Raw genomic sequence first — 83,711 nt, 5'->3', positions numbered from 1 at the left:
TGACCGCGCTCGACCGCGTGTTCGCCTCCATCGACTACACCCTCGGCGCCAACGTCGAGAACCTGATCCTGATCGGCAATGGCAACCTCAACGGCACCGGCAACGCGGTCAGCAACCGTATGACCGGTAACGCCGGTGACAACATTCTCGACGGCGGCGCCGGCATCGACACGCTGATTGGCGGCTTGGGCAACGACACTTATGTCGTCGACAACGCTGGCGACATCATCACCGAGACCAGCACCCTGGCGAACGAAATCGACACCGTCCGCGCGTCGGTTGACTGGAGACTGGGCGCCAACCTGGAAAATCTGGCGCTGACCGGCAACGCCATCAACGGCACCGGCAACAGCCTGAACAACGTGCTCACCGGCAACGCCATGAACAACACCCTCAGCGGCGGCGCCGGTGACGACACCCTCGACGGCGGCCTCGGCGCCGACACCATGATAGGTGGCGACGGCGTTGATACCTACTACGTCGACAACGTCGGTGATGTGGTGACCGAAACCGACGCCTCGCTGGCCGCACTCGACCGCGTGTTCGCGAGCATCGACTACACCCTCGGCGCCAACGTCGAAAACCTGATCCTGATCGGCAGCACCAACCTCAACGGCACCGGCAACGCGGTCAACAACCGTATCACCGGCAACATCGGCAACAACATTCTCGACGGCGGCATGGGAGCCGACACCATGATCGGTGGCGCCGGCAACGACACCTACGTTGTGGATAACATCAACGATGTCGTGATCGAGCAGATCGGCGAAGGGCATGATCTGGTCAGAACCAGTATCAGCTACACCCTCGGCGCCAATGTTGAAGACTTGACGATGTTTGGCGACACATGGGGTGCACTCACCGGCAATGCGCTGGACAACACCATCACAGGCAACTCCGCCACCAACTACATCGATGGCGGGCTAGGCGCAGACATCATGATTGGTGGAGCCGGGCATGACGTCTACAACGTGGATAACATCAACGACGTTATCGTTGAACTCGCGGATGAGGGGATTGATACCGTCAACACCAGCATCGACTACACACTGGCGGACAACGTCGAAGATGGTCAGATGATTGGCAGTGCCAACCTGAATCTGACAGGTAATGCCATGGAAAACGTCTTGCACGGCAACGATGGCAACAACATCCTGTCGGGCGGTCTCGGCGCTGATCGCATGATTGGCGAGGGCGGCGACGATATCTTTATTGTGGATAACGTCAATGACCTCATCTTCGAGTTCCAGAATGGCGGTCACGACCTGATCCGCACTTCGGTTGATTACAACCTTTCGGATTACGTCGAGGACGGCACCCTGCTCGGCAGCGCAAACCTGACAATGTGGGGCAACAACCTCGATAACATTCTGACGGGTAACGCCGGCAACAACGTACTCGGCGGCAATGGCGGAACCGACAAACTGTTCGGTGGGGAAGGAAACGACACACTGTACGGTGGGTGGGGACATAGCACGTTGACGGGCGGTACCGGGGCTGACACCTTTGCCATCACTAACATGATCAATCTCGGAAAGGAATTCGGAACAAGCTCCTCGCAGAACGTCATTGCCGATTTCAACGCACTGGAAGGGGACAAAATCGATTTCTCCAAATTCGACATTGACCCGATGACCCTCGGCTATCAACACTTGACGTTCATTGGCTCCAGTGAATTCACCGGGCTGGGGCAACTGCGTTTTGCAGATAACGTCCTGTCGGGCAACCTGAGCGCAGACGCTGGGGGGCACTTCGAAGTGCAAGTGGTGGGCGTCAACTCGCTCAGTGCGAACGACGTCATCGTCTGATCCCTTAGCTGCCTGAAACATTCGAAGCTGAAAAATGAAAACACCCCGCCATCGCGGGGTGTTTCTTTTGTCCACTTTTTTCTAGGCCAACAGGCCCAGCTCTTTGGCCCGCGCCACTGCCTGCGTCCGCCGCTCAACCCCCAGCTTGCTGTTGATATGGCTTGCGTGGGTTTTCACGGTGTGCAGCGAAATGAACAATTGCTCGCTGATTTCCTGATTCGAACAACCCTGGGCAATCAACCGCAGTACGGCCAGTTCGCGACTGCTGAGCTGTTCAGTGACCGTGGACTCAGGCATCTGCCGGGGCGGCGCTGGCGGTAGATGCTCGAGCAATTGCTGGCCTGCCAGTCCGGGGAACGCCAGCAATTGCCCACGCAACCAGTCCGTGTGCTCCCTGGCCAATCCATCGAATGGCTGCAACACCCCGCCGGCCGCCAGCTCCAGCGCCTGGCTCAACGTCTTGCGTGCTTCCGGCTCGCGCCCGCCCGCCAGTAGCAACGCCACCTTTTGCGTTAACGCCATCACGCTGAGTAACTGGCGCCCGGTTTGCACACCGTTTTCGTGCAGCACGTCCAACCGCCCTTCGGCGAGCATCGGCTGGCCGCGGGTCATGTCGAGCAGCGCTTGTTGCAGCTCAACGTGCAATGGCAGTTGGGGGTGAAACTCCGGCGGCGCAGCGGCGCGCTCGCCGGTGTAGGTCTGGCCCAACCGCGCAAGCCACGCCTCTGCCAGATCGGTGCGACCCTGCGCCAGCCACAGTTCGCATTTGACCAGGGTGATCATCGCAAGGTAGTAGATCGGCGGCACGTCCCAGATGTGCATCAGGCGTTCGGCTTCGGCGAGTTCGGCGAAGGCCTTGGCGAACTCGCCGCTGCTGCCATCCAGACGCGCGATGACGCAATGGCCGATCAATACGCTGATGTCGCGACAGGCCCGTGCCTCGCCGATTCCGGCCAACAAGCGCACGCGTGCGGCCTGAGGCTGCAAGCGCATCGCCAACAGAAAACCCTCGTACAGGGTCAGCCGTGCACGCACCGCATACAGGCGCTGTGGCGACAGGCCGCGCAACCGCTGCAAGCCCTGATGGACTTCATCGAGTGCGCGCAGAATTTCACCGCGGGCCTGCAACACCCGCGCACGATCGTAGTGCGCCAACGCTTCGAAGAACGGGTTGCCAACGCGCTGCGCCAACTCCAGCGACTCTCGGTTAAGGCCGCGGGCGCGCCATAGGTCACCGTCGGCAATGGCCAGATTGGACAAGGTCGATAGACACATCAGCCGCTGGCCATAGCGCTTGGCCGGCAGACTTTCCAGGGCTTCGCTGCAGTATCTGATCGTCAACTCCCGATGCCCACGCCCGCGAGCGATGATCCCGCTCAGCGCCAGCCATTGCGCGAGCATCGACTTCTGCGCGGTAGCGGAAGGTGCCGGCAGGAAACGGCTCAAATGGCTGGACAATTCTTCGGCGGCATCGAGCTGACAGGCCAGCCCGAGCGCCCAGCTGTACAACACGATCAAGCGTGGCGTGCTGATCAGCAGGCTGTCGGGCAAGTCCATTTTCCAGCGCAGCAGCATGCCGACGTTTTGCTCGGCCAGCAGTTGCTCCTCGGAAAGGTTCTGTACCAGGTTTGCGGCGACGTCGAGATGACCGGCGCGCAACGCCTGTTCAACCGCCTCGTCCAGTAACCCTTGCGCGTTGAACCAGCGACAAGCACGCAGATGCAGCGTTGCAGTTGGCACCATCGCCTCAGCAATCGGCCGGCTGCGCAACAAATCAGAGAATAGATGGTGATAGCGATACCAGTGACCGTGCTCGTCCAGCGGCACCAGAAAGACCTGATGGGCCAACAGGAAACGCAGAATCTCGGCGCTGTCGTGTGCTTCGCGCACGGCGTCGCACAGTTCGCTGCAAAAACGCTCTTGCGGTGCGGTGTCATAGAGGAACGCCTGCACTTCGGCGGGCAGACAATCGATGACTTCCTCCAGCAGGTATTCGCGAATCAGCCCTTCCCCGCCGTTCAACGCTTGAGGCAAGGCCGATTCGGTGCCGGCTTCAGAAATCGCCAGCAGCCAGAATCGCAACCCGGCCACCCAGCCTTCGCTACGCTGGATCAGGTTTTCCAGCGCCTCGCCACGCAGTGAGCTGCTGTGACGATCGAGCAGTGCCAGGGCTTCGTCGTGGGTCAGGCGCAGATCCTGCTCGTGCAGTTCCAGCAACTGCCGGGACAGGCGCAGACGGGCCAGGTGCCAGTCCGGGCGCTGACGGCTGGTGACCATGACCAGCAGACCATCGGGCAAATGGTTGAGGAAAAATTGCAGGCAACGATCGAGCACCGGCCCTTGGGCGAGGTGGTAATCGTCGAGTACCAGCAGCAGCGGCGAAGTCGGTAGCAGGTGCAGAGCCAGCTCATCGAGCAAGCCGTCGAGCCATTCTTCGAAGGCGAACGGCTGGTGACGCTGGCGCATTTTCAACAAACCGAGTGCGCCGCTGCCGAGTTCGGGAAAGTAGTCCTGCAGGCCCTCGAGCAAGCGTTCGAGGAAGCGTCCCGGGTCACTGTCGCGGGCGCTCAGCCCCAGCCACAAACTTTGCCAGTGCGCCGGCAGACTCTGACAGAACTCCACGGCCAGCGAGCTTTTGCCAAACCCGGCCGGGGCGCTGACCAGCAACAGACGTCCACCGAGCCCGGCTTGCAGGCGCTCGCAAAGTCGTGGTCGCAATACGTACCCATCAGGCAGCGGAGGACGGAAAAAACGTCCGTCCAGTGCCGCGACGGCAACGCTTGCGGGACCCGGAAGTGGGGACAGATCAGTCATGGCCGGCTCTTGTTCGTATGGCTGTTGGCGGCGTAGCAGATGCCCGCAGACTAGCCTTAAACGGAGCGGTTATGAAGGTCGTTGCTACAAATGGCTACAAAAAGCCTACGGAAAAACTGCAAGCAAAAAAAACGCCCCGAACCTGTCGGGGCGTTTTCACGAGGATGCGGCCTCGATTTACAGGCGCTTAGCGAACACCATCCTGACGCAGGGCGGCCGGGGTGAAGTCGCTGGTGGTGGCAGTGAAGCCGAAGTCATACGCCGACTTCTCTTCGTTCTTCATGCCCAGTGCCAGGTAACGACCGGATTGCAGGTCGTAGAGGGTTTCCAGGGTGTACCAAGGCACCTGCACGTTGTAGTAGTTCTGGGAGTGAGCTTCCGCCACGCGCCACAGTTGGTTGCGACCGTCGTAGTGATCGATCACGGCCGCTTGCCAGGTGTCCTCGTCGATGAAGAAGTCACGCTTGGCGTAGATGTGGCGCTGACCTTCCTTCAGGGTCGCGGTCACGTGCCAGACGCGACGCAGTTCATAACGCGCCAGATCCTGGTTGATGTGCCCGGCCTTGATGATGTCGGCGTACTTGAGTTTCGGATCGTCGAGCTTGTAGCTGTCGGAGGCGATGTACATCTCTTGCTTGCCGACCAGTTTCCAGTCGTAACGATCCGGTGCACCGTTGAACATGTCCAGGTTGTCGGAGGTACGCAGGCCGTCCGCCGCGGTACCCGGGCCATCATAGGACACTTGCGGAGCGCGGCGCACACGACGCTGACCGGCGTTGTAGACCCACGCCGAACGCGGCTCCTTCACCTGGTCGAGGGTTTCGTGCACCAGCAGCACGCCACCGGCCAGACGTGCCGGCGCGGTCACTTTCTGCTTGAAGTAGAACAGGATGTTGCCCGGGTTCGCCGGATCGTAGTCCTTCATCTTGTCGCGGAACACGAACTGATCCTGGAAGTACACCAGGCTGAAAGAGCCGTTCGGTTGCGGCGTGGCCTGGGTCACCAGACGGGTCACGCTGCCGCCGCGATAGCGGGTGATGTGGTTCCAGATGACTTCCACACCGGTTTTCGGAATCGGGAATGGCACGGCGGTATCGAAGTTTTCCAGGCCGTTGCCGCCCGACACCAGGGTTGTGGTGGTGGCGTTCTTTTTGATGGCTGCGAACACCGCATCCGGCACGGTGGCACCACGATGGGACGGATAGACCGGCATCTTGAAGGTGTCAGGATAGCGCTGGAACATCGCGTACTGGCCCGGTGCGAGCTTGGCCTTGTACTGATCGACGTTCTGCCTGGTGATGGTGAACAGCGGTTTCTCACTGGCGTACGGATCGGACAGGAAACCTTTGCTGTCAACGGTGCCGGCATTTTTCGGCATCGGTTTCCAGGCCGGGATCGAGCCGTCGGCGTTGCCGGCCATTTCGGCGCCCATCGGGGTCAGGCTCTTGCCCAGCTTGTCCGCTTCGGCGGCAGGCACCGCCGCCATGACACCGGTCGCCAGCAGCGACAGGCCCAGAACACCGGCGTGGAACAGACTCTTTGTTATTTTCATAAATTCGTTCGTCCTGAAATGCAGTGCTTAGAAGTTCACGCCGAGGCTGAGCGCCACAAAATCGCGGTCATCCACGGTGGTGTACTTGCCGTCGAAGAAGTTGGTGTACGCCAGGCTCGCGGTGTAGGTGTTCTGGTACTCGGCGTCGACGCCCAGGCTGACGGCCTTGCGACCTTCCTCGAAGTTGCCGCCAGGGCCCGGCGAGTAGCCGCTGACGTCGTGGGACCAGGCCACGTTCGGCTTGAGGTTCACGCCGGCGAAGACATCGTTGTATTCCCAGATTGCACGGCCGCGGTAGCCCCAGGACATCGACGTGGTGAAACCGTCGTTGTCGCAATTGCGGCTGCGGTTGTTCTGCGGCGAACCTGGTCCGGCGCCGTTGATGGTGCCGTTGTTGAGGATGTTGACGCAGGTGTTGGTGGTACCGGTGGCTGGCAGCTCGCCCGGGCCATAGACCGGATCGCGGCCATAGCGCTTGTCGGATCGGCTTTCGAGGCCGCCCACATAAGTCATGCCCACTTCACCCACGAGGGTCAGACGGCTGGCGCCCATGACCTGATCGAAGAAGTGCGTGAAGGTGGTTTGCAGTTGAGTGATTTCCTTGCGCTCGTAGCCATGCAGATCCTGACCCGGCACGCCATTGAGCAGCGATGCGTTGGCGTAAGGGCCACCCAGTGGACGCACACCGGCGAACAGGATGTCGGTGGAGTTCAGTTGCACCGGTGCATTCGGGCGATAGCTGATCTCACCGCTCCACGCCGTACCGGTAGGCAAGGTGGTGGAGAAGCTCAGACCGTAGAGGCGGATGTCTTCAGGGTATTCGACGAAGTACTTCGAATTGCCGGCAACCAACAGAGGCCCGAGCGCCTGAAACGGACCTGGCAATGCAGCTACGCCGTTGTAGACCGATTGCGGCGCGCCTGTGGCACTGAAGATCGGCGCACGGCTGTGGTAATTCATGAAGTAGGCACCGAATTCGGTGTCCAGCGGTTCGAACATGTACTTGAGGGACGCGCCCCACTGGCCGCTGTCCCGCGCATCGCGATCGGCGCCGCGCGGCACCAGCACACCTTCTTCATTGACGTTGACGCCGTTGGCCGCCAATGGCCCCAGGGCAATGGCCGGGATCTGCGAGCGCTTGTTCAGTACGCGCAGGTTGTCGGTGCAACCGTCGGCAATGATGTCCGGCTGGGAGAAGAACGTGCCGCAGTTGTCGACGACGGTCTGGTCCCACTCCAGCTGATAGAAGGCTTCGGCCGACAGGTTGTCGGTCAGGCTCTGGGACACGTAGAACATGTTGACCGGGATCAGGCCTTCCTTGATCTCGGCGCCCGGACGACGGAACGCGGAAACGTCGATCGGGTTGATCGAGTTGATGCCGCCGCCGATGAAGGTACTTTCACCCCAGCTCACCACCTGTTTGCCCAGACGCACGGAGCCCGGCTGATCGGCAATCGCGTAGTTGTGGTAGACGAAGGCATCGAGGATCTGACCGCCGGCGGACTTGGCGCCTTCCTTGCGGTTGCTGTCGCTGATGTCCTTGAACTCGCGGCTCTCGTCCTTCAGTTCGAAGTCGTACCAGTATTTGCCTCGGACGAATACGCCGGTGTCGCCGTATTTCAGTTCGAGGTCATGAATGCCCTTGAAGATCTTCGAGAAGGTTTCGCCGCTCTTGAAGTTGGCATGGCCGTCGTCGGAAGTCTGGGACAGACCGTGACCGCCGTTGTTGACGCCGATGAGGTTCTTGTTCGGGCTCTGGGTGGACCAGCTGGCACCGATCGACAGGGAGGAGTCGAACTGGCCTTCGATTTCACCGACGTTGAAACTGACGCCGAATGCGGGCCCGGCGAGCGAAGAAGCAAGACTGACGGCCAGAGGCAGCTTTGCCCGGCGCCAGAACTGGTTTACTGAGGTCATCGACGCTACTCCATGTGCATTATTGTTATGGCAGTGAGTACTTTTAAAAACGCCTGAAGGACCGGGTGCCAGCGGCTTCCCGAAATCGCTTCAATGTTGCATCGCCCCGTTTGTGCGTGTGCCCCGTTCTTAAAAATCCTTGAGCGGACTATAGCCAGCAGGTGGTACTGCTTGATCCCTCTAAAGTGTGATTTGCAGCTGCCGGCCACTCTGGAACAGTCCTTTCGCCAGTCCGACACATGTCGGCACGGCAAGGATGGCTGAAAATTCGAATTTCACAAGCCAAGCGCTTGCTTGGTGGGTCTGGCGCGCCGTTTTCGGCGCGCCAGCGGACGCTCAAAGCGTCGAGAGGAAGGTGCTGTTGTTGGCCTGCCATTCAGTGATGTCGAGGCGGATGCGCTTCTTGTCGAGTTTGCCGACACTGGTCTTGGGAATTTCAGTAACAAGGGCGATCTGACTTGGTATCGCCCACTTGCTCAAGTGCCCCAGTTCAACGAACGGCTTGAGGTGCTCCTTGAGCTCGCGTGCCCCGATGGCATGCCCTTCGCGGACCACCAGCAAGGCAAACGGACGCTCGCCCCACTGCGGATCGGCGATGCCCACCACTGCTACTTCACGTACCGCGACGTGACGACTGATCAGGTCTTCGAGGTCCAGCGAGGAGATCCATTCGCCGCCGGTCTTGATCACGTCCTTGATCCGGTCGCGGATGTCGATCACACCCATGGCGTCGAGCGTCGCCACGTCGCCGGTGTGCAGCCAGCCGCCGGTCCACAGCTCGGCGCCCTTCTGCGGTTCGTTGAAATAGCCTTCGGTCAGCCACGGTGCGCGCAGCACCAGTTCGCCCTGGGTCTCGCCGTCGGCCGGGAGAAAATTGCCTTCGGTATCGACGATCGCCGCTTCGACCAATGGCCCCGGCACGCCGGCCTTGATCCGATAGGTGGTGCGCTCGTCTTCGGTGCCCGCCATCAACTCATCATTCAGATGCGCGCACGAAACCAGTGGCCCGGTTTCCGACATGCCGTAAGCAGCCGTCAGCTGAATGCCTTTGCTCTTGGCCGTTTCATACAGCGTGCGGTTCAGCGCACTGCCGCCGATGACGATTTTCCAGCCGCCGAAATCGGTGCCCTGCGCGCCCTTGGCATTGAGCACCATCTGCAGGATGGTCGGCACACAGTGGGAGAACGTGACCTTTTCCTTGCGCCACAACTCGACCAGGAATTCCGGGTCATAACGCCCCGGATAAACCTGCTTGAGCCCGAGCATGGTCGCCACATACGGCAGACCCCAGGCATGCACGTGGAACATCGGGGTGATCGGCATGTACACGTCGTTGGTGCCCAGCAGCCGGACGCTGTCGATGGCGCCCATGATGGTCGACACGCCCATGGTGTGCAGCACCAGTTGCCGATGGGTGAAGTACACGCCTTTCGGATTGCCGGTGGTGCCCGTGGTGTAAAACGTGGTGGCGACCGAGTTCTCGTCGAAATCCTGAAAGTCGTACTGCGGACTCGCGGCCGCCAGCAGTTGCTCGTACTCGCCGACCAGATTCGGCAGATCGGCGGTTTTTTCCGGCAGATCGGTCAGCAGCAGGGTTTTCTCCACCGTGGTCAGGTGTGGCGCAATAGCCTGGTACAGCCCGACGAACTCGCTGTTGACCAGCACGAAGCGGTCCTCGGCGTGGTTCATGGTGTAGAGGATCTGTTCCGGCGACAGGCGCACGTTAATGGTGTGGATCACCGCGCCGATCATCGGAATCGCAAACATGCACTCCAGGTAGCGATGGCTGTCCCAGTCCATCACCGCCACGGTGTCACCGGCCTTGACCCCGGCCGCCGTCAGTACGTTGGCCAGCCGCGCGACCCGCTCGATCAGGGTCGGGTAGCTGTAGCGCAGCTGGTCACGGTAGATGATCTCGCGGGTTTTCTCGTAACGGGCACCGGACATCAGCAGCCGTTTGATCAGCAGTGGATACTGGTACGCCCCTTCGGCGGGCGGAATGACGCGAGTCTGCAACATAAGAATCCCTTTTCTGACTGCACGGTGTTGGCTTTGGAGTTTCGTACTCTAGAACCGTTATACGTCAGCCAAATCAGCCAAAGGAATGATTTGCAGAGCCGTACAAATGCTAGCTTTGCGCCAGCATTTGCCGAAACAGATGACAGCCCAGAAGGATCAATGCATCTCGGTGAACGCGAGTTTCACGCCGATGGCGATCAGCACCGCGCCCATGGTGCGGTCGAACCAGTGGCCCATGCGGGCGAAACCGGCGCGCACGCGTTGCTGGCTGAACAACATGGCCACCAGGCAGAACCAGGTGGCGGTCGCAACGGCGAGATAAATGCCGTAACCGGCCTGGACTGTCAGCGGGGTGTGCGGGTTGATCACCACGGTGAACAGCGACAGGAAGAACAGCGTGGCTTTCGGGTTCAGGCCGTTGGTCACGAAACCCGAAGTGAACGCGCCACGGGCGGTGCGCTCGCCGGCCTCTTTGTGCAGATCATCGCTCACGGTTTTCGCCGGTTGCGCGCGCAGGGCCTTGAAGCCGATGTACAGCAGGTACGCGGCGGCTGCCCATTTCAAGGCGTTGAACAGCACGATCGATTGAGAAACGATCAGGCCGATCCCCAGCAGCGAATAACCCACGTGCAGGAAAATCGCCGTGCCCACGCCCAACGCGGTCCAGGTCCCGGCGCGTCGACCATGGGTCACGCTTTCGCGCACCACCACGGCGAAATCAGGACCGGGGCTGGCAACGGCCAACAGGTGGATCAGGGCAACGGTCAAGAATTCGGTCCAGTACATGGGGGCTCCTTTCGGCCAAGCGTAACGAGTTGTTTCATCTGGTAGGCTCGGCAGATTACGCCTTCCCTTCAAAGCACGACAGGTACAGTTGATGACGAACGCCCACCGCGCCGTATTCCTCGATCACCCTTCGCTGGATCTTGGCGATCTCGATCTGAGCCCTTTGCGTGACTGCTTCAGCGATCTGCAACTGTTCGCCCAGACGCTGCCTGCGCAAGTGAGCGAACGCCTGCAAGGGGCGACCGTGGCGATCAGCAACAAGGTCCTGATCGACTCCGCCGCCATGGCCGCCAACCCACAGTTGAAGCTGATCCTGATCACCGCCACCGGCACCAACAACGTCGATCTGGCCGCCGCCCGCGCCCACGGCATCACCGTGTGCAACTGTCAGGGTTACGGCACGCCGTCGGTGGCGCAGCACACGATCATGCTGCTGCTCAACCTCGCCACGCGCCTGGCCGATTATCAAAAAGCCGTCGGCGAAGGCCGCTGGCAGCAGGCGAAACAGTTCTGCCTGCTGGATTACCCGATCGTCGAGCTGGAAGGCAAAACCCTCGGCCTGCTTGGACACGGCGAACTCGGCGGCGCGGTCGCGCGTCTGGCCGAAGCCTTCGGCATGCGCGTGTTGCTGGGGCAGATTCCGGGGCGACCGGCCCGTCCGGATCGTCTGCCGCTGGAAGAATTACTGCCGCAGATCGACGCCCTCACCCTGCACTGCCCGCTCAACGAACACACTCGGCACTTCATCGGCGCCCGCGAACTCGCTTCGATGAAACCCGGCGCTTTCGTGGTCAACACCGCCCGTGGTGGACTGATCGATGAACAGGCCCTGGCCGATGCCCTGCGCAGCGGTCATCTGGGCGGCGCGGCCACCGATGTGCTGAGCGTCGAGCCGCCGACCCAAGGCAATCCGCTGCTGGCAGCCGACATCCCGCGCCTGATCGTTACCCCGCACAACGCCTGGGGCAGCCGCGAAGCGCGGCAGCGAATCGTCGGCCAACTGGTGGAAAACACCCAGGCGTTCTACAGCGGTAAGGCGCTGCGGGTCGTCAGTTGATAAACTGCGGCACTTTTTTTCACAGGAGCAGTTATGGATCCGCGCAGTGAAGTACTGCTTCGTCAGGCCGAGTTATTCCAGGGTTCAGTGTTGCTGGCCGGTTTGCCTGCCGATGATCTTTTGGGGCGCCTGCCCGAGGCGTTTGGCTGGTGCTGGCACGCCGGCGACCAGGCTGCACTCGATGCGCGCTTCGAAGGGCGCAGCCATTTTGGCGTGAACGTGCCGGAGCGCTCGTTCGACACGGCGGTGGTGTTCCTGCCCAAGGCCAAGGACCTGACCGATTACATCCTCAATGCCGTAGCTTCACGCCTGGCCGGGCGCGAGGTGTATCTGGTCGGGGAAAAACGCAGCGGTATCGAAGGCGCCTCCAAACAGCTCAACCCGTTCGGCAAGCCGCGCAAGCTCGACAGCGCGCGCCATTGCCAATTGTGGCAAGTGACGGTGGCCAACGCTCCCGAAGCCAAACCGCTGGAAAGCCTGGCGCAGACCTACGAACTGCCGCTGGCCGAAGGTCCGTTGAAAGTCATCAGCCTGCCGGGGGTATTCAGCCACGGCCGACTGGATCGCGGCAGCGCCCTGCTGCTGGAACATCTGGACAAACTGCCGAGCGGCCATCTGCTGGACTTCGGTTGCGGCGCCGGCGTGCTGGGTGCGGCGGTCAAGCGTCGTTACCCGCACAATCAGGTCACCTTGCTCGACGTTGATGCCTTCGCTGCCGCCAGCAGCCGTTTGACACTGGCGGCCAACGGTCTGGAAGCCGAAGTGCTGACCGGTGACGGCATCGATGCCGCGCCGATGGGTTTGAACGCGATCCTGAGCAACCCGCCGTTCCATGTCGGTGTGCATACCGACTATTTCGCTACCGAAAACTTGCTACGAAAAGCGGCCAAACATCTAAAAAACGGCGGCGAACTTCGCTTGGTTGCCAACAGCTTCCTGAAATATCAACCGCTGATCGAAGAGCATCTCGGGGTGTGTGCGATCAAGGCCGAAGGCAATGGATTCCGGATTTACCGGGCCAAGCGCGGCTGAAAATTTGTTCTTGCTCTATCGGATTCGCGAAGGCAGAATCCGCTCCGTCCTAGGGGAGTAGTCTCCCACGAGCGCCAAGCTCGTCCGGCATACGTCAACATACTTGATCCTCAGATCATGGCGTATGCGACCCAAGCGTCCGCAGCAGACGGATCGCAGGGTTTGACAAGACCTATGACACGCACACCTTACCCGGGGCGGGAAGGCTGTACGTGTCATAGCCGTGTCGACCCGCCCCTTAGGAAATCCTGATGCTGGACTCGTTACTCGTTCCCACCGCAATCGTTGCCTTGGCCGAAATCGGCGACAAGACGCAACTGCTCGCGCTGATTCTCGCCGCTCGCTTCCGCAAACCCTGGCCGATCATCGCCGGTATCGTGGCTGCGACCCTGGCCAACCACGCGGCAGCGGGTGCGGTCGGCGCCTGGTTCGGCAGCTTCTTCTCCGATTCGGTCCTGCACTGGATTCTTGCCGCGAGCTTCGCCGCCACCGCCCTGTGGACGTTGGTGCCGGACAAGATGGATGACGATGAAGCCAGCACCGCCCGCAAGTTCGGGCCATTCCTGACCACGCTGATTGCGTTCTTTCTTGCGGAAATCGGTGACAAGACCCAGATCGCCACGGTGATGCTGGCGGCGCAATACCCGGAGCTGTGGCTGGTGATCATCGGCACCACGGCGGGCATGCTGATCGCGAACGTGCCGGTGGTACTGGCGGGTAATTTTGCGGCAGAGAAACTGCCACTGACCCTGATCCGTCGACTGGCGGCCTCGGCGTTCCTGATCCTGGCGATTGTCGCGGTGTACAAGGCGATGCAGAGCAGCGGCTGGGTTTGATCCGGCAGATCGCTCCCGCACCGAGTGCGGGAGCGATCATGGCTTCAGGACTTGGGCGCTTTCTCGTAAAGCGGCATGACCTTCGGAATCGCCGCCTGCAAGGCAGCCGTGCGGCTGCTGGAAGACGGGTGAGTGCTCATGAACTCCGGCGGCGCGCCTTCAGAGGCCTTGCTCATCTTGTCCCACAAAGTGATGGCGGCGTTCGGGTTGTACCCGGCACGCGCGGCGAGTTCCAGACCGATCAGGTCAGCCTCGTTTTCGTTGGCGCGGCTGTTGGGCAGCGTCATGCCGTAGTTGGCCACGGTGTCGGCCAGCGCCAGGCTGTCCTGACCCAGGCCGAGCAACGCACCGGCGCCCTGCTTGGCCATTTCGATGCCATAGGCCTTGGACATCGCTTCCCGACCGTGCTCGCGCAAGGCGTGGGCGATTTCATGGCCCATGACTGCGGCGATTTCATCGTCGGTAAGTTTCAGGCTGTCGATCAGCCCGGTGTAGAAAATGATCTTGCCGCCAGGCCCGCAGTTGGCGTTGAGCTCGTCGCTCTTGATCAGGTTGACTTCCCATTTCCACTGCGCCGCGTCCGGGCGGAAGTTCGGTGCCTGGGCAATCAAGCGGTTGGCAATCGCCTGAACACGCTTGGCATCGTTGCTGGTCTTGTCCAGCACGCCTTTGCTGGACGCTTCGCCCACGGTCTTCTGATAGGACTGGGCATACATCTGGTCGACCTCTTGCGAGGACAGCATGCTGAACATGTACTGCTTGCGTTCCACGCCCACGGCACCGCCGCTGGTGGTGTTGACCGACTGACAACCGGCCAGCAACAGCGCTGCGCTCAGTGCACTTACAACCAATGTCTTGTTCATTCAAAAGCTCCCTGAAAACCTGTCGCGTATCCTAGGCGGGTAATTGTATCGGCGCCAGATACAACGGACGTGATGCATCCACTTTCGCAAGACCCGCCCGCCCCTGTAGGAAAAGATTCACATCCGCCGCCAATCCCTCTGCCACAGCGTCGCGCACTGATCCATTTGCGACATCCGCCCTCAATTGATCCCTCGTCACCTCATGGCGCAATAGTGGCTGCCGATACAGGAGCGCAGACGTCCTCTCGCGCGCGGAGCTCCCATGAAGTTCAAGTCGATCCAGTTTTCCGTGGCCGCCCTGGCCGGCGCCATCGTACTCAGCGTGGTCGCCGCGCTGGTGCTGTATGCGCTGTTCTCCGGTGCCCGCACCCAGGAAATGGTCCAGCAACGGACCCAGGCCCAGTTCGAACAAGTCATCGAACAGCGCCTGACCTCGCTGGCGCAGACCCAGGTCAGCCAGATCCAGCGCGAACTGGAAGCGCCGCTGTTGATAGCCGGCGGACTGGTACGGGTCAACGCCCTGCTCGGCACGCCGGGCGCCGATGGTCAGCCGCGACTGACCGTCAACCGTGAGCAACTGATCAGCCTGATCAAGGAAAACGTCGAGAAGAATCCGAAGATTCTCGGCACTTACATCGGCTGGGAAAAAAACGCACTGGACCATAATGACGCGGCCTACGTCGGCACTCAGGTTGTCGGCATCGACCCTGGCAACGGTCGTTTCCTGCCGTGGTGGTTCCGCAACGACGACGGCACCCTGGGCCTGGACAAACTGGTGGACGTCGACGACCAGAAAGTCCTGTCCACCGGCGTGCGCGCCAGCGAGTACTACCTGTGCTCGAAAGAAACCAAAAAGCCCTGCGTGATCGATCCGGCCCCGTACAAGGTCGGCGACAAGATCGTCATGCTCGCCTCCTTTATCGAACCGATCATGCTCAACGGCGCCTTCCAGGGCATCGTCGGCGCCGACCTGTCGGTGAACTTCATCCAGGAAATGCTCCTGAGCGCCAACCAGAAACTGTACAGCGGCGCCGGGCAAATGGCCCTGATCGGCGGCAACGGCCGGATCGTCGCCTACACCAAGGACCCAAGCAAATTCGGCGAGAAGGTCAGCGACATCCTCGACGTCCAGCAGATTGCCAACATGGCCAATCTCAAGCGCGGCGAAGTGACGTACACCGTCAATAAAGAGCAAGGCCGGATCGAGTTGTACCTGCCATTCGGCATCGGCCAGACCGACGCACGCTGGACGCTGATGCTGCAACTGCCGCTCGACGCGGTGATGGCCGATCTGCAAAAGCTCCAAGGCGACCTCGACGCCCAGCGCAAATCCGACACCTTCGGCATGGCCATGGTCGGTCTGATCATTGCCGGTCTTGGTTTGCTGGTGATCTGGCTGGTGGGCCACGGCATCGCCCGTCCGCTCAAACAGATGGTGACCATGCTCGATGACATCGCCCAGGGCGAAGGCGACCTGACCCGTCGCCTGACCAGTGATCGCAACGACGAACTCGGTTCAATCGCCAAAGGCTTCAATACCTTCCTCGCCAAATTGCAGGGGATGATCACGCAGGTGGTGTCGTCGGTACAGAGCGTCAGTGATTCCTCGGAGCACACGGCGGACATCGCGATCCGCACCAATATCGGCATTCAAAAGCAGATGGCCGAGATTGATCAGGTCGCCACCGCCGTGCAGGAAATGACCGCCACCGCCCAAGACGTGGCGCGTAACGCGACCCAGGCAGCACAAGCGGCCAGCCACGCCGATCAGGCAGCCAGTCAGGGCATGCAGATCGTGCGCGACACCTCCAACTCGATTGGCGTACTGGCCGTGGAAATCGGCAAGGCCGTGGACGTGGTGCAGACCCTGGCCAAGGACAGCGAAAACATCAACGCGATCCTCATCGCCATTCGCGGGATCGCCGAGCAGACCAACCTGCTGGCCCTCAACGCGGCGATTGAAGCGGCCCGCGCGGGTGAACAGGGACGCGGATTTGCGGTGGTGGCCGATGAAGTGCGCAACCTGGCGCAGAAAACCCAGAAGGCCACCGAAGAAATCCAGAGCATGATCCAGCAACTGCAACAGGGCACACGCGATGTGGTGCGGGTCATGGAGGACAGCCAGAACCGCACCGACGAAAGTGTGCAGCACGCGGCGAAGGCAGCCGAAGCACTGGAAACGATTACTCAGGCGGTTTCGGTGATCAACGACATGAACACCCAGATCGCCAGCGCTGCCGAGGAACAGAGCGCGGTGGCCGACGATATCAACCGCAATGTGATCAATATCGGTCAGGTGGCGAACGAAGTGGCGGGTGGTGCGGATGAGTCGAGTTCGGCGAGTGCCGATCTGACCAAACTGGCGGAGCAGCAGCGGCGGTTGATCAACCAGTTCAAGGTCTGACGTCGAAGGCTAAAAGTCAAAAGCCAAAAGCTCCCTCACCCTAACCCTCTCCCGGAGGGAGAGGGGACTGATTGGGGGATATTTCAAAATGACACCGACCTGAAAGATATTCGCTGAATCCATAATCAACTCGGTGTATCAAGTCGCTGGATCGCTCAAGACACCTCGGTCGGCTCCCTCTCCCACCGGGAGAGGGCTGGGCGGGCGGCGTTCCGATGAGGGGGCTTTTGATCTGGATGCATCAGGCCGGGGTCAGGCATTCCGGGCCATTGAGCTTCGGATCATTGACCAGATTCGCCAGCACCCGCTCGCGCAAGGCCGCGGGTTCGCTGGCGAGCAGGCCTTGCAGGACATGCAGCGGCGTTTCGGGATCGAGCCACGCCGCCTGCCCCGCCTCATCGAGTATCAAAGGACGGCGCTGACTGGCCGCCGGCTGGGTGATCACCGCCGTGCTCAGCCACACCTGTTCCTGCACCGGATACGCCTCCCAGATCGCCGCAAAAAACAGCGAAGCCCCCTCTCCCGGTGTCAGCCAGTACGGCCGTTTGCGCACGTTGCCGCGCCATTCGTAAAACCCGTTGGCCGGCAGCAGACAACGACGCAAGCGCAGGGCTTCACGGAACATCGGCTGTTCGGCGACGGTTTCGGCCCGAGCGTGGGCCGGGGTGCGCGACAGGTCGGTCAGCCACGGCGGTGTCAGCCCCCAACGGGCACGGGCCAGCGTGCGCTGGCCGTCGGGTTCGGCGCGCAGCATCAACACCGAATCGTTGGGGGAAATGTTCCACTGCGCCTGCTGATCGGCAGGAAAACCTGGCAGGGACGCGAAATCGCGGTTCCAGCGAAACAGGGCATAACGTCCACACATGGGGCAGCACGACTCACAAATAAAACGAACGCCAGCCTAACAGACCAGCGTCCCGGGATAGCTGTCCGGTTCATCGCCGGGCAGCGGCAGCGCGGCATTGTACGCACTGATCAGCTCACGGGCGTATTCGGCCTGGTCGTTATCGACCGACAGGCCCAGCAGTCCAAAGATCGGCAACTCGCCCGTGCCGCCCAGCAGATCGCGCCCGACCAGATGCGCCTCGATGCCCTCGCTGGCGAGCATGCCCTTGAGCATCTCGCCTTCCATCAGGTTTTCCGGCTCGTAGATTCGCTGCATGGCCGTGCCTCACTCGTTTTCGCTGAAGACTTCCAGAAACCAGTCCTCTCCATGGACCTGCAACACAAAGGTGATCGGCCGACAACACACCTGACAGTCTTCAATATAGGTCTGGTCGCCAGCGGAGAGATCCACGGTCGTCTCGACCTCTTCACCACAATACGGACATTCATATACTGCGCTTTCCAGCATCGCGGTCTCCCGGGTGACTTGTGCGTATAATCGCCGGTCTATTTGCAGGGCTATTTTTGTCTGGCTACTTTTTCAGACCGTGCCCCGTTGGTTTTCGATCAAAACCTTTACTTACCCTAGCCGTTTCCAACAAGAGAGCATGATGGGCGAATTCGATGCCATCCGACCTTACGACGACAGCGAAGTACCTGCGGTACTGGCGCGACTGCTCGGCGACAAGGCGTTTCTAGATATCCTCACCCACTTCCGCTTCCCGCGTTTTGCCGGTGCCTTCGGCTGGATGCTCAAACCACTTATAGCCCATCGGCTGCGTCGTGAGTTTGCCGACGTAACCTCCGTGGCCACGTTGCAGGACAAGGTCGAGTTCTACGTCGACCACACCATCGAGCGCGCCACCGACGGCGTGACCTACACCGGTGTCGAGCAATTCAAGTCCGGCAGCGCTTATCTGTTCATCGCCAACCACCGCGACATCGTGATGGACCCGGCCTTCGTCAACTACGCCGTGTACCACGCCGGCCTGCCGACCCCGCGCATCGCGATTGGCGACAACCTGCTGCAAAAGCCGTTCGTCAGCGACCTGATGCGCTTGAACAAGAGCTTTATCGTGCACCGTTCGATCACCGGGCGCCGCGAGAAAATGGCCGCCTATCAACTGCTGTCGGCATACATCAACCACTCGATCCGCAACGACTGCGCCTCGATCTGGATCGCCCAGGCCGAGGGCCGGGCCAAGGACGGCGATGACCGTACCGAGTCGGCGATTCTCAAGATGTTCCACATGAGTCGCAAGGACGAGCCGTTCGGCGAAGTCATTCAGTCGCTGAACCTGACCCCGGTGTCGATCAGCTACGAATACGACCCGTGCGATCAGGCCAAGGCCCGCGAGCTGTACATCCGCGCCACCACCGGCACCTACAGCAAGGCGCCGGGCGAGGATGACGTCAGCATCGCCAAGGGCATCACCGGCTACAAGGGCCGGGTGCACGTGAACTTCGCCGCGCCGATCACCGAGCTGTACGAGGACACCAAGCAATTGGCGGTCGAGATGGACAAGCAGATTCTCGGCGGCTACCGGTTGTTCCCGGTGCATTACCTGGCATACGCGCAGTGGGCTGATGCCGATCCGCAGTTGAACGTACCGAAGGCTGCCGAAGTGTTCGGTGCCGAGGAACTGGCCAAGGCCCAGGAAGAATGGCAGAACCGTCTGGACGCCTGCCCCGAGGAGCATCGTCCGTATCTGGTGCTGCAATATGCGACGCCGGTGCGCAATCAGTACCGGGTCAAGGCTGGCCTGCCGCTGTAAGCGGTTTTGGCCGGATACAAGAACGGCGCCTTCGGGCGCCGTTCTTCGTTCAGAAGCGGGTACTGATCCACGACACCAGCAGCGCCAGGCCCAGGCAGGCAAAACCGAAGCGGTAGAAGAAGCGGTTCATGCGCAGGGTCGCCCAATCGAGTACCGGCTCCCGATCGGGTTGGTTCTGGCGCTGGGCTGCGATACTGGCCATGGCCCGTTGTTCACGGCGACGGGTCGCGTGCAGCAGCCAACTGCCGGGAAAGGCCAACAGCAGGGCGAGCAGATTGATCAGTTTGGCGGGATGGGCGGTAAACAGCGTCATCAAGTGCAGCGACATCACAGACCTCAATCTAAACCGGTATGGCGAGCGCCAGACCGACGACCGCGGCGCGGATTCTACCGGAACCCTCCCCGCCAACCCCAATCTTTACGACAAATAACCCCACAATCGACCGATGGCTGTCCTGTGTCACGGCATCGTCATTTGTTTCAGTCACCCTGCGCGCCTCGAAACCGACACGGAACGCGACATGCTTCACGCTGAAAACCAGGATCGCCTGTACCTCATCTCTCCGTCCGACGAGCAGCAAGCCCTCGTCGGCAGCCTGGCCTTCAATGTTCAGGACCGTCACTGGCTGGTGTATTGCGCCCTCGGCGGGCACCAGCATGCAGACTTGCCCGAGACCGATCTGCTGACCGGCGTCAGCGTCCTCGACTTCTATTCACAAGCCGCCTGAACGAAAAAGCCCGGAGCCATCACTGGCCCCGGGCTTTTTTCGCAGCAACCGAATACTTACTCGGCGAGGACCTGACCCACGGTCGGATCCTTGAACAGACGGGTCAGCGCATCGCTCAGCACATCGCTGACCAGTTTGGTGTTGGTTTCCTGATTCGGTGCCATGCCGAAACGCTGATCCAGCGAGGCACCGTAACGGCCGCTGTAGCGACGGTTGGCGTTCTGCACGTCGGAGCGGAAGGTCGCACCGATGGTGGCTTCGGTCACGTACATGCCTTCTTTGGGCGACTGGTACTTCAGTTCGGCCAAAGTCACGGTCAACTGCGGTGCATTGGGCGCGTTGTTGGTCGGGGTGAACCCGAGCAGACGCACGGCGGCTTCAGCCTGGGCCTGCAGCTTCGGCAGGATCTGCTCGCGCTGCACGGTGATGGCGCTGGTTTCCGGGTACAGGCCGCCACGGGTGCCGAGGGTTGGCGACGGACGACCGTCGACCACGCGAACCACGACAGGCTGGCCATGGCCGACCGGTGCCAGCTGAGTGGTCAGCTTCGGTTCCGGGCTCAGTTGTTGCGGGCTGTGGGCGCAGCCAACCAGGGTCAAACTGGTCACAGTGATCAAACCGAACAACAGGCGTTGCAACATGCTCTTCTCTCCAGAATCAGGCACAGACAGGCCGGCAGTATAGCGGTGGGCCACTGTGGGTCACCAGCACTGAAATCTCTGACAAAACCGGCTGCCAGCGGTTCCTGTCACACATTCGTCACCCCCCATACACGTGCGCGTCACGGCCCTTTGCCAATCTTCCTCACAGATCCCTAAAAGGAGCACTGCCATGCGCTATCTGATCTCGTTGTTCTCCCCACGCCCACTGCACCGCAGCTTCGCCCTGCTCGACCGCAACGGGCATTGCCAGGCCTTCAAGCAATGCAGCCTGCAACCGATGGGTGATGGCTGGGTGGAAATCGAGGAAATCCGTCTCAACTGGCTGCACCAGCCACTGCCCGCCAGCGCCCGGGTCGAACAGCAGCGCCCACGCGCACGGGCTCAGGCGATGTTGAGCATCTGACCGGATGCCTAATAAAAGTCATTAAACTCGACCAACTCCGCGCATTTCTTCGATACAATCTCCCCCCGATTATAAGGACGTCTCCTGATCGGGCCCCGCAACAGCGTCAATGCGCTTGCATTGGCATCCAAATCGCCCACAGAGAGCCGCCCACACAGATCGAGTGAAGCTGGCGTGCTTGCTGTTTCCCTGGCAAATCCCGCTTTTCGCGAATCTGCAGAGCTGTCATGACGCTCGGCCACTGAGTTGTTTGCCCCTCCGGGCACGGTGCCAGCCCCGGACAGCCCTTTTTGAGGTTCACGTCTTCAAAAGAGCGTGAAAAAAACGGGTTTTCACAACTTCACAAGAGTGTGGCGAGCAAATGAATAGTTTTGCGTCTGAACATGCACCATTAGCGTCTGAAACAGCCCAACGACACAGGAACGGGAACGCCTCGACTACCGGAGCCTGAAGCCTGTCCGCTACGGATTTGGTTGCACAAACGGATGTCTCGACCATAAGTCGAATTGCCAGCCCCGTGCCGAAATGAGTTCATGGGACTCTTGAAGCCAGGCCGCACGCATCCGTCGAAGTTGCGAAAAATTGCGAAGATTCGGACATGGCACACCTGACCAAGGATACCCGGGGCCTCACTGACCTGCCCTGGACGCCTGGCAGCCATGCCGACAATTTGGTGCTGCAGATTTTGGAGACGCGTTAAATGGCGCATAACGAAGCAGTCGACGTAGTTCTGGTTGGGGCCGGCATCATGAGTGCCACCCTCGCAGTACTGCTCAAGGAACTCGACCCGGCGATCAAGCTGGAAGTCGTCGAGCTGATGGATTCCGGTGCCGCGGAGAGTTCCAACCCATGGAACAACGCCGGTACCGGCCACGCCGGCCTGTGCGAGCTGAACTACACGCCGCAGGCTGCCGACGGCACCGTCGACATCAAGAAGGCCGTGCACATCAACACCCAGTTCGAGGTGTCGAAGCAGTTCTGGTCGTACCTGACCAAGAAAGGCACGTTCGGCTCGTGCAAATCCTTCATCAGCCCGGTGCCGCACCTGAGTTACGTCGAGGGTGAGAAAGGCGTGTCGTTCCTCAAGGAACGTTTCAATACGCTGCGCAAGCACCACGCCTTCGCCGACATGGAATACACCGAAGACAAGGCGAAGATGACCGAGTGGATGCCGCTGATGATGCCGGGGCGTCCGAAAGACCAGGTGCTCGCCGCCACCCGCGTGATCAACGGCACCGACGTCAACTTCGGCGCCCTGACCAATCAGTTGCTCAAGCACCTGACCAGCGCACCCGATGCCCAGGTCAAGTACTGCAAGCGCGTGACCGGCCTCAAGCGTAATGGCAACGGCTGGACCGTCAGCATCAAGGACGTCAACAGCGGCAGCAGCCGTGAAGTCGACGCCAAGTTCGTGTTCCTCGGCGCCGGTGGCGCGGCCCTGCCGCTGCTGCAGGCTTCGGGCATCGAAGAAAGCAAAGGCTTCGGCGGCTTCCCGATCAGCGGCCAGTGGCTGCGTTGCGACAACCCGGAAGTGGTCAAGCATCACCAGGCCAAGGTTTACAGCCAGGCCGCCGTGGGTTCGCCACCGATGTCCGTGCCGCACCTGGACACCCGCGTGGTCGACGGCAAGAAATCCCTGCTGTTCGGGCCATACGCCGGCTTCACCACCAAGTTCCTCAAGCACGGCTCCTTCATGGACCTGCCGCTGTCGGTTCGCGCCGGCAACATCGGGCCGATGCTGGCCGTGGCGAAAAACAACATGGACCTGACCAAGTACCTGGTCAGCGAAGTGATGCAGTCGATGGAACAGCGCCTGGAATCCCTGCGCCGTTTCTACCCCGAGGCGAAAGCCGAAGACTGGCGCCTGGAAGTGGCCGGCCAACGGGTGCAGATCATCAAGAAAGACCCGAAAAAGGGCGGCATCCTGCAGTTCGGTACCGAACTGGTGGCCGCGAAGGACGGCTCCCTCGCCGCCCTGCTCGGTGCTTCGCCGGGTGCTTCGGTGACCGTCTCGATCATGCTGGAACTGATCGAGAAGTGCTTCCCGGCCAAGGCCAAGGGTGAATGGGCTGCCAAACTGGCGGAAATCTTCCCGGCCCGTGAAAAGGTCCTGGAAACTGACGCGGCGCTGTATCGCAAGATCAACACGCAGAACAACATTGCGCTTGAACTGGTGGAAGAAAGCAGCGAGACCCCAAGCTTCGCTTGATATTGCGACATAAAAAACGCCCCGCACTCAGTGAGTGCGGGGCGTTTTTTTATGCCTTGGGAAAGCCGCGGATATCAGACGCGGGCTTTCTCGATCAGCTCGATGTATTCCGCAGCGTTGCGTTGATCGCGGATCTGGTCGATGAAGGTCTTGCCGTGCTCGTCCTTGCCATCGACGTCATAACCGGCTTCGACGAAGAACGTCAGGAAACGCTCGAAATCGTCGATGCGCAGGCCACGGTAGGCCTTGACCAGTTTGTGCAGCGACGGCGAGGTGGCGTCGACCGGCTCAAAATCGAGGAACAGCTTGATCTGCTCATCGCCGATCTCGTCACCAATCACTTGCTTCTTATCTTTACGCATTGCCGACTCCAGCTCGCAGACATTTCACGGGGCGGGCAGTTTACCCCTGCGCAGGCATAAGGCTCAACGCGAGCGCGTGCTGCCGGTGTGCAAATCGGCCCAGATGTGGCCGTTGGTGTAACTGAGAAATTGCACGTAGACCGTATCGTTGCGCAACAGATCGATTACCACCCGGTACTGGGCCAGCGGGTAGTAGAGCGTCAGGGTCTTGCTCTTGTCGTCATACACCGGTTTTTTCAGGCTTTTGCTTTCGCCATCAAAGTTGACCAGCACCTGATTGATCGTTGCGCCCTTGTTCAGGGACTTGCCTTTGAGGCGGATCATCAACGAAGAGGTGACCGGAATCGGCTGCTGATTGGACTGGCGCTGAGCGCCGACCACCACGGAATAGTCGGTGACCTGCAACAGTTGCTGCTCGGGCTCGGCATCACGCAGGGTCAGGTCGTCCGGCGGCAGGAATTGACTGTGCATCGGGGCGGCGGCCAGGGGCAGGCTGAGGGTCAGCACCAGGGCGGCGCAGCTGCGGATCAAGAGGCTCATGACAGGCTCCGTGGGACGGGGCCGAGCACTCTAGCATGGGTGTACACAAGTGGATCAGCACACCGAAAACAACTGTGGGAGCGGGCTTGCTCCCACATTGAGATCCGGGCGCGGCTTACATGCCTTTGACGGCGAAGATCCCGTTGGCGTTGCGCCAGTAGCCTTTGTAGTCCATGCCGTAGCCGAAGATGTAACGGTCGATGCACGGCAGACCGACGAAATCGGCTTTCAGGTCAGGACGGGCCTTGCGGTCGTGGTCCTTGTCGATCAGCACGGCGGTGTGCACTTTGCGCGCGCCGGCGTGACGGCAGAAGTCGATGATCGCGCCCAGGGTGTGACCTTCGTCGAGAATGTCATCGATGATCAGCACATCACGGTCGATGAACGAGACTTCCGGCTTGGCTTTCCAGAACAGGTCGCCGCCGCTGGTTTCGTTGCGATAGCGGGTGGCGTGCAAGTAGGACGCTTCCAGCGGAAACTGCAGATGGGTCAGCAGTTTGCCGGAGAAGATCAGGCCGCCGTTCATCACGCAGAACACCACCGGGTTGCTGTCGGCCAGTTGTTCGTTGATTTGTGCACCGACGCGGGCAATGGCAGCCTCGACTTCAGCTTCGGTGTACAGGCAGTCAGCCTCTCGCATGATTTGACGGATATGCTCGAGATCAGCGGACATGGCGCTCTCCAAGGGGGGTCTGTTTCGGAAAAGCGAGCAAAGGTACGCATCCCGCACGGCCGAATCAAGCATTTGTGGACTAACGTACTGTATGTCCTATAGGACATCACCGTCGGATAGATTAATCTAGGCCGGTTTTTTTGCCCGCCGCCGGAGCCTTTCCCCATGTCCATCCAAGAGATCCGCCATCCGCTGATCCGTCACAAACTTGGCCTTATGCGCCGTGCAGACATCAGCACCAAGAATTTCCGCGAACTCGCGCAGGAAGTCGGTGCCCTGTTGACCTATGAAGCGACCAAAGACCTGCCGCTGGAAACCTACGATATCGAAGGTTGGTGCGGCACCGTGTCGGTCGAGAAAATCGCCGGCAAGAAGATTACCGTCGTGCCGATCCTGCGTGCCGGCATCGGCATGCTCGAAGGCGTGTTGAGCCTGATCCCGGGCGCAAAAGTCAGTGCCGTGGGCGTTGCCCGTAACGAAGAAACCCTGCAGGCCCACACCTACCTGGAAAAACTGGTTCCGGAAATCGACGAACGCCTGGCGATGATCATCGACCCGATGCTCGCCACCGGCAGCTCCATGGTCGCAACCATCGACCTGCTGAAGAAAGCCGGTTGCAAGGACATCCGCGCGATGGTGCTGGTTGCCGCGCCGGAAGGCATTGCCGCTGTCGAGAAAGCTCACCCGGACGTGATCATCTACACCGCGTCCATCGATCAGAAACTCAACGAGCACGGTTACATCATTCCTGGGCTTGGCGATGCCGGTGACAAGATCTTCGGCACCAAGCAGAAGGACGCGTAAGCATGCAGCAAGAGTTCAACGATCCGCTCTGGCGCACGGTGCTGTCCGGCGCACAGATGCTGTTCGTGGCTTTCGGCGCCCTGGTGCTGATGCCACTGATCACGGGCCTTGACCCGAACGTGGCACTGTTTACCGCAGGTCTGGGAACGATCCTGTTCCAGATCGTCACCGGACGTCAGGTGCCGGTATTCCTGGCGTCGAGCTTCGCCTTCATTACCCCGATCATTCTCGCCAAGGGCCAGTTCGGCCTCGCTGCGACCATGGGCGGCGTGATGGCGGCCGGTTTCGTTTACACCTTCCTCGGCCTGGCCGTGAAGATCAAAGGCACCGGGTTCATTGACCGTTTGCTGCCGCCGGTGGTGATCGGCCCTGTGATCATTTCCATCGGTCTGGCCATGGCGCCGATTGCCGCGAACATGGCGATGGGCAAGGCCGGCGACGGTTCGGAACTGATCCATTACCAGACCGCCATGATGATCTCGATGCCGGCGCTGCTGACCACATTGATCGTGGCGGTGTTCGGCAAGGGCATCTTCCGTCTGGTGCCGATCATTTCCGGCGTGCTGGTGGGTTTTGCCCTGTCCTTCTACTTCGGCGTAGTCGACACCGCGAAAATTGCCGCGGCACCGTGGTTCGCCCTGCCGGCCTTCACCGCACCGGAGTTCAACTGGCAGGCAATCCTGTTCATCGTCCCGGTAGCTTTGGCCCCGGCCATCGAACACATCGGCGGCGTGATTGCCGTCGGCAGCGTGACGGGTCGCGACTACCTGAAGAAGCCGGGCCTGCATCGCACCCTGCTCGGTGACGGGATCGCCACCACTGCAGCCGGCCTGTTCGGCGGCCCGCCCAACACCACCTACGCCGAAGTTACTGGCGCGGTGATGCTGACCAAGAACTACAACCCGAAAATCATGACCTGGGCGGCGATCTTCGCCATCAGCCTGGCGTTCATCGGCAAGTTCGGCGCCCTGCTGCAAAGCATTCCGGTGCCGGTGATGGGCGGGATTCTGTGTCTGCTGTTCGGTTCGATCGCGGCAGTGGGGATGAACACCCTGATCCGTCACAAGATCGACCTGGGCGAAGCGCGCAATCTGGTGATCGTTTCGGTAACCCTGGTGTTCGGTATCGGCGGTGTGCTGGTCGGCACCGGCACAGGTCCGGACGACTTCGGCCTCAAAGGCATCGCGCTGTGCGCGGTGGTGGCGATTGCGCTGAACCTGCTGCTGCCGGGCAATGACGGCTGGAAGCAGAAAAAGGCGGATGAGCCGCTGATCTAAACTTTTAGATCTTCATCGCCTGACAGTCAGCCTTCGCGAGCAAGCCCGCTCCCACATTGAAATGCAATCAAATGTGGGAGCGGGCTTGCTCGCGAAGCTTTTGGCTCTTACTAGAGGGCCAGTGGCGCCCGTTCACAAAGTGTTGCCAACGCCTTCGCCCATTGCGGGTCGTCATTCAGGCACGGCACCAGCACCAACTCCTCGCCCCCTGCCTCACAAAACTGTTCCTTGCCGCGATCGCCGATCTCTTCCAGGGTCTCGATGCAATCGGCGACGAACGCCGGGCACATCACCAGAATCTTCTTCACGCCGCTTTTGGCCAGTTCATCCAGCCGCGCTTCGGTATAGGGCTCGATCCATTTCGCCCGGCCCAGCCGCGACTGAAACGACACCGACCACTTGCCGTCCGGCAGCCCCATGCGCTCAGCGAACAACGCCGCTGTGCGCAGACATTGGGCGCGATAACAGGTGGCCAATACGGCAGCCGAGGCGTTCTTGCAGCAATCTTCATTTTTGAAGCAATGATCGCCGGTCGGGTCGAGCTTGGTCAGGTGCCGCTCAGGCAAACCATGGAAGCTCAGCAACAGGTGATCGTAATCCTGCTGCAAATGCGGTTTGGCGCTGGCCACCAGGGCGTCGAGATATTCCGGCTGATCGTAGAACGGCTGCAACACCGACAGTTGCACATCGAGTTTTTTCTCGCGCACCACCCGCTTGGCTTCTTCGATCACGGTGGTCGTGGTGCTGTCGGCAAACTGTGGATAAAGCGGCGCGAGGGTGATGCGTTTGTGTCCCGCCGCGACCAGTTTCAGCAGATTTGTCTCGATGGACGGCTCACCGTAACGCATGGCCAGCTCCACCGGGCCGTGGGTCCACTGCGCCTTCATCTGCTGTTGCAGGCGACGACTGAGTACCACCAGCGGCGACCCTTCGTCCCACCAGATCGAGGCGTAGGCATGGGCCGACTGCTCCGGACGCTTGATCAGAATCAGCGACACCAGCAGACGCCGCACCGGCCACGGCAGGTCGATCACGTAAGGATCCATCAGGAATTGATTGAGATAGCGGCGCACGTCGGCCACCGAAGTGGAGGCCGGCGAACCCAGGTTGACCAGAAGCAAGGCGTGATCGGTCATGCAACGTCCTATTTCAGAGGCGGCTGGAAAGATCGTCCAGGGCCGCGCGTAAATCCGTGAACCGGAAAGTGAATCCCGCTTCCAGCAAGCGTTTGGGCGTGGCCCGTTGGCCACCCAGCAACAGCAATGACATCTCGCCGAGCCCGACCTTCAAGGCGAGGGCCGGCATCGGCATGAACGCCGGGCGGTGCAACACGCTGCCCAGGGTCTTGGCGAATTCGCGATTGCGCACAGGTTTCGGCGCGCACGCATTATAAGGACCGCTCGCCTGATCGCGGTGCAGAAGAAAATCAATCAGGGCGATTTGGTCATCGATATGAATCCACGGCATCCACTGCCGACCGTTGCCCAAAGGCCCGCCCAGCCCGAGCTTGAACGGCAGCAGCAGGCGCGACAAAAAGCCGCCCTCGGCCGACAGCACCAGCCCGGTGCGCACCAGCACCACGCGAATGTCCATCGCTTCGGCGCGTTGCGCGGTTTCCTCCCAGGCGATGCATAACTGACTGGCGAAATCGTCAATCACCGGTGGCGAGTCCTCAGTCAACTCGCGCTCGCCGCCGTCACCGTACCAACCCACGGCCGAGCCCGAGATCAGCAGCGACGGTTTCTGCCCGCGATGTTCCAGCCACGCCAGCAACGCTTCGGTCAGCGTAATCCGACTGCTCCACAACAACGCCTTGCGCCGATGGGTCCACGGCCGGTCGGCAATCGGCGCGCCGGCCAGGTTGACGATCACGTCGACCGGTTCGTCGCCAAGGTCCTCCAGACGCGCAATGCCACGCACCTGGGCGCCACAGATGTTCGCGACTTTTTCCGGACGACGACTCCAGACCGTCAGGCGATGCCCCTGCCCGGACCAGTGCCGGCAAAGCTGACGTCCGATCAATCCAGTACCGCCGGTCAGCAATATGTGCATGACTTCTTCCTCGCGTGGCGTTTTACCCCGATCACTAGTCTATTTTTATAAACAGGGATCTTTTCTATCGGGCAGGCTCTATTGTTTAACCATAGGCCAAGCTGTCAGAACAAGAACGCTGGAAGTTATACCAAAAAACATAATTGTACAGGTTTCATCCACGGCGTAGTCTGTACAGAAAGGTAAACGAGGCCCCTATGACTGTACCTATCGCAATCATTGGCACCGGCATCGCCGGACTCTCCGCCGCCCAGGCGCTGACAGATGCCGGGCATACCGTTCAGTTGTTCGATAAAAGTCGCGGCAGCGGCGGGCGCATGTCGAGCAAGCGCAGCGATGCCGGTTCGCTGGACATGGGCGCGCAATACTTCACGGCCCGTGATCGGCGCTTCGTGACCGAAGTCCAGCGCTGGCAAAGCAAAGGCTGGGTCGCCGAATGGGCACCGCAGCTCTACACCTTTCATGGCGGGCAGTTGAACCTGTCGCCGGACGAACAGACCCGCTGGGTCGGCACGCCGCGCATGAGCGCCATCACCCGGGGCCTGCTCGATGGCCTGGAAGTGCATTTCGCCTGCCGGATCACCGAGGTCTATCGCGGCGAAGAACACTGGCACCTGCAAGATGCCGAAGGTTTCACCCACGGGCCGTTCAGCCACGTGGTAGTCGCCACACCGGCGCCTCAGGCTACTGCCCTGCTGGCCTCCGCACCGAAACTCGCCGGTGCCGCCGCCGGCGTGAAAATGGACCCGACCTGGGCCGTCGCCCTCGCCTTCGATACACCGCTGGATACGCCAATCGAAGGCTGCTTCGTCCAGGACAGCGCCCTCGACTGGCTGGCCCGCAACCGCAGCAAACCGGGACGCGACACCACGTGCGACACCTGGGTCCTGCACGCCACCAGTGCCTGGAGCCGGCAGCACATCGATCTGCCCAAGGAAGCGGTGATCGAACAATTGCACGGTGCCTTCGCCGAGTTGTTGCACAGCGCCATGCCGGCCCCGACCTTCAGCCTCGCCCACCGCTGGCTCTATGCCCGGCCGGCCAGCAGTCATGAATGGGGCACCCTGGCCGACGCCGATCTGGGCCTGTATGCCTGTGGCGACTGGTGCCTGTCGGGTCGGGTCGAAGGGGCATGGCTCAGTGGCCAGGAGGCGGCAAGACGCTTGCACGAACACCTGCAGTGAATCGCATCAACCCGCGCAAATTGCTGCTGTCGAAATGGACAGCAGCCCACCCGCAAAATCGTGAAAAGCATTTTCTGGTGACCGAACTGTTCCGCGACGAGGACGGCACGGTGCTGGAAATCGAACTGCAGGCGGTGCTGACCCGGCGTACCGAGCAATGCGACTGGCATGCCCTGCAGGATGATTCACGCTGGAAAATGGGCTGGCGCTAAAAACCTCAAAAAAACTTATACAAACAGTTTGACTTGTACACCTATAAATCTATGCTGAAAGCATGGTGTACAAATCTATTTGTCTGTACAGGTTCAGATTCGAGGTTGCTGCATGTCCGACTCATCGACGTCCCTACCGAAAATCGCCATCAGCGCCTGCCTGATGGGCGCCGAAGTGCGCTACAACGGCGGGCACAAGGAATCGCGGCTGTGCAGCCGCACCCTGGCCGAGCATTTCGAATTCGTTCCCGTCTGTCCTGAGGTAGCGATTGGCCTGGGGATTCCCCGCGAGCCAATTCGTCTGGTGGGCGATCCGCAAAAGCCTGATGCAGTCGGCACCGTCAATCCGTCGATCAACGTCACCCAGCCATTGGCCGCCTACGGCGAGAAAATGGCCGGGGAGCTCAATGACATCTGCGGCTACATCTTCATGCAGCAATCGCCGTCCTGCGGACTTGAGCGAGTCAAGGTCTACCACGCCAACGGCGCACCGGTGAATGGTGGTGGGCGTGGCATTTACGCCGAGGCGTTCTGTGCACAGCATCCGGATCTGCCGGTGGAAGAAGCCGGGCGCCTCAACGATCCTGTGCTGCGGGAGAATTTCATCACCCGCGTGCTCGCCTACCGCGAATGGCAACAAGTGCTCAAGCAGGGCCTGAGCCGCCGCGTGCTCACCGAATTCCACTCGCGCTACAAATACCTGCTGATGGCGCACAACCCGGTGCAATACAAGGCGCTGGGCAATCTGCTGGGCAACATGGGCCAGACCGACCCGGCCGAGCTGGGCCCGCGCTATTTCAGCGAGCTGATGGCGGCGCTGAAAAAATGCGCCACGCGCCGTACCCACAGCAATGTCCTGCAGCACATCAGCGGCTACCTGAAACAGGCGATCAGCCCCGAAGACAAGCAGGAAGTGCAGCACATCATCGGCCAGTACCGGCACGGCATCGTACCGCTGGTGGTGCCGTTGACCCTGCTCAAGCATCACTTTCGCCTCCACCCGGATCCCTACATTGCGCAGCAGGTTTACCTGCAACCGCATCCGGAAAACCTCAGCCTGCGAAACGCCATTTGATGAATGACTCACTCGACACCAGCGCCCGGGAAGACCTCGGCGCCGACTTCAAGAAAGCCCTCGACGAGGGCTGGCTGCCGATCCGCGAAGTCGCCCGTCAGACCGGCGTGAACGCCGTCACCCTGCGCGCCTGGGAACGGCGCTATGGGCTGATCGTTCCGCAGCGCACGCCCAAGGGCCATCGCTTGTACAACGCCGAGCATGTGCAACGTATCCAGAACATCCTTACCTGGCTCAACCGTGGCGTAGCGGTCAGCCAGGTCAAACCGCTGCTCGACACCGCGCAGACGTTCAACGAACCAGCGCAGGACGAATGGCATCCACTGCGCCAGGCCGCCCTGATGGCGGTCACCCACCTGAACGAGCGCAGCCTCGACGACGGCATCAACCAGGCGATGGCGCTGTATCCGCCACGCACTCTGTGCGAGCAATTGCTGCTGCCGCTACTAAGCGATCTTGAACAGCGCTGGCAGGGCCAGTTCGGCGCGCAGATGGAGCGGGTGTTCTTTTATGCCTGGTTGCGCAGCAAATTCGGCGCACGCATCTACCATAACAATCGTCAGTTGCGCACCGCGCCGCTGCTGCTGATCAACCAGTCGGACCTGCCACTGGAGCCGCATCTGTGGCTCTGCGCCTGGCTGATCAGCAGCGCCGATTGCCCGGTGCAGGTATTCGATTGGCCGCTGCCGGCCGGCGAACTGGCGTTGGCAACCGATACCCTGCAAGCCCGTGGCGTACTGCTGTATTCCAGCAAAGCCCTGAACCTGGCGCAGCTACCGAAACTGTTCAACGGTGTCAGCTGCCCGAAACTGATTGTCGGACCCACGGTGTGTATTCACCACGCCGAGTTGTCCGCAAAGACTTCCGAACTCGCTGATCTGTTCCTGGCCGAAGACCCCCTTTCGGCACATCGGGCACTCATTGAGCGTGGGTTGATTTAATGATTCCGACAGAGACCGACATGCAATTGATCTGGCTGCGCAGCGACTTGCGCCAACATGACAACACCGCCCTCGCGGCCGCCGCCGAGCGTGGCCCGACCGTCGCCGTGTACCTGTTGAGCCCTGAGCAATGGCAGGAACATGACGACGCGCCGTGCAAGATCGATTTCTGGCTGCGCAATCTGCGTGAATTGAGCAAAAGCCTTGGCGACCTGAACATCCCGCTCCTGATCCGCACCGCGCCTCACTGGGATCAGGCACCCGACGTGCTGCTCGAACTGTGTCGGCAACTGAAAATCGAGGCGGTGCACGTCAACGAAGAATACGGCATCAACGAAAGCCGTCGCGACGAGGCAGTTGCCGAGGCGTTGCAAGCGGCAGGCATCACCTTCCACAGTTACCTCGACCAATTGCTGTTCAAGCCCGGCAGTGTGCTGACCCGGACCGGCACTTACTTTCAGGTGTTCAGCCAGTTCCGCAAGGTCTGCTACGAACGCTTGCACCGCTCGATGCCTTCGCTGAAACAGGCCCCGGGCAAACAATCGGCGTTGAACATCAACAGTGACCCCGTTCCAACAACCATCGAAGGGTTCCCGACACCCGGCGACTCCCTGCGCGCCTTGTGGCCCGCCGGTGAAACCGAGGCCCGGCGCCGCCTGGACACGTTCGCCGATGCACAGATCGATTACTACAAGAGCGAACGAGACTTCCCGGCCAAACCCGGCACCAGCCAGCTTTCGGCCTATCTGGCCGCCGGTGTGATCTCGCCGCGCCAATGCCTGCACGCTGCCCTGCAGAGCAATCAGGGCGAGTTCGAAAGCGGCAAGGTCGGCGCCGTCACCTGGATCAACGAACTGCTGTGGCGTGAATTCTACAAACACATCCTCGTCGGTTATCCGCGGGTTTCACGGCATCGCGCATTCCGTCCGGAAACCGAAGCCCTGGCCTGGCGCGACGCCCCGGAGGATCTGACCGCCTGGCAAGAGGCGCGCACCGGCTTGCCGATCATCGATGCAGCCATGCGCCAACTGCTGGAAACCGGCTGGATGCACAACCGCCTGCGGATGGTAGTGGCGATGTTTCTGACCAAGAACCTGTTGATCGACTGGCGCGAAGGCGAGCGTTTCTTCATGCGCCACCTGATCGACGGCGATCTGGCCGCCAACAACGGCGGCTGGCAGTGGAGTTCCTCGACCGGCACCGATTCGGCGCCGTATTTCCGCATCTTCAACCCACTCAGCCAGTCGGAAAAATTCGACAGCGAAGGCCTGTTCATCAAGCACTGGCTGCCGGAGCTGGCCGGGCTGAACAAGAAAGAAGTGCACAACCCGGCCAGTGCTGGCGGGTTGTTCGGCGTCGCCGACTATCCGGCGCCGATCGTTAATCTGAATGCATCACGGGAGCGGGCGCTGGCAGCGTTCAAGAACCTGCCGTCGCGCGCGTCTCAAGGAGTGAGCGATGAGTGAATTCCTGCGCGGTTTCGCCCAGCGGTTCGCACAGTTGAACAAAGACAACTTGCGCACCCTGGACGGACTGTACAGCGAGGACATTCATTTCACCGATCCGCTGCACGAAGTGCAGGGGCTGACGAACCTGCGCGGTTACTTCAGCGAGTTGTACGCCAACGTCAACGAACTGCGCTTCGATTTCCACGGCTTCGACCAGATCGGCGAAGGCGAAGGCTATTTGCGTTGGGTCATGAGCTACCGCCACCCGCGTCTGAGCGGTGGGCAACTGATCCGCGTCGCCGGCTGCTCGCATCTGCTCTGGCGCGACAAGGTTTACCGCCACCGGGATTACTTCGATGCCGGAGCGCTGCTTTATGAACATTTACCTGTATTGGGCCGGGTGATCGCCTGGCTGAAAAGGAGATTGGGATGAGTCGTACAGCTCCACGTCGTTACTGGTTGACCGGTGCCAGCAGTGGCATCGGCGCAGCACTCGCGGAAGACATTCTCAAAAGCGGTGCACAGCTGGCGGTCAGTTCCCGCCAGGTCGCGCCGCTCAAGGTTCTGTCACAACGGTATCCGGGACAGGTTCTGGTGTTGCCCGGCGATCTGACCAACAGCCAGACCGTACGCGAAATTGGCGAACAGATAGCCGCGGACTGGGGCTCGCTGGATACCGTCATCCTCAATGCCGGGACCTGCGAATACGTCGACGCTCACCAGTTCGACGCCTCGATCATCGAGCACGTGGTGCGCACCAACCTGCTCGCCAGCAGCTATTGCATCGAAGCCGCACTGCCATTGCTGCGCAAAGGTACGGCACCGCATCTGGTGGGCATGGCCAGCTCGGTGACCTATGTACCGCTGCCACGCGCCGAAGCCTATGGCGCGTCGAAGGCCGGGCTGCGTTATCTGTTCGAATCCCTGCGCATCGACCTGGCGGACGAAGGTATTGAAGTCACGGTAATCAGCCCAGGATTCGTCGATACACCGCTGACCGCCAAAAATGATTTTCCGATGCCACTCAGCTGGCCTGCGGACAAAGCCGCGCGGCATATCTTCGCCAAGCTGAAGGATCGGCCGCTGGAGATCGCCTTCCCCGCACTGTTCATGGCAGCCCTGTGGCCCTTGTCGAAAATGCCCGCCCGCGTACAACTGGCGATTGGCAAACGCATGGTGCGCAGCAACCCGCCGCTCAGGGATGCAACATGAAAATCGCCATCGTCGGCAGCGGCATCGCCGGTTTGACCTGCGCGTACCTGCTCGCACGCCGACACGAAATCACCGTGTTCGAAGCAGACGCCCGGATCGGCGGCCATACGCACACGGTGCCGGTCACCGTGGACGGGCGCGAGTATTCGGTGGACACCGGCTTCATCGTGTTCAACGACTGGACGTATCCGAACTTCATTCGTTTGCTTGGCCAACTGGGTGTGACGTTCAAACCCACCGAGATGAGCTTTTCGGTCAACGATCCGGACACTGGCCTGGAATACAACGGCAACAACCTCAACAGTCTGTTCGCCCAGCGCAGCAATCTGCTGTCGCCCGGATTCTGGGGCATGTTGCGCGACATCCTGCGGTTCAACAAAGAAGCTCGGCGCGACCTTGCCGAACAGCGGATCGCCACCGACACCACACTCGATGATTACCTCAAGGCCGGCGCTTACGGCGAGCGCTTCATCCTGCATTACATCGTGCCGATGGGCGCGGCGATCTGGTCGATGCCGATGGCCGAGATGCTCAACTTTCCGTTGCAGTTCTTTGTGCGTTTTTTTGAGAACCACGGGTTGCTGTCGGTCAGCAACCGTCCGCAATGGCAGGTCATAGAGGGTGGTTCCAGCGCTTACATTGCGCCGTTGACCGCATCGTTCAAGGAGCGTATCCGCCTGAATTGCCCGGTGGGTCGGATCGATCGCGACGCGCACGGCGTGGTTATCCACAGCCCAGCCGGCATCGAACGTTTCGACAAAGTGGTGCTGGCCTGTCACAGCGATCAGGCGTTGCGACTGCTGGGAAATCCTGACGATAAAGAACGGGAAATCCTCGGCGCCCTGCCCTACGCCGACAACGAAGTGGTACTGCATACCGACACCCGCCTGCTGCCCACACGCAAACGGGCCTGGGCCAGCTGGAATTATCGCCTCGGCGGAGCGGGTCATACCCGGGCAGCCGTGACCTACGACATGAACATTCTGCAAGGCCTCCAGAGCGACACCACGTTCTGCGTCAGCCTTAACCAGAGCGCTGGCATCACGCCGTCCAAGGTGCTGGCGCGCTTCACCTACGCCCACCCGCAATTCAGCCTCGCGGCGGTGGCGGCGCAGCAACGCTGGGCGGAACTGGACGGCTTGCACCACACGCATTATTGCGGCGCCTATTGGGCAAACGGTTTTCATGAGGACGGCGTGGTCAGCGCCCTGCGCGTGGCCGCAGCCTTCGGAGAAAGCCTGTGAACAGCGCGCTCTACAGTGGCTGGATCGCCCATCGGCGATTCGCCCCGCGCCGTCATGAATTCCGTTACCGGATCGGCATGCTGTACCTCGATCTGGCTGAACAGGAGGCGGTGCTGGGCCTGTCCCGACTGGCAGGCGCCAGCCGCTTTGCACCGTTTTCATTTCGCGAAACCGATTACCTGAAAACCTTCACCGGCCGGGGCGTGCGCCTGAGCGATGCGGTGCGGCAACTTGTCGGCGAAGCCCTGGGCCATGCGCCGCAAGGTTCGATCTGCCTGCTGACCCAGCCACGCAGCTGGGGCCTGTCGTTCAACCCGGTGAGTTTTTTCTATTGCCACGAGGCCGACGGCCAACTGGCGGCGATTCTCTGCGAAGTCCGCAACACTCCGTGGCGCGAGCGTTATCACTACGTGCTGCCGGCTCGAGCGCCGACTCAGCTTCAGGACTTTCACCAGCACTTTGCCGTGACCAAGGCCTTTCACGTGTCGCCGTTCCTGCCGCCGGACCTGGAATACCGCATGAGCTTCAGCCCTGCCGCGCAGACCCTGGGCGTGCACATGGCCGACTGGCAAGGCGAGCAAAAACTGTTCGACGCCACCCTCGATCTGCGACGCGTCCCCCTTGATCGGCGCCACTTGCACCGGCACCTGTGGCGCTTTCCCTGGATGACCGCCAAGACCGCGCTGGCGATTTATTGGCAGGCGCTGCGCCTGTTGCTCAAGCGCACCCCGGTGTATGACCACCAGCGTGCCGACGACCGCTTTCGAACCGCCACCGTACCGACCGAGGAACGCCACCATGAAATCCACTAGCGTCTCGGCCAAAGCCAGCCTGCTCAGCCCCCACGGCCTGAGCGGATCGCTGCTGCGCCGGGGAGTGCTGCGCAAGCTCGAGCAGCTCAAGCAGGGTCAACTGATCGTGATCGAGGACGGCGAACGCCACGTCTTTGGTACGCCGGGCAGCACGCTGGTGGGGGAAATTCAGGTGCTGGATCCCGCCGTCTGGGGGCTGGTCGCCGGCAATGGTTCGATCGGTGCCGGTGAGGCCTTTATTCATGGCTACTGGCGCTCGCCGGATCTGACGGCCGTAGTGCGTGTGTTCGTCAGCAACCTTGAAGTGCTCGACGCCATGGAAGGTGGCCTGGCCCGGCTCGGTCGCCCGCTGGTGCGCGGGCTGCACTGGCTCAACCGCAATACGCGCCAGGGCTCGCAGAAAAACATCGCCGCGCATTACGACCTCGGCAATGACCTGTTCGAGCAGTTCCTCGACCCGACCATGATGTATTCGGCTGCGCAGTTTCTCAGCCCCGACGACAGCCTGGAGCAGGCGCAACTGAACAAACTGGAGCGGATCTGCCAGAAACTCGCGCTCAAGCCCGGTGACCACCTTCTGGAAATCGGCACCGGTTGGGGCAGCATGGCGCTCTACGCGGCGCAGCACTACGGCTGCAAAGTCACCACCACCACGCTGTCGAAGGAGCAGTTCGCCTTCACCGCGGCCCGCATCGAACGCCTCGGTTTGCAGGATCAAGTGACGCTGCTGCTCAAGGACTACCGCGACCTCACCGGCCAGTACGACAAACTGGTGTCGATCGAAATGATCGAGGCGGTCGGCCACCGCTTCCTGCCGACCTACTTCAAACAGTGCGCGCACCTGCTCAAGAACAACGGCCTGATGCTGTTGCAAGCAATCACCATCCGCGAACAGCGCTACGAACAGGCGCGCCGTGGCGTGGACTTCATCCAGCGCTACATTTTCCCCGGCGGCGCCCTGCCCTGCGTGCAGAAAATGCTCGAAATCGTCGGCCGCGACACCGACATGAACCTGTTGCACATGGAAGATTTCGGCCTGCATTACGCCCGCACCCTGCGTCTGTGGCACGAGAACTTTCGCCATGCGCACGGCCGTCTGAGCGAACTGGGCTATGACGATTACTTCCTCAGGTTGTGGGAGTTCTACCTGTGTTACTGCGAGGGTGGATTCCTCGAGCGCACCATCGGCACCGCACAACTGGTGCTGGCCAAACCGGCGGCGATGACGGCGCCTTTGCTGGGCCGGTTCGATGCTTGAACGGTTGGCCAACGCGGTGCTGTTCCAGATCGGCTGGCTGGCCTGCGTGCTCGGCGGTAACAGTTTGTGGTTGCTGCTGGCGCTGGCGGTGCTGGTGATTCATCTGCGCTGGATCAGCAATTGGGCGCATGAAGGCCGATTGATCCTCAGCGTGGTGATTATCGGCACGGCGGTGGACAGCGTGTTGCGCGGCCTCGGGGTTTTCGAGTTCAAGGATCTGTCGCCGCTGATTCCGCTATGGCTGATGTTGCTGTGGGCGTTGTTCGCCACGACGTTGCGTCATTGTCTGCAATGGAGCGCACGGCCGTGGTGGCTCGCCAGCCTGCTTGGCGCAGTCGGGGGCGCCCTGTCCTACGGTGCCGGCGGACGACTGGCCGGCGTGCAGTTTCCTCACGGTGAGCTTGCGACCCTGATCGGCGTGGCGCTGCTGTGGGCGATGCTGTTTCCGTTGCTGCATCAATTGTCCCGACGGCTGGCGCGCTAAACGCCTGTCAGGCCTTTCACACGCTCATCGGTCACTGCCGTACACTGGCGCCATGAAAACCATTCCCCATCGGCAAATTGCCGAGCCTGAGGTCACCTGTTCGACCTGTGCAGCCTGCTGCTGTCAGCTTGAGGTGATGCTGATCACCGACACTGGCGTCCCCGAACGTTTTATCGATACCGACGATTGGGGTGGCGAGGTGATGCTGCGTCTGGACGACGGCTGGTGCGCGGCGCTGGATCGCGACACGATGATGTGCACGATTTACGAGAAGCGCCCGCTGATCTGCCGCGAATTCGAAATGGGCGCCCCGGAATGCATCGACGAACGCCAGGGAATTGCCACGGCGTATCGCTGAATAAAAAAAAGAGCGCTAGGCGCTCCTTTTTTACGGGGCTGACTTTCTGGGGGCTTATAGCGGCATCGTGTAATGCAATGCGTAGCTTTCGACCCCATCGTTGTCGCTGCTCAGACCTGCGTTGGAATAGTGCGTCGCACGGATTCCCACCTCATGCCCGCCATTGAAGCGCAGGCCGAAACCGATACGGTCTTCGAACTGGAAAGAACCGCCGAGCTTGTTGTCTTCGTATTCGGTGTTGGAGAACAGCGCCACGCCGATCCCCGCCTCGACATACGGTTTGACCGACTGACCGGCAAACTCGTAAACAAATACCGGCGAGAACGACAGGCTGTTGTTGCTCGACGTCTTGTCGCCTTCCCAATAAGTGTAGGCACCGCTCCAGTAACCGGTCAGACGACCCACGTCACTTTGCAGCCAGCTTTTGTCCCAATCGAAATTCATGCCCAGACGATAAGTCATCGTCGAATCGCTGGTAGCACCCACTGCAAACTCGACGCCAGCAGCCTGTGCGGTAAAACTTTGCCCCATCAGTGCAGCCGCAATCGCGGCCAAGCAGAATAGTCGCTTCACTTTGAAACTTCCTTTTCCGGAACGATCGTTTGGTTTTCTAGGTCACTCTGCGCTATAGAAATCTGCGCTTGGTCAGAAGTTCAGCTGACTTTTTAGATATTTCACATTTTTTTTACAAAGTGAATCTTTTAACGTCGCCAACGACTTGGTCCAGCAGGACCAGGGTCTTGCGTAAAGACGCGGGATCGGCGCTGGTCCAGAATCTGACCGGTCGGTTCGGACCTTCGGCGAGCAGATCACGCTCGGCCAGCAGCCGCTGCAGTTGCCGCGCTACCGCCGCGCCGGTATCGATCAGGCTGATGCTCTCGGGGATCATCGACTTGAGCATCGGCTTGAGAAACGGGTAATGGGTGCAGCCCAGAATGATCGTGTCGCAGCCGTTGGCCAGTAGCGGGTCAACGTAGTGCTTGAGCAATGCACGCAACTCGGGGCTGTGCAGATCGCCGCTTTCAATGCGCTCGACCAGTCCGGGACACGGCTGAGTGATGACCCGCACATCCGTGGCGAAGCGGTCGAGCAATGCGGCGAACTTGGCGCTCTGCAAGGTGCCGGTGGTGGCGAGTACGCCGACCACGCCACTGCGGGTGGCCGCGGCGGCCGGTTTGACCGCTGGCTCCATGCCGACGATCGGCCACTCGGGAAAGTCCCGGCGCAGATCGGCAACGCCGGCCACGGTCGCGGTATTGCACGCGATCACCAGCGCCTTGGCCCCCTGCTCGCGGAAAAAACCGGCCATCACGCTACAACGCTGGCGGATGAATTCCGGGGTTTTCTCGCCATAGGGAATATGGCCGCAATCGCCGAGGTACAGCAGTGATTCATTCGGCAGCAGGTGCTGGATTTCCGCCAGTACCGACACGCCACCGACGCCGGAGTCGAATACGGCGATCGGCGCTTCACGCATGCTGCGAACCACAAACGCTGCAACCGGGATCGCGCTTGACCCGCAGCTCACGGAAGCGCGAACCCAGCGCATCGATCAACAGCAGACGGCCCACCAGTGGTTCGCCAAAACCCGCCAGCAACTTCAAGGCTTCCAGCGCTTGCAGACTGCCGACCAGACCGACCAGCGGCCCGACCACGCCGGCTTCGCTGCAAGTCAGTTCGGCTTCGCTGCCGTGACCGTACAGGCAGTGGTAGCACGGGCTCTCGGCGCGACGTGGGTCGAACACCGAAAGCTGTCCTTCAAGGCGAATCGCCGCGCCGCTGACCAATGGCTTGCGCGCCGCCACACATGCGGCATTGACCGCTTCGCGAGTGGAGAAGTTGTCCGAGCAGTCGAGCACCAGATCCACCGCCGCCACGGCTGCAGCGAGAGAATCCTCGTCCAGCGCCTGACGATGAGGCACCAGTTTGATTTCAGGATTGATCGCGCTCAGGCGCTTGAGCGCCGAGTCGACCTTGGTCATGCCGACGCTGTCGGTGTCGTGGATGATCTGGCGTTGCAGGTTGGTCAGGTCGACCGTGTCGAAATCCGCCAGGTGCAACTCACCGACACCCGCCGCCGCCAGATACAAGGCCACCGGCGCGCCGAGACCGCCGAGGCCGACGATCAATACCCGGCTGTCCTTGAGCTTCAACTGGCCATCGATGTCGATGTGTTGCAGCAGGATCTGCCGACTGTAGCGCAACAATTCCTGATCATTCAGCACGGCAGGCGCCCCAGGCTGATCCGTTGATGGCCGCCCAGATCGGTGCGGCTATGGACTTCTTCGAAACCTTGCGTCAGCAGCAGATCGCGTACGGCTTCGGCTTGATCATAGCCGTGTTCGAGCATCAGCCAGCCACCGGCCTCGAGATGGGCCGGCGCCTGGGCGATGATCAGCCGCAGATCGTCGAGCCCGTCGATGCCGGCCACCAATGCGCTTTCCGGCTCGAAGCGCACATCGCCTTCCACCAGATGCGGATCGGCCGCGCGGATGTACGGCGGGTTGCTGATGATCAACTCGAAACGCTTGCCTTCGATGGCGCTGAACCAGTGGCTGCTCAGCACCGTTGCGTTATTCAGGTGCAGACGCTGGCGATTGCGTTCGGCCAGGGCCACGGCTTCCAGCACACGATCCACGGCGGTGACCTTCCACGCCGGGCGCTCGCTGGCCAGAGCCAGGGCAATCGCCCCGCTGCCGGTGCCGAGGTCGAGCACTTTGGCCGGGGTCGCCGGCAACAATTCCAGCGCGGCTTCCACCAGCAGTTCGGTGTCCGGACGCGGGATCAGCGTGTGCGGTGCGACTTCCAGATCGAGCTTCCAGAAACCCTGCTGGCCCAAAATGTAGGCCACCGGCTCGCCGCTGCGGCGGCGTTGCAGGTACTCGGCGAAGACCAGTGCGGCTTCGCTGGGCACGATGCGCTCGGGCCAGGTGTGGAGAAAACTGCGCGACTTGCCCAGCGCGGCGGCCAGAAGCAATTCGGCGTCCAGACGCGCGCTGGGCGAATCCGGCAGTTCGGCGGCGCGCAACAGGCTGGCGATGATGGTCATTTACTCACCTATCGCTGCGAGCTGGTCGGCCTGGTATTCGGCCAGCAACGGCTCGATCACCGCTTCGACGCCACCGGCGAGGATTTCGTCGAGGGAATACAGGGTCAGGTTAACGCGGTGGTCGGTGACCCGGCCCTGGGCAAAGTTGTAGGTGCGGATGCGCTCGGAGCGGTCACCGGAACCCACCAGCAATTTACGTTCGCTGGCGATGGCGTTGGCCGCCGCAGCGGTCTGCTGGTCGTTGAGCTTGGCCGCCAGCCAGGCCATCGCCCGGGCACGGTTCTTGTGCTGGGAACGTTCTTCCTGGCACTCGACAACGGTGCCGGTCGGGATGTGGGTGATGCGGATCGCCGAGTCGGTGGTGTTGACGTGCTGACCACCGGCCCCGGAGGAGCGGTAAGTGTCGACGCGCAAATCCGCCGGGTTGATCTCGATGGCTTCGCGCTCGTCCGGCTCGGGCAACACCGCCACAGTGCAGGCCGAGGTGTGGATACGGCCCTGGGATTCGGTGGCGGGTACACGCTGTACGCGGTGCGCGCCGGATTCGAATTTCAGCTTGCCGTAAACGTTGTCGCCTTCGATGCGGGCGATGACTTCTTTATAGCCGCCATGTTCGCCTTCGTTCTCCGAAAGGATTTCCACCCGCCAGCCACGCCGTTCGGCGTAACGCGAATACATGCGGAACAGGTCGCCGGAGAAGATCGCCGCCTCGTCGCCACCGGTGCCGGCGCGGATTTCGAGGAACACGTTGCGCCCGTCGTTGGGATCCTTGGGCAGCAGCATGCGTTGCAGGTCGGATTCCAGCGTGATCAGCAATTCCTTGGCTTCGCGGACTTCTTCCACGGCCATTTCACGCATGTCCGGGTCGCTGTCCTTGAGCAGCGCCTGCGCGCCTTCAAGATCGCTTTGTACGCCGAGCAACTTTTTATAGCCTTGTACCACCGGCTCAAGTTCGGCGTATTCCTTGGAATAGGCGCGGAACTTGGTCTGGTCGGAAATGACTTCGCCGTCGCCGAGCAGCGCGGTCAGTTCCTCGAAACGGTCCTGGAGAATGTCCAGCTTATTGAGCAGTGACGCTTTCATTGCGGTTTTTTATCCGAAAAGCTATCCGGTGAGCCCTCGAGGGCAAAGAGTTCCTGAGCCATGGCCAGCGCATCGAGGCGGCCTTCGGCAGAAAGCTTTTTCAACTGCACGCTCGGGGCGTGCAGGAGTTTGTTGGTCAGGCCGCGGGCCAATTGCCCGAGGACGTCTTCGGCGTTGCCGCCGTTGGCCAGCAGGCGCAGGGCCTTTTGCAGCTCTTCGTCGCGCAGGCGTTCGCTCTGTTGACGATAGGCCTTGAGCACATCGACCGCCGCCAGCTCGCGCAGGCGCACCATAAAATCGTCGGCGCCGACCGAAACCATCTCTTCGGCCGCCTGCGCTGCACCCTGACGGCTCTTGAGGTTTTCGGCGACTACTTCGTGCAGATCGTCGACGCTATAGAGGTAAACGTCGTCGAGTTCGCCGACTTCCGGCTCGATGTCACGGGGAACGGCGATGTCGACCATGAAGATCGGCTTATGCTTGCGCAGCTTCAGCGCACTTTCCACCGCACCTTTACCTAGAATCGGCAACTGACTGGCGGTGGAGCTGATAACGATATCGCTGCGCACCAGTTCAGCCGGGATGTCCGACAGCAACACCGCGTGGGCACCGAACTGTTCGGCCAGCAGGCTGGCGCGCTCCAGCGTCCGGTTGGCGACCACGATGCGCTTGACCCCCAGCTCGTGCAGATGGCGGGCGACCAGGGTGATGGTCTCGCCGGCACCGATCAGCAGGGCCTGGCTGCGTTGCAGGTCGCTGAAAATCTGTTTGGCCAGGCTGACGGCGGCAAACGCCACGGATACCGGGTTTTCACCGATGGCAGTGTCGGTGCGCACCTGCTTGGCGGCATTGAAGGTCGCCTGGAACAGTCGCCCGAGCAGCGGCCCGATGGTGCCGGCCTCCCGGGCCACGGCGTAGGCCGATTTCATCTGGCCGAGAATCTGCGGTTCGCCCAGCACCAGCGAGTCGAGCCCGGAGGCGACGCGCATCATGTGACGAACGGCCGCATCGTCTTCATGCACATAAGCACTCGCGCGCAGCTCTTCGAGGCTCAATTGATGGTATTCGGCCAGCCAGCGCAACACGATGTCCGCCGACACGTGATCCTGTTCTATATACAGCTCACTGCGATTGCAGGTGGAGAGGATCGCAGCTTCGCGGCTGTCGGTGAGTCGGCAGAGCTGCTGCAAGGCCTCCACCAGCTGCTCAGGGGTAAAGGCCACGCGCTCGCGGACGTCTACTGAAGCAGTCTTGTGGTTGATACCGAGTGCAAGGAAGGCCATTCAAGGTCGCTGATGGTGACGTGAAGCCGGCAATTGTCCTACTTCGTCAGATTCAGAACAACTACCGCTGACTATTGTCCCAATTGCCGGCCCCTATAATGGCCACAATCGAGACTCGGTTATGTTTGGCCGAAGGCTTGTGTCATGATGATCCGACCGCAGGTTAGTCGTCCTCTTCCTATATGAATAGATCTTCCGCGTTGCTCCTCGCTTTTGTCTTCCTCAGCGGCTGCCAGGCCTTGGCCCCCGTTCCGCAGGACGGTGCCTCACCGGTCGAAGACACCACGCCGGCCCCTGAAAAGCCCAAGGTTTACAGCTCGTTCAGCCAGGAAACGGTGTTCAGCCTGCTGAGCGCCGAGCTCGCTGGCCAGCGCAATCGTTTCGATATTGCCCTGGACAACTACGTGACCCAGGCCATCAACACCCAGGATCCGGGTGTTTCCGAGCGTGCGTTCCGCATCGCCGAGTACCTGGGCGCCGACCAGCCGGCCCTCGATACCGCGCTGATCTGGGCGAAAAACGCCCCGGACGACCTCGAAGCGCAACGCGCCGCCGCCGTGCAACTGGCCCGCGCCGGGCGCTATGACGACTCGATGGTCTATATGGAGAAAGTCCTGCAGGGCAAGGGCGACACCCATTTCGACTTCCTCGCGCTGTCGGCTGCCGACACCGATCAGGAAACCCGCAACGGCCTGATGAAAAGCTTCGACCGCCTGTTGCAGCGTCACCCGAACAACAATCAGCTGATTTTCGGCAAGGCCCTGCTGATGCAGCAGGATGGCGACACCAAAGGTGCCCTTGCCCTGCTCGAAGACCATCCGCCGGAAGACGGCGAGATCGCCCCGATCCTGCTGCGCGCACGCCTGCTGCAAGGGCTGAATCGTGGCGACGAAGCCTTGCCGCTGTTGCAGAAAAGCATCAAAAAATACCCGGACGACAAGCGCCTGCGCCTGACCTACGCGCGGATGCTGGTGGAACAGGACCGGATGGACGACGCCAAGGTCGAGTTCTCCACCCTGGTTCAGCAATACCCGGAAGACGACGAACTGCGTTATTCCCTGGCGCTGGTCTGCCTGGAAGCCAAGGCCTGGGACGAGGCCAAGGGCTATCTGGAAGACCTGATCGCCCGGGAAAGCCATGTCGACTCGGCGCACCTGAACCTGGGCCGCATTGCCGAAGAGCGCAACGACCCGCAAGGCGCGCTCATCGAGTATGCCCAGGTCGGCCCGGGCAACGACTATCTGCCGGCGCAACTGCGTCAGGCCGATATTCTGATGAACAACGGCAAGACCGCCGAAGCCCAGAGCAAACTGGCCGCCGAGCGTGACGAGCAGCCGGATTACGCGATCCAGCTGTACCTGATCGAAGCCGAAACCCTGTCCGCCAATAATCAGGGCGACAAGGCCTGGAAAGTCCTGCAACAAGCCTTGCAGCAGTACCCGGACGATCTGAATCTGCTTTACACCCGCGCGATGCAGGCGGAAAAACGCAATGACCTGGCGCAGATGGAAAAAGACCTGCGCCTGATCATCAAGCGCGATCCGGACAACGCCATGGCCCTCAACGCCCTCGGCTACACGCTGTCCGACCGCACTACCCGCTACGCCGAAGCCAAGGCGCTGATCGAGCAGGCGCACCAGATCAACCCGGAAGACCCGGCCGTGCTCGACAGCCTCGGCTGGGTGAACTTTCGCATGGGCAATCTGGAGGACGCCGAGAAATACCTGCGTCAGGCCCTTGAGCGCTTCCCCGATCATGAAGTCGCCGCGCATCTGGGCGAAGTGCTGTGGGCCAAGGGCAAACAGCGCGAAGCAAAACAAATCTGGGGCAAGTTCCTCAAAGACCAGCCTGACAGCACCATCCTGCGCAGCACCATCAAGCGCCTGACCGGATCCGAGACTCTTTAACTCATGTTTTTGCGCCACATCATAGTTTTCAGCTTCATCGCCCTGCTCGCCGGTTGCGCGGGCTTCGGCGCCCGTGAATCGGTCGAAGGCCACGGCAATCCGGGCCAATGGCGCGAGCACAAACAACAACTGACCGGCCTCGACGGCTGGCAGATCGACGGCAAGATCGGCATCCGCGCCCCGAAAGATTCGGGCAGCGGCACGCTGTTCTGGCTGCAACGTCAGGATTACTACGACATCCGCCTGTCCGGCCCGCTGGGTCGTGGCGCGGCGCGCCTGACCGGCCGTCCGGGCGCGGTGTCGCTGGAAGTGGCGAATCAGGGCCGTTATGAAGCGCCGACTCCGGAAGCACTGGTCGAAGAGCAACTGGGCTGGAAACTGCCGGTCTCGCATCTGGCCTGGTGGGTTCGAGGCCTCCCGGCACCGGACAGCAAAAGCCGTCTGACCCTGGACGGCAACAGTCGCCTGGCGAATCTGGATCAGGATGGCTGGCAGGTCGAATACCTCAGCTATGCCGAACAGAACGGTTACTGGCTGCCCGAGCGGATCAAGCTGCACGGCACCGACCTGGACGTGACGCTGGTCATCAAGACCTGGCAACCGCGCAAATTGGGGCAATAAAGCATGACCGCTCCACGCCTCACCTTGCCCTCGCCGGCCAAACTCAACCTGATGCTGCACATTCTCGGTCGCCGTGAAGACGGTTATCACGAGTTGCAGACGCTTTTTCAGTTCCTCGACTACGGCGACGAAATCACCTTCGCCGTGCGTGACGACGGCGTGATTCGCCTGCACACCGAATTCGACGGCGTGCCCCACGACAGCAATCTGATCGTGCGCGCGGCGAAGAAACTCCAGGAACAATCCGGCTGCTCGCTCGGCATCGATATCTGGATCGACAAGATCCTGCCGATGGGCGGCGGCATTGGTGGCGGCAGCTCGAATGCGGCCACCACCCTGCTCGGCCTCAATCACTTGTGGCAACTGGGTTGGGATGAAGATCGCCTGGCAGCACTGGGCCTGACACTGGGCGCGGACGTGCCGGTGTTCGTGCGTGGCCACGCAGCTTTCGCCGAAGGTGTGGGCGAGAAACTGACCCCGGTCGAGCCCGCCGAACCGTGGTACGTCGTGCTCGTTCCGCAAGTCTCTGTTAGTACGGCAGAAATTTTTTCAGATCCTTTGTTGACACGTAACACGCCGCCCATTAAAGTGCGCCCCGTTCCCGAGGGAAACAGTCGAAATGACTGCTTGCCGGTGGTCTCGAGGCGTTATCCAGAAGTACGTAACGCATTGAATTTGTTAGGTAATTTTACCGAAGCAAAACTCACCGGAACTGGAAGTTGTGTGTTTGGGGGCTTCCCAAGCAAAGCTGAAGCTGATAAAGTCTCGGCCCTTCTGACAGAGACCCTTACAGGGTTTGTAGCAAAAGGAAGCAACGTTTCGATGTTGCATCGCAAGCTGCAAAGTCTGCTCTAAAGGAATCAAGTGCCCGGCACTTGCAAGCAACAGATACAGGGGCGTCGCCAAGCGGTAAGGCAGCAGGTTTTGATCCTGCCATGCGTTGGTTCGAATCCAGCCGCCCCTGCCATTTTCCTATACTCATCCAGGTATACCCTCAGCCTTCAGGTACTGCGCGTGTCCAAGATGATGGTCTTTACGGGGAACGCTAACCCCGATCTGGCTCGGCGTGTCGTACGTCAGCTGCATATCCCTCTCGGTGACATCTCTGTCGGTAAATTCTCCGACGGCGAAATTACAGCCGAGATCAATGAAAACGTTCGCGGTAAAGACGTCTTCATTATTCAGCCGACTTGCGCTCCGACCAACGATAACCTGATGGAACTGGTAGTGATGGCTGATGCCTTCCGCCGCTCCTCGGCTACTCGTATCACTGCTGTTATTCCTTATTTTGGTTATGCCCGTCAGGATCGCCGTCCGCGTTCCGCACGTGTGGCTATCAGCGCGAAAGTCGTTGCTGACATGCTCACCGTAGTCGGCATCGACCGTGTTCTCACGGTTGATCTGCATGCTGACCAGATTCAGGGCTTCTTCGATATTCCGGTAGATAACATCTACGGCTCCCCGGTTCTGGTGGATGACATCGAAGATCAGCGCTTCGAGAACCTGATGATCGTGTCCCCGGACATTGGTGGCGTCGTGCGTGCACGTGCCGTTGCCAAATCCCTGGGCGTGGATCTCGGGATCATCGACAAACGCCGTGAGAAAGCCAATCACTCTGAAGTGATGCATATCATCGGTGATGTCGAAGGGCGTACCTGCATCCTGGTCGATGACATGGTCGATACCGCCGGCACTCTGTGCCATGCGGCCAAGGCCCTGAAAGAGCATGGCGCAGCCAAGGTCTTTGCCTACTGCACACACCCTGTGCTGTCAGGTCGGGCCATCGAGAATATCGAAAATTCCGTGCTGGACGAGCTGGTGGTGACTAACACCATCCCGCTGTCCGCTGCAGCACAAGCCTGTGCACGTATCCGTCAACTGGATATCGCACCGGTTGTTGCCGAAGCGGTTCGCCGCATCAGCAATGAAGAATCGATCAGCGCGATGTTCCGTTAAGGGCCCTGCCCTTCTCGAAATGTCTCGTTGACGAAAAGCGCCCCGCCCCGGCATTTCTGCCGGGGCGGGGCTTTTTTGCCCATACCGTGTTCGGCGCTGGTCGCAAACGCCACTCGGTCATGGCTATTTTGGAGATACAAAATGAACGATTTTACTTTGAATGCTGAACTGCGTTCCGACCTGGGGAAAGGTGCGAGCCGCCGCCTGCGTCGTCTCGCTGCCCTGGTTCCAGCTGTTGTTTACGGTGGCGACAAAGCCCCTGAATCCATCAGCATGCTGGCCAAAGAAGTTGCCAAACTGCTCGAAAACGAAGCTGCCTACAGCCACGTTATCGAACTGAACGTTGGTGGCACCAAGCAGAACGTGATCATCAAGGCTCTGCAACGTCACCCGGCCAAAGGCCACGTGATGCACGCTGACTTCGTACGCGTTGTAGCTGGCCAGAAACTGACCGCTATCGTTCCTGTGCACTTCATCAACGAAGCTGCTCCAGTGAAGAAAGGCGGCGAAATCTCGCACGTTGTTGCCGAGATCGAAGTTTCCTGCCTGCCGAAAGATCTGCCTGAGTTCATCGAAGTCGACCTGGCTAACGCTGAAATCGGCACCATCGTTCACCTGTCGGACATCAAGGCTCCTAAAGGCGTTGAGTTCGTTGCTCTGGCACACGGCGATGACAAGGCTGTTGCCAACGTCCACGCTCCACGTGTTGCTCCAGAAGCTACCGAAGAAGGCGCAGCAGAGTAATTCACTCTGTCATGCCTGAGTGAGCAGGTAACATCGCGGACTGGAACGTAGCGAGAAAGCGGGCGGGAACGCGGAGTTTACATCCATGGTAAATGAGCATTTTTCGTCCACTTTCGCCGCCTTCCCTGATCGCGGCGATGTTATCCACCACTCAAAGGAAGGGCCCCTATCGTGACTGCCATCAAACTGATCGTTGGCCTGGGAAATCCAGGCGCTGAATACGAGCAGACCCGGCATAACGCAGGGGCCCTTTTTGTTGAGCGCATCGCCCACGCACAGAATGTGAATCTCGTGGCCGATCGCAAGTATTTCGGCCTGACCGGGCGTTTTTCGCATCAGGGTCAGGATGTTCGTCTGCTGATTCCCACCACCTACATGAACCGCAGCGGCCAGGCCGTGGCGGCACTCGCCGGTTTCTTCCGCATCAAGCCTGAAGAGATCCTGGTGGCACACGACGAACTCGATCTGCCTCCGGGCGTCGCCAAACTCAAAGTCGGCGGCGGCCATGGCGGTCACAACGGGTTGCGCGACATCATTGCGCAATTGGGCAATCAGAATACGTTCCACCGCCTGCGGCTTGGCATCGGCCACCCGGGCGTCGCCAGTATGGTTTCAAATTTCGTCCTGGGTCGTGCGCCACGCGCCGAACAGGAAAAACTCGATGCCAGCATCGACTTTGCCCTCGGCGTGCTGCCGGATATCCTCGCCGGTGAATGGAACCGCGCGATGAAAAACCTGCACAGCCAGAAGGCCTGACTCTAATCCGAGGGGAAACACCATGGGATTCAATTGCGGCATCGTCGGCCTGCCTAACGTCGGCAAGTCCACCCTGTTCAACGCCCTGACCAAATCCGGGATCGCGGCCGAGAACTTCCCCTTCTGCACCATCGAGCCGAACAGCGGCATCGTGCCGATGCCGGATCCGCGTCTGGACGCTCTGGCGGCCATCGTCAATCCGAAGCGCATCCTGCCGACCACCATGGAATTCGTCGACATCGCGGGCCTGGTTGCCGGCGCGTCGAAAGGTGAAGGCCTGGGCAACAAGTTCCTGGCTAACATCCGTGAAACCGACGCGATCGCCCACGTCGTGCGCTGCTTCGAAGACGATAACGTGATCCACGTTTCCAACAGCGTCGACCCGAAGCGCGACATCGAAATCATCGACCTGGAACTGATCTTCGCCGACCTCGACAGCTGCGAGAAGCAACTGCAGAAAGTCGCGCGCAACGCCAAGGGCGGTGACAAGGATGCAGTGGCCCAGAAGGCTCTGCTGGAACAACTGATCCCGCACTTCAGCGAAGGCAAGCCTGCGCGCAGCCTGATGAAGAACATGAGCGCCGACGAAAAAGCGATCATCAAGGGCTTCCACCTGCTGACCACCAAGCCGGTCATGTACATCGCCAACGTCGCTGAAGACGGTTTCGAGAACAACCCGCATCTGGACGTGGTCAAGGCCATCGCCGAAGAAGAAGGCGCGATGGTTGTTCCGGTCTGCAACAAGATCGAAGCGGAAATCGCCGAGCTGGACGACGGCGAAGAGAAAGACATGTTTCTCGAGGCCCTGGGCCTGGAAGAGCCTGGCCTGAACCGCGTGATCCGTGCCGGCTACGAAATGCTGCACCTGCAGACCTACTTCACCGCCGGTGTCGAAGAAGTCCGCGCCTGGACCGTCCGCGTCGGTGCCACCGCACCGCAAGCCGCCGGCGTGATCCACACTGACTTCGAGAAAGGCTTCATCCGCGCCGAAGTGATCGCCTACAACGACTTCATCCAGTACAAGGGCGAAGCAGGCACCAAGGAAGCCGGTAAATGGCGCCTGGAAGGCAAAGACTACATCGTCAAGGACGGCGACGTGATGCACTTCCGCTTCAACGTGTAAAAGCTGCACCCATGAAAAAGCCGCGTTTGATACGCGGCTTTTTTGTGCCTGAAATTCGGCCCGTCAGGCCTTCTTGGTTCTTGGCAGGAAGATCGCCAGCACCCCGAACAGCGGCAGGAACGAGCACAGGAAGTACACGTGTTCGATGCCGTGAATGTCCGCCAGATGCCCGAGCAACGCAGCACCAATACCGCCAAAGCCGAACATCAGTCCGAAGAACACCCCGGCAATCATTCCGACATTGCCTGGCACCAGTTCCTGCGCGTACACCACAATCGCCGAAAACGCCGAAGCCAGGATGAAGCCGATCACCACGCTCAGGACGCTGGTCCAGAACAGGTCGACATGGGGCATGAGCAGCGTGAACGGTGCCACGCCGAGGATCGAGAACCAGATCACCGCCTTGCGCCCGATCTTGTCGCCAATCGGCCCGCCAAAGAACGTACCCGCCGCCACCGCGCCGAGGAACAGGAACAGATGCAGCTGCGAACTGGCCACCGACAGGTCGAACTTCTCGATCAGGTAGAAGGTGAAGTAACTGGTCAGGCTGGCCATGTAGAAATACTTGGAGAACACCAGCAGCCCCAGCACCACCAGCGCACTGACCACCCTGCCCTTCGACAGTCCATGAGTGGCGGCCTGGCCGGCCTTGAGCTTGAACAGGTTCAGGTGATGGGCGTACCAGCGACTGATGCGATAGAGCACGAACAACGCAAACACCGCGAACAGCCCGAACCAGGCCACGTTGCCCTGCCCGAAAGGAATGATGATCGCCGCTGCCAGCAACGGGCCGAAGGCTGAACCGGCGTTACCACCGACCTGAAAGGTCGATTGCGCCAGACCGAAACGCCCGCCCGAGGCCAACCGCGCGATGCGGGAGGCTTCAGGGTGGAAGGTCGAAGATCCGATGCCGATCAGCGCCGCCGCCAGCAAGATAAGAGGGAAACTGCCGACCATCGACATCATCACAATGCCGATCAACGTGCACACGGAACCGGCGGGCAGCAGCCACGGTTTCGGATGCCGGTCGGTGTGATAACCGACCCACGGCTGCAACAGCGACGCGGTCAACTGAAAGGTCAGGGTAATCAGGCCGACCTGGGTAAAACTCAAACCATAGTTGGCCTTGAGCATCGGATAGATCGACGGCAGCACCGACTGGATCAGGTCATTGATCAAATGCGCCAGCGCCACCGCGCCGATGATGCGCATCACCAGTGGACTGCTCTGGGGAGGAGCGGACGCCGAGGCAGCGGCGGTCTGAACGTTGCTGATAGCCATGGGAATTTCCGGACTGCAGATGGGTGCACGCGGGCAGGTGCGTCAATGTGCCATTTTTCGGTGCGCCAGCGCCATCCCCTTAGCCAGCTAACGAACTATTCAGTCGTCGCGCCGCAAGTGATAGCGCAACGCCATGGTCTGAATCTTGCCTTGCTTATCCGCTTGAACGCGGCGCCCTTACAAAGGGCATCGAGAATGGGAAGTTTCGCTACAGAGCCGGCCTACAGAGCGGGCAAGGGTGAACTTTCGAGGCCTTTTAGCAGGGCACCAGTCCCGGTCGCAACGACCGCGATGCACGCCGATGGTGCGTGGTGTCCAGAGGAGTCATGGGGCATGCAGGCTTTTTTATCACCGGGGATCAGGTTGCTGGGGCGATTTGGGTTCGCACGTAAATTCCAGTTGTTGTTTCTGCTGTTTATCCTGCCATTGGTCGGCAGCCTGTTGATGATCGGCCAGGACTATCGCGACAAACTTAACCTGATCGCCGGTGAACGTGCCGGTGTGCGGCAGTTGCTCGCCCTCGATGCACTAGACAACCTGCTCGCCGCCCAACGCGACCGCGCCGCCCGCTGGCGCGCCACGGAAACCAACCGCCAGCCGACACCCGCGACTCTGGCCGCCGTGGCCGCCTTCGATGGCGTGCAGCCTGCCGTTGCCCAGGCGACGCTGGAGCTGGGCAGTGCCTTGCAAGCCGAAGGCGCGGAAGGTGAAACCCTGACCCGCTATCAGGCCCTGCAAGCCGCGCTCAATGGTCTGGACTCGAAAAGCCTTTCCGGTGTCGGTTGGTGGCCGGATGGTTACGACCGCTTCACCAACGCCCTCAGCGCCCTGCAAGCTTTGCGTGAGCAAATCGCGATGGACAATCGCCTGATCCTCGCGCCATGGCTGGAAACCTATCTGCTGACACAGATTTCCACCCAGCACGCACCAGACCTGATCGAGCGGGTCGGCCGACTGGCAGCCGTCGGCCAGGCGTCTGTAGTTTCCGGTCAGTTCACCCTGCAAAGCCGCTTGCAACTGCGTGATCTGCGCAGCCGCATCGGCGATGCCCGCGAGCAGCTGGTAAAAACCGCTGGCCTGCTTGAAGCGCGTCTGCCGCCAGCCCTGCAAGGCTGGGCCGGGCAATATCACGACAGCCTCAAACAGCTGGACGCCGGATTGAAAGTGCTGGATGACGGCGTGTTCGGCGGCAGCATCAATCTCAAGCCGGAAGAGTTCGAGCGCAGCCTCGACGCCCTGCTCGGCAACCTCGCCACGCTGCGCCAGCAATCGCTGGTGTCGCTGGATCAGCGGCTGGATGACTACCACGGATCGGCGATTCGTCAGTTCATCATCGTCGCGGCGGTCTTCGGTTGCCTGTTGCTGGCGGCGCTGTACTTGTTCGTCTGCCTGCAAGCCTCGATCCGTCGTAGCGCCAGCGGCATCACGCTGCTCGCCGAGGCTCTGCGCGACGGCAATCTGAGCTTGCAAGTGCCGGTCGTGGGCCGTGATGAACTGGCGTCGATCAGCACCGCGCTCAACGTGGCCGTATTGCAACTGCGCACCAGCCTGCTGGGTGTCGATCACGAGACTTCGCAACTGAGCAACGCGGTACGCAGCCTCAACGATCACTCCAGCGGCGCTCTCAGCGAAGTCGAAGCGCAACAATTGCAGATCAGTCAGATCGCTGCAGCGGCCACGCAACTGGCGGCGACGTCCCAAGGCGTGGCGCAGAGTTGCGAACAGGCTTCGGGCAGCGCCCAGCACACCCGGCGCATCGCTGCCGACAGCAGCCGTGACAGTCAACGCACCACGGCGAGCATCCAGCAGCTCAATCAGCGTCTGAACGAAACTGCCGCAGCGCTCGGTCGGGTCAGCGAGCAAGGGCAGCAGATTCAACTGGTAGTCGACACCATTCGCGGCGTCGCCGAGCAGACCAACCTGCTCGCACTCAACGCCGCTATCGAGGCCGCTCGCGCGGGTGAACAAGGTCGTGGCTTTGCCGTGGTGGCCGACGAGGTGCGCAGCCTGTCGCAACGTACGCAATCATCCACGGCGCAGATCGCCGGTACGGTCGACAGCCTGCGCAATACGGTCAACGAAGCCGTGAGCCTGATGGAAGCGGCATGCGGCCAGGCGCAATCGGACGCGGAAGCCGTCACGGGACTTGGCGAACGCCTGGGGGAAATCGCCAGCGCCGTGCAGAGCGTCACCGACACCCTCGCCCAGATCGCCACGGCGGTCGAAGAACAGGCCAGCACCGCCGATGAGGTCAGCGGCAATATCCAGCAGGTGGATCAGGCGGCGGTTCGCCTGCTCGAAGGCGCGCGGGCCGTGAATCTTGCGGCGGACACCTTGAGCCAGGGCAGCCATGCCTTGAGTGCCAACACCGGAAGATTTCAGCTGCGTTGAAAGCCCCTCCCGCGCCGATTTTCGGCGCGGGAGGATAAGCGGTTGAAAATAAGAAGAAATATTTTGAATTTACGCTTGACGCTTTTCCATTTCAGGGGAATAATGCGCGCCACTTGGCTACATAGCTCAGTTGGTTAGAGCATAGCATTCATAATGCTGGGGTCCGGGGTTCAAGTCCCTGTGTAGCCACCAAGTACTAAAAACGGCTTACCGAAAGGTAGGCCGTTTTTTATGCCTCGAGAAAAGTGCCCTTCCTCAGTGAATCGGCTGGCTCCGTAGGAACCGGGTGCGAAAAGCGTACGAAGAGGATTTTTCGTTCGTTCAAGCACGCGCATCCCGGCAAGTCGATTTGATCGCCATCGCGATTGGTCGACAAGCTCCCCTGTCTTGATCCAAAGACAGACAGGGAGTTGTCATGGACCCGGACAAAAACCTTTTCGATGATATCTGGCGCCGAAAGCTTCCGAACGGCGGCGCCTCATGGGCCGCCTGGTTTCCGCCCCGAGAGCCGGAACCCGTCTACGTTCCAACAGATGAATGGCCAACCCCAAAGCCCCGCGACGATCTGGTATTTGCCAAGTCCTGCACACCGGACAACTGGTGTCGAACGGATGCCGGCACAACACCTGAGCCAGCCTCCAGTTTCGGCAAGATCATGGTGGCGGGCGCCATACGCTTTCCCGCAGCCAGTAAGGTCGTAGCGAAAGCAATCGGCGCCGATCTGGCCTTGGGGCGCATGGCGGGCGGTGGAATTCTGCAGCAACGTCTCAACTGGGCAATCCGTGGTGCGACAGGCCCGGCCAGTGTTTTCATCCTAGGGATGCTGCCGGCCAGAATGGGCGACGGCACCCGTTATACCGACGAACAACTGCGCACCCTACCCCGCGCCACCACTCGCGTGCGCTTCCAGTTCCGACGCGATGCCGAAGGCGTCATGCAGGTCTACGGCATCCACACCGGCGTCTCGGGCGACGACTCCGTGCGTACCGTAAAAGTCGAGTGGAACAACGATAAGACCGCCATGGAGGCGAAGCTCAACGGCATCACGATTTTGTGGACGCCGCAACGCGGGCCGCTGGGATCGATGCCGCCGCTGGTGTATCCGGAACACGGCGAACCACTCAGCACGATTCTCGTCCATCCGATCGCGGCGAACACCGACAGCCAGATTGAAATCCTGCCCGGCGAAGACATCACCGCCGAGGATTGTATTCTGGTGTTTCCGGCGGAGACCGGGCTGAAGTCGTTGTATGTGGTGTTTTCTAAGCCGGCCAGATTGACGCCCGGGACGGTGACGGGGATTGGTGAGGATGTTTCCGGGATATGGCTAGCGGGAGCAGGAACGGGGATTGGTGTGCCAATTCCCACGCGAATAGCGGACAGGCTCAGAGGGCGGGAGTTTTCAAGTTTCGACGCGTTCAGAAAAGCACTCTGGCAAGCCGTGCGGGATGATCCAGAACTTTTCGATCAGTTCAATTCGGATGCCCAAGATCGTTTAATGTCGGGCAACGCACCCGCGGTTCGAGACAGGGAGTCTGTAGGCACAAGAGGGGTATTTGAAATACATCACGTCGAGCGGATTACTGATGGCGGCGCTGTCTACGACATAGACAACCTCCGAATCAACACCCCTAAAAATCACATCTTTCAACATAAAAAACAGTGAACACACATGGAAAAAATATCTGAATACACTGAAACCGAATTTATCCGTTTCATCGAAAAAATACGTGCCACCAATAAAAGTGGATCGGATACGGAGCTTGGCGAGCTGCTGGCACAATTCAGAAAGCTTACGGGTCACCCGGATGGGACCGACTTGATTTTTTATCCCGAACCAGGAGAGGACAACTCTGCCGTGGGCATTACGAAGACCGTGAAAGAATGGCGTGCGACCAACGGACTGCCTGGCTTCAAGCAGTGAACATCAGGCCCCCATAGTCCCACCACTGCAAATATCCAAGCAGTCAAAACGGCTTACCGAAGGGCAAGCCGTTTGTTTATACCTATTATCCCAGGGCCGCGAGCCCTTTCGCCCAGATCTGCCGCGTGCGCAAACCGATCATCGCCCGCCAGTCCGGATCGGCGGGATAGAACTGCTCCAGCAGATTCAGTTTGATCTCGCGCCCCGTCGCATCCAGCGGATCGCCATGCAAATGCAGCCAGTGATCATCGCGCAGGTAACGATGCACGTCCGGCCCCGGATAAGTCCCGCACTCGATCACGAACGGCATCAGTTGCACATTCGGCAGCGCACTAAGCAGCGCCTGCGAGGTGTAACCCGTAGCGGTTGCCGCAACACCGGTATCACTCAAGGTTTCGGCACCGGTGTGCAGCGTGTAGAGCCACGGGCCGTAAATGGATTGCGCTTGGGCCAGTGCCGGATACGGCGCCTGGGTAATCGTCAGCAGCATCGGATGCCCGTACTCGCCGGCGCCGGTGTGCAGGTCGAAACACATCACGGTTTCAGCACCGGCCAGATGATTCTCGATGATTGAATGCAGCGTGCGATTCGACCAGCTCGGCGCGAGCCCGCCAAAAAACAATCCGTCGGGATGACTGTGCTGCCCGCCCTCGACAATCGACATGACTGCCGGCCAGCCATGCTCGGCAATTTGCGCATCGAGCAAGGCATCAGCCTTTTGCCGCTCGGGACCATTCAAGTCGGTGCAGGCGTAGATTTCATGCAGCGCGGCGTAAGCACGGTTGTCCGGAAGCGGTCGGTTGAAATCCAGGTGATTGCGGTTGAGGTCGATGTTGTCTTCATTGACCCGCCGCAGCCATGCCGTGCCCCACGGGTTGATCAGGTGAACCATCACCACCGCGACATCCTTCGGCAGCGACTCCGGCGTGAAATGCTTCAGCCAGTCGATCTGGCACTCCGAACCGTAATAACCCTCAACACCGTGGGTGCCGCTGAGCGCCACCAGGCGCCGTCTGGCCGCTGGATCCCCCAGCACCGCGACATCGGTACCCAAAGACTCGCCAAACGGCCCATTGAGCGGATGCACGTACAAAGAGAGCGTGGCACCCGCCACCTTCGCGGCGGCAAGAAAGCGCTCGCGCTGTTCGCGATAGCTGGGCTGTGTCGGAAATGCGTTGTGCATGGCGGCCTCTTGTTGATTGTTCTGGCTTCACTATTGGCTCTGACCCTACAGAAAATTCGCCAAGGCATGAAGGACAAACACACCTGCGGTTTGCGTCGTACACGGCCGGTCGATACAGTCCGTCAGACTTTTATCCCACGGACGGAGAGCCCCGCGTGTTTCCAGCCCTGCCCCTGAACCGTTTCCGCCTGCCCGCCTTGACACTGATCGTCAGCGCCATCGCCCTCACGGCCTGCAACGCCCCGCCCTCCTCGACCCTGCCGCTGGCACCGGAAGCCGCCTCCGGTTACCGCACCGGCCTGCAAGCCAGCCACGCCGAAAAACACATGGCCGCCGCTGCCAATCCATTAGCCGCCGAGGCCGGGCGCGAGATGTTGCGTCAGGGTGGTTCCGCCATCGATGCCGCCATTGCAATGCAAGCCGTGTTGACCCTGGTCGAACCGCAGTCCTCGGGGATCGGCGGTGGCGCGATGATCGTGCTGTGGGATGGTAAACAGGTGCGCACCTATGACGGTCGCGAAACCGCACCGGCCGGTGCGACCGAAAAGCTGTTTCTACAAGCCGACGGCAAACCGATGCCGTTCCCGCAGGCGCAGATCGGTGGACGCTCCGTCGGCACGCCGGGCGTGATGCGAGCGCTGGAACTGGCGCACAAAAAGCACGGCCGCTTGCCGTGGGCCAAGCTGTTCGAACCGGCGATCAAACTCGCCGAGCAGGGTTTTGCGATCTCCCCGCGCCTGCATTCGCTGCTGAAATCCGATCCGGAGATACGCCGCTCGCCAGACATGGCCAGGTACTTTCTGAACAGCGATGGCAGCGTCAAAGCCGTCGGCACGCGACTGCAAAACCCGGCGCTGGCCGCCGTGCTCAAACGCATCGCCAACGAAGGTGCGGACGCGCTGTACAAAGGCCCGATCGCCGAAGAAATCGTGGCCAAGGTTCAGGGCCACGCCAACCCCGGAAGCCTGTCGCTGACCGACCTTCAGCACTATCAGGCCAAGGAGCGCGCGCCACTGTGCACCGACTACAAACGCTGGCAGGTTTGCGGGATGCCGCCGCCATCATCGGGCGGGATTGCGGTGGCGCAGACTCTCGGCACCTTGCAGGCGCTGGAAACCCGCGATCCGCGTCTGGCTCTGACGCCGCTCAAGCCAGTGAAAACCGATAAACCCGCCGGCATCGAACCGGCACCGCAAGCCGTGCACCTGATCGCCGAAGCCGAGCGCCTGGCCTACGCCGACCGCGCGCAATACGTAGCCGATACCGACTTCGTGCCGGTGCCGGTCAAAGGTTTGGTCGACCCGGATTACCTGGCCAGCCGCGCCAGCCTGATCGGCGAACGCAGCATGGGCACCGCCAAACCCGGCACACCTCCGGGCGTGCAGGTTGCCTACGCGCCGGATCGCTCGCCGCTGCGCATTTCCACCTCGCAAGTGGTTGCCGTGGATGACTTCGGTGGCGCCGTGTCGATGACCACCACCATCGAAGCAGCCTTCGGCTCGCACCTGATGGTTCAGGGCTTCTTGCTCAACAACCAGATGACCGACTTCTCGTTCATCCCGGAAGAGAACGGACAGAAAGTCGCCAACCGCGTGGAGCCCGGCAAACGCCCGCGCTCGTCGATGGCGCCGACCCTGATCTTCGACCGCAACAGCGGCGAGTTCGTCGCCACCGTTGGCTCTCCCGGCGGCTCGCAGATCATCGAATACGTGGCCAAAACCACCGTCGGCCTGCTCGACTGGAACCTCGACCCGCAAAGCGCCATCAGCCTGCCCAACTTCGGCAGCCGCAACGGCCCCACTGAACTGGAACAGGGCCAGTTCAGCCCGACGCTGATCCAGGCACTCAAGGACAAGGGCCACACCGTCAACGAAATCGACATGACCAGCGGCACCCAGGCCATCGTGCGGGTCAAGGATGCTCAGGGGAAGGCAACGCTGTCAGGTGGGGCAGATCCTCGGCGTGAAGGGGTAGCGTTGGGGGATTGAATCAGCGCTGCCAACTGAAAAAGGCTTACCGAGAGGTAAGCCTTTTTTGTATTGCAACATCCGGCCATGACTTGTCATCCAGCGGCGCTCAAACCTAGAGCATCTTGCCATCCACCGGATCGCCAATCGTCAGGAAATGCCCCCCGGCCACGTGGTGCAGCGTGCGCAACTCATCATGCCCTTCAAAATGCCAGCGTCCATCGCTGAACACCCGCGAATCAGCCTGCGCCGCGATCACCTCGGCCAGGAACAGATCGTACTGTTCGTGATTGCGCGGCTCCGGCAGCAACCGGCATTCGAGCCAGGCCACACAACCGTCCAGCATCGGTGCCTCGATCTGCTCGCCAGCGAAGCTTTGCAAGCCGTACGCCTGGAACTTGTCCTGACCTTGATCGCGATTGATTTCCAAGCCCGAAGTCGAGCCGACGGTCTGCACGATGTCAGCCTGATTCACACAAGGAACGTTGAGAACGAAGGTGCCCGACGCCTCGAGCAGTTGCCGGGTCCAGGTTGATTTGTCGAGGACCACCGCGACTTTCGGCGGTTCGAAATCCAGCGGCATGGCCCACGCCGCGGCCATGATGTTGCGCTGCCCGGCATGGGCGGCGCTGACCAGCACGGTCGGCCCGTGATTGAGCAGGCGGTAGGCTTTGTTCAGGGGAACCGGGCGACGGAAAGACTCGCTCATGGGATCTGCTCCGGGAAAAAGAGCCGATTGTAGCGGGATAAAAACCGCGAAGGGATTGCCATGGACAATCCCTTCGCCTGACAGCATCAGCTGGATAACTGATTGGCAAACTGGCCGACCGCGTTCACCACTTTCTGCGCGCCGTCCTGGATCTCGACGATCACCGTACCGGCCTCGGCCGCCAGCGCCAGCCCTTGTTCGGCCTGTTGCTTGCCGTCGGTCATCAGGGCCACGGCGTTGCGCGCCATGTCCTGGTTCTGGCGCACCACGCCGACGATTTCTTCGGTCGCCTGGCTGGTCCGCGAGGCCAGTTGCCGCACTTCGTCGGCCACCACCGCAAACCCGCGCCCCTGTTCACCGGCGCGAGCGGCTTCGATGGCGGCGTTAAGCGCCAGCAGGTTGGTCTGTTCGGCAATGCCGCTGATGGTCTTGACGATGGTGCCGATCACTTGGGATTGCTCGTTCAGCGCCTCGATGCCTTCGCCGGCAGTCTGCATGTGCCTGGACAAATCGCGCATCACATTGACCGCTTCAGTCACCACACGGGTGCCGCGCTGGGCGGTGCTGTCGGTCTGCAGGGACGTGCTGTAGGCGATATTGGCGGCGTCGGCGACGGCCTGTTCCTGATTGACCTGATCGGTGATCACCGTGGCGAACTTCACCACTTTGTAGAGTTTTTCGTTGGCATCGAGCACCGGGTTGTAAGACGCCTCCAGCCAGACGACACGACCATGGCTGTCGATCCGCTTGAAACGGCCGGCGACAAATTCGCCGTTGTTCAGGCGACGCCAGAAGTTCTGGTACTCGGCGCTGTTGTACTCCTCCGGCTCGCAGAACTGGCGGTGATGTTTGCCCTTGATCTGCGCCAGGCTGTAACCCATGCCCTGGAGAAACCGGTCGTTGGCACTCAGCACGTTTCCGCTGAGGTCGAACTCGATCACGGCGGTCGAACGCACCAGTGCGCCGATCAGGTTTTCGTGTTCGCGGGAGGCCTCGATGGTGCGGGTCAGGTCGCTGGAGAAAATCGAAAAATGTTTGATCCGGCCATCCGATGAACGAATCGGCTGCACGATCGAACGCAACCACGCCTCTTCGCCATTACCGCGGGAAAGACGCACAGCGCCGGCGAAATGCTCGCCACGGGTCAAAGCGGCCTTGAAGCGGTGATGAAACTCGTCGGATTTCACATGGGCCGGCACGATGTCTTCGATGGCGCGGCCGATCAGGTCGTGGCTCTTGTAGAGCATTTCGCTGAGGAAGTTCTGGTTGACCGACTGAATCCGTCCGTCAGGCTCGAGATTGAGCACCAGCATCTCGCTTTCCAGGCTCTCCTTCACTTGCAGAAGGCTGGAGAGTTCTTCACGAAGAGCCGCCAGCTCTTGCTTCAGGCGTTTGTTGAACATGGGGGAGAGCACCGATGGACTGGATGGATAGCGGACACACAGCCTAACCATCGGCCTTGGAGGGCTTTTCTGAAGAGCGTTTGAGGCGTGTCCTACAAAAATAGTTACGCCTCGACAACTCAGGCGGTGCCGGCCACGGCACACTGCTCCGCGCGTGGCATTCGCGAACCAAAATACGCCGCACTGGCGACACCTACCGCGCCCATCACAGCGCAGAACATCACACAGATCCACGGACTCCACGGCATCAGACCGATCAGCAGCAACGGTGTGACACTGGCCCAGGCGGCGTAGGCAATGTTGTAGGTGAAGGAGATCCCGGAAACGCGGATCCGCGCCGGGAACAGGCTGACCATCACCGACGGCACCGCACCGACCACGCCACAGCACAATCCGGCGACGGCGTAAGCCAGACCGACCCAGTCACCGCCGCTGATCAGGCAGGTGTAAAGCAGGCCGATCCCCAGTGGCAGCAACAGACTGTAGAGCATGACCGTGCGCCACGCGCCGATGCGATCGACCAGTCGACCGGCAATCACACAACCGATATTCAGGAAGACGATGCCCAATGCGCTGAGCGCGAAGGTGTGGCCGGCGGTCATGCCAAAGGATTTCTGCATCATGGTCGGGGTGATGACCACGAACACCACCACCGCCGAGGTCAGCACGCAGGTCAGAAGCATCGCCGGCAACATGGCCAGGCGATGATCGCGCAGCACGGTGCGCAGCGGCAGTTCGACCCGCGCCTCGCGCTGCGCCTCCATGGCCATGAACACCGGGGTTTCGCTCAGCCAGCGGCGCAACCAGACGCCGATCACACCGAACACGCCGCCGAGCAGGAACGGATAACGCCACGCGTAATCCAGCACTTCGGCGGGGGTGAACACTTGCGCCAGGAAGGTCGCAGTCAGTGCGCCGATCAAATAACCGAAGGTCAAACCGGCCTGCAGAAAGCCCAGGGCATAACCGCGATGGCCGGCCGGCGCGTGCTCGGCCACAAACACCCAGGCGCTCGGCACTTCACCGCCCACCGCCGCGCCTTGCAGGATGCGCAGCGCCAGCAGCAACAGCGGTGCGAAATAGCCGATTTGCGCGTAGGTCGGCATGATCCCGATCAGCAGGCACGGCAGCGCCATCATCAGGATGCTCAGGCTGAAGACTTTCTTGCGCCCCAGCCGGTCGGCGAAATGCGCCATCAGGATTCCGCCCAGCGGGCGCGCCAGATAGCCGGTGACGAAGATCCCGAAACTTTGCAGCAGGCGCAGCCACTCGGGCATTTCCGGCGGGAAGAACAGCTGGCTGAGGGTCAGGGCGAAGAACACGAAAATGATGAAATCGTAGATCTCCAGCGCCCCGCCCAGGGCCGCAAGGCCGAGGGTCTTGTAGTCGGAACGGCTGAACGGCGCCGGTCGGGCTGTGGAATGGGCAGTCATGGCAAGAACTCTGGCAGGCAAAAAACCAAGGCGCCCATGGTCTACGCAAACGGGCCGCCGGACAACCCGTTAGACCATAGTCTGATTCGGCAAAACACGGTCACAAAAATCCGCCGGTTGATTTACTGTTGGCACCTGTCCAGACGGGCCGGCCAGGCCCCGAAGACCACAATAAACATAAAAATCCGAGGTACTCCCGTGGCCGTTGATATCGAAGATAGCCGCTCTGCGCGCTTTGCCTTGCGCTGTTCAAGTTTCGCCGAACGCTGGTTTCCCGACTCCTGGGTATTCGCCGCGCTGGCGGTGATCATCGTCGCGCTGGCGACCCTGGCTATGGGTGCCAAACCCACCGACGCCGCCATGGCCTTCGGGGACGGGTTCTGGAGCCTGATCCCGTTCACCATGCAGATGGCCTTTGTGGTGATCGGCGGTTACGTGGTGGCCAGTTCGCCGCCTGCCGTGAAGCTGATCGATCGCCTGGCGCGGATCCCGAAGAACGGCCGCTCCGCCGTGGCCTGGGTCGCGCTGATTTCGATGGTCGCGTCCTTGTTGAACTGGGGCCTGTCGCTGGTGTTCGGCGGTCTGCTGGTCCGCGCCCTCGCCCGCCGCACCGATCTGAAAATGGACTACCGCGCCGCCGGTGCCGCCGCCTACCTTGGCCTCGGAGCCGTGTGGGCCTTGGGGCTGTCGTCGTCCGCCGCGCAGTTGCAGGCCAACCCGGCCAGCCTGCCGCCGTCGATCCTATCGATCACCGGGGTGATTCCGTTCACCCAGACGATTTTCCTCTGGCAGTCGGGAGTCATGCTGCTGGCGCTGATCGTGATTTCGATCATCATCGCCTACGCCACCGCGCCCGGCCCGAACTCGGCACGTGACGCCAAGGCCTGCGGCATCGACCCAGCCTTCAATTTGCCGCCGCTGCAACCGCGCACCCGGCCCGGCGAATGGCTGGAGCACAGCCCGCTGCTGATCATCCTGCTGGTGCTGCTGGCGGCCGGATGGCTGTTCCACGAGTTCTCGACCAAACCTGCGATCACCGCGATTTCCGGGCTCAACACCTACAACTTTCTGTTCATCATGCTCGGCGCGTTGCTGCACTGGCGCCCGCGCAGCTTCCTCGATGCGGTGTCGCGCGCCGTGCCGACCACCACCGGGGTGCTGATCCAGTTCCCGCTGTACGGCTCGATTGCGGCGCTGATGACCACGGTCAAGGGCACTGACGCCCAGACTCTGGCCCATCACATCTCGACCTTCTTCGTCAGCATTGCCTCCCACGACACCTATGCACTGCTGATGGGCGTGTACTCGGCGATTCTCGGCTTTTTCATTCCGTCCGGCGGCGGCAAGTGGATCATCGAGGCGCCGTACGTTATGCAGGTGGCCAACGATCTGAACTATCACCTCGGCTGGGCGGTGCAGATCTATAACGCCGCCGAAGCCCTGCCGAACCTGATCAACCCGTTCTACATGCTGCCGCTGCTGGGCGTACTGGGCCTGAAGGCGCGGGATCTGATCGGTTTCTCGTTCGTGCAATTGCTGGTGCACACGCCGCTGGTGCTGGTGTTGCTGTGGGCGCTGGGCACGACGCTTTCCTACACACCACCAGTCATGCCGTAGGAAACGGAACCAAATGATGGGCTGGGCTCATCTTCTTACATCCACCGCAGCCCTATCCCACCTGACAAGTGGGAAAGGGCTGACTTTTTCCGCCGGCGCCATCGATTAGCCTTTCGGCTTTCAATCCTCCCCTGCTCCAAGGAAGAACCGATGACACCCATTTCCAAAACACTGGAAGAGCTGATCCGCGATATTTACCAGGATGATCACGTGACCGTGGTTGAGTACAGAACACTGCGCGACGACGCCGATCGGCGCATGGATGCGGTTGTTCGTGAATTCGGCCTGCACAACAATATGACTGCCTTCCAGAAAGCCATGGACGTGGCGATGCAGTTATTGCAGAGCGCCGTGATTGATGCAAAAAAAGGCAAGCTGAGCGACACCGGCGAAGCCGTGGTCAAAGATGCTGTAACCGCCCAGGTAAGGTACCTGCAAGCAGGGAGCGAGCTCGCCTTGCGACTGCTGTAGGAGGTGGCGTCCTGATTCAGCTCGCAAAGACAGATTGCGGGCTGGATCGACATTGTCCTGCCCCCCCTCGTTAGACCAACCCGGAGCGCCTGCGATTTGAGCTGGAGAACGTTCCGGGGTACTCCTCTCTCGACCGCCCGCCGCAAATAATGGCTCAGAGCCATCATCTTTCTTTACCGCGCCACTGCCTCGGTAATATTCTTGCGCGCCAATATCTGTTTCATTTTTTGTCTGAGCGCAAAGGGAGTTCGTTGCAATGATCGTCGGGATTGACCTGGGAACCACCAACAGCCTTGTTGCCGTATGGCGCGGCGACGCCACTGAATTGGTGCCCAACGCCCTGGGGCAGTTCCTGACACCCAGCGTGGTGGGGTTGGACGATCAGGGCCGGATTCTGGTCGGGCAAGCCGCCCGTGAGCGTCTGCACACCCATCCGCGCCTGACCGCGTCGCTGTTCAAGCGCCATATGGGCAGTGCGACGGAGGTCTACCTCGGGGATAAAAAATTCCGCCCGGAAGAACTGTCTGCGCTGGTGCTCAAGAGCCTGAAAGAAGACGTCGAGCGCACTTACGGCCAGACCGTCACCGAAGCCGTGATCAGCGTGCCGGCCTATTTCAGCGACGCCCAGCGCAAGGCCACGCGCATCGCCGGTGAACTGGCGGGCCTGAAAGTCGAAAAGCTGATCAACGAACCCACCGCCGCCGCACTGGCTTACGGCCTGCACCAACGGGACAAGGAAACCTCGTTCCTGGTGTTCGACCTGGGCGGCGGCACCTTTGACGTGTCGATTCTCGAACTCTTCGAAGGCGTCATGGAAGTGCGCGCCAGCGCCGGTGACAACTTCCTCGGTGGCGAGGATTTCGACAACGTGTTGCTCGAGCACTTTATCGACCAACATCGCAACGTGTCGGATTTCCCCGAGCGCTCCACCATCCTCCAGCCGCTGCGCCGCGAAGCCGAGCGTGTGCGCCGCGCACTGGGCCAGGACGCCAGCGCCGAATTCCGAGTGCAAGTCGGCGAAAAACAATGGACCCAGACCATCACCCAGGCGCAAATGGCGACGCTGTACATGCCGCTGCTCGAACGCCTGCGCGCGCCGATCGAACGAGCCCTGCGCGACGCACGCATCCGCGTCAGCGACCTCGACGAAATCCTGCTGGTCGGCGGCACCACCCGCATGCCACTGGTGCGCAAACTGGCTGCCGGGCTGTTCGGCCGCTTCCCGTCGATCAGCCTCGATCCGGATCAGGTCGTGGCACAGGGCGCCGCCATTCAGGCAGCGCTCAAGGCCCGTTCGGCCGCGCTGGAAGAAGTGGTGCTCACCGACGTCTGCTCCTACACCCTGGGGATCGAGACCTCCACCCAGGTCGGTCGCCAGTATGAGAGCGGTCATTACCTGCCGATCATCGAGCGCAACAGCATCGTACCGGTCAGCCGGGTGAAAACCGTGCAGACCCTTCACGACAACCAGGAACAGGTCGTCGTGAAAATTTTTCAGGGCGAAAGCCGCCTGGTCAAAGACAACGTGGCGCTCGGCCAACTGGACATCAAGGTGCCCAAGCGCAAGGCCGGCGAAGTCGAGCTGGATGTACGCTTCACCTACGACAACAACGGCTTGCTCGAAGCCCAGGTCAGCATCCCCCTGACCGGTCAGCAACACTCGCTGGTCATCGAGAACAACCCCGGCGTGCTGACGCCCGAGGAAATCCAGCAACGTCTGCAAGCTCTGGCGCAATTGAAGATCCATCCACGCGAGCAGCAAGTGAACACCCTGCTCAGTGCACGGCTGGAACGTCTGTATCAGGAAAGCCTGGGCGACCTGCGTGATCAGATCGGCCATTGGGCCAAGCAATTCCAGCACGCCCTGGACTCTCAGGACGAGCGGCAGATCCGTGAGACCCGCACCGAACTGAGCAAGCAGTTGAGCGCCCTCGACCGCAGCCCCTGGCAGTAAGGAAGCACGACATGGAATGCTGGTCCGTCCTGCAACTGCCCGAAGACGCCGGGCTGCGCGATATCAAGCGCAGCTATGCGCGCCTGTTGAAAGTCTTCCGGCCCGATGAAGATGCCGCAGGCTTCCAGCGCCTGCGCGAGGCCTATGAGCGCGCACTGTCGATTGCCCAATGGCGCCTGGAAAACGAAGAGACCGAGGAACACGGCGACGTCATCCAGGCTCCGGGGATCGCCGCGCTGGCGGCACAAGAGCAGTCCATGGCTCAGCCGCTGCAGAAGACAGGGACCGATGCCTGGGATTACCCTTCGGCGCTATTTGAACCGTTGACCCCGGCCGCGCCCGAAGCACCGCTCGAATCGCCGATCTTGCGGGTACAGCCCCTGAATCCGGAGCCTCTTAACCTGGAACCCGAGCAGCCGACCGCCGACCCGGCCATTGAAGCCGCATCGCAATTGCTGAACGGCCTCTCGGAAGCCAACCTGGACGAGCGCTGGGAGCAAGCGCGCCAGCAGGATTGTGCGCAGGCGTTCCAGACATTGTTGCTGACGTTGTGCTTCGATCAGCCCGCCCTGCGCCTTTCGATTGCCCGTTGGGCGGTGCAGCACCTGGGTTGGCTGGGCCCCTGGCAGGAGATCGTCATCGGCGACGGGCAGCGCAGCATTCTCGCCAACGAGCTGCTGACGGATTACCGGCAATCGCTGGAAACCCTCCTCGCCTCGCAAAACGAGCGCGAATTTCTCGCGCTGCTCAGGACTTATACGGCCCAACCGTGGCTCCAGGTGTTCGACCGTCGGGAACACTGGCAGCAGATCATTCTGCAACTGCTGCAGGACACGGAGTGGAGCGTTCCGCTGTTCGACCGTATCTCCCAATTATTTGGCTGGGACGACACCAAGGGCATTCATCCGCAACCGGACTGGCTCTGGCAGGCGCTGATCGAGCGCTGCAACCAGGAAAGCCTCTACGACACTCTTTGCGCCCGGGCCGAAGATCTGCGCAACGGGTCGCCCGACGCACTGGCCGCGCGCATGCTGATCAGCCCGATGAAGCCGCGGCAACACAAAGACCTGACCGACCGCTTCATTCCGGCGGACTGGCAGGCCTGCCAGCAGTTGTCGGAAACCCTCAAGTGGCGCTTCCCCGACCTGCTCGCCCGCTTGCCGTACGCCGACGTCTTCTACTGGCGACGGTTTCTGCCGCGCTACATCGCCGCCGAAACCTGGGTGCGGTCATGGGCCGCGATAGCGTTAGCGCTGTGGCTGTTCTATCTGCCCGCCGAGCACAAGACCACGGCAATGAGCATCGTCATTCCCCTGGCCTTCGCCTGCGTTCCTGTCTGGTTTTTCCGGATCGGCTTGAGTTATTGGTTTCTGATCAGCGCCCATTTGATCGTTCAGGATCTGTGGTTGACCGAAAGGATCATTCCACGCCGATGGAACCCTGATACCCGCTGGCTCGTGCTGCGCCATGGCGTACCGCAAGCCGTCATGATCCTGCTGTTCTCGGTCATGCTTGGTGGTCTGGGAGCCTTCACCTATATCGGCGTAATCGTGATCGGGCTCTGGCACAAGCGGCGCATCGGTACGCTCGACCCGGAGTTCAGCGACAAGCACCCATGGCTGACCGCCCTGCACTGGGCGCATTTCAGCCCGTTGCAACTGCTGTTTCTGGTGGTCATGACCGGCGTGATTCTTGCGAGTCAGCTTGGTTATTCGCTGAAACTCCTGTTCCCCGGCTAGGCTAGACGCGGGCCGGATTGCCCTCCACCAAGGTTTTACCCTCGCTGAAAAGGATCTGAGCATGTTGAAACTTGCAGGCCTCACCCTCGCGGCGCTCACGCTGAGCGCCGCCGCCCACGCCGATGTCGACCTGAAACTGGGCAGCACCGAACGCGTCACCCGCCTCTTCGCCTACCCCAACAATTGCAGCGTGATCTGCTTTCGCAACTGGACGCTGGAGCAGACCGTCGCCCATTACCTGAGCCAGAGCGTGCAGCGTGACGGCTACACCAACGCCAAAGTACTGGTGAAAAACGACAACGAACAGCTCTACGCCGAAATCAGCGGCGTACCGAAGGGCTACGACAAACCGCTGACCGCGCTGCTGGACGCCGGCGATCTGGCCTACACCGGCGCCAGCAAACTCAATGCCGACGGCAAATGGGCGTACAGCTGGTACCTGTTCCTGCCACTGGGCATGGCCCTGGAAAACCGCAAGAGTGTCGAGCTGCTGCACTTCCCGCCGGATTACTCGCTGACCCAGGCCCAGGATTACCTGCGCTCGAACACCACCGACCGCTGGGCCGCGCTGCTGACCGACAACGGCATCCCGGTCGAGCAGACGCCGGCTTACCAGACCATCGTCGACATTGCCCCGATCGCCGCGCCTGCCAGCGCCGGCAAGGATCTGGAAGGCGTGTACGACTACTTCAAGGACTACCAGACCACCATGGTCAAGCAGGTCAGCCAGAACGCCAGCGGCGCCGTACTGCCAATGGTTGCCTTTGGTGCGCCGGTGCGTAACTGGATCAAGCAGCAATACGGTGCGAGCGTGAATGTACTGGGCCTGGCGACCATCAGTCCGAGTGCGGGCGTAAATGTGCCGGTGCTGGGCTCCAACCACCCGAGCTACATCTGGTATGCCGCCGATCCGAGCAACTACACCGGCGACGATGCCCAGGCCAAGGCCGATGCGGCCGGTCTGAAGGTGATGGGACAAGACTTGAGCGCCGCCTGCTGGCAGGCCGGGATGGGCAGCAAACCAGGCACCGACCCGAAAACACTGCTCACCAGCTGCACCCAGACCTGGCAAGTAACGCAGAAAGCCAAGACCTGCGAGCTGTTCTACACCACGATTCGCAACGAGACCGTGGCACAAGCGGACAAAACCTGCTCGACCTCACCGGTCAAATCCCAGCTGCAAGAGCTGAAAAGCCCATTGCCGGACATGGCCGCGCCCGCCCCCCACCTCTGAGCAATCGGACGTTCTTCCCGTGTCAGCCCTGGCTGACCCGGGAAAGCGTCTATTTCGCCTGTCAGATCTGACAGTAGACCGTTAGTGTGATTTGCGCGATCTTGGATCCAATCATCGTGTTGCAGGACTGACAGGACGCCAGCCGAGGGAAGTCGCGACACCGAAGCCAACAGGGACCGTTATGAACACTTACGCACTACCGGGTAAACCGGCGCGCGATACCGAGGGCATTTATCCTTTTGCCGGGCTCCCCGTGCGCATGGGATTTCCGTCGAAGCAGGATTTCGAGATTGTTCACGATCCCGAGGGCGTGGCCACCGCTGTCGTAGCATGCCGGGCATTCCTGCGTATCACCCGAATGTGCCGGGTTTCTGGCCAACTGCTGCCCTATCGATGCCGGCAGACCCGGCAACTGCTGGCCGGTATCCACCTCTACGATCCGCGTTTTTGCGGCGCGTTCGAGCATTCCTGCGACCCGAACACCTTTCTCGACATGAGCGAGTTATGGGTATGGGCCCTGCGCGATATTGTGGAGGGTGAAAGGCTGACCATCGATTACACCGCCACCGAAGACAACTGCTGCGGCAGTTTGCCTGTGGTTGCGGGTCCTCGAACTGCCGTGGGTGGATCACCGGTTACGACGAAACACCCAATCTTGAAGGCCAGCGCTATTTGCTGAACTGGCGGCGTCGGCAAGGTTTACGCTGAACGACCGATCAAGGCGCGCCGACCGGACGCAAACGGTACTGCGGCGGCAATTGGTCGAAACCGCTGATCGTGGTGTTCAGACTTTTCCAGCGACCATCCTTGATGCCGTAGATGCAGCCGTGGATCGACAGGCTCTGCCCGCGATGCCAGGCGTTCTGGATGATGCTGGTGTGGGCGACGTTGGCCACTTGCTGGATCACGTTGAGCTCGCACAGACGGTCGACCTGTTCTTCTTCGGTCGGCAGCTTGGCCAGTTCTTCGCGTTTTTCGTAGTACAGGTCGCGGATCGAACGCAGCCAGCCATCGATCAGGCCGAACTGGCGATCCTGCATCGACGCCCGCACACCGCCGCAGCCGTAGTGCCCGGTCACCAGGATATGTTTGACCTTGAGCACGTCCACCGCGTACTGGATCACCGACAGGCAGTTGAGGTCGGTGTGCAGCACCACGTTGGCGACGTTGCGGTGAACGAACAGATCGCCCGGCAGCATGCCGACGATTTCGTTGGCCGGCACCCGTGCGTCGGAGCAGCCGATCCACAGATATTCAGGCGTCTGCTGACGGGCCAGCTTGGCGAAGAAATCCGGGTCTTCCTTGGTGATCGCGTCAGCCCAACGCTCGTTGTTATCAATCAGGTCTTGTAAGTCATGCATGCTGTAAGGCCTCAAGAAAGATGCGCTGGTATGACAGTCGACCGCCCGTCGGGGTCACGCAGGGATCGCGGGTGATTTGCTTTGAATTCTCGCGCGCCTGGTGAGTCCACCTCAGTAAGGCCCACAGTATGAGGATTTGCCATGACTGATTCACGACGTCCGTACGATGCGGTGCAACCGGAGCCCATCGATGATAACGAAGACCGCATGGGGTCGGTGCACGAGCTGGATTTCGACGACGAAGAGCCCAGTGCGAAGATCGGCGATGAACTGCCTGAACGCGAGCGCGAACAGTTGATGCCCCGTGACCGCGTGCGCGAAGCCGGTTTGACCGGGGCATCGACCGCCGATCATGAACCTACCGACGACGACCTCAGCCCGGAAACCCTGATCCGTGAAGATGGCGCCCGGGATGCCCAGGAACTCGGAGAAGGCAATCAGGCCGATTGGGATCTGAGCGTGGTCGACGAGGACGACATCGGCGGCGGCAATGGGCTGGATGAAGCGGAACTGGCGCGGCGTGATCCGCTGGATGGCAACCGCTGACGGGCGTCGCCAGGCAGACCGCTATCGCCAGCAGGCTGGCTGGCTCCCGCATTGGAATGCATTTCCTTGTGGGAGCCAGCCTGCTGGCGATTGTTTTGATCAGTCGACGAGCGTGCAGGCCATGACCACGGCATCTTCACGCCCGCCGACCGCCGGGTAGTAATCCCGACGTCGGCCGATCTCGTTGAAGCCATAACGTTCATACAGGCGAAACGCCGAGGTGTTGCTGTCGCGCACTTCCAGGAAACATTCCCGGGCATTGGCGGCGTAGGCGCGGGACATCAGGTATTCGAGCAGGGTCAGCCCCAGCCCGCGCCCCTGGTTTTCCGGCTTGACCGTGATGTTGAGCAGATGCGCCTCATCGAGAATGATCTGCACCACCCCGTGTCCCACCTGTTGCTCGCCTTCGAACATCAGCCAGATCTGGTACTTGCCCAGGCCATCGAGAAAAATCCCGCGGGTCCACGGATGGCTGTACGCGGCGAATTCAATCTTCAGCACAGCGTCCAGATCCGCCTCGGTCATCGGGCGAAACGATACAGCGTCACTCATTCGATTCTTTCCAGCGCGCCATCAGCCGACGCATGGCTTGCCACACGGCGGCCTTGCGCTGTGGCTCTTCCATCAACAATTCCAGCCCCGGCACGGCCCACGCCAGGCCAAGACCCTCGATTTGCAATTCACGGTTGAACGCTTCGGCATCCGCCTCACCGGCAAAGCGCACCGCCGGCAGGCCGATCAGCCACAGGCAGGCGCACGGCGCCGCCTCCATCTGCACCGACAGGAAACCCTGGACGAAATCCCGGGCCGCTTCAGGGCCCTGATCCATCGTGCCGCGATTCAGCCATGGCCAGCGCACCGGCTCACCTACAATCTGCGGCGCGTCCGGCAGGCCGGCGGCACGCAGCATGTCCTTGAGCAACAGATAGGCAGGATCGCGCGACTGGAAGGCTTCGCCTGTGGGTAACTCCACCAGCAGCAGGCAACGGCCGGCGCGCAGCAATTGCAGGGCGAAACGCGGTGGCGGCACCGGCGCCGGCTTGGCCACCACGGGTGTGTCGTCGACTTCTTCGACCGGTTTGGCGCCCGTACGGGTGCTGGCCAGCGAAGGTCGCGGAACCTCGATCTTCGGCCGCTCGACCGGACGCGCAGCCGGCTGCTCCGGCGCTTCGGCCGGGGTTGCCGGAATCACCGGCGCGGCAATCCCGGGCTCGGGCTCGGGCATGTCCAGCAGCTCGGGCCGCGACGGCGCGGCAAAGGGCAATTCGGTGCGCGGCAGCCAATTGACCACCTGCATGGCGTTCAAATAGGCGCGGCGGCGGGACTCGATTAGCAAGGGTCGGCCACTTGTGGATAACTGAAGTGCGCTGATTCTACCGCCCTTCGCTCAAGATCGCCCGCTGTTGATCGATAGTCTTGACCGATACCTTGACGCAAAGAAAAGCGACAGCCCGTCCCGAGAGTGAATCGCATCCTTCGTGATGCAGTACAATCGCGGCTTTTAATCGCCAACCAGCCGGCCATTCCGATGATCGAACCCAAGCGCGTCTTGCGCGCCCTCGCTGAACACTGGGCACTTCTGGAGCCACTGTGCGAGCACTTCGACCAGGGCACCCTGAGCCTCAACGAACTGCGCACGCAACTGGCCGCCCAACAACTGGACAGCACGCCGCAGGACATTACCAGCCTGCTCGACGTGTGGATCCGCCTCGACATTCTGGTTCCCGTGGCCAAGAGCCCGAACCGTTTCGAGCTGAACGCGCAGATTCACGACTTCCTCGCTTACCTGCGCCGGGAACACCGTCTGGGCCTGTGCCTGGAGATCGAAGCCTATCTGCGTCACCTCGAGCGTCTGGCCGGTTATATCCAGGACGCGTTCGATGTCCGTGACGGCAATGATCTCGCCCGTCAGCTGCGCCTGCTCGACATGCGCGTGCGCGACGTTCTGAAGAAACTCGACAACGACGAACAGGCGTTGGTGGCCGTGGCCGAACGGGCCAAGACCAGCGACCGGCAGATCCCGCTGCGTCAGCGTTATGCCGAAGTGCTGGCGACCTGGGACGAATATGTCGAGCCGATGATCGATCTGGTGAACGCCGACGGCGCCTTCGAGCAAGGCGTGCGCAAGGTCGAAACCGTCCTGCTGAAGATGCTCAGCGAACAGCAGCGCCTCGGCCATCTGGTCGATGACGACATGCTGCTGCGCACCCACGCGCGCATCCTCGAAATGCAGACCAGTGCCCAGTTGACCTTGCGTCACGCCCGGGAACTGTTGCTGCCGCTGCGTGAAGAGGCTCGCCGACACAACGCCGTGACCCGTGGTGCTGCACTGGCGCTGGCCGCGATCCGCCGCAAAGGCATTGACGCCGTACCGCAAGCCGCGATGCCGCTGTTCACCCGGCCGCAAAGCACCTTTCTCGGCAGCGCCAGTCAGGTTGAAGCCTACGTCTACGCCCTGGCCCGTTTCGAGCCGAAACCGGCGCGTTTCCCCAAGGCGCACAAATCACAGAAGACCGGCGATGCTCCGCGCGCACCACGCACCGTGCGCGAGATGGTCGACCGCTGCGAAGAGTCCCTGCCGATGCCGGATCTGATGACCTGGCTGCTGGAGCAGGAACCGGACGGCGCGACCGACGAATTGCTTTACTGGTTCTCGCGTCTGTCGCGGGAAAAACGCTTCAAGCGCGAGCGTCTGGAACGCCGCGAATATCACACTCACGAGCACCAGGTCAGCCTGCGCTCCTTCGCCCTGCTCTCGGCCGCCGACACCGCCGCCGAGGATTCTGCGAGCATCCCCAATGCATCTTGATCTATCCGAACTGTCGCAACTCGCGCCGATCTTCCGCGAGCTGTTCAAGGGTTACCACGTCAGCCGCCGCGACCCGGAGCTGTACGCACAACTGTCGAACTTCCAGGACCAATACCGCACGCTGTTCAAGGCACTGGGCTTCGAACTGGTCTGCGACACCCGTGGTTTTTATTACTTCGTGCCGGACATGGCGGCTGCGGCGGTGAACAAGACAGCCCAGCGCCTGGCGCTGTTCACTTTCATCCTGGTCGAACATCTGGCCGATCAGGGCCGCGACCCGATCGCCGTACTCGACGGTGGCAGCCTCGGCCGTGAAGAACTGCCGTCGCTGCTGGAAAAGTACCGCGACCTGTTCATCCAGGCCGAAGTACAGACCGTTGAAGAGCTGGAAGAAAAAATCATGCGCCGCATGACTCAGCTCGGCTTCGCCAGCGAGGAAAACGGCGTGTACCGTTTCCTGCCGCCGATGCACCGGTTCCTCGACGTCTGCCTGTCGGTTCAGCAGGACCGCGATCTGGCGGCCAGCGTGCACAGCGTTCTGCCCCTGCCGGCACCGGTGCTGATCGACGAAGAGGCCGAGGCGAAATTCCTCGCCACCGACGACCCGCTCGATCTCAGCGAATTTGAGGAAGAGAGCGAAGAAGACGCACTGGCCCGCGCCATTGCCGAAGAACAGGAGTCCGACGCATGAGCCAGGAACGCTACGGCATCCGCCGCTTTGCCCTTTTGAACACCGCCGGTTACAGCCTCGGCCTGTTTCCGCTGGAAGAACCGCTGTCGGTCTACGGCGCAAACAACCTCGGCAAATCCGCCTCGATCAACGCCTTGCAGTTCCCGATCCTGGCGCGCATGTCGGACATGAGTTTCGGCAAGTACAGCCTGGAGCAGTCCCGGCGTTTCTACTTTGCCTCCGACACCAGCTACATCCTCGTCGAAGTGAACCTGCCTCATGGCCCGCACGTGATCGGCGTGGTCGGTCGCGGCCCGGGCGGTGGTTTCGGTCACCAGTTCTTTGCCTACGCCGGCAAGCTCGATCTGGCGCACTACCAGAAAAACGACACTTGCCTGCGGCAGAAAGAGCTATTCAGCAACCTTGAGAAAGAAGGCCTGAAAGCCTACGAACTCAAGCCTGATGAGCTGCGTCGCTTGCTGGTTGGCGGTCACACCTCGATCCCGCTGGATCTGACGCTGATCCCGCTGCGCTCCACCAGCGAGCAGAGCCTGAAGACTTTCCGCGCGCTGTTCATCAACCTGCTGCACATGCGCGAAATCACCGCGGCCAAGCTCAAGCAATTGTTCCTCGATGCGTTCGAACACAGCCTGCGTTCCGGCAGCGTCGATTACATCGCTGCATGCGAAGAAGCCTTCCGCGATGTGCGTCGCATGGAACAGGACTACAACTCGCTGGTGGCTGCCGGCCCGCTGGTCGAAGCCTTGGCCAACGGCGTGAAACAGCGCGACGTACTGCGCGGCAAACTGCATCGCCTGTCGCCGCTGCTCGACTCGTTGCTCGGCACCTGGTCGGACTACGCCACGGCGCGCAAGGAAGAACTGACGATTCAGGCCGAACACTACCGTCGCGAGCAGGACGATCTGCAAAACGATCAGCGTGGCGGCACTCAGGAACTGATGCGTCTGGAGCGGGAAATCTCCGGCATCCAGCGCTGGCTCGGCGAGTTGTCGGTGCTGAAGAACCGCTTCGCCCTGGTCGATGACGTCAAGGTTCTTGAGCAGCAATTGCTGGCAGCCAAGGACGCTCACGACGAACTGGCCGGTGCGCTGGCGCAGTCCCGCCAGTTCAGCGCCGAGGATCTCGAAGAACGTCTTCGCGATCTGGAAAAGCGTCTGAAGTCGGTGAAGCAGCAACTCGATCACGCCGACAACAACAGCTACGCCCGCCTGCGCGAAGAATTCTCGCAACAGGACGTCGAGCGCCTGATGCGTCTGTTCAACAGCGCGCTGTTCAGCCTGCCGCTGGGCGAACACGGCATCACCCTCGACGACGATGGCGAGTGGGTGAAGTCCGTCGAACTGATCCTCGACGGCTTCAAGGGCGAGCGTTTCGAAGTGCCGGGCCTGTCGATCGACATCTCGCACATCGAGCCGCCGGCTCTGCAAGCACTGGCCGACCGTGCGGCGCTGCGCGATCAGAAAGAGCGTCTGGAAAAAGAGCTCAAGCAACTCAAGACCCAGCAAGCCGTGGCCGCTGACCGCGCCGCGAGCAAGACCCAGACCGAAGCGCTGTACCAGCAGGTGCTGGATGCGCAGAAAGCGCTGGAAGACTTCCGCCGCACCCAGACCCTGAGCGCCGAAGAAGGCGACAAGCTGGAGCAACTGGCGCAGATGGAAGCCGCGCAGGACGAACTCAAGCGTTCCAGCGATGCGTTCACCGAGCGCGTCCAGCAGCTGTCGGCCAAGCTGCAACTGGTCGGCCGGCAGATCGCCGACATGGAAGCCAAGCAACGCACCCTCGACGACGCCCTGCGCCGTCGTCAGCTGTTGCCGGCGGACCTGCCATTCGGCACACCGTTCATGGATCCGGTCGACGATTCGATGGACAACCTGCTGCCGCTGCTCAATGACTATCAGGACAGCTGGCAAGGCCTGTTGCGCGCCGATGGCCAGATCGAGGCACTGTACGCGCAGGTGCGCCTCAAGGGCGTGGCCAAGTTCGACAGTGAAGACGACATGGAGCGCCGCCTGTCGTTGCTGATCAACGCTTACGCGCACCGTACCGACGAAGCCCTGACCCTGGGCAAGGCCCGTCGTGCAGCCGTGACCGATATCGCACGGACCCTGCGCAACATCCGCAGTGACTACGACAGCCTCGAGCACCAACTGGCGCTGTTCAACCGCGAGATCAACAAACGTCAGGTGTCCAACCTGCAGAGCTTCCGCATCGTGCTCGCGCCGAACAAGGAAGCGCTCAAGCACATCGACCAGATCATCCACAGCGCCGGTCAGTACGAAGAAGGCGAAACCCTGTCGGTGTTCGACCTGAGCCAAAGTGCGGAACAGGACAACAAGAACGAAGAGGCCAAGGAATACCTGGCGCGGCTGGTGGCGGCGAACCACAACCAGCTCGGCCTAAAGGACTTGTTCGAACTGGCGTTCGAGATCACCAAGGTCAACGGCCAGCCAGTTATCCACACCGACATCGATGGCGCAGCGTCCAACGGCACCACGATGACCATCAAGGCGCTGACCAACATGTACCTGTTGCTGCACTTGATGGACCGCGACCTGGCCGGTCGCGTGCGCCTGCCGTACTACCTCGACGAGGCGGCGGACATCGACGAGAAGAACCAGGCTGCGCTGCTGGAAACCAGCCTGCAACTGGGCTTCGTGCCGATTCTGGCGAGCGTGAAGCCGCAGGTCTGCGCCAGTGTCGCCATCGACCTGGAAGGCGGCAGCGGCCCGGCCGGGATCTACATCGACGAGGCGGACTGGAAGTACATCCGTCGCCACGATGTGGTGAAGGCCACCGTCAATGTCCAGGCCGACGAGCCGGAGCTGGATGCGGTTTGATGCGTAACTGACGGGCACAAAAAAGGGCCGCGATCCATTGGATCGCGGCCCTTTTTTATGTCTTGGAATTTTGTGCTGAATGACAAGGCCTATTCGCGGGTAAGCCCGCTCCCACAGGGATTGATGTCTTACACAAATTTGTATTCAACACAAAAACCTGTGGGAGCAGGCTTGCCCGCGAAGGCGTCCTCAACAACGCCCCATATTTCCCGAATTATTTACCGAGGGGGATTTTCGGTGCCCAGTTCAGCCACTCGTCTTCGAACTTGTCGAACAGCGGGAAGGTTTGTTCGGCGCGCGCGGGGTTGCCCATCTGCTCGCCGTCCGGCGTGGCGAAGGCGATGCCGCCCTGAATAGCTGTCTCAAGCGACTCCGTGCGCACCGTTACGCCTTTGAACAGCCCGATGTCGAAACCGACGCCACTGGTGTTCCAGAAGCGACTGCCGCTGCGTACCAATGGGGCGTATTTCGGCTCGATCAGGATGTGCACCAGTACGCGATCGGCGGTCTGGCCCAGTTCGTAACCGGTAACTTTGCCTACGGTGATCTCACGGTAAGTCACCGGAACACCTGGCTTGAGCGAACCGCGACGGGCAGCGCTCAGTACCAGACTCAAGCCTGCCTCTTGCTTGGTGACTTCCGGCGGCTTGGCCAGGGCCACGAAGTTCTTCTGCGGGCCGAGGTTTTTGGCTGCCGGTTGCACTTCGATGTACTGGCCGGTGACCAGGGTTTCCAGGTTCGAGGTCTTGATCAGCCCCAACTCCGGTTTGACCACCCAGAACTGACTGCCGACCCGGGCGATCTTCTCCGGCACTTCGGTGATGCGCGCGGTGAGGATCACCGATTGCAGATCATCGGTCAGGTCGACACTTTCGATCTTGCCAACGTCCAGGCCTTTGAAACGAACCGGGGTGCCACTGCGCAGACCGTCCGCGCGATCGACCTTGATGGTGACGACGGCGCCTTTCTGATTCGCTTCATCATGGTTGGCGAACAGACGGAAACGCGGAATGCGTTTTTGCAGCGGTGCCTTGGCTTGCGGCGTTTCGAAGGCGATGCCGCCGGCCATCAGGGTCTGCAACGATTCACTCTTGACCTGAATGCCGCCGGTCAAACCGCCGGTCAGCGTGACACCGCTGACGTTCCAGAACCGGGTCGAAGCGTTGACCAGGTTTTCGTATTCCTTCTCGATGTGAACACCGATTACCAGTTGCTTGCGGGTCTTGGAGAACTGATAGCTCTGTACCGAACCGACCTTGACCTGCTTATAGAGGATCGGGCTGCCGACATCGATCGAGCCTAGGGTGTCGGTGAACAGCACCAGGTGCAGGCCGGGTGCGCGCAGATCCAGCGGCGGCGCTTTGGGCCGGGCCTCGAACTCACGCTGTGGCGCACCGCCCTTGTCGCCCGGACGTACGGCGATGTAGTTACCTTTTACCAGCGCTTCCAGACCGGTGATGCCGGCCAGGGAGATCGAAGGTTTGACCACCCAAAACTGCGTGCCGGTGACCAGATAGTCCTCGGCCAACGGATCGAGGGTCAGCTCAGCGGTCGCGCTGGACAGATCCGGATCGATCTTCAGCGCTTTCAGGTTACCCACCTGAATGCCCTTGTACATCACCGGAGTGCGCCCGGCTTGCAGGCCTTCGAAATCGCTGAGTTTGACCTTCACGCGGATGCCGGCGGCGGCCGCATCGAAGTCTTCGTAGAGACGGAACGGCAGGCTTGGATCGGTGGGCGGGCTGTCCTTGCGGTTCTCCGGGGTGGCGAAGGCAATACCGCCAGCGACGATGCTGGCCAGGGATTCGCTGCGCACTTTCACGCCGGACAGGTTGGCGTCGATGCTGATGCCGCTGGCGTTCCAAAACCGCGTGTGTTTGCGCACCAGTTTGGCGTAGGTCGGTTCGATGAACACCTTGAGCTCGACCGTGCTCTGGTCTTCCGACAGCACGTAACTCTTGATCTGGCCGACTTTGATCTGCTTGTAGAACACCGGGCTGCCGCGATTCAACGAACCGAGGCGATCGGCCTTGATCGTCAGGTGCAGGCCGGGCTTGGAGTCCGACAGCGGCGGTTCTTCGGCCAAGGCCTTGAACTTTCGGGTCGGTTCGCCTTCACCGGGGCTGATAGCCACGTAGTTACCCGATACCAGAGTTTCCAGACCCGTGATCCCGGCCAGCGTCACGCTCGGTTTGACCAGCCAGAAACGGGTACTGGTCTTCAGGTACTGATCGACATCCTTGTTCATCTCGATAGTTGCGATGACACCTTTGGAGTTGCCTTCATCATCGAGCTTGAGGGCTTTCACCTTGCCGACCGGCATGCCTTTGTAGACCACTTCGGTCTTGTTGGCCTGAATGCCTTCACCACTTTCAAACCGCACCTGAATCTCGATACCGGTTTCATTGTAGGCACGCCAGCCGAGCCAGCCGCCGATAATCAGGGCGATCAGGGGCAGCACCCAGATGGCAGACCAGTTCGAAGCCGGTCGGGTTTTCGCTACAGGCAAATCAGTCATGGTCGGCGTCCGACTCCGTGTTATCCCAAATCAGTCGGGGATCGAAAGTGACAGCGGCGAGCATCGTCAGAATCACCACAGTGGCGAAGGCGATGGCGCCAAGATTGGCTTCGACACTGGCAAGCCGGCCGAAGTTGACGACCGCCACCAGAATGGCGATCACGAAAATATCGAGCATCGACCAGCGGCCGATGAACTCGATGAAGCGGTACATCCAGATCCGCTGACGTGCGGACAAGGGCTGGCGGCGCTGTACGGAAAACAGCAGCAGCGCGATGCCCACCAGCTTGAATGTCGGCACCAGGATACTGGCGATGAACACCACGGCGGCGATGGGAATCATGCCGTGCTGCACCAATTGGATGACACCGGACATGATCGTGCTGGGATCCCCCTGACCAAGCGAGCTGACTGTCATGATCGGCAGTACGTTGGCCGGGATGTAGATAATCGCGGCCGTGATCAGCAACGCCCAGGTTCGCGCGAGACTATTGGGCCGCCGGACGTGAACCAGCGCACCGCATCGGGTGCAGGTCTGCACATCGCTGTCGGTATCCTGCCTGTTCAGTTCGTGGCATTCGGTACAGATCAGAATGCCTGCATCAATCGCCCGCATGGGCATCTTCTCCTGATAACGCCTGCCAGATCTGATGCGGCGACATCACCACTTCGAGCCAGACCTGAACCAGTAACAAACCGATGAAACATGCCAGACCGAGGCCGACGGTGATGGCCGCCATGTCCGCCAGTTTGACGATCGCGACAAGGACGCCCATGAGATAGACCTCAAGCATGCCCCAGTCTTTGAGGTGGTGATAAATGCGGTAGAGCAACAGACCATAGCTGCGGCCGACATTGAAGCGAATTGTGAGTAAAACGAACAACTGGCAGAGCAGCTTGAGCAGCGGTATGGCCATGCTGCACAGAAATACCACGATCGAAACGCCCTGCATGTCAGTGTTGAACAGACCGAGCACGCCGCTCCATACCGTATCCTGCGAGGATTGCCCGAGGATATTGAGCTGCATGATGGGTAAAAAGTTTGCCGGGATGTACAACAGCAATGCCGCAATCACCAGGGCAAGGCTGCGCTGCACCACATTATGGCGATGGGCATACAGTTCGTAACCGCAACGTGGGCAGAGGGCTTTTTCGCCATGAGCAAGGGTTGGCTTGCGCATCAGCAGGTCGCACTCGTGACAGGCCACCAAGTCTTCCAGCGGTAATTCTGACAGCCCTTGGGCGCCAACCGGATCTGACATAAAGGCTCTGGCTCCGAAAAAGGTGGGGCTATTCTAGTGTTCTAATTCGAAAATAACTGTGCAAATTTGTTCGCTGTCGCTAGTAAAACTTTTCAACGGGCAAAACAAAACCCCAACTGCTTTCGCAATTGGGGTTTCGGAATTTAATCTTGACGATGACCTACTCTCACATG

General features: G+C 60.8%; 75 protein-coding genes, 2 tRNA genes, 4 pseudogenes and 1 riboswitch. Of the genes and pseudogenes, 47 read left to right on the top strand and 34 right to left on the bottom strand.

Annotated elements, in window-relative coordinates; all coding sequences use genetic code 11:
• The coding region (locus ACKUG4_RS26880; protein ID WP_445435186.1) for a calcium-binding protein at positions 1 to 1,808 on the top strand (1,808 nt) is incomplete at its 5' end.
• Positions 1,809 to 1,889: 81 nt separating this feature from the next.
• On the opposite strand, the gene ACKUG4_RS26875 is transcribed toward ACKUG4_RS26880, so the two are convergent.
• From ACKUG4_RS26875 to ACKUG4_RS26855, 5 genes are all read right to left on the bottom strand, one after another.
• Positions 1,890 to 4,622 carry a winged helix-turn-helix domain-containing protein gene (locus ACKUG4_RS26875; protein WP_445435185.1) on the bottom strand — a complete coding sequence of 911 codons (2,733 nt, stop codon included), beginning with the start codon at positions 4,620 to 4,622 and terminating at the stop codon, positions 1,890 to 1,892.
• Between the two features lie 187 nt (positions 4,623 to 4,809).
• On the bottom strand, positions 4,810 to 6,174 hold the full coding sequence (locus ACKUG4_RS26870) for a DUF1329 domain-containing protein (RefSeq protein WP_445435184.1): 1,365 nt from the start codon (positions 6,172 to 6,174) through the stop codon (positions 4,810 to 4,812).
• A 27-nt stretch (positions 6,175 to 6,201) separates the two neighbouring features.
• Entirely contained in the window at positions 6,202 to 8,091 is a 1,890-nt protein-coding gene (locus ACKUG4_RS26865) for a DUF1302 domain-containing protein (protein WP_064383978.1), read from the bottom strand.
• Positions 8,092 to 8,427: 336 nt separating this feature from the next.
• A complete protein-coding gene (locus ACKUG4_RS26860; RefSeq protein ID WP_445435183.1) occupies positions 8,428 to 10,110 on the bottom strand; it encodes a fatty acid--CoA ligase in 1,683 nt (560 codons plus the stop codon).
• Positions 10,111 to 10,266: 156 nt separating this feature from the next.
• Positions 10,267 to 10,896 (bottom strand): LysE family translocator, encoded by a 630-nt coding sequence (locus ACKUG4_RS26855; RefSeq protein WP_064599339.1) that lies wholly within the window; start codon positions 10,894 to 10,896, stop codon positions 10,267 to 10,269.
• A gap of 91 nt (positions 10,897 to 10,987) precedes the next feature.
• On the opposite strand from ACKUG4_RS26855, the gene ACKUG4_RS26850 reads away from it, so the two are divergent.
• From ACKUG4_RS26850 to ACKUG4_RS26840, 3 genes are all read left to right on the top strand, one after another.
• The gene (locus ACKUG4_RS26850; protein WP_445435182.1) at positions 10,988 to 11,953 is read left to right on the top strand and encodes a 2-hydroxyacid dehydrogenase; all 966 of its coding nucleotides are present in this window, start codon (positions 10,988 to 10,990) and stop codon (positions 11,951 to 11,953) included.
• 33 nt (positions 11,954 to 11,986) lie between these two features.
• Positions 11,987 to 12,985 (top strand): methyltransferase, encoded by a 999-nt coding sequence (locus ACKUG4_RS26845; RefSeq protein WP_064599344.1) that lies wholly within the window; start codon positions 11,987 to 11,989, stop codon positions 12,983 to 12,985.
• Positions 12,986 to 13,024: 39 nt separating this feature from the next.
• Positions 13,025 to 13,149: riboswitch (yybP-ykoY riboswitch) on the top strand.
• Between the two features lie 87 nt (positions 13,150 to 13,236).
• A complete protein-coding gene (locus ACKUG4_RS26840) occupies positions 13,237 to 13,821 on the top strand; it encodes a TMEM165/GDT1 family protein (RefSeq protein WP_007956837.1) in 585 nt (194 codons plus the stop codon).
• 44 nt (positions 13,822 to 13,865) lie between these two features.
• Here ACKUG4_RS26840 and ACKUG4_RS26835 read toward each other — a convergent pair whose 3' ends face one another.
• On the bottom strand, positions 13,866 to 14,684 hold the full coding sequence (locus tag ACKUG4_RS26835; RefSeq protein WP_039766290.1) for a M48 family metallopeptidase: 819 nt from the start codon (positions 14,682 to 14,684) through the stop codon (positions 13,866 to 13,868).
• 262 nt (positions 14,685 to 14,946) lie between these two features.
• Between ACKUG4_RS26835 and ACKUG4_RS26830 the strand changes: the two are divergent.
• Together ACKUG4_RS26830 and ACKUG4_RS26825 are read left to right on the top strand one after the other, a co-directional pair.
• A pseudogene (locus ACKUG4_RS26830) lies at positions 14,947 to 16,230 on the top strand (methyl-accepting chemotaxis protein); the annotation flags it as partial.
• Positions 16,231 to 16,245: 15 nt separating this feature from the next.
• Positions 16,246 to 17,088 (top strand): methyl-accepting chemotaxis protein, encoded by an 843-nt coding sequence (locus ACKUG4_RS26825; RefSeq protein ID WP_371850996.1) that lies wholly within the window; start codon positions 16,246 to 16,248, stop codon positions 17,086 to 17,088.
• A gap of 241 nt (positions 17,089 to 17,329) precedes the next feature.
• Here the strand turns inward: ACKUG4_RS26825 and ACKUG4_RS26820 are convergent, their stop codons facing one another.
• The 3 genes from ACKUG4_RS26820 to ACKUG4_RS26810 are packed head-to-tail and all read right to left on the bottom strand — an operon-like array spanning position 17,330 to position 18,442.
• Positions 17,330 to 17,953 carry an SOS response-associated peptidase gene (locus tag ACKUG4_RS26820; protein ID WP_064599348.1) on the bottom strand — a complete coding sequence of 208 codons (624 nt, stop codon included), beginning with the start codon at positions 17,951 to 17,953 and terminating at the stop codon, positions 17,330 to 17,332.
• Positions 17,954 to 17,989: 36 nt separating this feature from the next.
• Positions 17,990 to 18,250, bottom strand: coding sequence for a putative signal transducing protein (locus ACKUG4_RS26815; protein ID WP_011335895.1), 261 nt, complete (start codon positions 18,248 to 18,250; stop codon positions 17,990 to 17,992).
• Between the two features lie 9 nt (positions 18,251 to 18,259).
• The gene (locus tag ACKUG4_RS26810) at positions 18,260 to 18,442 is read right to left on the bottom strand and encodes a CPXCG motif-containing cysteine-rich protein (RefSeq protein WP_011335896.1); all 183 of its coding nucleotides are present in this window, start codon (positions 18,440 to 18,442) and stop codon (positions 18,260 to 18,262) included.
• Between the two features lie 142 nt (positions 18,443 to 18,584).
• On the opposite strand from ACKUG4_RS26810, the gene ACKUG4_RS26805 reads away from it, so the two are divergent.
• Positions 18,585 to 19,748, top strand: a complete 1,164-nt coding sequence (locus ACKUG4_RS26805) for a 1-acyl-sn-glycerol-3-phosphate acyltransferase (protein WP_178076209.1) — start codon at positions 18,585 to 18,587, stop codon at positions 19,746 to 19,748.
• Between the two features lie 49 nt (positions 19,749 to 19,797).
• Here the strand turns inward: ACKUG4_RS26805 and ACKUG4_RS26800 are convergent, their stop codons facing one another.
• Positions 19,798 to 20,076 (bottom strand): hypothetical protein, encoded by a 279-nt coding sequence (locus ACKUG4_RS26800; RefSeq protein ID WP_039766296.1) that lies wholly within the window; start codon positions 20,074 to 20,076, stop codon positions 19,798 to 19,800.
• Between the two features lie 193 nt (positions 20,077 to 20,269).
• Between ACKUG4_RS26800 and ACKUG4_RS26795 the strand changes: the two genes are divergently transcribed.
• Positions 20,270 to 20,476 (top strand): hypothetical protein, encoded by a 207-nt coding sequence (locus tag ACKUG4_RS26795; RefSeq protein ID WP_085613384.1) that lies wholly within the window; start codon positions 20,270 to 20,272, stop codon positions 20,474 to 20,476.
• 56 nt (positions 20,477 to 20,532) lie between these two features.
• On the opposite strand, the gene ACKUG4_RS26790 is transcribed toward ACKUG4_RS26795, so the two are convergent.
• On the bottom strand, positions 20,533 to 21,117 hold the full coding sequence (locus ACKUG4_RS26790) for a YajG family lipoprotein (RefSeq protein ID WP_007951676.1): 585 nt from the start codon (positions 21,115 to 21,117) through the stop codon (positions 20,533 to 20,535).
• A 190-nt stretch (positions 21,118 to 21,307) separates the two neighbouring features.
• On the opposite strand from ACKUG4_RS26790, the gene ACKUG4_RS26785 reads away from it, so the two are divergent.
• Positions 21,308 to 21,541, top strand: a complete 234-nt coding sequence (locus ACKUG4_RS26785; RefSeq protein ID WP_445435181.1) for a hypothetical protein — start codon at positions 21,308 to 21,310, stop codon at positions 21,539 to 21,541.
• Between the two features lie 700 nt (positions 21,542 to 22,241).
• Positions 22,242 to 23,750, top strand: a complete 1,509-nt coding sequence (mqo, locus tag ACKUG4_RS26780) for a malate dehydrogenase (quinone) (RefSeq protein WP_236191041.1) — start codon at positions 22,242 to 22,244, stop codon at positions 23,748 to 23,750.
• A 74-nt stretch (positions 23,751 to 23,824) separates the two neighbouring features.
• Here the strand turns inward: mqo and ACKUG4_RS26775 are convergent, their stop codons facing one another.
• The 3 genes from ACKUG4_RS26775 to ACKUG4_RS26765 form a co-directional block, all read right to left on the bottom strand.
• Positions 23,825 to 24,112 (bottom strand): PA4642 family protein, encoded by a 288-nt coding sequence (locus ACKUG4_RS26775; protein WP_064599356.1) that lies wholly within the window; start codon positions 24,110 to 24,112, stop codon positions 23,825 to 23,827.
• Between the two features lie 63 nt (positions 24,113 to 24,175).
• Complete coding sequence (locus ACKUG4_RS26770) at positions 24,176 to 24,652, bottom strand: hypothetical protein (RefSeq protein WP_445435180.1); 477 nt, start codon at positions 24,650 to 24,652, stop codon at positions 24,176 to 24,178.
• A gap of 115 nt (positions 24,653 to 24,767) precedes the next feature.
• The gene (locus tag ACKUG4_RS26765; RefSeq protein ID WP_007951681.1) at positions 24,768 to 25,325 is read right to left on the bottom strand and encodes a hypoxanthine-guanine phosphoribosyltransferase; all 558 of its coding nucleotides are present in this window, start codon (positions 25,323 to 25,325) and stop codon (positions 24,768 to 24,770) included.
• A 165-nt stretch (positions 25,326 to 25,490) separates the two neighbouring features.
• Here ACKUG4_RS26765 and upp point away from each other — a divergent pair, with 165 nt between their 5' ends.
• Positions 25,491 to 26,129, top strand: a complete 639-nt coding sequence (gene upp / locus ACKUG4_RS26760; protein WP_007951682.1) for a uracil phosphoribosyltransferase — start codon at positions 25,491 to 25,493, stop codon at positions 26,127 to 26,129.
• Positions 26,130 to 26,131: 2 nt separating this feature from the next.
• Positions 26,132 to 27,406, top strand: a complete 1,275-nt coding sequence (locus ACKUG4_RS26755) for a uracil-xanthine permease family protein (protein WP_039766305.1) — start codon at positions 26,132 to 26,134, stop codon at positions 27,404 to 27,406.
• Positions 27,407 to 27,516: 110 nt separating this feature from the next.
• Here ACKUG4_RS26755 and hemH read toward each other — a convergent pair whose 3' ends face one another.
• Both hemH and ACKUG4_RS26745 read right to left on the bottom strand, forming a co-directional pair.
• Positions 27,517 to 28,542: a ferrochelatase gene (hemH, locus tag ACKUG4_RS26750; protein WP_445435179.1), complete on the bottom strand. Its 1,026-nt coding sequence runs from the start codon at positions 28,540 to 28,542 to the stop codon at positions 27,517 to 27,519.
• 13 nt (positions 28,543 to 28,555) lie between these two features.
• Positions 28,556 to 29,458, bottom strand: coding sequence for a TIGR01777 family oxidoreductase (locus ACKUG4_RS26745; protein WP_445435178.1), 903 nt, complete (start codon positions 29,456 to 29,458; stop codon positions 28,556 to 28,558).
• Positions 29,459 to 29,655: 197 nt separating this feature from the next.
• On the opposite strand from ACKUG4_RS26745, the gene ACKUG4_RS26740 reads away from it, so the two are divergent.
• The 12 genes from ACKUG4_RS26740 to ACKUG4_RS26685 all read left to right on the top strand — a co-directional run bounded on the left by ACKUG4_RS26740 (position 29,656) and on the right by ACKUG4_RS26685 (position 39,686).
• Entirely contained in the window at positions 29,656 to 30,642 is a 987-nt protein-coding gene (locus tag ACKUG4_RS26740; protein ID WP_039766309.1) for an NAD(P)/FAD-dependent oxidoreductase, read from the top strand.
• Complete coding sequence (locus ACKUG4_RS26735; RefSeq protein ID WP_039766311.1) at positions 30,639 to 30,854, top strand: TIGR02450 family Trp-rich protein; 216 nt, start codon at positions 30,639 to 30,641, stop codon at positions 30,852 to 30,854. Before ACKUG4_RS26740 ends, ACKUG4_RS26735 begins: the two co-directional genes overlap by 4 nt.
• Before the next feature lie 112 nt (positions 30,855 to 30,966).
• Positions 30,967 to 31,929, top strand: a complete 963-nt coding sequence (locus ACKUG4_RS26730; protein ID WP_039766312.1) for a YbgA family protein — start codon at positions 30,967 to 30,969, stop codon at positions 31,927 to 31,929.
• Entirely contained in the window at positions 31,929 to 32,870 is a 942-nt protein-coding gene (locus ACKUG4_RS26725; RefSeq protein ID WP_236191043.1) for a MerR family transcriptional regulator, read from the top strand. Before ACKUG4_RS26730 ends, ACKUG4_RS26725 begins: the two co-directional genes overlap by 1 nt.
• A gap of 20 nt (positions 32,871 to 32,890) precedes the next feature.
• Positions 32,891 to 34,336, top strand: coding sequence for a deoxyribodipyrimidine photo-lyase (gene phrB, locus ACKUG4_RS26720; RefSeq protein WP_445435177.1), 1,446 nt, complete (start codon positions 32,891 to 32,893; stop codon positions 34,334 to 34,336).
• Positions 34,329 to 34,751 (top strand): nuclear transport factor 2 family protein, encoded by a 423-nt coding sequence (locus tag ACKUG4_RS26715; protein ID WP_085649216.1) that lies wholly within the window; start codon positions 34,329 to 34,331, stop codon positions 34,749 to 34,751. The genes phrB and ACKUG4_RS26715 overlap by 8 nt, the downstream gene beginning before the upstream one ends.
• Positions 34,748 to 35,530, top strand: coding sequence for an SDR family NAD(P)-dependent oxidoreductase (locus tag ACKUG4_RS26710; protein WP_085613393.1), 783 nt, complete (start codon positions 34,748 to 34,750; stop codon positions 35,528 to 35,530). Before ACKUG4_RS26715 ends, ACKUG4_RS26710 begins: the two co-directional genes overlap by 4 nt.
• Positions 35,527 to 36,774 (top strand): NAD(P)/FAD-dependent oxidoreductase, encoded by a 1,248-nt coding sequence (locus ACKUG4_RS26705; protein ID WP_445435176.1) that lies wholly within the window; start codon positions 35,527 to 35,529, stop codon positions 36,772 to 36,774. The genes ACKUG4_RS26710 and ACKUG4_RS26705 overlap by 4 nt, the downstream gene beginning before the upstream one ends.
• On the top strand, positions 36,771 to 37,586 hold the full coding sequence (locus ACKUG4_RS26700; protein ID WP_445435175.1) for a DUF1365 domain-containing protein: 816 nt from the start codon (positions 36,771 to 36,773) through the stop codon (positions 37,584 to 37,586). Before ACKUG4_RS26705 ends, ACKUG4_RS26700 begins: the two co-directional genes overlap by 4 nt.
• On the top strand, positions 37,573 to 38,844 hold the full coding sequence (locus tag ACKUG4_RS26695; protein ID WP_085613396.1) for an SAM-dependent methyltransferase: 1,272 nt from the start codon (positions 37,573 to 37,575) through the stop codon (positions 38,842 to 38,844). The genes ACKUG4_RS26700 and ACKUG4_RS26695 overlap by 14 nt, the downstream gene beginning before the upstream one ends.
• Positions 38,837 to 39,328, top strand: a complete 492-nt coding sequence (locus ACKUG4_RS26690) for a DUF2878 domain-containing protein (RefSeq protein WP_445435174.1) — start codon at positions 38,837 to 38,839, stop codon at positions 39,326 to 39,328. The genes ACKUG4_RS26695 and ACKUG4_RS26690 overlap by 8 nt, the downstream gene beginning before the upstream one ends.
• Positions 39,329 to 39,380: 52 nt before the next feature.
• Positions 39,381 to 39,686 (top strand): YkgJ family cysteine cluster protein, encoded by a 306-nt coding sequence (locus tag ACKUG4_RS26685; RefSeq protein WP_007951707.1) that lies wholly within the window; start codon positions 39,381 to 39,383, stop codon positions 39,684 to 39,686.
• A gap of 54 nt (positions 39,687 to 39,740) precedes the next feature.
• Here the strand turns inward: ACKUG4_RS26685 and ACKUG4_RS26680 are convergent, their stop codons facing one another.
• From ACKUG4_RS26680 to hemA, 6 genes are all read right to left on the bottom strand, one after another.
• Complete coding sequence (locus tag ACKUG4_RS26680; protein WP_039766327.1) at positions 39,741 to 40,259, bottom strand: acyloxyacyl hydrolase; 519 nt, start codon at positions 40,257 to 40,259, stop codon at positions 39,741 to 39,743.
• Between the two features lie 112 nt (positions 40,260 to 40,371).
• Positions 40,372 to 41,163 carry a glutamate racemase gene (gene murI / locus ACKUG4_RS26675; RefSeq protein WP_445435173.1) on the bottom strand — a complete coding sequence of 264 codons (792 nt, stop codon included), beginning with the start codon at positions 41,161 to 41,163 and terminating at the stop codon, positions 40,372 to 40,374.
• The gene (locus ACKUG4_RS26670) at positions 41,156 to 41,911 is read right to left on the bottom strand and encodes a molybdopterin-synthase adenylyltransferase MoeB (protein WP_007951711.1); all 756 of its coding nucleotides are present in this window, start codon (positions 41,909 to 41,911) and stop codon (positions 41,156 to 41,158) included. Before ACKUG4_RS26670 ends, murI begins: the two co-directional genes overlap by 8 nt.
• A complete protein-coding gene (gene prmC, locus ACKUG4_RS26665) occupies positions 41,905 to 42,735 on the bottom strand; it encodes a peptide chain release factor N(5)-glutamine methyltransferase (protein ID WP_445435172.1) in 831 nt (276 codons plus the stop codon). The genes ACKUG4_RS26670 and prmC overlap by 7 nt, the downstream gene beginning before the upstream one ends.
• The gene (gene prfA, locus ACKUG4_RS26660; RefSeq protein ID WP_007951714.1) at positions 42,736 to 43,818 is read right to left on the bottom strand and encodes a peptide chain release factor 1; all 1,083 of its coding nucleotides are present in this window, start codon (positions 43,816 to 43,818) and stop codon (positions 42,736 to 42,738) included. It abuts the gene before it with no gap.
• Positions 43,815 to 45,101 carry a glutamyl-tRNA reductase gene (hemA, locus tag ACKUG4_RS26655; RefSeq protein WP_039766341.1) on the bottom strand — a complete coding sequence of 429 codons (1,287 nt, stop codon included), beginning with the start codon at positions 45,099 to 45,101 and terminating at the stop codon, positions 43,815 to 43,817. The genes prfA and hemA overlap by 4 nt, the downstream gene beginning before the upstream one ends.
• Before the next feature lie 182 nt (positions 45,102 to 45,283).
• On the opposite strand from hemA, the gene ACKUG4_RS26650 reads away from it, so the two are divergent.
• From ACKUG4_RS26650 to ychF, 8 genes are all read left to right on the top strand, one after another.
• Entirely contained in the window at positions 45,284 to 47,008 is a 1,725-nt protein-coding gene (locus ACKUG4_RS26650; protein WP_039766343.1) for a tetratricopeptide repeat protein, read from the top strand.
• Positions 47,009 to 47,011: 3 nt separating this feature from the next.
• A complete protein-coding gene (gene lolB, locus ACKUG4_RS26645) occupies positions 47,012 to 47,629 on the top strand; it encodes a lipoprotein insertase outer membrane protein LolB (protein WP_445435171.1) in 618 nt (205 codons plus the stop codon).
• Between the two features lie 3 nt (positions 47,630 to 47,632).
• Entirely contained in the window at positions 47,633 to 48,484 is an 852-nt protein-coding gene (ispE, locus tag ACKUG4_RS26640) for a 4-(cytidine 5'-diphospho)-2-C-methyl-D-erythritol kinase (protein ID WP_007951723.1), read from the top strand.
• Between the two features lie 37 nt (positions 48,485 to 48,521).
• Positions 48,522 to 48,596 (top strand) — tRNA-Gln (locus ACKUG4_RS26635).
• 47 nt (positions 48,597 to 48,643) lie between these two features.
• Entirely contained in the window at positions 48,644 to 49,585 is a 942-nt protein-coding gene (locus ACKUG4_RS26630; RefSeq protein ID WP_003171603.1) for a ribose-phosphate pyrophosphokinase, read from the top strand.
• Positions 49,586 to 49,726: 141 nt separating this feature from the next.
• Positions 49,727 to 50,329: a 50S ribosomal protein L25/general stress protein Ctc gene (locus tag ACKUG4_RS26625; protein ID WP_011335926.1), complete on the top strand. Its 603-nt coding sequence runs from the start codon at positions 49,727 to 49,729 to the stop codon at positions 50,327 to 50,329.
• 171 nt (positions 50,330 to 50,500) lie between these two features.
• The gene (pth, locus tag ACKUG4_RS26620; protein WP_007951726.1) at positions 50,501 to 51,085 is read left to right on the top strand and encodes an aminoacyl-tRNA hydrolase; all 585 of its coding nucleotides are present in this window, start codon (positions 50,501 to 50,503) and stop codon (positions 51,083 to 51,085) included.
• A gap of 22 nt (positions 51,086 to 51,107) precedes the next feature.
• A complete protein-coding gene (gene ychF / locus ACKUG4_RS26615; protein ID WP_064599392.1) occupies positions 51,108 to 52,208 on the top strand; it encodes a redox-regulated ATPase YchF in 1,101 nt (366 codons plus the stop codon).
• A 63-nt stretch (positions 52,209 to 52,271) separates the two neighbouring features.
• Here ychF and ACKUG4_RS26610 read toward each other — a convergent pair whose 3' ends face one another.
• Positions 52,272 to 53,489, bottom strand: a complete 1,218-nt coding sequence (locus tag ACKUG4_RS26610) for an MFS transporter (RefSeq protein ID WP_445435170.1) — start codon at positions 53,487 to 53,489, stop codon at positions 52,272 to 52,274.
• A gap of 333 nt (positions 53,490 to 53,822) precedes the next feature.
• Between ACKUG4_RS26610 and ACKUG4_RS26605 the strand changes: the two genes are divergently transcribed.
• From ACKUG4_RS26605 to ACKUG4_RS26590, 4 genes are all read left to right on the top strand, one after another.
• Positions 53,823 to 55,880, top strand: coding sequence for a methyl-accepting chemotaxis protein (locus ACKUG4_RS26605; protein WP_445435169.1), 2,058 nt, complete (start codon positions 53,823 to 53,825; stop codon positions 55,878 to 55,880).
• Between the two features lie 115 nt (positions 55,881 to 55,995).
• Positions 55,996 to 56,072, top strand: a tRNA-Met gene (locus ACKUG4_RS26600).
• 223 nt (positions 56,073 to 56,295) lie between these two features.
• The gene (locus ACKUG4_RS26595) at positions 56,296 to 57,546 is read left to right on the top strand and encodes an S-type pyocin domain-containing protein (RefSeq protein ID WP_445435168.1); all 1,251 of its coding nucleotides are present in this window, start codon (positions 56,296 to 56,298) and stop codon (positions 57,544 to 57,546) included.
• A 6-nt stretch (positions 57,547 to 57,552) separates the two neighbouring features.
• Positions 57,553 to 57,804, top strand: a complete 252-nt coding sequence (locus tag ACKUG4_RS26590) for a bacteriocin immunity protein (protein ID WP_064599398.1) — start codon at positions 57,553 to 57,555, stop codon at positions 57,802 to 57,804.
• Between the two features lie 85 nt (positions 57,805 to 57,889).
• On the opposite strand, the gene ACKUG4_RS26585 is transcribed toward ACKUG4_RS26590, so the two are convergent.
• Complete coding sequence (locus ACKUG4_RS26585; protein ID WP_445435167.1) at positions 57,890 to 58,987, bottom strand: DUF2817 domain-containing protein; 1,098 nt, start codon at positions 58,985 to 58,987, stop codon at positions 57,890 to 57,892.
• Between the two features lie 155 nt (positions 58,988 to 59,142).
• Here ACKUG4_RS26585 and ggt point away from each other — a divergent pair, with 155 nt between their 5' ends.
• Complete coding sequence (ggt, locus tag ACKUG4_RS26580) at positions 59,143 to 60,975, top strand: gamma-glutamyltransferase (protein WP_445435166.1); 1,833 nt, start codon at positions 59,143 to 59,145, stop codon at positions 60,973 to 60,975.
• Positions 60,976 to 61,069: 94 nt separating this feature from the next.
• Here ggt and ACKUG4_RS26575 read toward each other — a convergent pair whose 3' ends face one another.
• From ACKUG4_RS26575 to ACKUG4_RS26560, 4 genes and pseudogenes are all read right to left on the bottom strand, one after another.
• Positions 61,070 to 61,663, bottom strand: a complete 594-nt coding sequence (locus ACKUG4_RS26575) for a flavin reductase family protein (protein WP_445435165.1) — start codon at positions 61,661 to 61,663, stop codon at positions 61,070 to 61,072.
• Positions 61,664 to 61,749: 86 nt separating this feature from the next.
• Positions 61,750 to 62,181, bottom strand: a pseudogene (locus tag ACKUG4_RS26570) (methyl-accepting chemotaxis protein); the annotation flags it as partial.
• 108 nt (positions 62,182 to 62,289) lie between these two features.
• Positions 62,290 to 62,976 (bottom strand): annotated as a pseudogene (locus ACKUG4_RS26565) (PAS domain-containing protein); the annotation flags it as partial.
• A 209-nt stretch (positions 62,977 to 63,185) separates the two neighbouring features.
• Positions 63,186 to 64,499, bottom strand: a complete 1,314-nt coding sequence (locus ACKUG4_RS26560; protein WP_085649234.1) for an MFS transporter — start codon at positions 64,497 to 64,499, stop codon at positions 63,186 to 63,188.
• 198 nt (positions 64,500 to 64,697) lie between these two features.
• Between ACKUG4_RS26560 and ACKUG4_RS26555 the strand changes: the two genes are divergently transcribed.
• From ACKUG4_RS26555 to ACKUG4_RS26530, 6 genes and pseudogenes are all read left to right on the top strand, one after another.
• Positions 64,698 to 66,116 carry a short-chain fatty acid transporter gene (locus ACKUG4_RS26555; RefSeq protein ID WP_236191062.1) on the top strand — a complete coding sequence of 473 codons (1,419 nt, stop codon included), beginning with the start codon at positions 64,698 to 64,700 and terminating at the stop codon, positions 66,114 to 66,116.
• Positions 66,117 to 66,266: 150 nt separating this feature from the next.
• Positions 66,267 to 66,587 (top strand): hypothetical protein, encoded by a 321-nt coding sequence (locus ACKUG4_RS26550; RefSeq protein ID WP_064599413.1) that lies wholly within the window; start codon positions 66,267 to 66,269, stop codon positions 66,585 to 66,587.
• 256 nt (positions 66,588 to 66,843) lie between these two features.
• Complete coding sequence (locus ACKUG4_RS26545) at positions 66,844 to 68,541, top strand: molecular chaperone HscC (RefSeq protein WP_064599415.1); 1,698 nt, start codon at positions 66,844 to 66,846, stop codon at positions 68,539 to 68,541.
• Positions 68,542 to 68,552: 11 nt separating this feature from the next.
• Positions 68,553 to 70,280 (top strand): J domain-containing protein, encoded by a 1,728-nt coding sequence (locus ACKUG4_RS26540; protein WP_445435164.1) that lies wholly within the window; start codon positions 68,553 to 68,555, stop codon positions 70,278 to 70,280.
• Positions 70,281 to 70,341: 61 nt separating this feature from the next.
• The gene (locus ACKUG4_RS26535) at positions 70,342 to 71,514 is read left to right on the top strand and encodes a hypothetical protein (protein WP_445435163.1); all 1,173 of its coding nucleotides are present in this window, start codon (positions 70,342 to 70,344) and stop codon (positions 71,512 to 71,514) included.
• A 181-nt stretch (positions 71,515 to 71,695) separates the two neighbouring features.
• A pseudogene (locus ACKUG4_RS26530) lies at positions 71,696 to 72,222 on the top strand (SET domain-containing protein-lysine N-methyltransferase).
• An 8-nt stretch (positions 72,223 to 72,230) separates the two neighbouring features.
• Here the strand turns inward: ACKUG4_RS26530 and can are convergent.
• Positions 72,231 to 72,875 carry a carbonate dehydratase gene (can, locus tag ACKUG4_RS26525; protein ID WP_445435162.1) on the bottom strand — a complete coding sequence of 215 codons (645 nt, stop codon included), beginning with the start codon at positions 72,873 to 72,875 and terminating at the stop codon, positions 72,231 to 72,233.
• 141 nt (positions 72,876 to 73,016) lie between these two features.
• Between can and ACKUG4_RS26520 the strand changes: the two genes are divergently transcribed.
• Entirely contained in the window at positions 73,017 to 73,421 is a 405-nt protein-coding gene (locus ACKUG4_RS26520; protein ID WP_064599423.1) for a hypothetical protein, read from the top strand.
• Positions 73,422 to 73,520: 99 nt separating this feature from the next.
• Here ACKUG4_RS26520 and rimI read toward each other — a convergent pair whose 3' ends face one another.
• Together rimI and ACKUG4_RS26510 are read right to left on the bottom strand one after the other, a co-directional pair.
• Positions 73,521 to 73,973: a ribosomal protein S18-alanine N-acetyltransferase gene (gene rimI / locus ACKUG4_RS26515; protein WP_039766383.1), complete on the bottom strand. Its 453-nt coding sequence runs from the start codon at positions 73,971 to 73,973 to the stop codon at positions 73,521 to 73,523.
• Positions 73,966 to 74,718 (bottom strand): hypothetical protein, encoded by a 753-nt coding sequence (locus ACKUG4_RS26510; protein WP_064599426.1) that lies wholly within the window; start codon positions 74,716 to 74,718, stop codon positions 73,966 to 73,968. Before ACKUG4_RS26510 ends, rimI begins: the two co-directional genes overlap by 8 nt.
• Positions 74,719 to 74,949: 231 nt before the next feature.
• On the opposite strand from ACKUG4_RS26510, the gene mksB reads away from it, so the two are divergent.
• From mksB to mksF, 3 genes are read left to right on the top strand one after another with little or no spacing between them, the layout of a single operon-like run.
• Positions 74,950 to 76,230, top strand: a complete 1,281-nt coding sequence (gene mksB, locus ACKUG4_RS26505) for an Mks condensin complex protein MksB (RefSeq protein ID WP_170928981.1) — start codon at positions 74,950 to 74,952, stop codon at positions 76,228 to 76,230.
• Complete coding sequence (gene mksE / locus ACKUG4_RS26500) at positions 76,220 to 76,921, top strand: Mks condensin complex protein MksE (RefSeq protein WP_011335946.1); 702 nt, start codon at positions 76,220 to 76,222, stop codon at positions 76,919 to 76,921. The genes mksB and mksE overlap by 11 nt, the downstream gene beginning before the upstream one ends.
• Complete coding sequence (gene mksF, locus ACKUG4_RS26495; protein WP_064599430.1) at positions 76,918 to 79,758, top strand: Mks condensin complex protein MksF; 2,841 nt, start codon at positions 76,918 to 76,920, stop codon at positions 79,756 to 79,758. Before mksE ends, mksF begins: the two co-directional genes overlap by 4 nt.
• Positions 79,759 to 79,972: 214 nt before the next feature.
• Here the strand turns inward: mksF and ACKUG4_RS26490 are convergent, their stop codons facing one another.
• From ACKUG4_RS26490 to ACKUG4_RS26480, 3 genes are read right to left on the bottom strand one after another with little or no spacing between them, the layout of a single operon-like run.
• Positions 79,973 to 82,276: a PqiB family protein gene (locus tag ACKUG4_RS26490; RefSeq protein WP_445435161.1), complete on the bottom strand. Its 2,304-nt coding sequence runs from the start codon at positions 82,274 to 82,276 to the stop codon at positions 79,973 to 79,975.
• Positions 82,269 to 82,892, bottom strand: a complete 624-nt coding sequence (locus ACKUG4_RS26485; RefSeq protein ID WP_064599434.1) for a paraquat-inducible protein A — start codon at positions 82,890 to 82,892, stop codon at positions 82,269 to 82,271. Before ACKUG4_RS26485 ends, ACKUG4_RS26490 begins: the two co-directional genes overlap by 8 nt.
• Positions 82,879 to 83,538, bottom strand: a complete 660-nt coding sequence (locus ACKUG4_RS26480) for a paraquat-inducible protein A (RefSeq protein WP_039766393.1) — start codon at positions 83,536 to 83,538, stop codon at positions 82,879 to 82,881. The genes ACKUG4_RS26485 and ACKUG4_RS26480 overlap by 14 nt, the downstream gene beginning before the upstream one ends.
• Positions 83,539 to 83,711 lie beyond the last annotated feature (173 nt).

It is taken from the genome of Candidatus Pseudomonas auctus, assembly GCF_048654275.1.
Lineage (GTDB): Bacteria > Pseudomonadota > Gammaproteobacteria > Pseudomonadales > Pseudomonadaceae > Aquipseudomonas > Aquipseudomonas pharyngis.
Note: the sequence above shows the minus strand (reverse complement) of the source record. Positions and strands in the feature narration are given on the sequence as shown.

Excerpts from the sequence above, each read along its gene's own strand:
- ACKUG4_RS26875 (WP_445435185.1), bottom strand. The coding sequence starts at position 4,622 with ATGACTGATCTGTCCCCACTTCCGGGTCCCGCAAGCGTTGCCGTCGCG.
- ACKUG4_RS26870 (WP_445435184.1), bottom strand. The coding sequence starts at position 6,174 with ATGAAAATAACAAAGAGTCTGTTCCACGCCGGTGTTCTGGGCCTGTCG.
- ACKUG4_RS26865 (WP_064383978.1), bottom strand. The coding sequence starts at position 8,091 with ATGACCTCAGTAAACCAGTTCTGGCGCCGGGCAAAGCTGCCTCTGGCC.
- ACKUG4_RS26860 (WP_445435183.1), bottom strand. The coding sequence starts at position 10,110 with ATGTTGCAGACTCGCGTCATTCCGCCCGCCGAAGGGGCGTACCAGTAT.
- ACKUG4_RS26855 (WP_064599339.1), bottom strand. The coding sequence starts at position 10,896 with ATGTACTGGACCGAATTCTTGACCGTTGCCCTGATCCACCTGTTGGCC.
- ACKUG4_RS26850 (WP_445435182.1), top strand. The coding sequence starts at position 10,988 with ATGACGAACGCCCACCGCGCCGTATTCCTCGATCACCCTTCGCTGGAT.
- ACKUG4_RS26845 (WP_064599344.1), top strand. The coding sequence starts at position 11,987 with ATGGATCCGCGCAGTGAAGTACTGCTTCGTCAGGCCGAGTTATTCCAG.
- ACKUG4_RS26840 (WP_007956837.1), top strand. The coding sequence starts at position 13,237 with ATGCTGGACTCGTTACTCGTTCCCACCGCAATCGTTGCCTTGGCCGAA.
- ACKUG4_RS26835 (WP_039766290.1), bottom strand. The coding sequence starts at position 14,684 with ATGAACAAGACATTGGTTGTAAGTGCACTGAGCGCAGCGCTGTTGCTG.
- ACKUG4_RS26825 (WP_371850996.1), top strand. The coding sequence starts at position 16,246 with ATGATCACGCAGGTGGTGTCGTCGGTACAGAGCGTCAGTGATTCCTCG.
- ACKUG4_RS26820 (WP_064599348.1), bottom strand. The coding sequence starts at position 17,953 with ATGTGTGGACGTTATGCCCTGTTTCGCTGGAACCGCGATTTCGCGTCC.
- ACKUG4_RS26815 (WP_011335895.1), bottom strand. The coding sequence starts at position 18,250 with ATGCAGCGAATCTACGAGCCGGAAAACCTGATGGAAGGCGAGATGCTC.
- ACKUG4_RS26810 (WP_011335896.1), bottom strand. The coding sequence starts at position 18,442 with ATGCTGGAAAGCGCAGTATATGAATGTCCGTATTGTGGTGAAGAGGTC.
- ACKUG4_RS26805 (WP_178076209.1), top strand. The coding sequence starts at position 18,585 with ATGGGCGAATTCGATGCCATCCGACCTTACGACGACAGCGAAGTACCT.
- ACKUG4_RS26800 (WP_039766296.1), bottom strand. The coding sequence starts at position 20,076 with ATGTCGCTGCACTTGATGACGCTGTTTACCGCCCATCCCGCCAAACTG.
- ACKUG4_RS26795 (WP_085613384.1), top strand. The coding sequence starts at position 20,270 with ATGCTTCACGCTGAAAACCAGGATCGCCTGTACCTCATCTCTCCGTCC.
- ACKUG4_RS26790 (WP_007951676.1), bottom strand. The coding sequence starts at position 21,117 with ATGTTGCAACGCCTGTTGTTCGGTTTGATCACTGTGACCAGTTTGACC.
- ACKUG4_RS26785 (WP_445435181.1), top strand. The coding sequence starts at position 21,308 with ATGCGCTATCTGATCTCGTTGTTCTCCCCACGCCCACTGCACCGCAGC.
- mqo (WP_236191041.1), top strand. The coding sequence starts at position 22,242 with ATGGCGCATAACGAAGCAGTCGACGTAGTTCTGGTTGGGGCCGGCATC.
- ACKUG4_RS26775 (WP_064599356.1), bottom strand. The coding sequence starts at position 24,112 with ATGCGTAAAGATAAGAAGCAAGTGATTGGTGACGAGATCGGCGATGAG.
- ACKUG4_RS26770 (WP_445435180.1), bottom strand. The coding sequence starts at position 24,652 with ATGAGCCTCTTGATCCGCAGCTGCGCCGCCCTGGTGCTGACCCTCAGC.
- ACKUG4_RS26765 (WP_007951681.1), bottom strand. The coding sequence starts at position 25,325 with ATGTCCGCTGATCTCGAGCATATCCGTCAAATCATGCGAGAGGCTGAC.
- upp (WP_007951682.1), top strand. The coding sequence starts at position 25,491 with ATGTCCATCCAAGAGATCCGCCATCCGCTGATCCGTCACAAACTTGGC.
- ACKUG4_RS26755 (WP_039766305.1), top strand. The coding sequence starts at position 26,132 with ATGCAGCAAGAGTTCAACGATCCGCTCTGGCGCACGGTGCTGTCCGGC.
- hemH (WP_445435179.1), bottom strand. The coding sequence starts at position 28,542 with ATGACCGATCACGCCTTGCTTCTGGTCAACCTGGGTTCGCCGGCCTCC.
- ACKUG4_RS26745 (WP_445435178.1), bottom strand. The coding sequence starts at position 29,458 with ATGCACATATTGCTGACCGGCGGTACTGGATTGATCGGACGTCAGCTT.
- ACKUG4_RS26740 (WP_039766309.1), top strand. The coding sequence starts at position 29,656 with ATGACTGTACCTATCGCAATCATTGGCACCGGCATCGCCGGACTCTCC.
- ACKUG4_RS26730 (WP_039766312.1), top strand. The coding sequence starts at position 30,967 with ATGTCCGACTCATCGACGTCCCTACCGAAAATCGCCATCAGCGCCTGC.
- ACKUG4_RS26725 (WP_236191043.1), top strand. The coding sequence starts at position 31,929 with ATGAATGACTCACTCGACACCAGCGCCCGGGAAGACCTCGGCGCCGAC.
- phrB (WP_445435177.1), top strand. The coding sequence starts at position 32,891 with ATGCAATTGATCTGGCTGCGCAGCGACTTGCGCCAACATGACAACACC.
- ACKUG4_RS26715 (WP_085649216.1), top strand. The coding sequence starts at position 34,329 with ATGAGTGAATTCCTGCGCGGTTTCGCCCAGCGGTTCGCACAGTTGAAC.
- ACKUG4_RS26710 (WP_085613393.1), top strand. The coding sequence starts at position 34,748 with ATGAGTCGTACAGCTCCACGTCGTTACTGGTTGACCGGTGCCAGCAGT.
- ACKUG4_RS26705 (WP_445435176.1), top strand. The coding sequence starts at position 35,527 with ATGAAAATCGCCATCGTCGGCAGCGGCATCGCCGGTTTGACCTGCGCG.
- ACKUG4_RS26695 (WP_085613396.1), top strand. The coding sequence starts at position 37,573 with ATGAAATCCACTAGCGTCTCGGCCAAAGCCAGCCTGCTCAGCCCCCAC.
- ACKUG4_RS26690 (WP_445435174.1), top strand. The coding sequence starts at position 38,837 with ATGCTTGAACGGTTGGCCAACGCGGTGCTGTTCCAGATCGGCTGGCTG.
- ACKUG4_RS26685 (WP_007951707.1), top strand. The coding sequence starts at position 39,381 with ATGAAAACCATTCCCCATCGGCAAATTGCCGAGCCTGAGGTCACCTGT.
- murI (WP_445435173.1), bottom strand. The coding sequence starts at position 41,163 with ATGCGTGAAGCGCCGATCGCCGTATTCGACTCCGGCGTCGGTGGCGTG.
- prmC (WP_445435172.1), bottom strand. The coding sequence starts at position 42,735 with ATGACCATCATCGCCAGCCTGTTGCGCGCCGCCGAACTGCCGGATTCG.
- prfA (WP_007951714.1), bottom strand. The coding sequence starts at position 43,818 with ATGAAAGCGTCACTGCTCAATAAGCTGGACATTCTCCAGGACCGTTTC.
- hemA (WP_039766341.1), bottom strand. The coding sequence starts at position 45,101 with ATGGCCTTCCTTGCACTCGGTATCAACCACAAGACTGCTTCAGTAGAC.
- ACKUG4_RS26650 (WP_039766343.1), top strand. The coding sequence starts at position 45,284 with ATGAATAGATCTTCCGCGTTGCTCCTCGCTTTTGTCTTCCTCAGCGGC.
- lolB (WP_445435171.1), top strand. The coding sequence starts at position 47,012 with ATGTTTTTGCGCCACATCATAGTTTTCAGCTTCATCGCCCTGCTCGCC.
- ispE (WP_007951723.1), top strand. The coding sequence starts at position 47,633 with ATGACCGCTCCACGCCTCACCTTGCCCTCGCCGGCCAAACTCAACCTG.
- ACKUG4_RS26625 (WP_011335926.1), top strand. The coding sequence starts at position 49,727 with ATGAACGATTTTACTTTGAATGCTGAACTGCGTTCCGACCTGGGGAAA.
- ychF (WP_064599392.1), top strand. The coding sequence starts at position 51,108 with ATGGGATTCAATTGCGGCATCGTCGGCCTGCCTAACGTCGGCAAGTCC.
- ACKUG4_RS26610 (WP_445435170.1), bottom strand. The coding sequence starts at position 53,489 with ATGGCTATCAGCAACGTTCAGACCGCCGCTGCCTCGGCGTCCGCTCCT.
- ACKUG4_RS26605 (WP_445435169.1), top strand. The coding sequence starts at position 53,823 with ATGCAGGCTTTTTTATCACCGGGGATCAGGTTGCTGGGGCGATTTGGG.
- ACKUG4_RS26595 (WP_445435168.1), top strand. The coding sequence starts at position 56,296 with ATGGACCCGGACAAAAACCTTTTCGATGATATCTGGCGCCGAAAGCTT.
- ACKUG4_RS26590 (WP_064599398.1), top strand. The coding sequence starts at position 57,553 with ATGGAAAAAATATCTGAATACACTGAAACCGAATTTATCCGTTTCATC.
- ACKUG4_RS26585 (WP_445435167.1), bottom strand. The coding sequence starts at position 58,987 with ATGCACAACGCATTTCCGACACAGCCCAGCTATCGCGAACAGCGCGAG.
- ACKUG4_RS26575 (WP_445435165.1), bottom strand. The coding sequence starts at position 61,663 with ATGAGCGAGTCTTTCCGTCGCCCGGTTCCCCTGAACAAAGCCTACCGC.
- ACKUG4_RS26560 (WP_085649234.1), bottom strand. The coding sequence starts at position 64,499 with ATGACTGCCCATTCCACAGCCCGACCGGCGCCGTTCAGCCGTTCCGAC.
- ACKUG4_RS26550 (WP_064599413.1), top strand. The coding sequence starts at position 66,267 with ATGACACCCATTTCCAAAACACTGGAAGAGCTGATCCGCGATATTTAC.
- ACKUG4_RS26545 (WP_064599415.1), top strand. The coding sequence starts at position 66,844 with ATGATCGTCGGGATTGACCTGGGAACCACCAACAGCCTTGTTGCCGTA.
- ACKUG4_RS26540 (WP_445435164.1), top strand. The coding sequence starts at position 68,553 with ATGGAATGCTGGTCCGTCCTGCAACTGCCCGAAGACGCCGGGCTGCGC.
- ACKUG4_RS26535 (WP_445435163.1), top strand. The coding sequence starts at position 70,342 with ATGTTGAAACTTGCAGGCCTCACCCTCGCGGCGCTCACGCTGAGCGCC.
- can (WP_445435162.1), bottom strand. The coding sequence starts at position 72,875 with ATGCATGACTTACAAGACCTGATTGATAACAACGAGCGTTGGGCTGAC.
- ACKUG4_RS26520 (WP_064599423.1), top strand. The coding sequence starts at position 73,017 with ATGACTGATTCACGACGTCCGTACGATGCGGTGCAACCGGAGCCCATC.
- rimI (WP_039766383.1), bottom strand. The coding sequence starts at position 73,973 with ATGAGTGACGCTGTATCGTTTCGCCCGATGACCGAGGCGGATCTGGAC.
- ACKUG4_RS26510 (WP_064599426.1), bottom strand. The coding sequence starts at position 74,718 with ATGCAGGTGGTCAATTGGCTGCCGCGCACCGAATTGCCCTTTGCCGCG.
- mksB (WP_170928981.1), top strand. The coding sequence starts at position 74,950 with ATGATCGAACCCAAGCGCGTCTTGCGCGCCCTCGCTGAACACTGGGCA.
- mksE (WP_011335946.1), top strand. The coding sequence starts at position 76,220 with ATGCATCTTGATCTATCCGAACTGTCGCAACTCGCGCCGATCTTCCGC.
- mksF (WP_064599430.1), top strand. The coding sequence starts at position 76,918 with ATGAGCCAGGAACGCTACGGCATCCGCCGCTTTGCCCTTTTGAACACC.
- ACKUG4_RS26490 (WP_445435161.1), bottom strand. The coding sequence starts at position 82,276 with ATGACTGATTTGCCTGTAGCGAAAACCCGACCGGCTTCGAACTGGTCT.
- ACKUG4_RS26485 (WP_064599434.1), bottom strand. The coding sequence starts at position 82,892 with ATGCGGGCGATTGATGCAGGCATTCTGATCTGTACCGAATGCCACGAA.
- ACKUG4_RS26480 (WP_039766393.1), bottom strand. The coding sequence starts at position 83,538 with ATGTCAGATCCGGTTGGCGCCCAAGGGCTGTCAGAATTACCGCTGGAA.